The organism is Mesorhizobium sp. L48C026A00 (genome assembly GCF_000502375.1).
In the GTDB taxonomy this organism is placed as follows: Bacteria; Pseudomonadota; Alphaproteobacteria; order Rhizobiales; family Rhizobiaceae; genus Mesorhizobium; species Mesorhizobium muleiense.
In genome coordinates this window covers 113629-226857 of record NZ_AYWU01000006.1, presented here as the reverse complement: position 1 = coordinate 226857, position 113229 = coordinate 113629, and the positions used below count along the sequence as shown (strand labels likewise).

Annotated in this window: 115 protein-coding genes and 8 pseudogenes (2 of these 123 cut by a window edge); 44 read left to right on the top strand and 79 right to left on the bottom strand. The window is 63.6% G+C overall.

Annotation, left to right across the window (positions count from 1 at the left end):
* The 6 genes from X738_RS55150 to X738_RS55125 all read left to right on the top strand — a co-directional run.
* Positions 1-1773: the end of an alpha-2-macroglobulin family protein gene (locus tag X738_RS55150; RefSeq protein ID WP_023798673.1), read on the top strand. It extends 3708 nt beyond the left edge of the window; the window shows 1773 of its 5481 coding nt (coding positions 3709-5481); the start codon falls outside the window, past its left edge; its stop codon occupies positions 1771-1773.
* A 267-nt stretch (positions 1774-2040) separates the two neighbouring features.
* Entirely contained in the window at positions 2041-4146 is a 2106-nt protein-coding gene (gene pbpC / locus X738_RS55145) for a penicillin-binding protein 1C (protein WP_031254721.1), read from the top strand.
* Between the two features lie 272 nt (positions 4147-4418).
* Complete coding sequence (locus X738_RS55140) at positions 4419-5447, top strand: sulfate ABC transporter substrate-binding protein (protein WP_023798670.1); 1029 nt, start codon at positions 4419-4421, stop codon at positions 5445-5447.
* A gap of 32 nt (positions 5448-5479) precedes the next feature.
* The gene (gene cysT / locus X738_RS55135) at positions 5480-6331 is read left to right on the top strand and encodes a sulfate ABC transporter permease subunit CysT (RefSeq protein WP_023798669.1); all 852 of its coding nucleotides are present in this window, start codon (positions 5480-5482) and stop codon (positions 6329-6331) included.
* A complete protein-coding gene (cysW, locus tag X738_RS55130) occupies positions 6324-7208 on the top strand; it encodes a sulfate ABC transporter permease subunit CysW (RefSeq protein WP_023798668.1) in 885 nt (294 codons plus the stop codon). The genes cysT and cysW overlap by 8 nt, the downstream gene beginning before the upstream one ends.
* 15 nt (positions 7209-7223) lie before the next feature.
* Complete coding sequence (locus tag X738_RS55125; protein WP_023798667.1) at positions 7224-8264, top strand: sulfate/molybdate ABC transporter ATP-binding protein; 1041 nt, start codon at positions 7224-7226, stop codon at positions 8262-8264.
* A 17-nt stretch (positions 8265-8281) separates the two neighbouring features.
* Here the strand turns inward: X738_RS55125 and X738_RS86920 are convergent.
* Both X738_RS86920 and X738_RS0141295 read right to left on the bottom strand, forming a co-directional pair.
* Positions 8282-8401: pseudogene (locus tag X738_RS86920) on the bottom strand (type II toxin-antitoxin system VapC family toxin); the annotation flags it as partial.
* Between the two features lie 61 nt (positions 8402-8462).
* Positions 8463-8690, bottom strand: coding sequence for an AbrB/MazE/SpoVT family DNA-binding domain-containing protein (locus X738_RS0141295; RefSeq protein WP_051407783.1), 228 nt, complete (start codon positions 8688-8690; stop codon positions 8463-8465).
* Positions 8691-8988: 298 nt separating this feature from the next.
* Here X738_RS0141295 and X738_RS55120 point away from each other — a divergent pair.
* Together X738_RS55120 and X738_RS55115 are read left to right on the top strand one after the other, a co-directional pair.
* A pseudogene (locus X738_RS55120) lies at positions 8989-9961 on the top strand (sulfate ABC transporter substrate-binding protein).
* A 250-nt stretch (positions 9962-10211) separates the two neighbouring features.
* Entirely contained in the window at positions 10212-10661 is a 450-nt protein-coding gene (locus X738_RS55115; RefSeq protein ID WP_023798665.1) for an RrF2 family transcriptional regulator, read from the top strand.
* Between the two features lie 37 nt (positions 10662-10698).
* Here X738_RS55115 and X738_RS55110 read toward each other — a convergent pair whose 3' ends face one another.
* From X738_RS55110 to X738_RS55065, 10 genes are all read right to left on the bottom strand, one after another.
* A complete protein-coding gene (locus X738_RS55110) occupies positions 10699-11226 on the bottom strand; it encodes a gluconokinase (protein WP_051407782.1) in 528 nt (175 codons plus the stop codon).
* Positions 11227-11255: 29 nt separating this feature from the next.
* A complete protein-coding gene (locus tag X738_RS55105; RefSeq protein ID WP_023798663.1) occupies positions 11256-12242 on the bottom strand; it encodes an ABC transporter permease in 987 nt (328 codons plus the stop codon).
* Positions 12239-13219: an ABC transporter permease gene (locus X738_RS55100; protein ID WP_023798662.1), complete on the bottom strand. Its 981-nt coding sequence runs from the start codon at positions 13217-13219 to the stop codon at positions 12239-12241. Before X738_RS55100 ends, X738_RS55105 begins: the two co-directional genes overlap by 4 nt.
* On the bottom strand, positions 13216-14784 hold the full coding sequence (locus X738_RS55095; protein WP_023798661.1) for a sugar ABC transporter ATP-binding protein: 1569 nt from the start codon (positions 14782-14784) through the stop codon (positions 13216-13218). Before X738_RS55095 ends, X738_RS55100 begins: the two co-directional genes overlap by 4 nt.
* A gap of 69 nt (positions 14785-14853) precedes the next feature.
* Positions 14854-15978: a sugar ABC transporter substrate-binding protein gene (locus X738_RS55090; protein ID WP_023798660.1), complete on the bottom strand. Its 1125-nt coding sequence runs from the start codon at positions 15976-15978 to the stop codon at positions 14854-14856.
* Positions 15979-16274: 296 nt separating this feature from the next.
* Entirely contained in the window at positions 16275-17303 is a 1029-nt protein-coding gene (locus X738_RS55085) for a LacI family DNA-binding transcriptional regulator (RefSeq protein WP_023798659.1), read from the bottom strand.
* Positions 17304-17551: 248 nt separating this feature from the next.
* Complete coding sequence (locus X738_RS55080; RefSeq protein WP_023798658.1) at positions 17552-17773, bottom strand: hypothetical protein; 222 nt, start codon at positions 17771-17773, stop codon at positions 17552-17554.
* A 124-nt stretch (positions 17774-17897) separates the two neighbouring features.
* Positions 17898-18308: an SRPBCC family protein gene (locus X738_RS55075; protein ID WP_023798657.1), complete on the bottom strand. Its 411-nt coding sequence runs from the start codon at positions 18306-18308 to the stop codon at positions 17898-17900.
* Positions 18305-18628 carry an ArsR/SmtB family transcription factor gene (locus tag X738_RS55070; protein WP_023798656.1) on the bottom strand — a complete coding sequence of 108 codons (324 nt, stop codon included), beginning with the start codon at positions 18626-18628 and terminating at the stop codon, positions 18305-18307. Before X738_RS55070 ends, X738_RS55075 begins: the two co-directional genes overlap by 4 nt.
* A 139-nt stretch (positions 18629-18767) precedes the next feature.
* Positions 18768-20000, bottom strand: coding sequence for an MFS transporter (locus X738_RS55065; protein ID WP_023798655.1), 1233 nt, complete (start codon positions 19998-20000; stop codon positions 18768-18770).
* A gap of 179 nt (positions 20001-20179) precedes the next feature.
* Between X738_RS55065 and X738_RS55060 the strand changes: the two genes are divergently transcribed.
* A complete protein-coding gene (locus tag X738_RS55060; protein WP_023798654.1) occupies positions 20180-20467 on the top strand; it encodes a DUF3175 domain-containing protein in 288 nt (95 codons plus the stop codon).
* Positions 20468-20996: 529 nt separating this feature from the next.
* On the opposite strand, the gene X738_RS55055 is transcribed toward X738_RS55060, so the two are convergent.
* Together X738_RS55055 and X738_RS55050 are read right to left on the bottom strand one after the other, a co-directional pair.
* Entirely contained in the window at positions 20997-21773 is a 777-nt protein-coding gene (locus X738_RS55055; RefSeq protein ID WP_023798653.1) for a FadR/GntR family transcriptional regulator, read from the bottom strand.
* Between the two features lie 103 nt (positions 21774-21876).
* The gene (locus X738_RS55050) at positions 21877-22773 is read right to left on the bottom strand and encodes an NAD-dependent epimerase/dehydratase family protein (RefSeq protein WP_023798652.1); all 897 of its coding nucleotides are present in this window, start codon (positions 22771-22773) and stop codon (positions 21877-21879) included.
* 152 nt (positions 22774-22925) lie between these two features.
* On the opposite strand from X738_RS55050, the gene X738_RS55045 reads away from it, so the two are divergent.
* Positions 22926-23864: an NAD(P)-dependent oxidoreductase gene (locus X738_RS55045; protein ID WP_023798651.1), complete on the top strand. Its 939-nt coding sequence runs from the start codon at positions 22926-22928 to the stop codon at positions 23862-23864.
* A gap of 176 nt (positions 23865-24040) precedes the next feature.
* Here the strand turns inward: X738_RS55045 and X738_RS84680 are convergent.
* The 4 genes and pseudogenes from X738_RS84680 to X738_RS55025 all read right to left on the bottom strand — a co-directional run.
* Positions 24041-24193: pseudogene (locus tag X738_RS84680) on the bottom strand (FadR/GntR family transcriptional regulator); the annotation flags it as partial.
* 604 nt (positions 24194-24797) lie between these two features.
* Positions 24798-25106, bottom strand: coding sequence for an EthD family reductase (locus X738_RS55035; RefSeq protein WP_023798648.1), 309 nt, complete (start codon positions 25104-25106; stop codon positions 24798-24800).
* A gap of 182 nt (positions 25107-25288) precedes the next feature.
* Positions 25289-26122, bottom strand: coding sequence for a FadR/GntR family transcriptional regulator (locus X738_RS55030; RefSeq protein WP_023798647.1), 834 nt, complete (start codon positions 26120-26122; stop codon positions 25289-25291).
* Positions 26123-26256: 134 nt separating this feature from the next.
* Positions 26257-27246, bottom strand: coding sequence for a sugar-binding protein (locus X738_RS55025; RefSeq protein ID WP_023798646.1), 990 nt, complete (start codon positions 27244-27246; stop codon positions 26257-26259).
* 424 nt (positions 27247-27670) lie between these two features.
* Here X738_RS55025 and X738_RS55020 point away from each other — a divergent pair.
* From X738_RS55020 to X738_RS54975, 10 genes and pseudogenes are all read left to right on the top strand, one after another.
* Positions 27671-28487, top strand: a pseudogene (locus X738_RS55020) (ATP-binding cassette domain-containing protein).
* 39 nt (positions 28488-28526) lie between these two features.
* The gene (locus X738_RS55015; protein WP_023798645.1) at positions 28527-29525 is read left to right on the top strand and encodes an ABC transporter permease; all 999 of its coding nucleotides are present in this window, start codon (positions 28527-28529) and stop codon (positions 29523-29525) included.
* Between the two features lie 1062 nt (positions 29526-30587).
* Positions 30588-31031 (top strand): SRPBCC family protein, encoded by a 444-nt coding sequence (locus X738_RS55010; protein ID WP_023798643.1) that lies wholly within the window; start codon positions 30588-30590, stop codon positions 31029-31031.
* Between the two features lie 31 nt (positions 31032-31062).
* Complete coding sequence (locus X738_RS55005; protein ID WP_023798642.1) at positions 31063-31857, top strand: FAD binding domain-containing protein; 795 nt, start codon at positions 31063-31065, stop codon at positions 31855-31857.
* Positions 31858-31905: 48 nt separating this feature from the next.
* Positions 31906-32388 carry a (2Fe-2S)-binding protein gene (locus X738_RS55000; protein WP_023798641.1) on the top strand — a complete coding sequence of 161 codons (483 nt, stop codon included), beginning with the start codon at positions 31906-31908 and terminating at the stop codon, positions 32386-32388.
* Positions 32389-32402: 14 nt separating this feature from the next.
* Positions 32403-33770, top strand: a complete 1368-nt coding sequence (locus tag X738_RS88340) for a xanthine dehydrogenase family protein molybdopterin-binding subunit (RefSeq protein ID WP_023798640.1) — start codon at positions 32403-32405, stop codon at positions 33768-33770.
* Between the two features lies 1 nt (position 33771).
* Positions 33772-34776: a xanthine dehydrogenase family protein molybdopterin-binding subunit gene (locus X738_RS88335; protein ID WP_023798639.1), complete on the top strand. Its 1005-nt coding sequence runs from the start codon at positions 33772-33774 to the stop codon at positions 34774-34776.
* Positions 34777-34785: 9 nt separating this feature from the next.
* Positions 34786-35682: an AAA family ATPase gene (locus X738_RS54985; RefSeq protein ID WP_023798638.1), complete on the top strand. Its 897-nt coding sequence runs from the start codon at positions 34786-34788 to the stop codon at positions 35680-35682.
* 53 nt (positions 35683-35735) lie between these two features.
* Positions 35736-36812, top strand: a complete 1077-nt coding sequence (locus X738_RS54980; RefSeq protein ID WP_373420408.1) for a vWA domain-containing protein — start codon at positions 35736-35738, stop codon at positions 36810-36812.
* Positions 36812-37699: an amidohydrolase family protein gene (locus tag X738_RS54975; RefSeq protein ID WP_023798636.1), complete on the top strand. Its 888-nt coding sequence runs from the start codon at positions 36812-36814 to the stop codon at positions 37697-37699. The genes X738_RS54980 and X738_RS54975 overlap by 1 nt, the downstream gene beginning before the upstream one ends.
* Positions 37700-38002: 303 nt before the next feature.
* Here the strand turns inward: X738_RS54975 and X738_RS54970 are convergent, their stop codons facing one another.
* The 15 genes and pseudogenes from X738_RS54970 to X738_RS54900 all read right to left on the bottom strand — a co-directional run bounded on the left by X738_RS54970 (position 38003) and on the right by X738_RS54900 (position 54142).
* On the bottom strand, positions 38003-39439 hold the full coding sequence (locus X738_RS54970) for a DHA2 family efflux MFS transporter permease subunit (protein WP_023798635.1): 1437 nt from the start codon (positions 39437-39439) through the stop codon (positions 38003-38005).
* 492 nt (positions 39440-39931) lie between these two features.
* On the bottom strand, positions 39932-40732 hold the full coding sequence (locus X738_RS54965; protein ID WP_023798634.1) for a 3-methyl-2-oxobutanoate hydroxymethyltransferase: 801 nt from the start codon (positions 40730-40732) through the stop codon (positions 39932-39934).
* A 37-nt stretch (positions 40733-40769) separates the two neighbouring features.
* Positions 40770-41084, bottom strand: a complete 315-nt coding sequence (locus X738_RS54960; RefSeq protein ID WP_023798633.1) for a MocE family 2Fe-2S type ferredoxin — start codon at positions 41082-41084, stop codon at positions 40770-40772.
* Between the two features lie 42 nt (positions 41085-41126).
* Positions 41127-42265: pseudogene (locus X738_RS54955) on the bottom strand (fatty acid desaturase family protein).
* A 91-nt stretch (positions 42266-42356) separates the two neighbouring features.
* Positions 42357-43538: an aldose 1-epimerase family protein gene (locus tag X738_RS54950; protein ID WP_023798632.1), complete on the bottom strand. Its 1182-nt coding sequence runs from the start codon at positions 43536-43538 to the stop codon at positions 42357-42359.
* A 16-nt stretch (positions 43539-43554) separates the two neighbouring features.
* Positions 43555-44337, bottom strand: coding sequence for an ATP-binding cassette domain-containing protein (locus X738_RS54945; RefSeq protein ID WP_023798631.1), 783 nt, complete (start codon positions 44335-44337; stop codon positions 43555-43557).
* Positions 44334-45338: an ABC transporter permease gene (locus X738_RS54940; protein ID WP_245277636.1), complete on the bottom strand. Its 1005-nt coding sequence runs from the start codon at positions 45336-45338 to the stop codon at positions 44334-44336. Before X738_RS54940 ends, X738_RS54945 begins: the two co-directional genes overlap by 4 nt.
* A 61-nt stretch (positions 45339-45399) precedes the next feature.
* Entirely contained in the window at positions 45400-46341 is a 942-nt protein-coding gene (locus X738_RS54935) for a sugar ABC transporter substrate-binding protein (RefSeq protein WP_023798629.1), read from the bottom strand.
* A 25-nt stretch (positions 46342-46366) separates the two neighbouring features.
* Positions 46367-47281 carry a sugar phosphate isomerase/epimerase family protein gene (locus X738_RS54930; protein WP_023798628.1) on the bottom strand — a complete coding sequence of 305 codons (915 nt, stop codon included), beginning with the start codon at positions 47279-47281 and terminating at the stop codon, positions 46367-46369.
* Between the two features lie 26 nt (positions 47282-47307).
* A complete protein-coding gene (locus X738_RS54925) occupies positions 47308-48420 on the bottom strand; it encodes a Gfo/Idh/MocA family protein (protein WP_036269638.1) in 1113 nt (370 codons plus the stop codon).
* A gap of 35 nt (positions 48421-48455) precedes the next feature.
* The gene (locus X738_RS54920) at positions 48456-49547 is read right to left on the bottom strand and encodes an ABC transporter ATP-binding protein (RefSeq protein WP_023798626.1); all 1092 of its coding nucleotides are present in this window, start codon (positions 49545-49547) and stop codon (positions 48456-48458) included.
* Positions 49548-49551: 4 nt separating this feature from the next.
* On the bottom strand, positions 49552-50637 hold the full coding sequence (locus tag X738_RS54915) for an ABC transporter ATP-binding protein (RefSeq protein WP_023798625.1): 1086 nt from the start codon (positions 50635-50637) through the stop codon (positions 49552-49554).
* Positions 50634-51593, bottom strand: a complete 960-nt coding sequence (locus tag X738_RS54910; protein ID WP_023798624.1) for a carbohydrate ABC transporter permease — start codon at positions 51591-51593, stop codon at positions 50634-50636. Before X738_RS54910 ends, X738_RS54915 begins: the two co-directional genes overlap by 4 nt.
* Positions 51590-52450 carry a carbohydrate ABC transporter permease gene (locus tag X738_RS54905; protein WP_023798623.1) on the bottom strand — a complete coding sequence of 287 codons (861 nt, stop codon included), beginning with the start codon at positions 52448-52450 and terminating at the stop codon, positions 51590-51592. Before X738_RS54905 ends, X738_RS54910 begins: the two co-directional genes overlap by 4 nt.
* Before the next feature lie 78 nt (positions 52451-52528).
* A complete protein-coding gene (locus tag X738_RS54900; protein WP_023798622.1) occupies positions 52529-54142 on the bottom strand; it encodes an extracellular solute-binding protein in 1614 nt (537 codons plus the stop codon).
* Positions 54143-54510: 368 nt separating this feature from the next.
* Here X738_RS54900 and X738_RS54895 point away from each other — a divergent pair, with 368 nt between their 5' ends.
* The gene (locus tag X738_RS54895) at positions 54511-55542 is read left to right on the top strand and encodes a LacI family DNA-binding transcriptional regulator (RefSeq protein ID WP_023798621.1); all 1032 of its coding nucleotides are present in this window, start codon (positions 54511-54513) and stop codon (positions 55540-55542) included.
* 95 nt (positions 55543-55637) lie between these two features.
* Entirely contained in the window at positions 55638-55841 is a 204-nt protein-coding gene (locus X738_RS54890; protein ID WP_023798620.1) for an SIP domain-containing protein, read from the top strand.
* 216 nt (positions 55842-56057) lie between these two features.
* Here the strand turns inward: X738_RS54890 and X738_RS54885 are convergent, their stop codons facing one another.
* The 9 genes and pseudogenes from X738_RS54885 to X738_RS54845 all read right to left on the bottom strand — a co-directional run bounded on the left by X738_RS54885 (position 56058) and on the right by X738_RS54845 (position 64270).
* Positions 56058-56492, bottom strand: a complete 435-nt coding sequence (locus X738_RS54885) for an aconitase X swivel domain-containing protein (RefSeq protein ID WP_023798619.1) — start codon at positions 56490-56492, stop codon at positions 56058-56060.
* A complete protein-coding gene (locus X738_RS54880; RefSeq protein ID WP_023798618.1) occupies positions 56489-57736 on the bottom strand; it encodes an aconitase X in 1248 nt (415 codons plus the stop codon). The genes X738_RS54885 and X738_RS54880 overlap by 4 nt, the downstream gene beginning before the upstream one ends.
* A gap of 66 nt (positions 57737-57802) precedes the next feature.
* Positions 57803-58733 (bottom strand): annotated as a pseudogene (locus X738_RS54875) (ABC transporter ATP-binding protein).
* The gene (locus tag X738_RS54870; protein ID WP_023798617.1) at positions 58733-59521 is read right to left on the bottom strand and encodes an ABC transporter permease; all 789 of its coding nucleotides are present in this window, start codon (positions 59519-59521) and stop codon (positions 58733-58735) included. Before X738_RS54870 ends, X738_RS54875 begins: the two are co-directional and overlap by 1 nt.
* Complete coding sequence (locus X738_RS54865; protein WP_023798616.1) at positions 59521-60390, bottom strand: ABC transporter permease; 870 nt, start codon at positions 60388-60390, stop codon at positions 59521-59523. The genes X738_RS54870 and X738_RS54865 overlap by 1 nt, the downstream gene beginning before the upstream one ends.
* A gap of 41 nt (positions 60391-60431) precedes the next feature.
* The gene (locus X738_RS54860; RefSeq protein WP_023798615.1) at positions 60432-61487 is read right to left on the bottom strand and encodes an ABC transporter substrate-binding protein; all 1056 of its coding nucleotides are present in this window, start codon (positions 61485-61487) and stop codon (positions 60432-60434) included.
* Positions 61488-61542: 55 nt separating this feature from the next.
* Complete coding sequence (locus tag X738_RS54855; RefSeq protein WP_023798614.1) at positions 61543-62511, bottom strand: PfkB family carbohydrate kinase; 969 nt, start codon at positions 62509-62511, stop codon at positions 61543-61545.
* Positions 62508-63542 carry an ADP-ribosylglycohydrolase family protein gene (locus X738_RS54850; protein WP_023798613.1) on the bottom strand — a complete coding sequence of 345 codons (1035 nt, stop codon included), beginning with the start codon at positions 63540-63542 and terminating at the stop codon, positions 62508-62510. The genes X738_RS54855 and X738_RS54850 overlap by 4 nt, the downstream gene beginning before the upstream one ends.
* A gap of 2 nt (positions 63543-63544) precedes the next feature.
* Entirely contained in the window at positions 63545-64270 is a 726-nt protein-coding gene (locus X738_RS54845) for a GntR family transcriptional regulator (RefSeq protein WP_023798612.1), read from the bottom strand.
* A gap of 275 nt (positions 64271-64545) precedes the next feature.
* On the opposite strand from X738_RS54845, the gene X738_RS54840 reads away from it, so the two are divergent.
* Positions 64546-64875, top strand: coding sequence for a hypothetical protein (locus tag X738_RS54840; protein ID WP_023798611.1), 330 nt, complete (start codon positions 64546-64548; stop codon positions 64873-64875).
* Between the two features lie 256 nt (positions 64876-65131).
* Here the strand turns inward: X738_RS54840 and X738_RS54835 are convergent, their stop codons facing one another.
* From X738_RS54835 to X738_RS0141250, 11 genes are all read right to left on the bottom strand, one after another.
* The gene (locus X738_RS54835; protein WP_023798610.1) at positions 65132-65386 is read right to left on the bottom strand and encodes a DUF2934 domain-containing protein; all 255 of its coding nucleotides are present in this window, start codon (positions 65384-65386) and stop codon (positions 65132-65134) included.
* A 37-nt stretch (positions 65387-65423) separates the two neighbouring features.
* Complete coding sequence (locus X738_RS0141255) at positions 65424-65708, bottom strand: hypothetical protein (RefSeq protein WP_023798609.1); 285 nt, start codon at positions 65706-65708, stop codon at positions 65424-65426.
* Between the two features lie 101 nt (positions 65709-65809).
* Positions 65810-66109 (bottom strand): DUF1236 domain-containing protein, encoded by a 300-nt coding sequence (locus X738_RS54830; RefSeq protein WP_023798608.1) that lies wholly within the window; start codon positions 66107-66109, stop codon positions 65810-65812.
* Between the two features lie 315 nt (positions 66110-66424).
* The gene (locus X738_RS54825; RefSeq protein WP_023798607.1) at positions 66425-66742 is read right to left on the bottom strand and encodes a hypothetical protein; all 318 of its coding nucleotides are present in this window, start codon (positions 66740-66742) and stop codon (positions 66425-66427) included.
* 500 nt (positions 66743-67242) lie between these two features.
* Positions 67243-67536, bottom strand: coding sequence for a hypothetical protein (locus tag X738_RS54820; protein WP_023798605.1), 294 nt, complete (start codon positions 67534-67536; stop codon positions 67243-67245).
* Between the two features lie 330 nt (positions 67537-67866).
* The gene (locus tag X738_RS54815; RefSeq protein ID WP_023798604.1) at positions 67867-68157 is read right to left on the bottom strand and encodes a hypothetical protein; all 291 of its coding nucleotides are present in this window, start codon (positions 68155-68157) and stop codon (positions 67867-67869) included.
* A 318-nt stretch (positions 68158-68475) separates the two neighbouring features.
* Positions 68476-68817, bottom strand: a complete 342-nt coding sequence (locus X738_RS54810; protein WP_031254705.1) for a hypothetical protein — start codon at positions 68815-68817, stop codon at positions 68476-68478.
* The gene (locus tag X738_RS54805) at positions 68796-69032 is read right to left on the bottom strand and encodes a hypothetical protein (protein WP_051407780.1); all 237 of its coding nucleotides are present in this window, start codon (positions 69030-69032) and stop codon (positions 68796-68798) included. The genes X738_RS54810 and X738_RS54805 overlap by 22 nt, the downstream gene beginning before the upstream one ends.
* A complete protein-coding gene (locus X738_RS54800; protein WP_031254701.1) occupies positions 69017-69277 on the bottom strand; it encodes a hypothetical protein in 261 nt (86 codons plus the stop codon). The genes X738_RS54805 and X738_RS54800 overlap by 16 nt, the downstream gene beginning before the upstream one ends.
* A 1-nt stretch (position 69278) precedes the next feature.
* Positions 69279-69497, bottom strand: a complete 219-nt coding sequence (locus X738_RS54795; RefSeq protein ID WP_023798600.1) for a hypothetical protein — start codon at positions 69495-69497, stop codon at positions 69279-69281.
* Entirely contained in the window at positions 69494-70324 is an 831-nt protein-coding gene (locus X738_RS0141250) for an N-acetylmuramidase family protein (RefSeq protein ID WP_084833681.1), read from the bottom strand. The genes X738_RS54795 and X738_RS0141250 overlap by 4 nt, the downstream gene beginning before the upstream one ends.
* Positions 70325-70439: 115 nt before the next feature.
* On the opposite strand from X738_RS0141250, the gene X738_RS0141245 reads away from it, so the two are divergent.
* Together X738_RS0141245 and X738_RS54790 are read left to right on the top strand one after the other, a co-directional pair.
* A complete protein-coding gene (locus X738_RS0141245; protein WP_031254697.1) occupies positions 70440-70619 on the top strand; it encodes a hypothetical protein in 180 nt (59 codons plus the stop codon).
* Positions 70620-70739: 120 nt separating this feature from the next.
* A complete protein-coding gene (locus X738_RS54790) occupies positions 70740-70922 on the top strand; it encodes a hypothetical protein (protein ID WP_023798597.1) in 183 nt (60 codons plus the stop codon).
* A gap of 327 nt (positions 70923-71249) precedes the next feature.
* Here the strand turns inward: X738_RS54790 and X738_RS86660 are convergent, their stop codons facing one another.
* Positions 71250-71495 carry a hypothetical protein gene (locus tag X738_RS86660; protein WP_031254695.1) on the bottom strand — a complete coding sequence of 82 codons (246 nt, stop codon included), beginning with the start codon at positions 71493-71495 and terminating at the stop codon, positions 71250-71252.
* On the opposite strand from X738_RS86660, the gene X738_RS86020 reads away from it, so the two are divergent.
* Positions 71482-71652, top strand: coding sequence for a hypothetical protein (locus X738_RS86020; RefSeq protein WP_023798595.1), 171 nt, complete (start codon positions 71482-71484; stop codon positions 71650-71652). The genes X738_RS86660 and X738_RS86020 overlap by 14 nt on opposite strands.
* An 88-nt stretch (positions 71653-71740) precedes the next feature.
* Here the strand turns inward: X738_RS86020 and X738_RS54785 are convergent, their stop codons facing one another.
* From X738_RS54785 to X738_RS54760, 7 genes are all read right to left on the bottom strand, one after another.
* Positions 71741-72328 carry an acyltransferase gene (locus tag X738_RS54785; protein ID WP_023798594.1) on the bottom strand — a complete coding sequence of 196 codons (588 nt, stop codon included), beginning with the start codon at positions 72326-72328 and terminating at the stop codon, positions 71741-71743.
* Between the two features lie 33 nt (positions 72329-72361).
* Entirely contained in the window at positions 72362-72937 is a 576-nt protein-coding gene (locus X738_RS54780) for an SGNH/GDSL hydrolase family protein (RefSeq protein WP_023798593.1), read from the bottom strand.
* Positions 72938-73159: 222 nt separating this feature from the next.
* Complete coding sequence (locus tag X738_RS54775; protein WP_023798592.1) at positions 73160-73723, bottom strand: hypothetical protein; 564 nt, start codon at positions 73721-73723, stop codon at positions 73160-73162.
* A gap of 470 nt (positions 73724-74193) precedes the next feature.
* Positions 74194-74490 carry a hypothetical protein gene (locus X738_RS54770; protein ID WP_023798591.1) on the bottom strand — a complete coding sequence of 99 codons (297 nt, stop codon included), beginning with the start codon at positions 74488-74490 and terminating at the stop codon, positions 74194-74196.
* On the bottom strand, positions 74477-75097 hold the full coding sequence (locus tag X738_RS80785) for a hypothetical protein (RefSeq protein ID WP_023798590.1): 621 nt from the start codon (positions 75095-75097) through the stop codon (positions 74477-74479). The genes X738_RS54770 and X738_RS80785 overlap by 14 nt, the downstream gene beginning before the upstream one ends.
* Before the next feature lie 322 nt (positions 75098-75419).
* A complete protein-coding gene (locus X738_RS54765) occupies positions 75420-75743 on the bottom strand; it encodes a Bbp19 family protein (RefSeq protein WP_023798589.1) in 324 nt (107 codons plus the stop codon).
* Positions 75740-77464 (bottom strand): portal protein, encoded by a 1725-nt coding sequence (locus X738_RS54760; protein ID WP_023798588.1) that lies wholly within the window; start codon positions 77462-77464, stop codon positions 75740-75742. Before X738_RS54760 ends, X738_RS54765 begins: the two co-directional genes overlap by 4 nt.
* 121 nt (positions 77465-77585) lie before the next feature.
* On the opposite strand from X738_RS54760, the gene X738_RS54755 reads away from it, so the two are divergent.
* Positions 77586-78209, top strand: a complete 624-nt coding sequence (locus X738_RS54755) for a methyltransferase domain-containing protein (protein ID WP_031254688.1) — start codon at positions 77586-77588, stop codon at positions 78207-78209.
* Positions 78210-78517: 308 nt separating this feature from the next.
* Here the strand turns inward: X738_RS54755 and X738_RS54750 are convergent, their stop codons facing one another.
* The 3 genes and pseudogenes from X738_RS54750 to X738_RS54740 form a co-directional block, all read right to left on the bottom strand.
* Positions 78518-79117, bottom strand: a complete 600-nt coding sequence (locus X738_RS54750) for a hypothetical protein (RefSeq protein ID WP_023798585.1) — start codon at positions 79115-79117, stop codon at positions 78518-78520.
* Positions 79118-79130: 13 nt separating this feature from the next.
* Positions 79131-79736: a phage terminase large subunit family protein gene (locus X738_RS54745; RefSeq protein WP_051407778.1), complete on the bottom strand. Its 606-nt coding sequence runs from the start codon at positions 79734-79736 to the stop codon at positions 79131-79133.
* A 281-nt stretch (positions 79737-80017) separates the two neighbouring features.
* Positions 80018-81238: pseudogene (locus tag X738_RS54740) on the bottom strand (integrase core domain-containing protein); the annotation flags it as partial.
* Between the two features lie 373 nt (positions 81239-81611).
* On the opposite strand from X738_RS54740, the gene X738_RS54735 reads away from it, so the two are divergent.
* From X738_RS54735 to X738_RS54725, 3 genes are all read left to right on the top strand, one after another.
* Positions 81612-81863, top strand: a complete 252-nt coding sequence (locus X738_RS54735) for a type II toxin-antitoxin system Phd/YefM family antitoxin (RefSeq protein WP_023798583.1) — start codon at positions 81612-81614, stop codon at positions 81861-81863.
* Positions 81860-82294, top strand: coding sequence for a type II toxin-antitoxin system VapC family toxin (locus X738_RS54730; protein ID WP_023798582.1), 435 nt, complete (start codon positions 81860-81862; stop codon positions 82292-82294). Before X738_RS54735 ends, X738_RS54730 begins: the two co-directional genes overlap by 4 nt.
* Positions 82295-82600: 306 nt before the next feature.
* Positions 82601-82903 carry a DUF982 domain-containing protein gene (locus tag X738_RS54725; RefSeq protein ID WP_023798581.1) on the top strand — a complete coding sequence of 101 codons (303 nt, stop codon included), beginning with the start codon at positions 82601-82603 and terminating at the stop codon, positions 82901-82903.
* A gap of 94 nt (positions 82904-82997) precedes the next feature.
* On the opposite strand, the pseudogene X738_RS86905 reads toward X738_RS54725, so the two are convergent.
* Positions 82998-83159: pseudogene (locus X738_RS86905) on the bottom strand (winged helix-turn-helix domain-containing protein); the annotation flags it as partial.
* An 83-nt stretch (positions 83160-83242) separates the two neighbouring features.
* A complete protein-coding gene (locus X738_RS54720; protein WP_245277644.1) occupies positions 83243-83926 on the bottom strand; it encodes a TetR/AcrR family transcriptional regulator in 684 nt (227 codons plus the stop codon).
* A 131-nt stretch (positions 83927-84057) separates the two neighbouring features.
* Between X738_RS54720 and X738_RS54715 the strand changes: the two genes are divergently transcribed.
* From X738_RS54715 to X738_RS54705, 3 genes are read left to right on the top strand one after another with little or no spacing between them, the layout of a single operon-like run.
* Complete coding sequence (locus X738_RS54715) at positions 84058-85086, top strand: efflux RND transporter periplasmic adaptor subunit (RefSeq protein WP_031254684.1); 1029 nt, start codon at positions 84058-84060, stop codon at positions 85084-85086.
* Between the two features lie 6 nt (positions 85087-85092).
* Positions 85093-86334 carry an ABC transporter permease gene (locus tag X738_RS54710; protein WP_023798578.1) on the top strand — a complete coding sequence of 414 codons (1242 nt, stop codon included), beginning with the start codon at positions 85093-85095 and terminating at the stop codon, positions 86332-86334.
* Positions 86331-87002: an ABC transporter ATP-binding protein gene (locus X738_RS54705; protein ID WP_023798577.1), complete on the top strand. Its 672-nt coding sequence runs from the start codon at positions 86331-86333 to the stop codon at positions 87000-87002. Before X738_RS54710 ends, X738_RS54705 begins: the two co-directional genes overlap by 4 nt.
* Positions 87003-87071: 69 nt before the next feature.
* On the opposite strand, the gene otsB is transcribed toward X738_RS54705, so the two are convergent.
* The 4 genes from otsB to X738_RS54685 all read right to left on the bottom strand — a co-directional run bounded on the left by otsB (position 87072) and on the right by X738_RS54685 (position 93012).
* Positions 87072-87833: a trehalose-phosphatase gene (otsB, locus tag X738_RS54700; RefSeq protein WP_023798576.1), complete on the bottom strand. Its 762-nt coding sequence runs from the start codon at positions 87831-87833 to the stop codon at positions 87072-87074.
* Positions 87830-89590 (bottom strand): alpha,alpha-trehalose-phosphate synthase (UDP-forming), encoded by a 1761-nt coding sequence (locus X738_RS54695; protein ID WP_023798575.1) that lies wholly within the window; start codon positions 89588-89590, stop codon positions 87830-87832. Before X738_RS54695 ends, otsB begins: the two co-directional genes overlap by 4 nt.
* A gap of 153 nt (positions 89591-89743) precedes the next feature.
* A complete protein-coding gene (locus X738_RS54690) occupies positions 89744-91906 on the bottom strand; it encodes an amylo-alpha-1,6-glucosidase (protein ID WP_023798574.1) in 2163 nt (720 codons plus the stop codon).
* 44 nt (positions 91907-91950) lie between these two features.
* A complete protein-coding gene (locus X738_RS54685; protein WP_023798573.1) occupies positions 91951-93012 on the bottom strand; it encodes a glycosyltransferase family 4 protein in 1062 nt (353 codons plus the stop codon).
* 188 nt (positions 93013-93200) lie between these two features.
* Here X738_RS54685 and X738_RS54680 point away from each other — a divergent pair, with 188 nt between their 5' ends.
* Positions 93201-93503 carry a DUF982 domain-containing protein gene (locus X738_RS54680; protein WP_023798572.1) on the top strand — a complete coding sequence of 101 codons (303 nt, stop codon included), beginning with the start codon at positions 93201-93203 and terminating at the stop codon, positions 93501-93503.
* Positions 93504-93627: 124 nt separating this feature from the next.
* On the opposite strand, the gene X738_RS54675 is transcribed toward X738_RS54680, so the two are convergent.
* Positions 93628-94368, bottom strand: a complete 741-nt coding sequence (locus X738_RS54675) for a helix-turn-helix transcriptional regulator (RefSeq protein WP_023798571.1) — start codon at positions 94366-94368, stop codon at positions 93628-93630.
* A 246-nt stretch (positions 94369-94614) separates the two neighbouring features.
* Here X738_RS54675 and X738_RS54670 point away from each other — a divergent pair, with 246 nt between their 5' ends.
* On the top strand, positions 94615-96366 hold the full coding sequence (locus X738_RS54670) for a PAS domain S-box protein (protein WP_023798570.1): 1752 nt from the start codon (positions 94615-94617) through the stop codon (positions 96364-96366).
* 66 nt (positions 96367-96432) lie between these two features.
* Here X738_RS54670 and X738_RS54665 read toward each other — a convergent pair whose 3' ends face one another.
* The gene (locus X738_RS54665) at positions 96433-97107 is read right to left on the bottom strand and encodes a LuxR C-terminal-related transcriptional regulator (RefSeq protein WP_023798569.1); all 675 of its coding nucleotides are present in this window, start codon (positions 97105-97107) and stop codon (positions 96433-96435) included.
* 372 nt (positions 97108-97479) lie between these two features.
* On the opposite strand from X738_RS54665, the gene X738_RS54660 reads away from it, so the two are divergent.
* Positions 97480-98166 (top strand): N5-glutamine methyltransferase family protein, encoded by a 687-nt coding sequence (locus X738_RS54660; RefSeq protein WP_023798568.1) that lies wholly within the window; start codon positions 97480-97482, stop codon positions 98164-98166.
* Between the two features lie 84 nt (positions 98167-98250).
* Here the strand turns inward: X738_RS54660 and X738_RS84675 are convergent, their stop codons facing one another.
* Together X738_RS84675 and X738_RS54650 are read right to left on the bottom strand one after the other, a co-directional pair.
* Positions 98251-98526: a hypothetical protein gene (locus X738_RS84675; RefSeq protein ID WP_198032602.1), complete on the bottom strand. Its 276-nt coding sequence runs from the start codon at positions 98524-98526 to the stop codon at positions 98251-98253.
* A gap of 113 nt (positions 98527-98639) precedes the next feature.
* The gene (locus tag X738_RS54650; protein WP_031254680.1) at positions 98640-99497 is read right to left on the bottom strand and encodes a 3-keto-5-aminohexanoate cleavage protein; all 858 of its coding nucleotides are present in this window, start codon (positions 99495-99497) and stop codon (positions 98640-98642) included.
* A 94-nt stretch (positions 99498-99591) separates the two neighbouring features.
* On the opposite strand from X738_RS54650, the gene X738_RS54645 reads away from it, so the two are divergent.
* Positions 99592-100914 carry an aspartate aminotransferase family protein gene (locus X738_RS54645; RefSeq protein ID WP_023798565.1) on the top strand — a complete coding sequence of 441 codons (1323 nt, stop codon included), beginning with the start codon at positions 99592-99594 and terminating at the stop codon, positions 100912-100914.
* 10 nt (positions 100915-100924) lie between these two features.
* Here X738_RS54645 and X738_RS54640 read toward each other — a convergent pair whose 3' ends face one another.
* A complete protein-coding gene (locus X738_RS54640; RefSeq protein WP_198032801.1) occupies positions 100925-101797 on the bottom strand; it encodes a MurR/RpiR family transcriptional regulator in 873 nt (290 codons plus the stop codon).
* 117 nt (positions 101798-101914) lie between these two features.
* Between X738_RS54640 and X738_RS54635 the strand changes: the two genes are divergently transcribed.
* From X738_RS54635 to X738_RS86005, 7 genes are all read left to right on the top strand, one after another.
* A complete protein-coding gene (locus X738_RS54635; RefSeq protein WP_023798563.1) occupies positions 101915-102898 on the top strand; it encodes a TAXI family TRAP transporter solute-binding subunit in 984 nt (327 codons plus the stop codon).
* A 72-nt stretch (positions 102899-102970) separates the two neighbouring features.
* Positions 102971-105574 carry a TRAP transporter permease gene (locus X738_RS54630; protein ID WP_023798562.1) on the top strand — a complete coding sequence of 868 codons (2604 nt, stop codon included), beginning with the start codon at positions 102971-102973 and terminating at the stop codon, positions 105572-105574.
* Between the two features lie 334 nt (positions 105575-105908).
* Positions 105909-106613, top strand: coding sequence for a hypothetical protein (locus tag X738_RS86015; protein ID WP_198032800.1), 705 nt, complete (start codon positions 105909-105911; stop codon positions 106611-106613).
* Positions 106589-107542: a helix-turn-helix transcriptional regulator gene (locus tag X738_RS86010; protein WP_198032799.1), complete on the top strand. Its 954-nt coding sequence runs from the start codon at positions 106589-106591 to the stop codon at positions 107540-107542. Before X738_RS86015 ends, X738_RS86010 begins: the two co-directional genes overlap by 25 nt.
* Positions 107543-107849: 307 nt before the next feature.
* A complete protein-coding gene (locus tag X738_RS54620) occupies positions 107850-108575 on the top strand; it encodes an alpha/beta fold hydrolase (protein WP_210163889.1) in 726 nt (241 codons plus the stop codon).
* A 154-nt stretch (positions 108576-108729) separates the two neighbouring features.
* Entirely contained in the window at positions 108730-109419 is a 690-nt protein-coding gene (locus tag X738_RS54615) for a class I SAM-dependent methyltransferase (protein WP_023798560.1), read from the top strand.
* A gap of 16 nt (positions 109420-109435) precedes the next feature.
* Complete coding sequence (locus X738_RS86005; RefSeq protein WP_023798559.1) at positions 109436-109603, top strand: hypothetical protein; 168 nt, start codon at positions 109436-109438, stop codon at positions 109601-109603.
* 231 nt (positions 109604-109834) lie between these two features.
* Here X738_RS86005 and X738_RS54610 read toward each other — a convergent pair whose 3' ends face one another.
* The 4 genes from X738_RS54610 to X738_RS54595 form a co-directional block, all read right to left on the bottom strand.
* Positions 109835-110884: an L-idonate 5-dehydrogenase gene (locus X738_RS54610; protein WP_023798557.1), complete on the bottom strand. Its 1050-nt coding sequence runs from the start codon at positions 110882-110884 to the stop codon at positions 109835-109837.
* A complete protein-coding gene (locus X738_RS54605; RefSeq protein ID WP_023798556.1) occupies positions 110881-112287 on the bottom strand; it encodes a TRAP transporter large permease in 1407 nt (468 codons plus the stop codon). Before X738_RS54605 ends, X738_RS54610 begins: the two co-directional genes overlap by 4 nt.
* Before the next feature lie 3 nt (positions 112288-112290).
* Positions 112291-112863 carry a TRAP transporter small permease gene (locus X738_RS54600; RefSeq protein WP_023798555.1) on the bottom strand — a complete coding sequence of 191 codons (573 nt, stop codon included), beginning with the start codon at positions 112861-112863 and terminating at the stop codon, positions 112291-112293.
* A gap of 80 nt (positions 112864-112943) precedes the next feature.
* Positions 112944-113229 carry the end of a sialic acid TRAP transporter substrate-binding protein SiaP gene (locus X738_RS54595; RefSeq protein ID WP_023798554.1) on the bottom strand. 689 nt of this gene lie beyond the right edge of the window, so only the last 286 of its 975 coding nucleotides appear in the window; its start codon lies beyond the right edge, outside the window — the gene reads right to left on this strand; its stop codon occupies positions 112944-112946.

Below are 113229 nucleotides of genomic sequence, written 5' to 3'. Positions count from 1 at the left end.
GACGTCACCGACGCCGACGGTCCGGAGGGCGACTATGCGCTGTCGATCGACACCACAGGCGATCTTTCGACCGGCAGTGCCGCCCTGCCCGAAAAGCTGACACTGGCCAAGGGCAAGCGGCGGACGCTGACCGTGCCGCTGATCGCTGAGGCACCGGGCAACGCCTCGATCACCATCAAGCTCGCCCATGCCGACGGCACCGCTGTCGAGCAGACGCTCTATGTCCCGGTGCGCCCGGCGCAATTGCCGGTGACCACCCGCATGGTGGTCGACCTCAAGGGCAATGGCGGCTCGCTGCGCGTCGACAAGGAGCTCTTGGCGGCAAGCCTGCTCGACGGCGCTTCGGTCAGCGTCGGCGTTTCACAGGCGGCGGCCTTCGACGTGCCGTCGCTGCTGATGACGCTCGACCGCTACCCCTATGGCTGCGCCGAGCAGACCACCAGCCGCGCCATGCCGCTGCTCTATGTCAACGAGATGGCGTCGGGCGCCGGCATGGCCAGCGACGCCGATCTGCACGGCCGCATCCAGGACGCCATCTACAAGGTGCTGAGCTACCAGGCCTCGGCCGGCAGCTTCGGCCTGTGGGGCCCGGGCTCCGGCGATTTGTGGCTCGACGCCTATGTCACCGACTTCCTGACCCGGGCGCGCGAGCAGAAATACGACGTGCCGGCGCTGGCGATGAACCAGGCGCTGAGCAATCTGCAAAACGCGATCGGCTATGACCAGGACGTCAAGGATCGCGGCAGCGAGATCGCCTATGCGCTCTATGTGCTGGCCCGCAACAAGAAGGCCTCGATCGGCGATCTGCGCTACTATGCCGACACCCAGCTCGAAGCCTTTACCAGCCCGATGGCCGTCGCCCAACTGGCGGCGGGCCTGGCGCTCTATGGCGACACGCAGCGCTCGGAAGCCACCTTCCAGGCCGCCCTGCAAATGGCCAATTCGACCTCGGCATACGACCACTACAGGTCCGATTATGGCTCGCCGCTGCGTGACGGCGCGGCGATGCTGGCGCTTGCCGCCGAATCCAAGCCGGTGCCGACGATCGTGCCGGTGCTGATCAAGCGGGTGACGCAGGAACGCGCCGCCGTCAGATGGACCAGCACGCAGGACGAGTCCTGGATGCTGCTGGCGGCGCGTGCCCTAAAGGCCGGCAATGATGCGATCGCGCTGACCATCAATGGCGCGCCGCATGCCGGCGCCTATTCGAACCAGATCGCCGGCAGCGACATTGCCGACAGTCCGCTGACCGTCGCCAACACCGGCAGCAACCCGTTGCAGGCGGTCGTCACCACGGTGGCCTCGCCGATCCAGCCGCTGCCGGCCAGCGGCGACGGCTTCACCATCGGCCGCACCTACTACAAGCTCGACGGCACCGAAGCCAATGTCACGCAGGCGACCCAGAACGAACGCTATGTCGTCGTGCTCAATATCTATGAGCAGAACAAATGGCCGTCGCGGCTGGTGATCACCGATCTGCTGCCGGCCGGCTTCGAGATCGATAATCCGGGCCTGGTTTCCAGCGCCCAATTGTCGAATTTTTCCTGGCTGGCCCAGACCGACGCCGCCCATCTCGAATTCCGCGACGACCGTTTCGTCGCCGCTTTCAATCCGAACGACGGCGAAGGCGACCGCAACATCACGCTCGCCTATGTCGTGCGTGCGGTGACGCCGGGCACCTATGCCCACCCGGCGGCAACCGTCGAGGACATGTACCGGCCGCAATATTCGGCCCGCACCGCAACCGGCATGATTGAGGTCAAGGCGCCGTAAGGCAAAGATGGCGAACCATGGCGATGGCGCTGCCCCTCATTGCCCTGCCGGGCATTTCTCCCCGTATAGTGACGGGGAGAAAGAGGCCTGCGCCGAAGTTTTCGCCAAATTCGAACGCTGCAGAAAANTTTCTCCCCGTATAGTGACGGGGAGAAAGAGGCCTGCGCCGAAGTTTTCGCCAAATTCGAACGCTGCAGAAAAGCCGCCGTGGGCCGTGACAGCCCCCTTCTCCCCGTCGCTATACGGGGAGAAGGTGCCGGCAGGCGGATGAGGGGCAGCGCCGTGCTCTCCAAAAAATTCCTGCGCCGTTCAGCCATCGCCGCCGCCTCCCTCTCCGGCTTCGCAGCAATCGCCGCCGCCACCCTTTGGCAGCTCGACCGCGCCTTTCCGCCGCCGCTGCCGGCGGCGCTGACGGTATCGACCGAAGTCCAGGACCGCGACGGCCAACTGTTGCGGGCCTTCGCCACGCCGGACGGCTATTGGCGGCTCGCCACCCGCCTCGACCAGGTCGACAGACAGTTCGTCGACATGCTGGTGACTTACGAGGACAAGCGCTTCTGGGATCATGAAGGCGTCGACGTGCTGGCGCTGGCCCGCGCCGCCGGCCAGTTCGCGACCAATGGCCGTATCGTCTCCGGCGGCTCGACGCTGTCGATGCAGCTCGCCCGGCTGACCGAACCGCGCGACAGCCGCAGCCTCGGCTCCAAGCTCAAGCAGCTGCTGCGCGCCCTGCAGATCGAGCGGCGGCTCAGCAAGGGCGAGATCCTCGAACGCTATCTGACGCTGGCGCCCTATGGCGGCAATCTCGAAGGCGTGCGCGCCGCCTCGCTGGCCTATTTCGGCAAGGAGCCGAAGCGGCTGGACGTCTCGGAGGCGGCGCTGCTCGTCGCGCTGCCGCAACTGCCGGAAAAGCGCCGGCCCGACCGCAACCTGGCAATCGCTTACGCCGCCCGCGACCGGGTGCTGACGCGAATGGTCACATCAGGCCTGCTCGGCGAGCCCGAGGCCGCACGTGCCGCGCTCGACGATGTTCCCGCCAGCCGCCGCCCGCTGCCGGCACTCGCCGCCCATGCCGCTTATGCAGTGCTGCCCCGGGCCGTCCCCGGCCACAAGCTGCGGCTGACGATCCGCAAGAGTGTCCAGGAAGGGCTGGAACAGGTGGCCAGGGATGCCGCCGCCAGGCTCGGCCCTCGCCTGTCCGTCGCCATGGTGCTGGCCGACGCCCGCACCGGCGACATCCTCGGCGAAGTCGGCTCTGCCGACTATTTCGACGCCAGCCGCTCTGGTTGGATCGATATGACCAGGATCGCCCGCTCGCCCGGTTCAACGCTGAAACCGTTCATCTACGGGCTCGCCTTCGAGCAGGGATTGGTGGCGCAGGAAACGCTGATCGATGACAGGCCGACGGATTTCTCCGGCTATCGGCCGAAGAATTTCGACATGGGCTATCAGGGCGACGTCAGCATCAGGCAGGCGCTGCAGCTGTCGCTCAACGTGCCGGCGATCAGTGTGCTCGACGCGGTCGGGCCGGCGCGGCTGCTCGCGCGCTTCCGGCAGGCCGGCGTCACGCCGATCCTGCCCGTCAACAAGGCGCCGGGTCTCGCCATCGGCCTTGGCGGCGTCGGCGTGACGTTGCGCGACCTCGTCCAGCTCTATGCCGGGCTCGCCAATGGCGGCAAGGCACACACGCTGCATGACGGCACCGAGCCGGCGAATGGCGAGCGCTCGACCGCTACCATCCTCGACGATCAGGCGAACTGGCAGATCACCGACATATTGTCGGGCGTCAAGCCGCCTGAGGGCGCCGCCCAGCGCGGCATCGCCTACAAGACCGGCACCTCCTACGGCTACCGCGATGCCTGGTCGGTCGGCTTCGACGGGCGCTATGTGCTGGGCGTCTGGGTTGGCCGCCCCGACGCCGGCGCGGTGCCCGGCCTGTCCGGCTATGTCTCGGCCGCACCGATCCTGTTCGAGGGCTTTGTCCGCTCCGGCCTGGCTGCCGTGCCGCTGCCAGGCCAGCTGGCCGGCGTCACCAGACCCAGGCGCGACGATCTGCCGGTGACATTGGCGCGCTTCGGTTCTGGCGCCGACGGCCTGGTCCAGGCGATGCCGACCGAGCCCGCGCCGACGATCATCTTTCCGCCCGACGGCGCCCACGTCGATCTCGCCGCTACCACCGCCGACGCCACGCCACTGGTGCTGAAGCTGCAAGGCGGCCGCGCCCCGTTCCGCTGGCTGGCCAATGGCAAGCCGCTGGTCGGGATCGACCGGCGGCGCACCGCGACCTGGCAGCCGGACGGCGCCGGCTATTCGACCCTGACCGTGATCGACGCGGCCGGGCGCGCGGCCAGCGTGAAAGTGTTCGTTGAATAGAATGCGCCAAGCGATTCAGGGAATTGGCTTTCCATTAGGTCGGCGAGTAAGCAGGACACGCTCGACTCCTCAGGCCACTGCCGAGGCGCGACCTGTCTCTAGATCGATTGCTTCATGTGCCCGGATTCGGCACTGCAGCGTTGCGAGGAAAGAATTTCTTCGTGATGCCGAAAGCCGGCGAAAAATTGCTTCATAAGGCCAAAAAAAACAACATTGATTGCATCTAATTTCTACCAATTCAGTAGATTGAGGTGATCTCAACGGAGGCGGAAATGACCAATCCTCATTTCACGAAACTGCTCGGCGCACTGGTCGCCACATCTGTCCAGTTCGGCACGCTCGGTTTCGCGTTCGCCGATACCACCATCCTCAATGTGTCGTATGACCCGACGCGTGAGCTTTACAAGCGATTCGACGAAGCGTTCGCCGCCCACTGGCAGGCCGAGACCGGCGAGACGGTAACCGTCCAGCAATCGCATGGCGGGTCGGGCGCACAGGCCCGTGCCGTGATCGACGGCCTCGACGCCGACGTGGTGACGCTGGCGCTAGAAGGCGACATCAACGCCATCGTCGAGAAATCGAAGAAGATCAATCCCAACTGGCGGACCAAATTCGAGAACAATTCGGCGCCCTACACCTCGACCATCATCTTCCTCGTCCGCAAGGGCAATCCGAAAGGCATCCAGGACTGGGGCGATCTGGTCAAGGACGACGTCCAGGTGATCACGCCCAACCCCAAGACTTCGGGCGGCGCACGCTGGAACTATCTCGCCGCCTGGGCCTATGCCAACGCCAAGGATGGCGGCGACGAGGCCAAGACAAAGGAATTCGTCGGCAATCTGTACTCTCATGTTCCGGTGCTCGACACCGGTGCGCGCGGCGCAACCGTGACCTTCGCGCAAAAAGGCCTCGGCGACGTGCTGCTGGCCTGGGAAAACGAGGCCTATCTGGCGCTCGACGAATTCGGCGCCGACAATTTCGATATCGTCTACCCGCCGACCTCGATCCTGGCCGAGCCGCCGGTCGCCGTGGTCGACGCCAATGTCGATGCCAAGGGCACGCGAAAAGTCGCCGAAGCCTATCTGAGCTACCTCTACTCCAAGGAAGGCCAGACGCTGATCGCCAAGAACCACTATCGCCCGTCGAAGCCGGATTTGGTACCGCCCGAGGACCTCGCCAAACTGCCTGAGATCAAGCTGATCACCATCGACGATCCGCTTTTTGGCGGTTGGAAGAAAGCACAGCCTTACCATTTCGGCGACGGTGGTATATTCGACCAGATCTACAAGCCGGCCCAGTAGACCCAGTTAGCTAGACTCTAGATCAGGACGACATGACCACAGCACCCGCCAAGGCGGGGTGGCGGTTCAGACAGCCGAGCGTCATTCCGGGTTTCGGATTGACGCTCGGCTTCTCGCTTGCCTACCTCACGCTCATCATCCTCATTCCCCTGTCAGGGCTGATCTGGCGATCGGCCGCGCTTGGCTGGGCCGATTTCTGGGCGATCGCCACCGACCGCCGCACCATCAACGCGCTTGAAATCAGCTTTGGCACCGCCTTCATTGCCGCCATGGTCAATGTCGTCTTCGGCACGATCGTTGCCTGGGTGCTGGTGCGCTACAGCTTTCCTGGCCGCCGCATCGTCGATGCCATGGTCGACCTGCCCTTCGCCTTGCCGACGGCGGTCGCCGGCATCGCGCTGACCACGCTCTACGCGCCGAACGGCTGGCTCGGCAGCCTGCTGGCGCCGCTCGGCGTCAAGGTCGCCTATACGCCGCTCGGCATCGTCATCGCGCTGATCTTCATCGGCCTGCCTTTTGTCGTGCGCACCGTCCAGCCGATCATGGAGGAGATCGACAAGGAGGTCGAGGAAGTGGCTGCCACGCTCGGCGCCAATCGCTTCCAGACAATCGCCCGGGTTCTGCTTCCGGGCCTGGCGCCGGCCATCGTCACCGGTTTCGCGCTGGCTTTCGCGCGCGGTGTCGGCGAGTACGGCTCCGTCATCTTCATCGCCGGCAACCTGCCCTACAAATCCGAGATTGCGCCGCTTCTGATCGTCATCCGGCTGGAGGAATACAATTATGCGGCGGCGACCGCGACCGCGGCGATCATGCTCGCTTTGTCGTTCGTGATGCTGCTGGTCATCAATCTGGTGCAGACGTGGAGCCGCAAGCGCTATGGCTGATCCGGAGATCAAATCCTACGCACCGCACCACGAAAGCCAGTCGGCGGCAGTGACCGAGAGCCGCCCGGCGAAAGCCGTGCTGATGATCGTGACCTTTGCCTTCCTCGGCATTTTCCTGCTGTTGCCGCTGATCGTCGTCTTCAACGAGGCTTTCGCAAAGGGCATCGGTGCCTATACCGAGGCGCTGACCAATCCCGACACGCGTTCGGCGATCCACCTGACGCTGCTGGTGGCGGCGATCTCGGTGCCGCTCAACATCGTCTTCGGCGTCTCCGCCGCCTGGGCGATCGCCAAGTTCGAGTTCAAGGGCAAGGCCTTCCTGACCACGCTGATCGACCTGCCGTTTTCGGTATCGCCGGTCATTTCCGGCCTGGTCTATGTGCTGTTATTCGGCGCGCAAGGCCTGTTCGGCGCCTGGCTGAAGGCGCATGGCATCGTCATCCTGTTTGCCGTGCCGGGCATCGTGCTGGCCACCATCTTCGTCACCTTCCCGTTCGTCGCTCGCGAACTGATCCCCTTGATGCAGGAACAGGGCAATGGCGACGAGGAGGCGGCGCTGTCGCTCGGCGCCAATGGCTGGCAGGCGTTCTGGTACGTGACGCTGCCCAACGTCAAATGGGGGCTGCTCTACGGGGTCTTGTTGTGCAATGCCCGCGCAATGGGCGAGTTCGGCGCGGTCTCCGTCGTGTCGGGCCACATACGCGGACTGACCAACACCATGCCGCTGCATGTCGAAATCCTCTATAACGAATACAATGCCGCAGCCGCCTTCGCCGTCGCTTCACTGCTTGCCGGCCTGGCGCTGGTCACGCTGGTCTTGAAAACACTTCTCGAGATGCGCTACGGCGCCGAGCTCGCCGCGACGCGCGGACACTGAAAAAAGGGACGGTTGATGGAAGTTCGCGTTGCCAACGTGCGTAAGGAGTTTGAGCGGTTTCCGGCCCTCCACGACGTTTCGCTCGACATCAAGTCCGGCGAACTGATCGCGCTGCTCGGGCCGTCCGGCTCCGGCAAGACGACGCTGCTCAGGCTGATCGCCGGGCTGGAGCGGCCGACGAAAGGAAAGATCTTCTTTGGCGAGGAGGATGCGTCGCAAAAGTCGATCCAGCAGCGCAATGTCGGCTTCGTTTTCCAGCATTATGCGCTGTTTCGCCATATGACGGTCGCCGACAATATCGGCTTTGGCTTAAAAGTTCGGCATGGCGCGTCACGGCCGTCGGCGCAGGAAATCCGCCGCCGTGCCTCAGAGCTTCTCGACCTCGTCCAGCTTTCCGGCCTGGAAAAGCGCTATCCGGCGCAGCTTTCGGGCGGCCAGCGCCAGCGCGTGGCGCTGGCCCGCGCGATGGCGATCGAACCGGCCGTGCTTTTGCTGGACGAGCCGTTCGGCGCGCTCGACGCCCAGGTCCGTCGCGAATTGCGCCGCTGGCTGCGCGACATCCACGACGCCACCGGCCACACCACGGTCTTTGTCACCCATGACCAGGAAGAAGCGCTCGAGCTTGCCGACCGCGTCGTGGTGATGAGCCAGGGCAGCATAGAGCAGGTCGGCACCGCCGACGAAATCTACGACACGCCGAATTCGCCCTTTGTCTACGGCTTCATCGGTGAATCGAGCGCGCTTCCGGTCAAGGTCGAGGACGGCCAGGTCTGGATCGCCGATCGCCCGATCGGGCTGTCGGCGCCGCAGGCGCCGCGGGGCGAAGCAACGCTGTTCTTCCGCCCGCACGATGTCGACCTGGTGGACGAATGCAATGGCTGCATCGCCGGCACCGTCGCCGCCAGCCGCCGCGTCGCCGGCACCAGACGGGTGGAGCTCGAAATCGGCGGCGAGCGCCAGCGGGTCGAGATCGAGCTGCCGGTCGACCATCCGGCGGCGCAGAAGAGCCGGGTAGCGTTCAGGCCGCGGCGCTGGAAGCTTTTTCCGGCCGCTTGATCCCTTCCGGCGCTACTCAGCCAGTTCTCGACCTTCAGGCCCTTGATCCGGTTGAACTCTCCCATGTTGGCGGTTACCAGGGTGGTGTCCAGCGCGTAGGCGTGGGCAGCAATAAAAAGGTCGTTTTGGCCAATAGTGGCTCTGCCCGCCGGGTTTCGGATCATGTCGCTGACAAGTTGGTGTCCAGCATGAGCCGCATTAAAAAATTCTTTCGGATTTGACAGGCATATCGTCGGTTCCGGGGAAGTCGTCCTCGGGACCGAGTGGTGGCTCTTGCGCCCATTGCGCGAGCCGCGCCGAGAGGCCAGGTTTGCGGACCGGCTCGATGACCAGGCGGTCGCCTTCACGGCTGATCAAGACCTTTTCGCCGGGGAGCTCGAACTCGACAGGAATGCGCACCGCCTGGCTGCGATTGTTGCGAAACAGCTTCGCCTCTTTCGGCGGAGTCTTGGAATGGCGGTCGCTGGGGCATAGCGATGGCTCCTTTGTTTATACTATTTGTAAAATGCCAGGCAGTGTCGCGATGCAATCGTTTTGCCAACGCATGGGGACCGCTGCCCAGGTGCCTCGCAAGACTCCGGGTGAAAGAAAATCCTAGCAACGGCCTGGAATGGGAACATTTTTCTCGCGATGGCGTGGTGAAGCCGCTCTGCGTGTCTCGTCGCCCACCATGCCTTGCCGCTATGGTTCGGCAATAAGCGCACTGCATCGGAGTCCTGTTTTCATGAAGCGATTTTTGCTTGGCGTCGCCACATTGGCCGGCCTGTTCCTCGCATCCTCCCAAGCCTGGTCGGCCGACAAATTGCTGAACGCGTCCTATGATGTCGGCCGCGAACTGTTTGCGCAGATCAACAAGGCCTTCGTCGCAGAGCACCCCGGCGTGACCGTCGACCAGTCGCATGCCGGGACGTCGGCGCAGGCGCGTGCCATCGCCGAAGGCCTCGGCGCCGATGTCGTCACCTTCAACCAGGTCCTCGACATCGACTTCCTGGTCTCGAAGGGGCTTATCTCCGCCGACTGGCAGAAGGACTTCCCCGACAACGCCTCGCCTTTCTATTCGCTGCCGTCCTTTTTGGTGCGCGCCGGCAACCCGAAGAACATCAAGGATTGGAACGATCTCGTGCGCGACGACGTCCAGGTGATCTTCCCCAACCCGAAAACGTCGGGCAATGCGCGCTACACCTATCTCGCGGCCACCGCCTACGCCAAGGAGGCCTTCAAGGGCGACGACGCCAAGGTCAAGGAATTCGTCACCAAGCTGTTCAACAACGTGCCGATCTTCGACTCTGGCGGGCGCGCCGCCACCACCACCTTCGTGCAGCGTGAGATCGGCGACGTGCTGATCACCTTCGAGTCGGAAACGCGCGGCGTCCGCAGGGAGTATGGCGATGACAAGTTCGAGCAGGTGACGCCCTCGGTCAGCCTGCTGGCGGAGTTTCCGGTGGCGATCGTCGACACGGTCGCCGACGAGCATGGCACGCGNCTATCTCGACTTCCTCTACACGCCGCAGGGCCAGGACATCGCCGCCCGCAACGGCCTGCGGGCTCGCGACGCGGCGGTCGCCGCCAAATACAAGGCCGAGTTTCCCGATGTCCGGCTGCTGACGGTCGAAGATGTCTTCGGCGGCTGGGCCAAGGTCCAGGCCGAGCACTTTGCTGCCGGCGGACTGCTCGACCAGACCTATGGCAGCCGCTGAGCCAAGCGATCTTCGACATTGATTGAAAGCCGGCTTTGCCGGCTTTCTTCGTTTTTCGCGCTCCGGACAGGTGATTTCCCGCAGGTTCCCAGCGCGCCGTCCAAAACGTCACGAACAATCAACGTGTTTGTGCCTACTGTGCCCTCGGACGGCTTGTTTCGCGAAACTGCATCGCGCGACAAAACGTCATGATTTGCACACAAACAACCGCCAGATGCGGGCGGTTGGGGTTTTCATGAACTGAATCGGCATGCTTACCAAAAAAGGCAAATACGGCCTCAAGGCCCTCGTGCATCTGTCAGGCTTGCCGGTCGGCCAGCTGGCGTTGGTCAACGACATTGCCGTCGCCAACAACATCCCGAAGAAATTCCTGGATGCCATTCTGGGCGAATTGCGCAATGCCGGCTTCGTCCAGAGCCGCAAGGGCAAGGAAGGCGGCTATCGCCTCGCCCGCCCGGCCTCCGAGATCAAGATCGGCCATGTCGTGCGCGTCCTCGACGGGCCGCTGGCGCCGATCCCTTGCGCCAGCCGTACCCAATATCAGCGCTGCGATGATTGCGACGAGGCGACATGCCAGGTCCGGAACATGATGCTGGAGGTGCGCCATGCGATCGCCGAGGTGCTGGACAATCGCAGCCTCGCCGCCATGCGCGACGCCGACAATGACGATTTTCCAGTCGAACTGACGTCACAGATCTGATCTGGCGTCTTGAAGTGGAATCGGCGCCAGCGAACCCTCATGAATTCGCCTCGAACAGGCTTGTGACGTCAGCCACAATATCGGCGATCGGGCGCGTCGCATCGAGCGTCAATACCTTCTCGTCGGCTGCCGGCGGTTCGAGCGTCGCGAACTGGCTGTCGACCAGGCTTGCCGGCATGAAATGGCCCTGGCGGGAGCCGACTCGCTGCTTTGCGGTCGCCGGGTCGATTTCCAGGTAGAGGAACAAAATGTCCTGGCAAAAACCGCGCAGACGCTCGCGATAACTGCGCTTGAGCGCCGAGCAGGCGGCGACGACGCTCTGCCCATCGCCGACCGGTCCGGCAATGCGCCGGCCGATCGCGTCGAGCCAACCTTCGCGCAATGCGTCGGTCAGCGGCTCGCCGCTTGCCATGCGCGCGACGTTTTCCGGTGGATGCAGCCAGTCGCCCTCGACGAAGACAGCGCCCAGCGCCGCCGCCAGCGCTTCGCCGACCGCCGACTTGCCACAGCCGGCGACGCCCATCACCACGACGGCCGGTGCGGGCCGAATGCGATCGCTCTGCATTTGTGCTGTCTTTTCGTCCACGATGCGGGTCAGCGGCTAGCCGGCGCGCGGCCGTAAAGCAGGAGCATGGCGACGATGACGACGCCATAGATGATCTGCCGCCCCGCCTCCGGCATCTGCATGACGGAAAGAATGGATTGCAAAAGCGTGATCAGGATGACGCCCGCGACCGTGCCGAGATAGGAGCCGCGGCCGCCGAGGATCGAGGTGCCACCAAGCACCACCGCAGCGATCGACGGCAGCAGATAGGCGTCGCCCATCGACTGCGCCGCCTTGGAGGCATAACCGGCCAGAAGCACGCCGCCGAAGGCGGAGAGCCCGCCGGATACGGCGAAGGCGATCAGCACCACGCGCCGCGTGTCGATGCCGGAGAGGTAGGCGGCGCGCTCGCGGTTGCCGATGCCGTAGACCGTGCGGCCGAAGCCGGTGCGGGTCAGCACGAAAACCATCGCAGCGCCGATCAGCGCCCAGATGACGACGGCATTGGGCACACCCGGAATGGCAAAGCCGGTCGCCAGATAGCGCATCGCCCGGGTCGCCGAATCCTGTGGCGAGAAGCCGCCGGTATAGACCACCATCAGCCCTTGCGCGACGGCATTGGTGGCGAGCGTGATGATCATCGAGGGAATGCGCAGATAAGCGACGCCAATGCCGTTGACGATGCCGATCGCGACGCCGCAGAAAATGCCGAACGGGATCGCCAGCGCCACGCCGAGCGGGCCGTAGGCGGCGGCCGCACAGGCCATCATCGCGCCCGTCGCCACCGACCACGGCACCGACAGGTCGATCTGGCCAAGCAGGATGACCAGCATCATTCCGGTGGCGATGACGCCGAGAAACGACGCCACCTTGAGCTGCTGCAGCAGATATTCCGGCGACAGGAAGCTGCGCGAATAAAGGCTGCCGACAAACAGCAGCAGCACGATGCAGGCAAAGGCGGTCAGCACCGCAGGGTCGGCGCGGCGGATGAATTTCGGCATGCGGCCGGCGATGCCGGCGATGGTCGTTTCGCTCACAGGAACCACTCCAGCCGGTTGCGGACCCTGAACAGGGCGAAGGCGCCGAGGCTGACGGCGATCAGCAGGATGACGCCCTGGAACAGCGGCTGCCAGAGCGGATCGAAATCGAAGACGAAGAGCAGGTCGCCGATGGTGCGGAAGGCGAGCGCGCCGAAAATCGCGCCGATGGCGCTGCCCTTGCCGCCGAACAATGAGACGCCGCCGAGCACCACGGCGGCGATCGAGAACAGCGTATAGGCATTGCCGCTGGCATAGGCCGCCTCGCCCGTATAGGTGAAGAAGGTCAGGAACAGCCCGCCGATCGCGGCCAGCAGGCCGGCCAGCGCATAGGCGGCGAATTTTCCCCGGCGGATCGGCACGCCGGACATGTAGGCTGCCATCTCCGACGATCCGGCCGCGTAAGCGGCGCGGCCGAGCACCGACCGGCTGAACGGCACCCAGACGACGAGCACGATGGCCAGCAGCGCCACCAGGCTCGCCGGCACCACGCCGAACAGCCGCCCGGTCAGCGCGTCGGCAAGATCCTCGTTGACCGAACCGCCCGGGAACGGTCGCAGCAGCAGCGCGATGCCGAAATAGACCGCGCCGGTGGCAATGGTGGTGACGATCGGCTGCAGCCGTCCGTAGATGACGATGGCGCCGTTGATCGCCCCGCACAGCAGTCCGGTGCCGAGCACCGCGACGACGCCGAAGGCGGTCTCGATGCCGGTGCCGATGACCAGCCATGAGGCCAGGCAATTGGTCAGCAGAAAGATCATGCCGACGGAAAGGTCGATGCCGGCGGTGATCACCACCAGCGTCTGCGCCATGGCGACGAAGGCAAGCAGCACGCCTTTGTTGGAAGCCGTCTGCACGACATTGGCGGTAAAGCCGGCCGGATGGTTCGAGGTGTAGATCGTGAACATCACGATGAAGATACCGAACGCCAGCAGCGTTCCGCGTTGTTCGGCAAGCCAGTAGCGCCAATCCTTCACACGTCCGCTCCTCGGGCTGGCGTCTTCGCCATGCCTCTGACGGGCATCTCTTCGCCATGGATGTTGAGCGCGCTGGCGATCAGCGCCCGCTCGGTGATTTCGGCGCCGACCAGCTCGCGCTTGACCGCTCCGTCATAGAGCACCAGCACCCGGTCGCAGCAGCCGATCAGCTCGTCATAGTCGGTCGAGTAAAACAGGATCGCCGCGCCCTGGTCGGCAAGCTTACGCATCAGCTGATACAGTTCCTGCTTGGTGCCGACGTCGATGCCGCGCGTCGGGTCGTTGAGCAGGATGATGCGCGGCTGCCGCATCAGCCATTTGGCGATGACCACCTTCTGCTGGTTGCCGCCGGACAGCGCGCCAACCGGGATGTCGAGGCCGGCCGTCTTGATCGCCAGCAGGGCGACCATTTCGTCGATCAGCCGCTGCTCGGCGGCACGGTCGATGATGCCGGCCCTGGATAACCGGTCGAGTGCGGCAAAGGAGAGGTTTTCGCGCACCGTCATCGGCAGCATCAGGCCTTCGGTCTTGCGGTCCTCCGGGATCAGCGCCATGCCGATCCGGTCACCGCGGGCCTTGGCCGGGCTGGCGATCGCCACCGGTTTGCCGTCGATCAGTATCTGGCCGCTGAGGCCGCGCAGCACGCCGAAGAAGGCGAGCAGCAATTCGCGCTGGCCCTGGCCGTCGAGACCGCCGAGGCCGACGACCTCTCCTGCCCCGACCGTGAGCGAGATATTGTCCAGCCGGTCGGTCCACGACAGTTTTCGCGCCTCAAGCACCGGAGCGGTTATAGCCGGGGCGCGCACCGGCTTCGGTGGAAAAATATGGCTGTATTCGCGGCCGATCATCAGCTCGACGACTTCATTGTCGCTCTTCGAGCCCGCAGCATAGCTGGCGACGTTGCGGCCGTTGCGGTACACCGTGCACTGGTCGGCCAGTTCGGCGATCTCGTTCATCCGATGCGAGATGTAGAGCAGCGCCAACCCTTCCGAGCGCAGCCGCTTCAAGACGCCAAAAATCTTGGCGACGTCGGCCGCGGTCAGCGCCGAGGTCGCCTCGTCGAGGATCAAGATGCGCGGCTTCCTGGCAAGTGCTTTGGCGATCTCGACCATCTGCCGTCTTGAAAGCGGAAGGTCCTTGACCAGCGCCAGCGGGTGGATGTCGGCGGCGCCTGCACGAGCCAGGGCTTCTTCCGCGATGCGCCGCTGCGCCTTGCGGTCGATCATGCCGAACCGTTTCGGCGGATCGGAAATGACGATGTTGTCGGCGACGCTGAGTTCGGGGACGAGCGACAATTCCTGGAAGATGCAGACGATGCCGGCCTGGTTGGCCGCGGCCGGCGACGCGAAGCTCACCTCGCTTCCGTCCAGCATCATGCGGCCTTCGTCAGGCGCGACGACGCCGGCCATGACCTTGATCAGCGTCGATTTGCCGGCGCCGTTTTCGCCGAGGATGGCGTGGATGCTGCCTGGCGTGACCGAAAGCTCGGCCTTTTCCAGCGCCCGCACACCGCCATAGCGCTTGGATATGCCCTCCATGCGGAAGAGCGGAACCGCACCGTCCATCGGCCCCTCCCAAGGCGCTTGTTCTTCGGGACCGGCGCCGCGGAATACCCGCGGCGCCGAGCGACCAGCCTACTGGTTCTCCTTGCTCTGGCCCATGATTTCCTGCGCGGTGAAATTGATGCCGCAGGTCGGGAAGGAATTGCCGACGAAGAAATTGTCGGACTGGTCGGGGAAATAGTCCTCGCCCTCCTTCAAGTTCGGATCCTCGACGATCGCCAGCGGCAGCTTCACCGCCTGCGGGACGACCTGGCCTTCGAGCGCGGCGATCGCCGTCTTGATGGCGACCGCCACCTGGGCGGGTCCGGTTCCGGCCGACGAGCATTTCAGCCCTTCTGAGGCAAACTTGGCGCAGAATTTGCGAAAGCCATTCTCCGTTTCGCCGCCGAACGGCACGAACGGATGCTTGGCGTCGATCATCGCCTGGACGATGCCGGTGTCGCCGCCCTGCCCGGTGACGCCGTCGAAGGGACCGTTAGTGGCGATCGCGTCGGCCGTAGCCTTTTGCGCCACGCCATCGTCCCATTTGCCGACGACTTCGGTGACCTCCCACTTCTTGCCTGAAGCGTCGAGGGCCTCATGGATGCCGTTGTGGCGGTCGGTGTCGACCGACGTGCCGGCAACGCCGCGCACCTCGAGGAGCTTGCCGCCATTGGGGATATGCTTGATCAGCCAGTTGGCCCACAATTCGCCAAGGCCTTTCTGGTCGACGTTGACGTTGATGGCGTCCTTGGTGTCGAGGATGTTGTCGAAGGCGACCAGCACCACGCCGGCTTGCTTGGCGCGCTTGATGACCGGACCGAACGCCGTCGGATTCTGCGCGTTGACAACGATCGCGTCATAGCCGGAATCGATGAAATTATTGATCGCCGAAATCTGCGCCGGCACGTCTTCGCCGGTCGAGACGACCTTGAATTCCTTGAGCTTGGCCGCGACTTCCGGCTGCGCCGCATAGGCTTTTGCCGTCTGCACCATCTGGATGCGCCAGGTGTTGGCGATGTAGCCATTGGCGAGCGCGATGCGGTACGGGCCTTCCTTCTTGGGGAACTTGAAGAACTGCGTGTCGGCGGCCCATGGCGCGAAGCATTCCGGCTCGGCGGATGGGCCTGCGACGATTTCCGGTTCGGCGAGCGCCGACGAACTCAGCATGACGAATGCAGTGGCGGCGACGACGCCACCTACGAGTGACTTGATCATCGATATTCCTCCCAGTTGCAGTTTCTGATTGTTCTTACGCGTCTCGCGTGCCTGGCTCGGCACCTCCTGCCTTGCCGTCGCGCTTTCAGGGTGGCCGAATGCCAACCCGATCTCCTCCCTCGTGGCTCAGTAAACCGGAATAAAAACTATCATATTATACATAATAAACAAGCATCAGCTGTCGCTTATATATAATAAACAGACTTTCGCTGTTTCGCGAGCTTTCGCCTGGATATAACTGGTAGCGCTACCATGACGTAGAGTAAAGCGGCATTTGGCGATGCCTGCAAGCGCTTTCAGCGGGCAGTGCTCTCACGGCGCTTGAGTTCGAAGCCAAGGTCTACGACCGGTTGTTGCGGCCGCTTGCCTGCAATCGCCGCGAGCGCCATGGCGACCGACAGCCGGCCGATCTCGTAGCGAGGCGTCCGGACGCTGGTGACCGAGGGGAAAGCCACTTCCATCATGTCGAGATCGTTGAAGCCTGTGATGCCGATCGTCTTCGGCACGGCGATCGAGGCGCGGTGGCACTCGAACAGCGCGCCGAGCGCGATGTCGTCGTTGTTGCAGAAAATCCCGTCCAGCGTCGGCATCTTGGCCAGCGCGTCGCGAAACAATTCGCGCCCGAGCGTCACGCTGGACGGCACCGGCGTGGTGGTGACAAGCCGCGAGTTGAACAGGCCGGCCGCCTCCATCGCCGCGCGATAGCCGGCCAGACGCCGCTGCGAGCGCGGGTCCATGCGCGCGCCGATGAAGCCGATGCAGCGATAGCCCATTTCGATCATGTGCTCAGTCGCCGCCCTGCCGCCATCGAAATGCGAGAAGCCGACCATCATGTCGACCGGATCGGGGCCGGTCTCCATGACCTGCACCACCGGGCAGCCGGCCGTCTCGAGCAGTCTTCGCGAAACTGGCGTCTGGTCGATGCCCGCCACGATCAGCGCCGCCGGGCGCTGCGGGCCGAACACCTGCAGCAGCCGTTCCTCCTCGAGGCCGGAATAATGGGTGTTGCCGAACTGGATGCGGTAGGAGCTGTCGGACAGGCTGTCATAGATGCCGCGCAGCACTTCGGCAAAGACGCTGTTGGTGAGCGACGGCACCAGCACGCCAAAGACCTCGGCGCGCGCCGAAGCCAATGCTCGCGCATTCGGATCGGGCAGATAGCCGAGCTCATCGACAGCAGCCTGGATCTGGCGGCGCAGATCCTCCGAAACGCGCTCCGGCTCGCGCAAGGCACGGGAGACGGTAATGGCGCCGACGCCGGCCTTGCGCGCGACATCGGCGATCGTCGGACGGCCGCCGCCACGGCGCGAGCGCGGTTTGGTCATAGCCTGGTCCCGAACGCGGCGCCCTCGCCGAAGCGCGACCGCGAAATGCTGTTCAGCGTCTTTGCCACTGTCGCCATGCCAATCCGACTTTGCCGCACCCGACTTGCCACACCCCTCTGGCGTCGCGCAGCCTTACCCCATTGTCAAGCGAACCGGGCAGGACGCTACCCGAACTCGGGTAGCGCCACTGTTTGAATTTCGGCTGTGGGTGGTGAGCGGGCGTCTTGTCGTCCACCGTGCTCAGTCTTCTACGCCGTGCGTCGTCCGCTGCGCCAGTTCGTGGCATAGGGCAACGCGAACAGATAGAGACCGCTGAGCATGAGCAAGCCGAGCGGGATCAGCGGCATGAGATATACCCAATAGGCCGGCTCGACACCTACGCCCAGGGTGATGAAGATGGCAGCGACGACCGCCGTAAAAATGATCGACAGCCAGCGGTGGAATTGCCGGATCCACGTGTTCCAGTTCATTTGGGACCTCCTCTGAAGACGAGCCGCACGACCCGCTTGGCGGCTTTTTTGCTACCTTGTTTCGTTGACAGACGTCTTGTTGGGCATTGCGTTTCGCCCGCAGATGCCTATGGCGCCGGCACGCCTATTCTATTCGCGCCAGGACCTGCTCCAGCTTCGCAAAGAACCGCTGCCATCCGTGTTGGGCGCCCTGATAGTACTGCTGCTGATCCGGCCGGAAGCCCAACTGCTCCATGCGCAGATGGGTCCCCGTGCTCGTAGGGGTGAGCGTCCACGTGACGACACTTCTGAGATCCTTGGTATCCCACGTGTAAGACAGCGTCTTGTTGGGCTCAACTGCCTGGACCTGACAGTCGACCGTCCCCCAGTCCGCGCTCAGATTGAAACGGTGCCCCTCGTCTGGCTTGAAATCGTTCTTCATCAGCCACTCCTCGATCAAATGTGATTGGGTGAGCGCGCGCCAGATTTTTTCCGGCGGAAAAGCGACCTCCCGTTCGACAATGACGGCGCGCGTTTCGGTCTCGGTATTGGTCATTGGTCCATCCTTTTGAGCAGATCTTCGAGGTTGTCGAACCGGCTTTGCCAGAACCCAGCCATTTGGTTTGTCCAGTCGATCAGCGGCGCCAGGGCGCCGAGTTCCGCGCTGTAGTGCGTGTTGCGGCCTTCGTGGCGATCGCGCACCAACCCGGCCTGCTTCAGCACCCCAAGATGCTTTGACACGGCCGGTTGCGAGACCCCGGCCCGAGCGGTCAGGGCCGCGACGGTTTGGTCTCCGTCGCGACACAGCCGCTCGAAAATGGCCCGTCGCGTCGGATCGGCAAGCGTTTTGAAGAGGATCTCGTGGGGCTGTGACATGGCGATCGATAACTCTCTGGCTATTGGAAACCAATAACCGCCGAGATATGTGTCCGTCAAGCAGGAACCTGGACCGGGCTCCGCGTCACGGGGGCCTACCCCATGTCGCTGCCATCGCTCTGGCCAGCGGGGTCAGTGCTCAGGCCATCGCCGCGGCGCTGCGCCGTGCCTTCCACAGCACCAGCACCATGGCCGCTATGTTCAGCAGGTTCCAGGCGATGCCATTGAGGAACGCAGCGGCGTAGGAGCCGGTCAGATCGTAGATCCAGCCCGACATCCAGCCGCCGATTGCCATGCCGAAGATCGTTGCCATGATTACGACGCCGACGCGCTGGCCGGCCTCTTTGGCGGGCATGTATTCGCGCACGATGATGGCATAGCAAGGCACGATGCCGCCCTGCGACAGGCCGAAGACCAGCGAGACGACGTAAAGCGACGCGAGCCCGTCGAAGGGGATGTAGAACAACAGCGACAGGGCTTGCAGCACCGAGCCGATCAGCAGGGTTTTCACGCCGCCGATACGATCGGCAAGGAAGCCGGACGCCAGCCGGCTGACGACGCCCGCCGCCATCATGATCGACAGCATGTCGGCGCCTCGCGCCACGCCGTAGCCGAGATCCATGCAATAGGCGACGATATGGACCTGCGGCATCGACATCGCCACGCAGCAGCCAAGGCCGGCGACGACGAGCAACACCTGCAGCGCTGCCGGTGACAGCGTGATCGGCTGGACCGGCCGGCTGCCAGGTGAACCGGGAGCGGCGGCATGTGGTGCGCCGCGCCTGAGCAGCGTGATCAGCGGCAGCATGGTGGCGAGGCAGACGACGCCGATCGCGGCATAGGTGAAGCGCCAGCCCTCGCTCTGTATGACGTAGGGCATTGCCAACGGCCAGATCACCCCGGCGAGATAGCTGCCGGCGGCGGCAGCCGTCACCGCGACGCCGCGGCGGCGGTTGAACCAGTGCGAGATGTCGGCGATCAGCGGCCCGAAAATCGCCGACGTGCCGACGCCGATCAAAAGTCCCTGGACAAGGGTGAACTGCAGGATCGAAGTGGTCAGCGACGCCAGCAGGAACCCGGTACCGAGCGTCACCGAGGCAATGAGCGCCGGTATCCAGTAGCCGATGCGGTCGATGGCGCGGCCGACCAGCACATTGCCGACGGCGAAACCGGCCATGGTCGCGGTATAGGGCATCGAAGCGGCGGCGCGATCGACGCCGAATTCGGCCTGCATGGCGGGCAGCACCACGACCACCGCCCACATGCCGACACCGCCGATCGTCGCCAGCAGCATCGAGATGCCGAGCCGCAGCCAGGCATAGGCGCTGTCTATGCCGGGGCTGCTCGGCCGGCTGGAGGCGGTTGTGGTCAAGGCGTTTCCTGTCCGCGGTTGTGCGCAAGTCGACGGGTTCGGCACCACTATCGGGACATTGGCGGCGCCGTGCAGCGCCACATCGCGCAATTCCGTGGCTCCAGGGATTTGAGCTGCAGTGGAACGGTGGCCGCCGTCCCGGAGTTTTTCATCAAACTTAGCAATGGAAGGAGCTTGTCATGACCGCGAAAAGGAAATGGTCGGCCGAGGTCACCGAGCACAGCGATGCGCTGGACCTCGAGGACCATATCTTCGAATCCCACGACCCCAAGAAGATCGCAGCCTCGTTGAAGCGATCGGCCGAGCACAGCGACCGGCGCAAGGCCGAGCCGTTCCAGTCCGCCATGTCGATGCTGAATTTTTACATCAACCGCGCCGGCACGAACCTGCCGGCCAAGCAGAAGAAAGTGCTGGAGGACGCCAAGGACGAACTGCGCGCCGCGTTTGGGCGCCCGAGAGAACACTGAGCAAGGAGCGAAGCGACGCGGCGCAGACCCTGGGAGCCATTCCGTGACAGCCGCCGAAGAATGCAACGGCTCAGAATAAAAGCGCTCTGTAGCGATCCTTCGCGCCCCCCTCTGTCCTGCCCTCTTTGCCAAGACTCGACATCTCCCCCACTTGGGGGAGATCGGCAGCTTCGCGGATAGCGTCCGCAAGGTTGGTGATTGGCGAAATCAGTGATGAAGCCAATCTCCCTCCTTGTGGGGGAGATGTCCGGCAGGACAGAGGGGGGCGCTGTCCCTCCCGCGATCAAAGGTCCTGCACCGCAGCAGTGCTCCAAGGTAACGGCATGGATCCTGGGGTCTGCGCGGCGTCGCTTCGCTCCTTGCTTCGCCCCAGGATGACGAAGGCATGGGACCCTGCGGCTAATCTCAAATCTTGGAGATTGGCGGCTGTGGCCCGGCGGCGATCGCGGACGGGGAGATTGCAAACGGCGAGATTGCGAACGGCGGAGAAAGATCGAGATGAAGCGATGCAGGGGTCCGGCGCGCTATATCAGCGCGACTTGATGACGCTATCGGTATTGGCCAACAGCTTGCGCACCGCGTTGCGTGCCGCATCCGGCCGCTGCAGGCGGATGTTCTTTTCGATCGCCTCGTGCAGCTTCTGCGCGTGCTGCAGATCGTCCAGTTCCCGCGTCGTATAGGCGAACAGATGATCGAACGCCGATTCGATCAGCACGCCGAGCGGCACCAGGAGGTCGTTGCCGGAGGCGCGCAGGATCGCCAGATGAAAACGCGTGTCGGCACGGGTCCGCTCCTGCAGCGTCGCCGCCGCGCCCATCTCCCGGCAGGCCCGGCTGATCTCGGCCATCTGCTCGTCTGTGCGCCGCATCGCAGCAAAGGCGGTCGCTTCCGGCTCGATGATGTGGCGGAACTCCTGCACCGTCTTCAGGAACACCTCGCGGTCGGGCGAGGTCGCGTACCAGGCCAGCACGTCGCGGTCGAGCAGGTTCCAGCGCTCTTTCGGCTCGACCCAGCTGCCGATCTTTGGACGCGACGCCAAAAGGCTCTTGGCCATCAGCATTTTGATCGCTTCGCGCACCGCCGAGCGGCTGACGTCGAAAGTCTCGGACCATTTGGCCTCGTTGGGCAGGATGGTTCCCGGCGGATAGTCGCCGCGCACGATCCTGAGACCGATTTCGTTGGCCAGCGACGCATGCACGCTCGCCCCGGGCATACGCGCCGTATCGGCACGGCGAACGACAGCCGGGCGCTCGGCCGACGCCGCCTTGGCCGGTGTTTTTCGCTTATTCGGCTTGCCGTCCCGCATGCGTTCACAAAGTCCCGATTGCGAAAGCTGTCAAGCACCGGAACAGCCTCGGGCGGCAAAGCCCTGCTTCTGTGCACAGATCAGCCGGGAGGCAGCGGCCTCGTCATGCCGTCCTGACGTATTTCCGCCAGCTGTGTTCCGGGCGGAACCCGAGCATATCCCGCGCCTTGCGGTTCGAAAGCAGCGTCTCGTATTCGCCCAGCTCACCCTTGACCGGCACGCCGGGATAAAACCGCCTCAAGAGTTCGGCCGTCGGCAGGTCGGACGAGGTGTCGTCATTGGCGGCGTTGAACACCTGATAGCCGAGCCCATCATTCTCGATGGCGCGCAGCGTGATCTGGCCGAGGTCGCGCGCGTCGATATAGCTCCAGGCGATCCGTTTGCGGAAACCCGGATCGGCGAACCATTTCGGGAACAGCGAATATTCATGCGGCTCGATGACGTTGCCGATGCGCAAGGCGTAGATGTCGATGCCGCTGCGCAGCGCGAAGGCGCGCGCCGTCTTCTCGTTGACGATCTTCGACAGCGCATAGCTGTCCATTGGATCGACGTCATAATCCTCGTCGAGCGGGAAATGCGTCGGATCGCGCGGCTCGTTGGCGAAAACCAGCCCATAGGTCGTCTCGCTGGAGGCGATCACCACCTTGCGGATGCCGAGTTTCACCGCCGCCTCGATGACATTGTAGGTGCCGAGCGCGTTGATGCGGAACACCTCGTTGTCGGGCGTGATCATGATGCGCGGGATCGCAGCGAAGTGCACCACGGCATCGACGGGCTGCGCGCGCAGCGACGGGTCGAATTCATGCAGGCCCATATAGCTCGACAGCGCATTGAACACCTGCCCGCTGTCGGTGATGTCGGTGATCAAGGTGCGCACCTTGGGATTGTCGAGCGGCTTGGTGTCGATGTTGAGCACCTGGCAGCCCTGCTCGACCAGATACTGCACGACATGACGCCCAGCCTTGCCGCTGCCGCCGGTGAACATGATCCGCTTCGTCATTTTGCTCTCCACATTCCCTGGAATTCAGGTGTATTGTCAGACAATATCGAACTCTGCAATCGTCCGCCAACCGCTTTTGGCAAAACCCGCTTCAACAATTCGCCTGCCGAAGTGCGGCGCCGTCATCGAGACCGCAACAGGGGTTACACGACATGAACACCACCGCCGCGAGCGAAAAGATCGGCTTCATCGGCCTTGGCCTGATGGGACATGGGATCGCCAAGAACATCGTCGACAAGGGCTATTCCCTGACGTTTCTCGGCCGCAAGAACCGCGCACCGGCGCAAGACATGCTCGACCGCGGTGCGAAGGAAGCCGCAACCTCGCGCGACGTGGCAGCGGCATCCGATATCGTCTTCATCTGCGTCACCGGCTCACGCGAGGTCGAGGCCATCATCCGCGGGCCGGGCGGCCTCAAGGAGGGCCTGAACAAGGGTTCGGTGATCGTCGATTGCTCGACCTCCGACCCGACCTCGACGGTGGCGCTTGCCGCCGAACTCAAGGCGATCGGCGTCGACTATGTCGATGCCCCGCTCAGCCGCACGCCGAAGGAGGCCTGGGAAGGCACGCTGGACGCCATGGTCGGTGCATCCGACGCGGTCTTTGCCCGGCTGAAGCCAGTGCTCGACACCTGGGCCGGACGTATCGTCCATATCGGTGACACCGGCGACGGCCACCGTATGAAGCTGCTCAACAATTTCATCTCGCTGGGCTATGCGGCGATCTATTCCGAGGCGCTGGCGCTGGCCGAAAAGGTCGGCATCTCGCCGCCGCGCTTCGACAGCGTCATCCGCAACGGCCGCATGGATTGCGGCTTCTACCAGACTTTTATGCGCTGGACGCTTGAAGGCGACCGTGACGCGCACAAATTCACCATCGCCAACGCCTTCAAGGACCTCACCTATCTCGAATCGATGGCCGGTGCCGCCGGCATCGCCAACCCGCTCGGCAATGCCACCAAGAACGCCTTCGCCGGCGCATTCGCCGCTGGGCCCGCCGATCAGTATGTGCCGATGCTGGCGACGCATATCGGCAAGGTCAACGGCGTCGATTTGACGCCGACGAAGGATGGGAAGAAACAGACGATTTGAGGCGATCGGCTCGCTGTATCTGATCAAAGTTGGCGCTGCCCCTCATCCGGCTGCCGCCACCTTCTCCCCGTGAAAACGGGGAGAAGGGACAAGCTCCAGCGCTGGCGTCCCCCCTCTCCCCGTTCTTCACGGGGAGAGGGTAAGGGTGAGGGGCAGCGCCGACTCTGCGGTATAAATCACCGCCGCGACCGCTCGATAACCTCGTCATTATTGGTGAGCAGCCTGTGCACGGCACTCCTTGCAGCCGCCGGACGCCGGAGACGGATGTTCTTCTCGATTGCCTCATGCAGCGCCTGCGCCCGAGGCTGGTCGCTGGTTTCGCGCGTGACGATGGCGGCAACCTGCACCCATATCAGTCGTCGACAACGACGATGCAGACTACCTCTTTTTGGGGAATTTCCCGAACGCCGTCTCACTGTCATCGTTCGAGGAGAAGGTGCGGGAATAAACAAGAATTTTGAGGCGACCCATGACGCGAGAGCGTGAACCTACGCTTGACGATCTCCTGAGCGAGCCGATCATCCTGACGATCATGGCAATCTACGGTCATACTGCAGATGACATCCGACATCTAATACACCAAGTGGGCGCTCGGAAAACGCCATCAATGCTTCAGAAGCCCTCTTCGATGGCTCACGCGCCCCAGCGGATTTCCAGTCCCGCCTTGACGGCCACTTGATGGCGGATCGGTTGGTGACAGTGGCTTTTCCACGGGACGTCGTTGAGAACCGCGATCCGTGTCAATCGGCGTTTAGGCGTGACATCCGCCGACAGCAGATCGCCCAGGAAACGCAAACAGGTCAGGTTTCTCTATCCCAGACCCAGTCCGCCGGCAGCCAGCGAAAGCCATCGCCCTCCTTCACGACATGGCCAACGCCCGGGAACGGATAGTGGTAGCCGTTGAAACTTTGCTGGGGTCGGATTGTGCGAGGTTCAGACTTCCCTAGTCTCAAAGAGCATTAGCTCCACTCCGCCATCTGCAAAATTGCCAAGATCAGCCGCCGTGGCCCGACCCTCGGGGGACGCTAAGGCCGCTTGAATATCCGCAACGGAATCGAAGTAGAGCGTAGCAACAAGATGATAGCCTGAGGCCCCACCCGGTGAATGGACGCCGCCATCACTGATTTCGTATTTCCTCAAGCCGGGAATGGCTTTGGCCAGAGGAATGTGGGTCGAAACATAGTAACGGTCGAAGGCGGCCACATCTTTCGGAGTCTTGTAGAGTGCGACAAGTCTGGCCATGCTCCCCCTCTCAACCGACACTCACCGCCAGCTTTGCGCAAAAGGATACTCCTCAGCAAGAGTGCTGGCAAATGGGTTCGTTCCTCGCTCTGACGAGGTCAACGAAGCATATGGGGTTTCAGGCCCGACGTGAGTCTTCCAAGTCGCCGCTCCCTGGCCGTTCAGAGCGATTGCGTTTGACCTTACCGCCGCGACCGCCCGATAACCTCGTCGGTGTTGGCGAGCAGTCGGTGCACCGCGGTGCGGGCTGCCGCCGGCCGCCGGAGGCGGATGTTCTTCTCGATCGCCTCATGCAGCGCCTGCGCCCGAGGCTGGTCGCTGGTTTCGCGCGTGACGAAAACGAAGAGATGATCGAGCGCCGATTCGATCAGCACGCCGAGCGGCACCAGGAGGTCATTGCCCGAGGCGCGCAGGATAGCCAGGTGAAAACGCGTGTCGGCGCGGGTGCGCTCCGGCAATGTCGCCGCCTCGCCCATCTCCCGGCAGGCCTGGCTGATCTCGGCCATCTGCTCGTCGCTGCGCCGGATCGCCGCAAAAGCGCTGGCTTCCGGCTCGATGATGTGACGGAATTCCTGGACAGTGCGCAGGAACATTTCGCGATCTGGCGCCGTCGCATACCAGGCCAGCACGTCGCGATCGAGCAGGTTCCAGCGCTCTTTCGGCTCGACCCAGCTGCCGATCTTGGGGCGTGAGGCCAGCAGGCTCTTGGCCATCAGCATCTTGATCGCTTCGCGCACCGCCGAGCGGCTGACGTCGAAGGTTTCGGACCATTTGGCTTCGTTGGGCAGGATGGTTCCCGGCGGATAGTCGCCGCGCACGATCCTGAGGCCGATCTCGTTGGCCAGCGACGCATGCACGCTCGATCCGGGGATCAGCGCCGCGTCGGTCCGGCGGGCGCCGGTTGGACGGACGGCCGGCGGCTTGACTTGGGCCCGTGCCTTGACCGTGACCCGTGCCTTGACCGTAGCCCGTCCCTTGACCGTGGTAAGTCGCTTTTTCGATCTGGCGTCCGACATCCATGTTCCCCGGCACAGGCTGAACTCAAGGCGCGGCAAAGCAGGAGCGGTTCGCCCCAGCACTGTCGCCTCGCAGGTTTTCGTGAACCGGTGTGACGGGGCGCCCGTCGAGCGGACGCCCCGAAACTGCGAACCTACTTCTGGATGCAGGTATCGACCGTATCCTTGGTGCACTCGTCGAGACCGGTGAAGACCGGATCGGCGACGGGCTTGCCTTCGACCAGGTCGATCATCACCGAGGGCGCCTTGTAGCCCATCTCGAACGGCCGCTGGCCGACCAGCGCGGTCACCAGACCCTCCTTGGCAATGGCCACTTCGTCGCCGATCGTATCGGCAGCGCCGATGACGAACTCGTTCTTGGCGATCTTGTCGGCCATCGGCTTGAACAGGTCGCGATAGGGCTGCGGCGCGCCGAACAGCGGCCAGCCGCCCATGATGCCGAAGGCATCGAGGTCGGGATTGGCGGCGAGGATATCGGTCATCGCCTGCACGCCCTTGGCGCCGTCGTCATTGGTGAACACCGGGCAGCCGGCGACCTCGGTCCAGCCGCCCTCGCCCTTGAGCGCCGGGAGATCCTTCTGGCCTGAAAGCGCGTCGCGCATGCCCTGGGCGCGGCGCAGGATGTTGTCAGCCGCCGGATTGCCTTCAATGGTGCAGATCTTGCCGCCATCCGGCTTGCCCTTCTTGATGTACTCGCCGATCTTGTAGCCCATCAGGTAGTTGTCGGTGCCGAGATAGGTCTTGCGCAGCCCCGCATCTTCCTTGCTGAGGTCGGCGTCGAGCGTCATGATCGGGATCGACGGATTGGCGCTCTTGATCGTCTGGGCGATCAGCGGTGCGTTGGACGGCGAAATCGCCATCGCCACCGTGTCCGGCTTGCTCAGCATGTCCTGGACGATCTGGGCTTCGCCGGCTTCGTCCGAGGTCGATGCCGGACCGGTGTAGAAGCACTCATACTCCGAGTCGGCGTTTTCCTTGTTCCATTTCTGGCAACCCTGGTTGATGGCCTCGAAGAACGGATTGTCGAGCCCCTTGACCACGATGACGAGCTGTTTCTTGGCCATGGCCGGCCCGGCGCCCAACGCCAGCATGGCGACGGCAGCGAGCAATAGTGATTTCCTCATTTCAGTCCTCCCTTGAAACAGACGGACACGGCGTGCCCGCCACACAGACCAGCCCAGATGCGCGATGACAGAGGTTCGTTTCGCGAGCGCTCGTGTCGTCAAGCCGGGCCGATAAGAATTTCCAGATGCGGTTGCAGACCAGCGCGATGGACGCTGCCAGATCCTCGACCGATAAACCTCCGCCTGCTCAGCCCCGGCGAGCCGGGGCAGGAGATCGGCATAATCTCCTCCGACGCTTAGCTAATATCGGCTTGCGACGGACGTCAATTGCTATTTGTCCTACAAAACGGATTTTTCGAAAGAAGCCGCTGTTGACGGCAAGGGGGCATATGCGTAAATGGGCCAAAGCGCGGTTCCCGGGAGGAGCTGGGAAGAGCGAGGCCGCGGCAGGACCGCAGGCCGAAAGCACGGAGGAAGCAGACTGGTGCCGGTTCTCGAACTCGCCAACATCTCAAAACATTTCGGCGCCATCCAGGCCGTCAACGACGTTTCGCTGTCGATCGAGGCCGGACAGGTGGTCGGGCTGATGGGCGACAACGGCGCCGGCAAGTCGACGCTGGTCAAGATGATCGCCGGCAATTTCCGCCCGAGCCATGGCACGATGCAGATGGACGGCAAGGAGCTGATCCTGCACAAGCCGGTGGAGGCGCGCCAGCACGGCATCGAGATCGTCCACCAGGATCTGGCGCTGTGCAACAATCTGACGGCCGCCGCCAATGTCTATCTCGGCCGNCGGCATCGAGATCGTCCACCAGGATCTGGCGCTGTGCAACAATCTGACGGCCGCCGCCAATGTCTATCTCGGCCGCGAGCTGCGCCGCGGCGTCGGGCCGTTTCGCATCCTCGACTACGCCGCCATGTACAAGCGCGCCGGCCAGATCTTTGCCGTGCTGAAATCCGAAACCCGCCCGCGCGATCTGGTCAAGCAGATGTCGGGCGGCCAGCGCCAGGCGGTGGCAATCGCCCGCACCATGCTTTCGCAGGCCAAGATCGTGCTGATGGACGAGCCGACGGCGGCGATCTCGGTCCGGCAGGTCGCCGAGGTGCTGAACCTGATACGCCATCTGCGCGACCAGGGCATTGCCGTCGTGCTGATCAGCCACCGCATGCCCGACGTCTTTGACGTTGCCGACCGCGTCATCGTCATGCGGCGCGGCCGCAAGGTCGCCGACAAGACGATCGCGTCGAGTTCGCCCGAGGAAGTCACCGGGCTCATCACCGGCGCCATCGAACAGGTTTGATGCCAGCCGGTTTCACCACCAAGCAGATAAAGGTCGACGATGGCAGTAACTCTTGACCAGACGATCGCACAGAAACAGCACACTTTGCTGACCAGGGTGTTTGCCAGCCAGACCTTCTGGGTGGTGATCGCGGTCATCCTCGCCTGCCTGTTTCTGTCCGTCGCCACCGATTCCTTCGCCACGACGAAGAACCTCTACAACATCACCCGCAACATCACCTTCGTCGCCATCGTCGCGCTCGGCATGACCTTCGTCATCATCACCGGCGGCATCGACCTGTCGGTCGGCTCGGTGCTTTGCCTGTGTTCGATGGTGCTCGCCGTGACCATGCATGCCGGCTACGGCATCGAGGCCGGCATTGCCGCTGCGATCGCGACGGCGCTGATCATCGGCGCCTTCAACGGCATCCTGATCGCCTATCTCGGGTTTCCGCCGTTCGTGGTGACGCTTGGCATGCTGTCGATCGCGCGCAGCCTGGCCATGGTCGCCTCCAACAACACCGTCGTCTTCCAGTTCGGGCCCGACCACGACAAGCTTCTGGCGCTGGGCGGCGGCGCCTTTGTGTTCGGCATCGCCAATCCGGTGCTCTACATGATCGTGCTGGCGCTGATCACCGGCTTCGTCCTGCGCTGGACGAAATTCGGCCGGCACATCTTCGCCATCGGCGGCAACGAGCATGCGGCGACGCTGACCGGCGTTCCGGTGCGCCAGATCAAGGTCGCGGTCTACATGATCTCGGCGCTGGCGGCAGGCCTTGCCGGCATCATCCAGACCGGCTGGCTGGGCGCCGTCACCACCAATCTCGGCAACGGCATGGAGCTTCAGGTCATCGCCGCCACCGTCATCGGCGGCGCCAACCTGGCCGGCGGCATGGGCACGGCCTTTGGCGCCGTCGTCGGCGCGGCGCTGATCGAAGTGATCCGCAACAGCCTTGGCCTGCTCGGCATCAACGCCTTCTGGCAGGGGGTGTTCATCGGCGGCGCCATTCTGATGGCGGTCCTGTTCGACCGGCTCCGCAATTTCCGGCGCAACGAGTAGGGCCGCAGGTCACGCGCGCAATTCGTTGTCGTTGCTATCGCTCAGTCTGAAAATCGGCCGGCACGCCGCGTGGCCGGCGCCAGGCGCGCACATGCGCCTTGACGCAGGCCCGGACTGAGCCGCACTATCCCGATTGCAGGCGAAGGGAGGCCAGTCGCCTGCGGGAGGATATACCCATGACGGAAGCGATCAGGCTCTACTGGGGCCGGTTCGGACATGTTTCTGTCCTGAACGTCGCCAGCGACTTCGTCACCCATGCCCATGTCGAGGCGCATATCATCATCTGGCTGGAAGGCACGGCCGGCGAGATGACCATCGGCCGCGAGACGGTGCGGCTTGGGCCCGGCACCGCCGCCGGCATCAATTCCTTCCAGCCGCACAGCCACGCTTTGTCCCGCGACGGCCGGCCCGGCCTGTTCCTCGCCTTCTACATCGATCCGGACTGGGCGCGCCGGCGCCGCGACCTGCGGTCGACCGCGCCGCTGTTTTCGGCACCGGCGATCACGCTGGAGCCGTGGCTGCACAAGGCGGCAGCCAATCTTCTCGACCATCTCAGCGACAATGAGAGCATCGACGACATCGCCAATTACGAGATCGAGCGCTTCATCGACAGCGTGCTCGACGCCGCCGACGCCTCGGCGCCACAAGTGGCGCGCGCCCGCGTCCACTGCGTGCAGGATTTCCGTGTCCGCAAGGCGATCCAGCTGATGAAGGCCAATGTCTGCGAACGCATCTGCTTCGACGAGGTGGCGCGCAGCGTCGGCCTGTCGCGGCCGCATTTCTTCGCGCTGTTCAAGGAGCAGACCAATCTGACGCCCAATGTCTACTGGAACACGCTGCGCATGGAGGAAGCGGTGCGGCAGTTGCAGTGGTCGCAGGAACCGCTGATCTCGGTCGCCTGCANCTACACGACGCTCTTCCGATCTCATTTTCACACTGCCCGTTTTTTTCAGATTGCCGGTTTTTTCAGACTTATTGATAGGCGTTCAAGACGCATTGATAAGTGCTGCCGGGCTCGCCGCCCTACCCTCGCGACACAGATATCTGCAAGGGAAGCATCATATGGCGAAAGTCACCGTCTCCAGCGTCATCGACGCACCGGTCGAAAAGGTCTGGGCGCGCATACGCGATTTCAACGGGCTGCCGAGCTGGCACCCGCGCATGGTCGAAAGCCATATCGAGGACGGCAAGGACGCCGGCACGATCGGCTGCGTGCGCAACTTTCAGCTCGCCAGCGGCGCCCGCATCCGCGAGAAGCTGCTCGACTTCTCCGACGATAATTTCCTCGTCAGCTACTCCATCCTGGAGACGCCGCAGCCGCTGACCAACCACCAGGCGAGGCTGCAGCTGCGCCGGGTGACCGATGGCGACCGCACCTATGCCGAATGGACCGCCAGCTTCGACGCGGCTCCAGAGGAAGCCGACAAGCTGGCCGAGGGCATGGGCGCCAATGTCTTCCAGGGCGGCTTTAACGCCCTGAAGACCCATTTCGCCGGCCAGGGTTGAGCTGAATGGGGCTCACAAAAAGGAGCGTTCCATGGCGTTTGCACTGCAGACTTTCTCGACGGTCAAGGACGCCAATGCGGCGCTGAAAGCCGCCGGCACCCGCTATCTCGGCGGCGGCACGCTGGTCGTGCGCGCCGCCAATGAAGGCGACGTTTCGGTCTCCGGCCTCATCAGGTCGACTGAGCCGGCGCTGTCGGCCATCACCGTTTCCGGCAGGGAGGTCCGCATCGGCGCTTCGGTGACCATGGCGGCGATCGCCCGTCACCCGGATCTGTCTTCCCTTGCCCGCGCCGCGCGCGCCGTCGGCGGCCCGGCGATCCGCAACATGGCGACCGTCGGCGGCAATCTCTTCGCTCCGGCGCCCTATGGCGATTTCACCGTCGCGCTGCTGGCATTGGGCGCAACCGTCGGCACCGATGACGGCGAGGTGCCGATCGAAACCTTCCTGGCAAAACGCGAAGACAATCACGCCATCGTCACTTCGGTCGGCTTCAGCTTGCCACTGGAAGGCGGCTTTCGCTTCCTGAAAATATCGAGGGTCAAGCCGAAGGGCGTCTCGGTGCTAAGCATCGCCGCCGTGCTGGAACAAGCGCCGGACGGAACCGTGTCATCGGCGCACATCGCGCTTGGCTGCCTGGCCGACCGGCCGATGCGCGCCAAGGCGGCGGAGAAGGCGCTGCTCGGCAGGAAACTCACCAGCGATGGCATCGCGCCGGCGCTGGCCGTCGCGAGCGACGGCACCTCGCCGATTACCGATGCGGTCGCCAGTGCCTGGTATCGCAACGAAGTCCTGCCGGTCCATCTCGGCCGGCTTCTGCTCGCCTGAAGGCCGATGGCGCGCATGTCCGCCTGGCTGCGGCGCAAGGAGTAAAAGATGGCAAAGATCCCGGTTCAGTTCACGCTCAACGGCGCGGAGAAGGCCGAATTCATCGACAGCGGCACGACGCTGCTCAATGCGCTGCGCGACAAGGTCGGCGACACCTCGCCGAAAGGCGGCTGCCATCAGGGCACATGCGGCGCCTGCTCGGTCATCATCGACGGCGAGTTGCGGCTGTCCTGCCTGACGCTCGCCGAAACCTGCAACGGTGCGGCGATCACCACGACGTCAGGGCTTTCGCAAGGCGGCGTGCTGCATCCTTTGCAGCGCGCCTTCCTCGACGCCTTCGCCACCCAATGCGGCTTCTGCACGCCGGGCATGATCATGGCCGCCAAGGTTCTGCTCGACCACACGCCGGACCCCAGCCGCGACGAGGTGGTCGAGGCGCTGTCGGGCAATATCTGCCGCTGCACCGGCTACGAGCCGATCATCCAGGCGGTGCTGACCGCCGCGCGGTCCAATTCGCAGAACGCAGCTTGAGGGGAGTCGAAAAAATGGAACTCCGCAAGAGCTATTTCGCCGACCAGCGCACGGACGATCTGCACGAGATCGGCCAGCCACGGCCGCGCTCCGATTCGCCCGGTCATGTCACCGGCAAGACCGCCTATTTCGCCGACCGCAATTTTCCAGGCATGCTGCATCTGAAGATGGTGCGCAGCCCGCATCATCACGCCCGCATCCGCAGCATCGACACTTCAGAGGCGGAAAAGCATCCGGGCGTGGTGAAAATCCTGACCGCCAAGGACGTGCCGCACAATGTCTACACCATCCTGATCCTGATCCAGATCGGGCCGGAGGACGAGACGGTGCTGGCCGACGGCAAGGTGCGCTGGAAGGGCGAAGCCGTGGTGGCGGTGCTGGCCGAGACCGAGCGTGCCGCCCAGGAGGCGGCGGCCAAGGTCAAGGTCGACTACGAGGTGCTGCCGGCCGTCTTCGACATGGAAGAAGCGCTGAAGCCCGGCGCGCCTGTTGTCAACGAATATCACGGCCGGAATTATTACCTCTATGACAGCGGCGAATGCCGCAAGGTGCGCTTCGGCGATGTCGAGGCCGGTTTCGCCGGCGCCGATCACGTGCTCGAGCAGACCTATCAATCGTCGCCGATCGAGCACGCGCCGACCGAGACGACCGGCTGCATCGTCGCGCCGGAGGGCAACGACCGCTTTACCTGCTACACCAACACGCAGGCGATGTTCTTCACCCTCGACAACGCCTCGATCATCCTGCAGATGCCGGGCAACAGACTGCATTTCGTCGGCGGCACCGTCGGCGGCGGCTTTGGCGGCAAGGTCGACGTTATCGTCGAGCCGATCGCCATCCTCGGCGCCAAGCTGACCGGGCGGCCGGTCTCCTTCATCTACAGCCGTGAGGAGGAGATGCAGATTTCCTCGCCGCGCGCCGCCGAAAAGGTCGTCATCAAGGACGGCGTCATGAAGGATGGCCGCATCGTCGCCAGAAAAGTCACCGGCTACACCGATGCCGGGGCCTATTCGCGCCATTCGCCCTATGGCGCGCAGAAGGGCGCCGGCCACTATCCCGGCCCCTACACCATCCCGAATGTCTGGATCGACACCTACTGCGTCTACACCAACCGCACCCCCTCCTCCGCCATGCGCGGCTTCGGCGTCACCATCGGCGATTTCGCGCTTGAGGTGCAGATGGACAAGCTCGCCCGGCTGATCGGCATGGACCCGCTCGAGTTCCGCTTCATCAATGCCTACCGCGACGGCGACATGAAGGCGCACCGCCAGCCGACCGAGGGCGCGGCTCTGATCGAGTGCATGCAGGAAGCCTCGCGCGCCGCCAACTGGCCGGTGTCGGACAAATTCATGGCGATGTCGTCCTACGCGAAGGGAGCTTGAAATGGCGATCAGGCGCGGGTGCGGCGTCGCCGCAATCAACTATCCGACCGGCATGAACCTCGGCGGCGACCCAACCCAGGCGCTGGTCCATTCGACGCCGACCGGCAATTTCATGGTGACGCTGTCGAGCGTCGATCTCGGCCAGGGGATGAAGCAGATCATGGCACAGATCTGTGCCGAGACGATCGGTGTGCCGACCGACCGCGTCGTCGTCGACACCGCCGACACCGACACCGGCCCGCACTGCATGGGCACCTTCGCCTCGCGCGGCACCCACCGCGCCGGCAACGCCGTCATCCAGGCGGCCAGGGAAGCCCGCCAGGTGATGCTGGAAGTGGCGGCAGAGGAACTGGAAGTGAACGCCTCGGATCTCGAGACCGACGGCCAGGGCAACATCCTGGTCAAGGGCGCGCCGCAAAGATCGATCTCGATCTTCGATGTCGCGCTGTCGGCGCATTTCAAGCGCGGCCGCTCGATTTCCGGCCGCGGCATGTTCTTGATCCCGCGCTCCTATCCGGAAAAAGAAACCGGCGCGATGAAACCGTCGACCTGCTACGCGCATGCCTGCACGGTGGTCGAGGTCGAGGTCGACGACGAAACCGGCGAGGTCACCGTGCTGACGGTCAAGAACGTCTTCGAGATCGGCCGCGCGCTGAACCCGAAAATGGTCGAGCAGCAGCTCGTCGGCGGCTCGTGGATGGGCATCAGCCACGCGCTCTACGAGACGACGGAACCCTATTACCCCGACCGCGATCATGGCGGCATCGACTTCAACCAATATCTGATGCCGGGACCAGGCGATCTTGCGCAAACCGAGATCATCGTGCTGGAGAGGCCCTCGGCCGACGGGCCGTACGGCGCCAAGGGGCCGGGCGAAATGTGCGCCAACCCGCAAATCCCGGCGGTCGCCAACGCGGTCTTCGACGCCGTCGGCGTCCGCATCGACACGCTGCCGATCACGCCGGAACGCATCCTGCGGGCGCTGAAGGCGCAAGCCTCGAACTGAGTGCTGGAAATGCCCAAAAGAAGCGCCCGGACTGGAAGCGCCGACACTGTCGTGATCTCGCCGGAGGCGGTGGCATCGCGCCTCGCCGCCTCGCGCTATCTGGCCGATGAAAGCCTGGCCACCGCCATTTTCCTGGCGATCCGGCTGGGCAAGCCGCTGCTGCTCGAAGGCGCGCCGGGCGTCGGCAAGACCGAGGCGGCCAAGGCGATAGCCGAACTGCTCGGGCGCGACCTGGTGCGGCTGCAATGTTATGAGGGCATCGACGCAGCACACGCGCTTTACGAATGGAACTACCAGCGCCAGTTGCTCGCCATCCGCCACGCCGGCGAGCGTGAGGTCGACATCTATGACGACCGCTTTTTGATCGCACGGCCGCTGCTGCAGGTGCTGAAGGCGCCGGAAAAGCGCGTGCTGCTGGTCGACGAGATCGACCGTTCCGATCATGAGTTCGAAGCGCTGCTCCTGGAATTCCTTTCCGATTTCCAGATCAGCATTCCCGAGCGCGGCACCATTCGCGCCAAATCGCAGCCGATCGTCATCCTGACCTCGAACCGCACCCGCGAACTGGCGGAAGCGCTGCGGCGGCGCTGCGTCTACCACTGGATCACTTATCCCGACGCCGAGCGCGAGGCCGCCATCATCATGCTGCGCGCCGGTGACGTCGCCGGGGCGACCGCACACGCCGTGGCATCTGCCGTGCGCGACATCCGCGCCCGCCCGCTGGCCAAGCCGCCGGGCATCGCCGAAGCGGTCGAATGGGCCAACGCCGCGACGATCCTCGAAAAGGGCGGCAGCCCGTGGCCGGAAGCTTTTCGCCGCGCCATCGGCGTGCTGATCAAGGACGAGGAGGACCTGTCCTACATCGCCCCCGAGCTTGGCCGGATCGTCGAGGAGGCATTGGCGTGAGCCCCGCGGCCCTACCCCGGGCGGCTGCACCCTTGCTCGGCTTTGGCCGGCTGCTGCGCCGCTACGGCTTTCCGGTGGCGCCCGAGCAGGTGTCAGGCTTCATGCAGGCGGTGACGCTGCTCGGGCCCCGCTCGATGGCCGATATCCACGAGGCGGCGCTTGCCACGCTGGCGCCGCCGCCCGACCGCCGCGACGAATTCGAGGCGCATTTCCGGAGCTATTTCTACGGCAACACCGCGGCCGTCATCGAAGGCGAGGCCGACGAGGAAACCCGCATCAAGGACGACGGCGGCGCCAGCGACGAGGACAACGAGGTGGCGCGTCAGGCGGAAGGCGGCGCGCTGTCGTCCGGCGCCGAACAGTTGAGCGCCCGCGACTTCCAGCGCGTCGGCGACGGGCTTGCCGCTTTCCGCCGCAAGCTCGCTAGCGCCCTGCCCGCCCGCCGCTCCTTCCGAACCGTGCGCACGCACGCACGCGGCAAGCTCGATCTGCGCCGCTCGCTGCGCGAAATCGTCAGTGCCGACGGCGATATTCCGTCGCCGCTGCTGCGCCGCCGGCAGACCGTGTCGCGCAAGCTTTTGCTGCTGATCGACGTGTCCGGCTCGATGAAGCTCTACACATCGGACTATCTCAAGCTGGCGCATGCGGCGGTGCAAGGCGCGGACCGGGCTGAAATTTTCACCTTCGGCACGCGGCTGACCCGCATCACCACGGCGCTGCGTATTCGCGACCGCGACCCGGCGCTCGCCCGCGTGGCAGCATTGGTCGACGACTGGGATGGCGGCACCCGCATGGGACCGACGCTGCTCGCCTTCCTGTCGGTGCCGCGGTTCTCCTCACTTGCGCGCGGGGCGGCGGTGGTAATCCTGTCGGATGCCCTGGAGCGCGGCGACCATGCCGAGCTTGAAATGGCGATGCGCCGGCTGAGCGCCCGCGCCTTCCGCCTGTCGCTGGCGACGCCGCTGGCCGGCGATCCGCGTTTCCGGCCGGCGACGGCAGCACTTCGCGCCATCCTGCCGGTGCTCGACGATCTCGTCGACGGTTCTTCGATCGCCGGTCTCACCGATTTCATCCTGTCGCTCGCCCGCCCCGCTCCGGCGGCGGCAGCAATCTGGAAAAGGGTTTCATGATGAAAAAGGCGATCGACGCGCATTTCCATATCTGGCGCCAGGAGGATCAGCCCTGGCTGCGCGGGCCGATGGTGCCGCGCATCTTCGGTCCCTACGAGCCGATCCGACGCGACTACCCGATCGAGGAATTCCTCGCCGACCAGCAAGGCTCTGATGTCGAGAAGGCGGTCTATGTCCAGACCAACTGGGCCAAGGAGGATTTCGAGAAAGAAGTCGCCTTCCTGCAGACGACGGCTGACGAAACCGGTTGGCCGCACGCCATCGTCGGCTATGCCGACATGACGGTGGACGATGTACGCCATCAGATCGACCGACTGATCAAGTACCCCCTGCTGCGCGGCGTGCGCATGCAATTGCACTGGCACGAAACGCCGGCCTTCCGCTTTGCCGCGTCCGCCGATCAGGTCGTCGACCCGAAGGTGCGGGCCAATGTGGCGCGGCTGAAGGACTATGGCCTGTCCTTCGACCTGCAGCTTTTCCCGGCCCAGATGAAGGACGGGCTGACGCTTGTCGGCGAAAATCCCGAGACCAACTTCATCCTCACCCATGCCGGCATGCTGACCGACATGTCGGAGGAAACCACGCAAGCCTGGAAGGCCGGCCTGCGCTCGCTTTCAGCAGCGCCAAACCTCTACGCCAAGCTGTCCGGCCTCGGCACCTTCGACCACCGCAACGACCCGGCGCTGATCGCCTACATCGTCGACAACGCAATCGACATCCTCGGCAGCGACCGTCTGATGTTCGGCTCCAACTTCCCGATCGAAAAGCTATGGACCAGCCATGCCGAACTGATCAAGGCGCACCGGGAGGCGGCAGCCAAGCATGGTGCGGCGGCAGAGGCGGATATTTTTTGGAACACGGCGGAGAAGGTTTATCGGCCGGTGTAGCGCGGCGCCCTTTCCTTCTCCCCTTGTGGGAGAAGGTGGNAACACGGCGGAGAAGGTTTATCGGCCGGGGTAGCGCGGCGCCCTTTCCTTCTCCCCTTGTGGGAGAAGGTGGCCTCGCGAAGCGAGGTCGGATGAGGGTTGCTGGAAGGATCGCTACCTCGAAGCTAAGCACCTAAAATTCCTCAATTTTGCGCGCCGCGTTTCTTCCAGCACCCCTCATCCGTCTCGGCGCTACGCGCCGATCCACCACCCGGGGCGAGTCACGGGCCTCGCCCGCCCTTCGGGCCCCACAAGGGGAGAAGGTCACGCCCGATGACCCGAAACCTCGGCGCCGGCGGCCGGCGGCAGCGCCAGGAAGCGGAACGAGGCCACGAGCCCGATGGCGCCGATCGCCAGGAAGGCGAGGCGGAAGTCGACCAGGTCGGGCGCCGCCCCGGCCCTGGCGATCTGCGACAGGTTGAGCAGCGCCGCGGCGACCGCCACGCCGAACACCATCGCCACCTGCTGCAGCATGCTGGACAACGTCGCCGCCGAGCTGCGCTGCGCCGAAGCGATATCGGCGAAGGCCAGCGTGTTGAGCGCGGTGAACTGCATCGACCGCGTCAGCCCGGCAATCAGCATCAGCGCCACCACCAGCGCTTGCGGGGTCTGCGGCGATATCGCCGCGCAGGCCATGATCGACAGCGATGCGATCACGCCGTTGACGACCAGCACCGAACGGAAACCGAAGCGCTTCAGCGTCGGCGTCGTCACCGTCTTCATGCCGAGATTGCCGAGGAAATAAGCCAGGATCAGCATGCCGGCATCGACGGGTCTCAGGCCGAATCCGACCTGGAACATCAGCGGCAGCAGGAACGGCGTGGCGTTGATGGAGACCCGGAAAATGGTGCCGGCCGACAGTGTCGATATGGCGAAAGTCTGCACTTTGAATGCAGCAAGGTCGAGCAGCGGATTTTTGGCGCGCGCCAGGTGCCGCACGGCCAGCCAGCCGATCAGGACGCCCGCGCCAAGCAGCGCCACGGTCGGCAATGCGCCATCTTGCGGATGGGCGATGCGCTCGAGGCCGTAGAGCATCGAGGCGAGCCCGACCGAGGTCACAAGGAAGCCCGGCCAGTCGAGCGGCCTGGTTTCGGAAGCGCGGTCGCCGGGAATGAAGCGGGCGACCAGCGCCAGGCCGGCCGCGCCGAGCGGAATGTTGATGAAGAAATTCCAGTGCCAGGACAGATAGGTGGTGATGAAGCCGCCAAGCACCGGCCCGATCACCGGCGCAAATAGCGCCGGCCATGTGATCAGCGCGGTAGCGTTGAGAAGCTCGGACTTCGAGGCGTTGCGCAGCACCAGGATGCGGCCGACCGGTGTCATCAGCGCACTGCCCAGGCCCTGCACGGCACGCGCGGCGACGAACTGGGTCAGGTTCTGCGAGATGCCGCAGGCGATCGAGGCCAGCGTGAACAGGGCGATCGCCACGAGGAAGATGTTGCGCGCGCCGAAGCGGTCGGCGAGCCAGCCGGACAGCGGCACGAACACCGCCATGGTCAGCATGTAGACGGTGATGCCGATGCTCATCGTCACTGCCGGCACGCCGAAGGATTCTCCCATCTGCGGCAGCGATGTCGAGATGATCGTCGAATCCAGAAGCTGCATGAAGAAGGCGACGGCGACGATCAATGCCACGCGCCGCGCCTGCCGCGCCGCCGTCGCGGTTTCGGGCAAGGCTTTGTTTTCGGGAATGGCGGTCATGCGCAGAACTGTACGAAAGTTTTTCCCGCGCCACTGGGAACCAGGCGATTGTCCGGCAAATCGATGACGCACCGGTTTGAACAGCATTTGGGCGACGACGTCCAGACATGGCCCAACAAACTTTCGTGTCGTTTCGCGACCTGTTATGCGATGACTGAACCTCGCCATCGAACCAGCTTTTGCCGCCTCGCGATTTCGTTTCGCCTGTTCGGATCAGGATATCTGTTGGAACACGGCGGAGAAGGTATATCGGCCGGTGTAGCGCGGCGCCCTCTCCTTCTCCCCTTGTGGGAGAAGGTGGCCTCGCGAAGCGAGGTCGGATGAGGGGTGCTGGAAGGATCGCTATATCGAGGAAGTAAGCACCTAAAATTCCACGACATTTTCCTCGCCGCGTTTCTTCCAGCACCCCTCATCCGTCTCGGCGCTACGCGCCGATCCACCTTCTCCCACAACAAGGGGAGAAGGTCACCAGCAGGTCCTGGCCGGCGCGGCTCATCCGGCGTCGATCTTCTCCATGAACTGACCGAGCTGGTCCGGGTCCATATGCACCACATGCTTGTCTTCGGGATAGGCTAGGCTGTTGACGTCGGCGACATATTCGGAAAAAGCAGCGATGCGTTCCGCCTGCAGGCGGTCATATTCGGCGGCGAAATTGCGATAGACCTTGGAATGGCGCGGCATGTGGCCACAGTTCTGGCCAAGGATGTCGTCGGCGAACAGATATTGCGCGTCGCAGCCGGTGCCGGCCCCCATCGACAGCATGATCAGCGAGGTGCGTTCCGAAATCGCCTTGGCTACCTCGACCGGCACGACTTCGATCTCGGCGCCGATCGCGCCGGCCGCTTCGTATTGCTTGACTGCCTCGAAAATCTGCATGGCGCTGTCGGCGGTTTTGCCGACAGCCTTGAAGCCGCCGGTCCAGGTGGCGCGCGACGGGATCAGGCCGACATGGCCGATCACCGGGATATTGTCATCGGCCAGCCGTTTGACAGTGGCAAAGCCGGCGCTGCAATAAACCGCGTCGGCGCTCGCCTTGTAGAGCCGGAACGCCCAGCGGACGAAATCGTCGGCTGTGCCGATCTCGTAGAAATTGTCGCCCGGCATGGTGAACAGGCTGGGTGCGGCATCGCGATATTGCGGATCGAGCACCAGTTCCGGCGGCACCGAGACAATGTCGACCCCGGCTCGTTCGGCGGCCTCGGCCTCGTCCATCGTCAGCACCCGCAGCATGGTCAATTGCCGCTTGCCCTTCATGGCACGCAGGTCTGCCACCGTCGGTCTTTTCCGGCTCATCGATTTGGTCCCTTTTGTTACGTGAATGGAAGGCCGGTCAGGCGATCTGGATCATCACCTTGCCAGCTTCGACCTTCACCGGATAGGTCTGCAGATTGACGCAGACCGGCGCGCCCTTGGCCTGGCCGGTCTTGTAGTTGAAGCGGCCATTGTGCTTGGGACATTCGATGATGTCGTCCATGACAAGCCCATCGGCCAGATGCGCCTTTTCATGTGTGCAAAAGCCGTCGGTGGCGAAGAATTCGTCATCCGGCGAACGGTAGATTGCGAAGCTGCGGCCGCCATGGTCGAAGCGGATGACATCCTCTTCGTCGACATCGTCCACGGCGCACGCCTCGACCCAATCGGCCATCTCTATTTCTCCCGAAATTTCGCCTTGCTGTGCTGCGCAGTGCTATTCAGCTGCTGCCGACATGTTCACTTCGTGGAACTCGCCACGATAGGGCCGGGCCCTCGGCGGCAGTTCGCGCTTGAGGAAATAGTCCTCGTATTTGAGCTGCCTGAGCAGGACCGGCCAAACCTCGCGATAGGCATGCCACATCGATGGGTTCGGCTCCGGCAGATCGTGTCTGNTAGGGCACCATCGGAAACATGTGATGCTCGACGTGGTAGTTCATGTTCCAGTAGATGAACCGGCTGATCGGGTTCATGTAGACGGTCCTGGAGTTGAGCCGGTGATCGACGACATTGTCGGCGAGGCCGATGTGCTGCAGCAGGCCGGTCAGCACCATATGCCAGGTGCCGTAGAGGCGCGGCCCGCCGATCAGCATCAGCGGTATCCACGACTGCATGAAAACCGCGAGCACGATTGTGGCGATGTAGATGGCGACATGCCAGCGTGCGGCGATGACGGCCTTGTGCTGTTCCATCTCGGGCACGTAGCTTTTCTCGTCCGGCGACAGCTTGCCGAACGCCTGGCGTGCCAGTGCCGGAAGCGAATTGCGAAAGTCGAGGATACCGGTGAAGGCGAGTGCGGTGCGCAGCAGGTCCGGCGGGCGCATCACGGCGATCTCGGCATCGCGCCCGACAATGATCGTGTCGGTGTGGTGGCGGGCATGGCTCCAGCGCCAGGTCATCGGGTTGCGCATCAGCATGAAGCTGGCGATCTGGTAGACGACATCATTCATCCAGCGCGTGCGGAAAGCCGTGCCGTGGCCGCATTCGTGCCAGCGCGAATCGCTGGCGGACGCATAGAGCACGCCATAGACGAAGAAGAACGGCACNCGTGCCGTGGCCGCATTCGTGCCAGCGCGAATCGCTGGCGGACGCATAGAGCACGCCATAGACGAAGAAGAACGGCACGCACCACCAGGTGCCCCAGAAGTAAACGCCGCCGGCGGCGGAGACCAGGATGGCGCCCAGCCAGATGGCCGTGTCGCGGATTGCCGGACTGTCGGAACGTTGCATCAGTTCCTTCATCGTCTTGCGCGGCACATCGGTATGGTACCACTCTGCCGAGGCTAGCCCGGTCTCGATCGCAATCCGCGTGCTTTCGCCGACCAGGCTGTAATCGCGCTTCACCTTGCCAGCCATTGTGACCTCCAATTTCCGAACCGCCGCGAGCCCTCTCCACCCCGGCCAAGGCCAGCCAACCAACTGGTGTTTCGCATCGCCTTCGCCATTGTCACGACCTGCCTCCGAGAACAGGAAAATGACCCGATGGCCGCGGATAATCCTCCCGCGGCTGCCTGGCAATCGCTGCGATCCGGCTCTCGGCACCGGCGATCTCGCCGGCGCCGTCGAGAACCCGAAACACCGCATCGTACGAACGGCTTTCGCCGTGCTGCAGCCAGATCATCTCGCCGCGTTCGCGCGCTGCCAGATTGCCCAGCACATGATGCGTCGACGGCTCGATGCCGAGCGCATAATGCCCAGCCTGGAAATTCTGCCACTCATAGGCGCAAGGCAACTGGTGCTTGCGCGTGACGACTTCGAGACCGAGGCCGAGACGGTCGTTGACCACCGCCACCGGCACGTCGCCGTTGGCGTCGGCGCCGAGTTCGTGCTGCCAGACCTGTTCCGTGAAGCCCGATTGCGGTGCCGGCGCTGTGCGGTAGCCGACCTTCTGCGCCTCATAGCGCTCGCCGGCATGGCCCGCCCAGACGACGTCGCGGATCGGCGCCAGGTAGCGCGAGCCCTCGTCGAGCACCGGATGGCTGACATTGATGTGATAAAAGTACATATGCGGCGTGAGGCTAAAACCGTGATTGACGACGCGGTCCGAAAGCCGGATCTCGTTGCTGCCGACATCGGCCTCGATCCGCCGCAGCAGATGCAGATCCTCGCCGAACACCGTCGACTGCTGGACGATGCCTTCGGCCCACAGCACGCAGCGGTCGCCGTCCCATGTCTCGCCATAGCCGGTCAATCGCGCCGGGATGGTGCTGACGCGGCCATGCAGCGAATGGCGCACCGTCTTCTTCGGTGGATAGTTGTAGCTGTCGGCGGGGACCTCGTTCATGAACAATATATGGTCAAGGCCGCAGGTCAGCAGCAGGCCGGAAAACGACCGCGCCCAGGCCAGCCCCTCCTCGCCTTCATATTCGTGCAGGCCGGGATGGCGAAAGCCGCTCGGCGAATGCCAGCCGATCGCCTGGCCCTTGAAATCGCAATCGGCGATGTCGAGCGCCCGGTCGACCAGCGCGGTGAAGCGCAGGCCGGAGCCGGTGCGGAATTCGAGCATGCGGATGCCGCGCTCCACCCCGTCGCCGAGCGTCATCAGCCGCACGCCGGCGAATTGCGACAGCATGCCGGACCGCTCCGAGACCTGCCGGCGCGAAAGCGTCTTGCCGTAAAGCTCTACCATGTGACGGCCAGTTCCTTCACTTCGCTCTCGTCTCCTTGAGCAGGGCCGACATGTCGGCGCCGGTGATGATGCTCTCCACCGTCAGCAGGTCGGTATCGGCGACCGTCTGCTCGGCGACGATCTCGCCGCGGCGCATGACGATGACACGGTCGGCGACCTGGAAGACGTGGTGGATGTTGTGGGTGATCAAAAGCACCGAATGGCCGGCGGCGCGCATCTCCTTGACGAAACGCAGCACACCGTGCGTTTCCTCGACGCCGAGATTGTTGGTCGGCTCGTCGAGGATGATGACCTTGGCGGCAAACTGCATGGCCCGCGAAATGGCGATCGACTGGCGCTCACCGCCCGATAGCGTGCTGACCAGCGCATCGGCGTCGAGTTTTTTCGAGATGCCGACGCGCTTCAAAAGCGCCGCGGCGGCATCGCGCAATTTGGCGAGGTCGAGCGGCGCGAACACGCCCAGCCATTTCAGATTGACCGGCTCGCGGCCGAGAAAGAGATTGCGCGCGATGCTCAGATCCGGCGCCAGCGAGGTATCCTGGTGGATGGTCTCGATGCCGAGATCCATCGCGTCGCGCGTCGAGCGGATCGAGACTTTTAGGCCGCGCACATAGATGTCACCGCGGTCGACGGGGAAGACGCCGGAGATCGCCTTGATCAACGTCGATTTGCCGGCGCCGTTGTCGCCGAGCAAGGCCACCACCTCGCCCTCGTTGAGCGTGAAGGAGGCGCTCTTCAGGGCGCGGACGCTGCCGAAGGATTTTTGCAGATTGTGCAGCCGAAGCACTTCCATGGTCAGCTCCTGGCGGCGTTCTTCTGCAGCAAAGCGTGCAGGATGAGCATGGCAAGGATGATGACGCCGACGAAGATATTGTAGGCGAGGCCGGGCACGCCGATCAGCACGATGCCGTTGCGGATGCTGCGCAGCATCAGCGCGCCGACGATGGTGCCCAGGATGGTGCCGCGCCCGCCGGTCAGCGCCGTGCCGCCGACCACCACCATGGCGATCACTTCGAGCTCGTATCCGGTACCGGCTACCGGCGAGGCGGCCGAGATGCGGAACGCACTGATCATGCCGGCCAGACCCGCCAGCACTGAGGTCAGGATGAACAGCCAGACCTTGACCGCATCGGCCGGCACGCCGCGCGCCACCGCAGCGTTGCGGTTCGAACCGATGGCGCTGATCCAGTTGCCGAGCTTGGCGTAGCGCAGCACGTAGATCGCCAGCAGCGACAGGCCGATGAACCACCACAGCGAGGTATAGAAACGGAACGTTCCGATATTGAAGCTGCCGGCCAGCAGTGTCACGAAAAAGCCAGGCTGGTCCCAGGATTTCAGCGGAAAGCCTTGCGTGATGTAGAGCGCAGCACCTCGCACGACGAGCAGCATCGAAAGCGTCACCAGGAACGAGGAGATGCCGATCTTGGTGACGATCAGCCCGTTGACCGCACCGATCGCTATGCAGAGCAGCAGGCCGGCAAGCAGCGCGATGCCGATATCGAACCCGCCGTTCTGCACCAGCAGCATGACGACGACCGGCGCCAGACCGAACACGGCGCCGACCGAAAGGTCGAACTCGCCCGCCGTCAGAAGCAGCGTCATGCCGAGCGCTATGATGCCGAGTTCGGGCAGGAACGCCATCATGTTGGAGATGTTGAGCGGCGACAGGAAGTTCGCATCGGCGATCGCGAACACCGCCAGCAGGACAATCAGGATGACGAGCGAAGAGAATTGCGGCGAGCGGATCAGGCTCGACCTGCGTTTGGAGCGCGGCATTTCCTGTTCTGCGGCAATAGTCATGACTGCTTGGACCATATCTCGGGGTGACGCCCGCCGCCTGCGCAACGGGCGTCAGTTTCAATCACTTGTCGTAGAGTTTCAGGATCGGTTCGACGCTCGATGCGTCGTAGAGGCTGAAAGTGTGGATATCGTAGCCGATCGGTTCGCCCGCGGCGGCAAGCCCGAGCAGCGCCACCGGCATGAAGCCCTGCGCCGACGGGAACTGCCAGGCAGCCGCGTTGACGAACCCGGTCTTGACGGCTTCGGCGGTTTCCCTGGAATTGCCCCAGCCGACGACCGGGATCTTGCCAGCCGGCACGCCGGCGCCGTCGAACACCCGCTTGACGCTGGCCGCCACGGAATCGCCTAGCGCGATGATTGCCGGCGGATTGTTGGCGACCATGTAGTCGGTCATCTTGGCGATGATGCCGGCCGGATCGGTACCGCAATCGACCACGTCGTACTTGATGCCGAGCGGATCGAAGACGCTGGCGATGCCTTCGGTCTCGAGCTGCTGATAGCTGGCGCCCGGCACCTCGACCGGCAGGAACACCTTGTCGCCCTGCTTCACCATCTTGTGGTCGACCAGATATTTCGCCCAGATGACGCCGGCTTGCCTGAGGTCGGCGCCGACATAGGCCTGCCGGCCGGTCGCCGGATCGTCGGTATTGAAGAACACGATCGGGATGCCGGCCGCCTTGGCTGCCTTGACCTCATCGGTCCACAGGCCGGGCTGCGCCGAGGTGGTGGCGATGCCGTCCGGCTTGGCGGCAAGTGCGGAGTTGAAGGCCTCCTTCTGCGCGGCCATGTCGCCGCCGCTGAACGAGATCTTGCAGGTCACCTTGAGCTGGTCGCAGGCCTTGGTCGCGCCTGCATTCCAGTCGATCCAGAAGGCGTCCGACGGGCCGCCATGCGACAGCAGGTAGAACGTCTTCTGAGCATCCTGCGCCAGCGCCGGTGCAGCCAGTGCAACACCGGCGAACACGGTCGCCGCAGCCGCGATTTTCGATACGAATCTCAACATTCTCTTCCTCCCTTTTTTGTGGCCGTCACAGTCCGTTGGCGCGGAATTTCTCGTCGAGGAATTTCTTGGCGCGCGGCACGTCGTCCTCCGAAAGGTGCTCGATGATGACCGGGATGTTCGGGTGCTTTTCGGCCAAACGCTTGAGATAGAGGTCGTAGTTCAGCGAACCGAGGCCGGGCGCCGGCAGCTCGATCTCGCCGACACCGCGAAAAGTGTGGCTTTCCAGCGCGTCCTCGTCGCCGATATCGGCGTGCTTCTCCGACTTGTCGCCGCCCGAGCGCTTGACGTCCTTGGCGTGGGCTATTTTGATCTTGTCGGTCAGGGTGTCGAATACCTGGTTCAGGATCTGGTCCATCCTGTCGATGTTATGGGTCTCGAAATAGTTGGTCGGATCCATCAACAGGCCGAGGCCGGGATGGTCGACCTGCGCGAACATCTTCACCGTCTCCTCGACCGAGCCGACGACATTGTTGACATAGGTTTCGAGCAGGAACACCGCGCCGTGGTCGTAGGCGGTCTGGGCAAGGTCGGCGATGACCTTGCGGCATTCCTCAAAACCTTCCTCGGTCTTGTTCTTGGGATGGTGCACCCAGTCGGATTCGGTGTTGTAGGTGCCGGTTTCCGAGATCACGTAAGGCGTGCCGAATTCGCGCGCATTGCGGATGATCTCCTTGAGATAGCCGACGCGCCTCTCGCGCTCGCCCATGTCCGGATGAATGATGTTGGTGTAGCCCGACACGCAGCACACCGGCAGGTTATGGTCGCGAAACGTGTCGCGAACTGTCCTGGCCTTTTCCTTGGTGATCTGCCCGACCGACAGGTCGATATCCCTGAAATGCAGGTCGAGCTGCACCGTGTTGAAATCGAGCGCGCGGATCTTCTGCGCGGTTTCCTTGAGGCCGTACGGGAAATAGCCCGTGAAGATACCTGCCTGCATCATGATATGAAATCCTCCCTGTAAGCGATTCAGTTGATTGGGTTTATCGAGATTTCGGACAGCTTGACCGTGCGGCGCTCGTCGATCGAGCGATAGCCGGCTTCGATCAGCGCCATGGTCTTGGCGTTGTCGGCGACGGAAAGTGCCGGCGGCTCACCCGTCTTGACCGCATGCTGGAGTTGCTCCATCACGCCGATGAAGGCATGCGGGAACCACATCGTCTCCCAGCTGGGTGTCACCCATTCGCCGCCGGTGGTCTCGGTCGAGGCATAGGTCAGCGTTGAGGCCGAACCCGTCGGCCAGCCGATCGTGCCCTTGGCGACGCCCTTGGTGCCGTCAACGCGCCAGTTGATGTGCTGGTCGTCCCTGTAGCCGTCCTGGCGCGGGCCGGACCAGACATCCTCCAGCGATACGGCGAGCACGCCGGACGGAAATCGCATCGTCGAGACGGTGATGCCGTCGGAATGGTCGAAACGCGTGCGCGGGTCCTTGCGGGTCAGCGTGGTGATCTCGTCGGGATCGCCGAACAGGAAACGCAGCACGTCGAGATGATGGACGCTCATGTTGGCGAGCGTCAGCCGGTCATAGTCCTCGAGAAATGTCTGCCAGTGCGGGATCGCATGCATGTCGATCTGCGCGAAGACGATGTCGCCGAGCGCGCCGCTGTCGATGATCTGCTTCAGCACCCGCATCGACTGGTCGTAGCGCATGTTCTGGTTGACCGAGAGGATCTTGCCGGCCCTGGCCGCCTCGTCACGCAGTTTGACCGCTTCATCGAGCGACAGCGCCAGCGGCTTTTGCGCCAGGATCGCCTTGATATGCTGCTGCTTCAGCGCATGGCGGATCAGTGCCGGCTGCTGGTCCGGCGGAAACGCAAGGTCGATGATCTCGACATTTTTGTCCTCGATCAATTGTTCCGGCGTGTCGTGGACGGTCGGTATCTCCCAGCGCCTGGCGACCTTCTCGGCGCTGGCCTTGGTCCTGGAGGCGATCGACACCACGGGAAAACCAGCTTCCTGGTAGGCCGCAAGGTGACATTCGGCCATGATCATGCCGGCGCCGACGCAGCCGATCCTGTATTCCCTGGTGCGGACTTTAACGTCCGGCTCGAAGTCCTTGCCCGCTATTCCTTCGCCAGCCATCTGATCCTCCCGAAGCTCGTTTCTTAGAACCGCTGTCATCGTGCCAGCGCTGCCCCGCTTTGCCCAAAATAATGCACCCTGCCCGGCTCGCAGGATATCGCCACCATCGCGTCCGGCCTGATGTCGGGCTGGCCGCGCAGCAGTGCCCGCAGACGCGCCTGCCCGGCGGCGAGTGTCACCACGGTGTAGCCGCCGAGCGGCTCGACCTCGAACACTCGCGCCGGGCGGCCCGCGCGCCCAACCGACATTCCATCATCCGATATTTCCCCATCCTGCCAGGGCCTGACCTTGATGTCTTCCGGCCTGAGCCCAATCTCGACGGCATCGGCCGGCGCCGCCTTGTCCGCGATGCGGATCGTGCCTTCGGCCGCCTCCATGCCTTCCGCGCCGCGCACCGACTTCAAGATGTTCATCATCGGCGAACCGAGCAGCCGCGCGACATAGGTGCTGGCCGGCCGATCATAGATCTCGGCCGGCGCGCCGGTCTGCCTGATCCTGCCGTTTTCCAGAATGGCGATACGGTCGGCGACAGACATCGCCTCTTCCTGGTCATGCGTGACATAAATCAGCGTCTTGCCGAGCTCACGCTGGATGCGCTTCAGCTCGACGCGAGTCTCCTCGCGAAGCCTGGCGTCGAGCGCCGAGATCGGATCGTCCATCAGATAGGCATTGGGGTCGCGCACCAGCGCCCGAGCGATCGCCACGCGCTGCCGCTCGCCGCCCGAAAGCTGCGCCGGCGGCTTATGCAGGATGTGGCCGATATGCAGCTTGGCCGCGACGTCTGCGACACGCTTTTCGATTTCGGCCTCGGCGACCCGGCGTTCGACGAGGGGAAAGCGGACATTGTCGCGCGCGCTCATATGCGGAAACAGCGCCAGGTTCTGGAACACCATGGCGACATTGCGTTCGGCCGGCGACACCGTGTTGACCGGCCTGCCGCCGATCAGGATTTCGCCGGCGTCCGGCGTCTCCAGCCCGAGCACCAGACGCAGCACCGTCGACTTGCCCGATAGCGGCGGGCCGAAGAAGCAGAAGAACTCATTGTCGTTGACAGTGAACGAGGCGTCGTCGACGGCGAGCGTTTCGCCATAGCGTTTCGTCACATTGCGGAAGATGATATCGGCCATGGTCTCAGCCCGCCTTCATGGCAAGGCCGGTGGCGGCGTCGAACACACGCACGGACGCCTGGGCCGGCGCGACAACCGCTGTCTGCCCGATCGCCAGCCCGACGTCATTGTCGAACACCGCCTTCACCGTGCTCTCGCCCTGGCCGAAATGGACGATGGTGCGCGCGCCGATGCGCTCGACGAACGTTACCGGCATAGACAGGCCGCGGTCTGAGAGAATCACCTGCTCAGGCCGAAAGCCGTAGAGCACATCTTCGCGCGCGGCCCTCACCGCCGGGGCGAGATTGTCCGGCAGCGGCGGCGTGACACCGATCGGCCCGAGATCGATGACCAGGTCACGGTCGCTTTCCGCCGGCCTGCCCTTGAGCAGGTTCATGCCCGGCGCACCGATGAAGCGGGCAACAAAGACATTGGCCGGATCGTTGTATACCTCGAGCGGCGTGCCGACCTGCTGCAGCACGCCATGGTCCATCACCGCGATGCGATCAGCCATGGTCATCGCTTCGAGCTGGTCGTGGGTGACATAGACCATGGTCTGCCGGAACTGACGCTGCAGCTGTTTCAATTCGGTCCGCATGACAGCCCGGAAGGCGGCGTCGACATTGGACAGCGGCTCGTCCAGCAGGAAAATCGCCGGCTCCATGATCGCCGAACGGCCGATCGCCACGCGCTGCAATATGTTGACCGACAGCCTGTCGGCCTTGCGGTCGAGCAGCGGAGTCAGTTGCAGCATCTCGGCGATCGCGCCCACGCGGTGGTCGATCTCTGCCCTCGGAGCGCCGCGCATTTTTGGGCCGTAGGCGAGGTTCTGCCGCACGCTCATATGGGTGAAGATCGCATAGTTCTGGAAGACGAAGCCGACGCCGCGCCGCCCCATCGGCACGCCGGCCATGTCGCGCTCGCCGAACACGATCTTGCCGCTGGTCGGCTCTTCCATGCCGGCGATCATGTTCATCGTCGTCGACTTGCCGCAGCCCGACGGCCCAAGCAGCGCCATGAACTCGCCGTCGGCGATGGCAAGATCCATCGTCTTCAAGGCGGTAAAGTCGCCGAACTTCTTGACCAGGTTCTGCAGATGGATCGCGCTCATGCCGGCACCTCCCGCGCCCGGGCCATGCGCTTCATGGCAAACACCGCGGCGATGGACAGCACGATCAGGATGGCCAGCGCGATCGCCGCGACATAGCCCCAGATCAGGTCCTGGGTGGTGAGCTTGTAGATGTAGACGGAAATGGTCTCGGTGGCGACGCCGGGACCGCCGCCCGTCATGATGTAGAGCGTGTCGAAGATCTTGAAGTTCTCGATGACCCTGATTGCCAGTGCGATGATGATGATCGTCTTCATCTTCGGCAGCACGATGGTGACGAAGCGCTGCCAGGGATTGGCGCCAAGCAGCGTCGCCGCTTTGATCTGGTCCTCGGGCACGCCGACCAGGCCGGCAAGCAGGATGAGGAACATCAGCGGCGTCCATTGCCAAATGTCGGCGAGCATGACGGCGATGAGCGCCAGCGTCGGGTCCGACAGCCAGGCGATGGTGACGGGAAAGCCTGATAGCGCCGACAGGATGTCGTTGACCGGTCCGCCTGACTGGAACAGCATGAAGAACATGTAGCCGGCCACCGCCGGCACCACCATCATCGGCATCAGCAGGATCGAATAGAAGATCCGCTTGCCCGGGAACTCGTCGGCAAACAGCGTGGCGAGTGCCAAGCCGAGCAGGAATTCCGCCGGCACGCAGACGATCATGACGATGGCCGTTCTCTTGAGCGCGCTCCAGAAGCGCGCGTCGGCGGCAACGTCGGTGTAGTTGGCGAAGTTGTTCCACAGCGACCAGGCGCTCCACCAGCCGAGGCCGGACAGCGGCGACCAGTCGGTCAGGCTGATATAGAGCTGCATCAACAGCGGAAACACCGCGATGAACAGCACCAGGATCTGCGCCGGCAGTGTCAGCCGGAAACCGAGCTTTACCCCTTCGTCCCGAAGGGGCGGCTTTGCCTGGACGGTTTTCATCACGTCCTCCGGAATCGTGGCAGTGACCGCGCTCATTGCTTGAGCGCCCCGAAGGTCAGCCCGCGCACCAGATGGCGCTGGATCGCGATGCCCAGGATGACAGGCGGCACCGCCGCGATCAGGCCGAGTGCCGCCTTGGCACCGTAGAGCTGGCCGGTCATCGAAGACGACAGCGAGGCCATGTAGACCGGCACCGTCACCCATTCGCGTGTCGTCAAAAGCAGCGCGATCAGATAGTCCGACCAGTTGAGGATGAAGACGAACAGCGCGGCACTGGCCAGCGGCGCGCGCATCATCGGCAGCGTGATGCGGGTGAAGACGCGCAATCGCGAGCAGCCCTCGACCAGCGCCGCTTCCTCGATCTCGCGCGGCATGTCGTCGAAGAACGTCTTCATCAGCCAGAACGCAAAGGGCAGCGTGACGATGCCGTAGATCAGCGACAGCCCCCACCAGCTGTCGGTAAAGTTGAGAAAGGCCCACATGATCATCACCGGGGTCATCACCGCCATCGGCGGAAACAGGCGGAGCTGGATCAGCGCCAGCGGCAGGTTCTGGCCCGAGCCGAAGCGCGACAGCCCGTAGGCCGCCGCGGTGCCCGCCAACATGGCGATCGCCGTTCCGAACACCGCCGACAGCAGCGATGACAGGATCGGTTTTAGGGCGGTACGGTCGAGCGCGACGATCAGGTTGTTGGTCGATTCACCGAAGACGAAGCGGAAATTGCTGAGCGTCGGGTTCTTCGGCCACCAGGTTAGGTCGGCGCCGGTCGCCGACCATTCGGCAATCGGCTTGAAGGCCATCGAGACCATCCACAGGATCGGCACCAGCGTCACCGCCATAGCAGCAAGGATCGCTGCATAGCGGAATATTTCGAAAGGAACGGAACGCTTCATTTTGCAGCTTTGCTGGTACCATCGTTTGCGGAGGGGAAGAGCAAACTCCTCCCCTCCATTCGTATGCTGGGAGGAGGATCAGCTGATCGGATCGAGAACGGTGGGCCAGGCCTCCTTGTTGGTCTTGATGGCTTCGAGAAGCTTCTCCTCGCCGGTGCGGCGGGCGATCTTCTTCCATTCGGCCTCAGTGTCGACCATCGCCTGCTCGGGGGTCTTGGCCTTGGTCAGCGCGGCGACGAGGTTCTCGTCCAGCGCGTTGTGGAAGGCGGTGGCGCCGGGATAGTTAATGGTCGGGACGGTGCGGGCAACCGTCTCGCGCACCACATCCATGTGGTAGGCGTGATAGGTCTGGCGGACCAGCGGGTCGGAGAAATCCGACAGCCGGAACGGATCGAAATAGCCGCCCGGATTGGCGGTCATCCAGGCATAGATGCGGCTCGAACCGAGCCACTGCAGGAACAGGTAACAGGCCTCCGGATTCTTGGCCTGCGACGAGACCGAGGCCGACAGATTGAGCCACAGCACCGAGCGGCTGATCAGCTTGCCGTCGATCTCGCGGCCGGGCGGCAGCATCGAGCCGATCTTGCCGGTGACGGCTGAATCCTTGTTGCCGGCATTGTCCAAAAATTTCGGCAGGTTGGAGAAGGCGCAGGTCATCGCGGCGCCGCCCTTGGCAAAATTTCCGTACTGCTCCGGCCAGCCCCAAGAGATCGCATCCGGCGAATGGTGGGCCAGCGACGCGATGTACTCGTTAACAGCGGCAATGCCTTGCTGCGAATTGATCAGCGGCTTGCCGGTATCGTCGAACAGGAACTGATTTGGCGAAGCCATTGAAACATAACGCTGATACCAGTTAGTGTAGCCCCAGCCCTGGTTGCGCAGATCGGTCGAACCGAACAGGCCCTTGTCCGGGCGATGGAAGAAGGCGGCGATCTCGTCATGCTGCTTCCAGGTCTTCGGCGGTGCCAGTCCATAGCCATGCTTGTCGGAGAAGGCTTTCTTCTCGGCCGCGTCACCGAACAGATCGGTGCGATAGACCCAAGTCTGGAAATCGCCGTCCAGCGACACGCCATAGGTCGAGCCGCGATACTGGTTGAGGAGCGAGACGCCCTTGGCGCCGTCGACATAGCCGCGCTCGGGGTCGTCCCATTCCGGCTTGTACTGGGCGACGAAGTCGTCGAGCTTCAGGATGCCGCCGGTTTCGGCGAGGTCGCCGAGACGGTTCCATTCCACCGCGTAGATGTCATAGGCCCCACCCTTGGTGGAGATGTCCTGCATCGTCTTGGTGAATTCCTGGCCGTTCGGCACGCCGACGATCTCGATCGGAATGCCGGTTTCCTTCTCCCACAGATCCTTGATCGAGGGCGCGCCGGCGGGAAATTGCTGCGTCAGTTGGCCGATCGAGCCGTCGGACAGGCCAAGCACAATCTTGGCCGGGGCCTTGCCGGCCCCCTTCATCGCCTTGGCCGCCTCGATGGCGCGGCCTTCCGGCGTGTCGGGCCCATATTGATAGCGCTCCGAGCCGTCGAAGCCGGTCGGGCCGCCGATCATGCCCGGCGCCAGCGCATCGGCCGCGTAGGCGCGGCTGGGGCGGATGAATTTCGGTGCGATACCTGCGGCGGCAACAAGCACGGCCGCCTTTCCACCGGACGCCAGCAGACGGCGCCGCGACATGCGGATCATATCAGACATTGGAAGTCCTCCCTCGAGGGCTTGTTCCTCCACGGCCCTCATGATGGATATTGACGGCAGTATGGGAAGGCTGTCAACATCATAAATAATCAAAACACATCATAACATCGCAATTGAGGGGAGAGGATGCAGTCCAGCGAGGTCAGCCAACGGCACCTAGTGCTTGAATTTGAGGGACCGAGCGCCGCGCCGATCCTTTTCGGCCCGGCTCGACGATTTGGTGTAGCGCGCCGGCTTGCGCATCGGCTCAGGCCGGATACATCATTTCCCATCAGAATCGCGGATGGCATGAAGCCGTCGTCCGGCATTCGAACCATTGAGCGCGCGATTTTGATGCGCGTAGCGCGCAAGCAGTGAGGTGATCGACTGTGCGGTCCACCCTGACAGACATAGCCCGGGAAGCCGGCGTTTCAGCCGCGACGGTCGATCGTGTGCTCAACAACCGCGCCGGGGTCAGGGCGCGCACCCGCGAGGTCGTGCTGGAAACGGCGCAGCGGCTGGGCTACATCGCTGAGAATTCGAACAGCCCCACCACGCGCCACGCGCTGTCCGGTGATGTGATACGGCTCGACTTCGCCCTGCCCGCCGGCACCAATTCCTTCATCAAGATGCTGCACCGGCACATCGAGGCGCAGGCGCAATCGCGGCCAGACCTCGATGTTCGCGTCGCCACGATCGAAGGCTTCAATCCCGACCGGCTTGCCCGCCTGCTGCAGGAATTGCGCGGCCAGACGCAGGGCGTCGGCGTCATCGCGCTCGATCACCCGACGGTCCGCGAGGCGATCCGTTCGCTGTCGGCCAGCGGCGTCAAGGTCGTCACGATAGCGTCCGACATCCTGCACGTGCCGAGGGTCGCCTATATCGGCATCGACAACCGCGCCGCCGGCCGGCTCGCCGGCTATCTGCTCAACCGCTTCATGGGCGCCGGTCGTCCGGGCAAGGTCGCGCTGTTCGCCGGCTCGCTCTCCTATCGCGGCCATGAGGAACGCGAGATGGGGTTCCGCCACATATTGACGGAAGAATCGCCCAATCTGCAGATCGTCGAGATGCGCGAGATGCTCGACGACCGGGAAAAGGCCTATGCGGAGGCCTCCGCCCTGCTGGACCGGCATCCGGACCTGGCCGCGATCTACAATGTCGGCGCCGGCAACACCGGCATCGCCCGCGCGCTCAAGGAGCGAGTGCGGGCGCTGTCGACCGTGTTTCTCGGCCATGAAGTGACCGAAGGCACCAAGGAGCTTTTGCTCGACGGCACGCTCGATGCAGTGATCGACCAGAACCCGCGCGTCGAGGCCCGCGAAGCGCTCAACACCTTGACCCACGCGATCAGGGGCTTGCCCTACGAGTTGCACCAGCCGAGGCTGCAGGTGATCTTCAGGGAAAGCATCCCGGAGATCTGAACGGAAGGGTCCCGGGATTACCCGGGAAAGAGAGGCAGCGCCAGCAGGTGCAGGCTGTGGCGCTGCGGCGATCAAGGTAATCTTGAGCTCAATGCGTGCGGACTGTTGTCTTCGGGACGACGACGACCGGGATCGCCTCCGCATGGCCGACCGGCTCGGCGTTCGGCTGGTTCGCGGCGGAAGCAGCTGCCGCCAGGATCGTTCGCGAACACTGGCGCGGCACGCTCGGACTTGGCCGCGACGAGACGCTGGCGGCGGCCTACTGGCGACGTGGCACGGCAGGACTGATGGCCGGCTGAAAAAGACTGTTTTGATGGCGAATGCAACGCAGGCGATCCCCCTCTCCCCGTTCTTCACGGGGAGAGGGTAAGGGTGAGGGGCAGCGCGAACGTTGAGTAGAAATTCCGACGCTGGTGCTGCCCCTCATCTGCCTGCCGGCATCTTCTCCCCGTGGAAAACGGGGAGAAGGGGCTAGCCGCGACCCGACGCGACAATTCCCAATCACTCACTTTAGATCATTGCCCAATATTGACGATCGCCCGGTCATCCTCGCCGAGGCCGATCGCGATCCGGTCGCCGGAGACAATGCCCGATATGTCGCAGACGACCAGCGGCATGCTGATTTCGTAGAGGAACTCGGCGACGATGGCGCCGACGGCCAGGATCGGATCGGGCCGCTGCAGGATGATGCCGGCCGGCGCCGTGCCCCGGCGGATCGCCTCGGCCAGGACCGAAGACGAGGACGACGATCCCCGCCCGGATGCCATCACCAGGATCTTACCGGCGACGTTGCCGCCCGGGTGCGAACGGTCGATGATGTCGCCCGTTTCGGCATCGACGCCGCCCCAGAAGCTGAGCGCATGCGACAGCACCAGCGCCGATCCCTGCGCCTCGCCGGCAAGCTGGAACGTGCCAACTCTGTTCTGCGCTCGACTGTCCTGTTGGCTCATCGCGCGCCTCGCACGACGCGGCCGGCAGCGGCCGAGCGAACGCAGTCTTCCAGGTCGCCGAAGGCCACCGACACGCCGATATTGCCCGGCGCATAGTGCGCCCATTTGCCGGAATTGGTCATCACCACGCCGTCGAGACGCTCGAGCACCGAGGTGACATAGGTGCAGGTATCTGTAACCGGAATGAGGCCGAACGCATCCATGCCGGCAAGTTCGCCCTCGTCCTGCAATCTCTTGAAAGTGGCGCGCCCGGTGTTGACGTAGATCGGAATGCCGCTGCCCGGCGCCACCTCGCGCAGCATCGCCAGCAGGCGCTTCCACTCCTCGTGCGAAAAATGCGGCGTGCCGAGCGATACGGCCGCAAGCGGCGCGCCGTCGGGGACGCTCGACAGTTTTGCCAGCGCCTGGTCGATGTCGGCGCGACAGATCCGGATCGTCGCCTCCGGCGCCACGCCGCGAAATGCCTCGTCGAGCGTCCTTGCTTCCGGCGTGATGCCGACCGCATGAAACAGCGCCACCGCACCCGTCGTTGCCGCCGCCGCGCCAAGCGCCTTCAGCTGATCCTCGTCGCGCGGCTGCGGCAGGCCCGATATCACAGGAATGCGGTCGCCACTCGCTTGCCCGATGACCAGCCCGACGCCGACGAACAGGGCATCGGCAGGTTCGAAAGAACCGGTCAGCTCGAACAGGATCTGGCCGCGCCGATTATCGGTCAAGTGCAGTCCCCAGGCCGGCGCGCGACCGGTCATCGCGCAGCACAGATCGATGAAATCGCCATAGCGGTTGGTCCGCGCACCGATCACCGAATTGGCAAAGACGATGGCGTTGGACTCGCCCCAGGCGATCTGCTCGCCAAAGCCCGGCCGGAACCGCGTCTGATAGGGCGCGCAGGTGAAGGTCGCCTCGCAGCCGAGTTTTAGATGCGCCTTCATCAGCCGCCGCGCCGGCACCTCTTGCGCGGCCGGCATCTTCACCAGCCCGGGATGGATGAGGTCGAAGGAACCGACATTGAGTGTTGTTGGCACGCGGACGCGGCCGCCGCCCTCGACCAGCCTTTCGACGAAATCGAGGCTGGCCTGGCCGTGATAGAGGCAGCCGTCGATATGCGCGCCGGCAATGTCCAACAATTTGCGCGCGCCGACGGCGTTGGAAAAGGCGACCAGTATCTTCATCGCTGCGGCCACGGCCCGACCGTGTTCGCCGCCGAGCATCGACTGGTCGCCCGCACTGAGTTCAAGCGTCATCGGGTGTTCCGCTTTCCCGCACTATGCCCGACCATGCTCTCACTGATTGCGGCCCGCCTGGCAAGATCAGTTTGCCGCGATCAGCACCGTGCTCTCCGGCGACCAGCGCAGCACCACTTTTTGCCCCTCCGCCAACCTTTCAACGCCGGTGTTCTGCACGATGACCTTGAGCGTTTGCCCGTCGCGATCGACGAAATAGGTGCTGTTGTTGCCGGCGAAGATGCGCTTGGATACCTGGCCGCGGAGCATATTGGCGTTCGGATCGGACGTCCCCGAATCGGTGGCGATGCGGATGCGTTCGGGCCGCACCGCGCAGCTGGCCCTGACGCCGGCGGCAAGCGTCGCGCCTGCCGCGGCGGCGATCGCCGTGCCGTCCGGCAGCCGGATGCCGGCGCCGGGGGTCTCGCCGNTCTTCCTGGTCGTGGGTGACGAAGATGGTGGTGATGCCGATCTCGCGCTGGATGCGTTTCAGCTCGATCTGCATGTCGACGCGCAGCGCCTTGTCGAGCGCGCCCAGCGGCTCGTCGAGCAGAAGCACGCGCGGCTTGGTGACGATGGCGCGGGCCAGCGCGACGCGCTGGCGCTGGCCGCCCGACAGCTGGTGCGGGCGGCGGCCGCCGAGCTTGCCGAGCTGCACCAGGTCGAGCGCGCGCTGCACCTCGCTGGCTATCGTTGCCTTGGCTTGCCCGCGCACCGACAGGCCGAAGCCGACATTGTCGGCGACGCTCATATTGGGAAACAGCGCATAGTTCTGGAACACCATGCCGATGCGCCGCTTCTCGACCGGCACCCGCTCGACGCTCTCGCCGCCGATGGCGATGCGGCCGGAGTCGGGGAAATCGAAGCCGGCGATCTGGCGCAGGAGCGTGGTCTTGCCGCTGCCCGACGGCCCGAGCAGCGCGTAGAAACCGCCGTCGGCGAAATCGATCGAGACATCGTCCAGCGCCTTGTGCGCGCCAAAACTGCGCGACAAATTCGCTACCTGCACGCCGGCCATTATTTCTCTCCGCCGAATTTGAAGAATTTTGCCGTGAGCAGCATCAGCGCCATCGAGACGACGATGATGATCGTCGAGACGGCATTGATCTCCGGCGTGAAACCCTTGCGGATCGCGGCGTAGATCTCGACCGGCAAGGTCGTCTGGCCCGGCGTCGACAGGAAGTACGAGACCACGAACTGGTCGAACGACACGGCGAAGGCGAACAGCCCGCCGGCGATGACGCCCGGCATGATCCAGGGCAGCGTGACCCGCGAAGTCACCTGCCACTGGTTGGCGCCGAGCGATCGCGCCGCCTCTTCCAGCTCCGGCGCAAAGGTCTGCAGCCGGGCTGAGACGACGACGATGACATAGGGCAGCGCCAGCGCCACATGGCCGAGCAGGATCGCGAACAGCCCACGGCCGATGCCGACGCCGAAGAAGAAGATCAGCATCGCCGTGCCGGTGATCAGCCACGGAATGGCGATCGGTGGAAACAGCAGCGCTTGCAGGACTTTCTTGCCGCGAAATTCATGGCGATAGAGCGCCAGCGATGCCGCCGAGCCGAGCACCGTGGAGATGATGGTGGTGATGATGGCGATCTCCACGCTGTTCCAGGTGGCCGAGATCAGCTGGTCGTTCTGCCACAACGACGCGTACCACTCGGTCGTCCATTCGAACGGCAACTGGTAGAAGGGCGAGACGTTGAACGACATCAGCGCCATGATGATGATCGGGAGGTAGAGAAAGGCGAGCAGCAGCCAGATGTAGAGGCGCCCACACCATTCCAGGATACGCGTCGTCGCCATCACGCGGCCCTCTTCAACACCGGCGACGCCAATGCCAGGATGACCAGCACGACGGCCAGCAGGATAAAGGACAGCGCCGCACCCAGCGGCCAGTTGAACACGGCGACGAACTGGTCCTCGATGACCGTGCCGTAGAAAGTGCCGGTGCGGCCACCGAGAATACGCGGTTCCATGAAGGAGCCGACGACGGGAACGAAGATCAGCGCCGCACCGGCGACCAGCCCCGGCATCGACAGCGGAATGATCACCCGTTTCAGCATTTGCAGCCGCGAGGCGCCGAGCGAGCGCCCTGCCTCGATCAGCGAATCGTCGATGGCCTGCAGCGTCAGGTAACAGGTCAGCACTATGTAGGGCACGTAGGAGTGGACCAGGCCGATGATGACGGCCGGGTAGGAATACATCAGGTCGATGTTGATCTTGAACGGCAGCACGGCGTTGAGTGCGGTGTCGAGAATGCCGCCCTCGCGCAGCACCATCGCCCAGGAGAAGATGCGCACCAGGCCGTTCGACCAGAACGGCAGGATGACGAGCAGGAAGATCGCCTCGCGGCTGCGTCCCCTAAACACCTTGGCCAGCACATAGGCCGCGGGATAGCCGATGACGACGCACCACAGCGTCACCTCGAGCCCGAGCCTGAGCGAGGCCAGCAGCAGCGTCCGGTAGAGGCCTTGCGCAAAGAAGGTGGCATAATTGTCCAGCGTGAACGACCACGCCTTTCCCGACAGCGGCAGCTCGGTCATGAAGGAGAAAAACACCATGGCCGACAGCGGCAAGAAGATCGCCACCGTCAGCCAGAGATAGGCCGGCACAAGCAGCGGCAAAGCCGATCGCAATCCGCTCCTCGAACCGGTTGCGACCTGTCCAGCCATATGTTCCTCCCGAAAGCTTGCCGTTACTTTCACCCCGCCCGTTACTTCACATTGACCTTCAGCTCCTGCCACAGCGCCAGATAAGCCTCGCGCTGCGCGTCGCTGACCGGCGCCTGGAACTGGATGCGCTTGGCGACGTCGGGGTCGCCCATCACCTTGCGGTTGAAGGCGTCTTCGGGAAGGGCGGCGACCGCCTTGGCGTTGGCCGACACCGGCGCGCCGACCTTGGTGACCCATTCGACGTAGAATTTCGGGTCGATCATGTAGTTGATGAAGGCCTCGGCGCCGGCGAAGTTTTTGGAACCGACCGGGATGGAGAAGGCGTCGAGCCAGGCGACGGCGCCTTCCCTGGGGATGACCAGCGAGACCGGCAGCTTGAAATGCGTCTTGGCGCGGTCGGCCGAGCCGCTCCAATAGGTGCCGATGTCGATCTGATTGGAGGCGACCATCTGGTTCCAGTCGTTTTCCGAGCTCCAGAACGTCTTGATCTGCGGCATCAGCGAGGCCAGCTTCGCCTTGATCGCCTCCATATCCTTGATGTCGTTGATGTTCTGGCCGGTGGCGATGGCGCCGAACTGGACCGCCTCGACCGCGTCGTCGCGGATGGTGACGCGGCCCTTATGCGCCTCGTTCCACATCTCGGCGATGCTGGTCGGCGGCGTCTCGAAGGCTTTCTCGTTGATGGCGAGCGCGGTCAAGCCCCACACCCATGGCACGCCATAGACCTTGCCATCGCGGGCGAGCATCGGCGAGCCTGCCTTGTCCGCGCTGATGTCGGCATAGTTGGGGATTTTCGAGACGTCGATCGGCTGGATCAGCTTTTCCGCCATCGCCTGGTCGTTGAAGGCGGCGTTGATCATGACGACGTCGTAGAGGCCGGGATTGGTCCTCAGCTTGGTCAGCATTTCCTGTTCGGAATTGAAAAAATCGTTGACGACCTTGTTGCCGGTCGCCTTCTCGAAAGCGGCGATGGCCCAGGGCTCGTCGGCGCCGTAGCCCTTCCAGTTGAGCACATGCACCTCGTCGGCGCTGGCGACCAGTGCGGAAGCGAAGACGGCGGTTGCCGTCACAAAAGCAGTCAGTTTGGGCATGCGCATGTTCGTTCCTCTCATTGTTTGCCCGGTTGGCGGGCTTGTTGCGTCATTTAGGCTGTCATAAATGGGCCTTTTGCTTCCGGCCGTGCACGGATCGATCGTCATGGCTGAGGAATGTCTGGATCTCCTCGTCGGTCGGCGCCGACGATCCGCCATGGCGGGTGACCGAGAGCGCCGCCGCCGCATTGGCGTAACTTGCCGCTTCGAAGGGCGGCACGCCGCGCGACAGCGCGCTGACGAAGGCGCCGATATGGGTGTCGCCGGCGCCGTTGGTATCGACGGCGGCGACCTTGAAACCGGGCACGGCCTGCGCGGTGCCGTCAGCCAGTCGCACGAAGCAGCCTTCCGCCCCGGCGCGGATGATGACCGCCTCGGCGGTCGGGCAGTGATTGGACAGAAGCCGGGCGGCAATGGCCTCGACAGCGCCGGGGCCGGCGATCTCGCCCGCTTCCGTTGTGTTGCAGCTCAGCCAGTTCGTGCGCGCCAGCACCCGGTCGAGAATGGCGCGCGGAATCTCCGATATGACAGGTGTCGGATCGAAGACGAAGGGAATTTCCGCCGGCAGCGCCTCGATCCAGTCGGCCAGCGCGTCGCGGCTCCCGACATAGCTCAGCGTATAGCCGGAGGCGAACACCCAATCATCAGGCGCAACCCGGACGGCCGCCATCATGCCGTGGCTGAGCACGCTCTCGGCGCCAGGCCATGACACGAAGGTGCGCTCGGCGTCGCCGCTGATCATGGCGACGCAATTGCCGCTGTCCATCAAAGGCGATGGGTGCGTCAGCGTTGCGATGCCCTTGGCGGCAAAAGCGGCACGCAGGAAATCGCCATTCGGTCCGCTGCCGAGCTGGCCGCCGAAGACGACCTTCATGCCGGTACGACTGGCCGCAACCATCATGTTGAAGCCGCCGCCGGCGACCTGGGCAAAGCTCGATGCGGTCTTTTCGGTGCCGGGCGCCGGCAAGGCGTCGATCCGGTAGACATAGTCGACCACCGCGCTGCCGATATGGACGAGACGCCGGCTCATGCCGTCGCATCCTTGCCCGAACCGCGTTTCGCCATCCGCACCGCGACCAGATCGGCGGCGAGCGCGCGCACCTGCGCCATGTCGAGCCCTTTGAGCCGGGCGATGTATTCCCTTGGCAATCGGCAAAAGCCGGCGCAGGCGCCTGCCATGCCGGCGGCGATGGCGCCGATCGTGTCGGTGTCGCCGCCGAGATTGGCGCTGATGACGGCCGCCCGCCAGGGATCGCCGCCGGCGATTTCCAGCACGGCGAAAGCCGCCGGAACCGATTCCTGGCTGGCGACGCCTGTGCCGACCAGGTCGACGATCAGCCGGATGCCGTCGGTGACAGCCTTGCCGCGAACCAGGCCCCTCGCCCAGTCGATGCGCGCGGCGATATCGCCGCCGGTGGTCCAGTGACCGCGTTCTGCGCCCTGCCTTGCCGCCACGACCGCGCGATCCGAGGCGGCGCGCCAATCGCCGCCGGCAACGCCACAGCTGACAGCGGCGGCAACGGCAGCCGCCGCGGCAATGGCGATCGAGGTGTTGTGCGTCGCCCGGCAGGTTTCCGCAACCTTGGCGACCAGCGCGTCGAGCGGCTCCGGCGGCATCATGATGCCGACCGGCGCGATGCGCATCGCCGCGCCATTGGTGTCGCCGCTGCGCCCAGCCTCCTCGGCCGGCACGCCATCATTGATGGCGTCGATGGCGCGCTTGGTCGAAGGTCCGAGCAGATCGTAGCTGCCGCGCGCCTTGACCTCGCGCTCCCAGTCGAGCAGCGCCTTGACCCAGCGCGTGTGGTCGAAGCCGTCGCCTGAAGCGACCAGGATGCGGCCGAGCAGCAGCGCCTGTTCGGTGTCGTCGGTGACAGTGCCGGCGGACAGGCCCTTCGACACCGGATGGTCGGCGGCGGGCGCGACGAAACCCTCGACAGGACCGTAGAGCTCGACGATGCGGGCCGGCGACAAAAGCTGCGTCGGCATGCCGAGCGCATCGCCCAGCGCCCCGCCGACAAGCGCACCCATCGCCCGGTCGATCGCCGCGGCCATCTCCATGCTCAGAACTCCAGGTGAAGCGCGAAATGCGCCGGATTGAGCAGGCTGGTGACATATTCGATGGCGCGGCCGTCGGCGGCCCGCGTCAGGCGCCGTGTGCGCAGGAACGGCGCGCCCGGCGCGCAGTCAAGAATGGCCGCGTCCTTAGCGCTCAGCATCTCGATATCGACCCACTCCTCGCCGTGATCGGGGACGAGCCCCGCCGCGCGCAGCGTCTGGTGCAGCGAGCCCTCGCGCAGTCCGCGCAGCGGCACGTCCTCCAGTTCGGGCGACAGCGGCAGGCGGCTGCGCTCGATCGAGATGGCATGGCCGTCATCGGCGTTTGAGCGCACCCGGTCGACGGCGATGAAGAACGGGCTTACGACGCCGAGTGTGGCGGCGAGCTCGGCATCCTGCATGACTTCGAGCCTGAGCGTGCGCGTCTCGGCATTGGCGCCGGCATTGGCCAGTGCCCGCGACCAGCCGACGGCGTCGTCGACCGGCATGCCGTCGAAGGTGACGAACGAGCCGATGCCGACCTTGGTGGTGATCAGCCCGCGGCTCGACAGTTCCTCGAGACCCTTGCGGATGGTGTTGCGGCTGACGGAGAAGCGCTGGACAAGCTCGTTCTCGCTCTGCAGGCGGTCGCCGAAGCCGAGCACGCCGGAGCGGATCTCGTGCTCGAGGACGGTGGCGATCCGTTCCGGCTTGCCGGTTCCGGGAGACGACAGGATCGTGCGACGCGCCATGGAATACCTGTTCAGTAAACCTGTATAATCCTGTTCAATAACGCGATAGGGCAAGTCATGTCAACGGCTCGCGGCCGGCACGTTTTGGGATCCCGGCATCCCGGGCAAGATTGCCCTGCTGATCACGACGGCCCCTCCCGATCACGACGGCCCCTGCTGATCACGACGGTTCGTCGCAGGCTGCAATTTCACGGGAACCTTCACCACCCCCGAGCGGTTTTTTCTGTAGTCGCGATGCGGCGACGACCAAAAAATTAGACAAATGGAGGCAAACCATGCTTACGAAGTTACTCGCGGCGTCCGTGCTCGCCGCTGGTCTGGCCACTTCTGCGATGGCCCAGAGCACAGCCGACACAGAGGCTGGCATGGCTCCCGGCAGCGGCAGAAGCGTCGTCATCGACCCGGCCCCGACCGATCCGAACCTGGCCGAGCCGGATGCTGTCGATACCGGGATTACCGGTAGCATCATTGCGGGCCCCGACGGCACGAATTCCAATGCCGATCGGAACTGCCCGCCAAGCCCGCAGGGCGCGATGCCTGATGCCACGCACAAGGCTCCCGGCACGGTTTCACCGACCGTCAACGACAGGCACTGCGGCATGTAGCCGTGATCGATTTCGGGACCAGCGCTTCGGCCGCGGGACAGAAGCGTTATGTGCGAAACCTTTGATGGCAGAGCGAGGCGCCCCCCTCTGTCCTGCCGGACATCTCCCCCACTTGGGGGAGATTGGCTGTCACTGATTTCGCCAATCACAAAAGTCGCAAGAAGAGTGCCGTCGTCGAAGCTGCCAATCTCCCCCCTCGTGGGGGAGATGTCCGGCGACAGAGGGGGGCGCCGTAGAGCACTACATCAGATGGCGGCTAGCCCTTGCGCGGCCGGGCAGTCTTTGAACTGGTCACCTTGCCGGCCGCCGGCTCCTTCGGCCGAGCCGGCGCCTTCGGCCGAGCCGGCGCCTTTGGCCGAGCAATCCTGGCTTTGGGTCCGCTTTCCCCACCACCGTCGATCTCGGCCGCGGCCTGATCCCAGTGCTGCTGATGCGCGCCGTCGGGCCGGCCGGCCCGCTCCCAGATCGCGTGAGCCCGCCGGCGAATGCGTTCCTGCCTGTCGTCCGTCACTGTTGCCTCCTCGGCTCAAATCGGTGAGCGACAACTTCTAGCTGAATTTTCGACCGGCGTCTTGGGGGCTTCGGCCCAGATTGGGTCGGCCAGGGTCGGGTCGGCCCGGGTCTGGCCCGCCTAAATCGGACAGGACCACGACCCCGAGGAGTGCCGCCTTTTTGGTGATCAGCCCTGCCAGATCCGCGTCCGAGCGCTCCGTTCCGGTTTGCTCACGCACGGCTGCAATCAACGCCTTCATCGACAACAGGGCAGAGCCCCGTTCGGCAAGCAGCTTGTCGACGGATGCGGCCACATCGCGTGATTCGACATGCGGCAACATGGAAATGGCTCCTTCCGTCCCGCCACGAAGACGATCGACAGCCGGCTGCCTGCCGGCGAGCCGCTCTTCCCGCGTCTTCCCGGGAGAGCGGCGGGTGAAGGTCAGTCGATGACCTGCACGATCCTGCGGGTGCCGGGATCGACCAGCACGGTGCGATCGTCGACGACTACGTATCTGTATTCGACGTCGGGAACCTCGTGAAGTTCAACCGTGTCGGGCAACGTGGAACCGACGTTGAGTTCCACGCCCAAGAGGCTGATCGACGCCAGCGGGTGCCTCTCCACATATTGGCGGACGACCGTCTGCTGCTCGGGCGTGATAATCACCTGGTCTGCGGTGGCGGCGCCGACACCGGTCAGCAAAGCCAGCCCGGCGGCGGCAGGAACAAGGTGGATTTTCATCGTCTTCTCCTGTCTGGTTTGCGGGCTCTGCTGTCCACACTCGGGACGACTCAGCCCAAAAGCCAACGTTTGACGAAACCGTCTTGTTCCGTGAGCGGCGACTAATTGATCGCCGCGTTGGCTGGCAGTGGCCCGCGATCTTGGTCGCCCAAGCGCGCGGGCCGATCGGTTTTGCCCGATCAGCAGCGATACCGGAGGGGGGTGATATCGACTGCTTCGAAAAGAACATTTAGCGATAACTAATGTTCCGCCCTACGGCAAAAATCCCTGCCGGCGCCAGCACCGTCAGGCGCGAGACCGGCAAATGCTCCCAATCTATGGTTTCGGCGGCTGCGCCGGGACCTCGCCGGGCTTGAGCACCGGTGTCCTGCCCTGGTCTGGCGGCGGTGCGGCCATGCCCTGATCGCCGGTCGGCGGCGGCAGCAGCACGCCGTTGCAGGGGTCAAGCGTGTCGGTCAGGCTGTTGCTGTCACCGTTGTTGACGGGCGGCTGCTGCTGGCCGTTCTGCGGCTGCGCCTGGCAGTGGTCGGCAGGCGCCTGGTCTTGTGTCTCGTCATCCGTCTGGGCGGCAACCGGCGCCGCCAACGCCAGTGCGCCGAGCAGCGTGATTGGCAGGAATGCGAAAGGTTTCATGTCGAACTCCTCCGCGCGAACGATCGCCTCCTTGCCAAAGCCGGTTGGCGGCGATTGGTTCCCGCCTGCAGCAAGCCGCCCGGCTCCATCGCGCCGGCGCGGCATGTTGGGGAATCGTTAATCAGCGATTGCTACTATAGCGGAATGACCAAGAACCTCGGAAACGCCGAAAGAAGCGCTCCAAAGGAGCCGGCAAGCAACTCCGCCCTGAGCCGGCTGGCGCCAGCCTTGTTTCCCCTGGCGGTCGTCGCGCTTGGCTACCTGGTCGGCTGGCAGTTCTTCGGCTTCTAGAAGCGATCTCCCCCCTTGAGGGGGAGATGCCCGGCAGGGCAGAGGGGTCGGTTCGACTAGGCGCGGCCTTCTCTCTTGCGACAGTGGAGGTTGGCGCTCGACGCGCGGCGACCCACTCTGGCCTGCCGGCCATCTCCCCCTCAAGGGGGGAGATCAGCAGCTTCGGCCTCGGCACTCATCCCGCAACGCTGACGAAGTCGTAAGCCCCACTAGTCCGGGAAATCGAACACCGGTTCCTCGCATCGATGGACCCGGCATTGACCGTCAAGCGTCCTGACATAGGCGGCGACAGGCACTTCGGGCCAGTCGCACTCATTGCCGTATTGGCGGACATATCGATCATAGGTGTTGCGGCCGGTGGTCAGGACGATCGCGCGCCGGCTCTGGATCAGCTGCTGCGCCTCGTCGCATGTCATGGTGCGCGCATCCGGCCGGCCGTAAGCCATGCTTGTGGCGGCGAGCAGGATCCCTGCGGCTGTCGAGACGATTGGGCGAGCTGGCATGGTAGATCCTCTCAAGGGTCGTGCCCAACGCGCACCTTCGCCCNGCGGCTGTCGAGACGATTGGGCGAGCTGGCATGGTAGATCCTCTCAAGGGTCGTGCCCAACGCGCACCTTCGCCCGTGGTTCCGCAACCTTCGGCTTTTAGCGCATCGGCCCACCTTGGTGGTCGCGGGAAGAGACCTTGGATCAGGCGTCGGCTGCTTCTAGCACCAATCTCCAACGCTGGCGATTAGCCATACGCTACTACACCTTCGTCATCCTGGGGCGAAGCAAGGAGCGAAGCGACGCGGCGCAGACCCTAGGTGTTTGATCCCGGACTTTAATGGCGCATCATCGCAATCCGAGAACCGGTTCCTCGCATCGATGGACCCGACATTGACCCTCAAGCGTCCTGATGTAGGAGGTGACGGGCGCTTCGGGCCAGTCGCACTCATTGCCGTATTGGCGGACATATCGATCATAGGTGTTGCGGCCGGTGGACAGGACGACGGCGCGCCGGCTCTGGATCAGCTGCTGCGTCTGTTCGCATGTCATGGTGCGCGCATCCGGCCGGCCGTAAGCCATGCTTGTGGCGGCGAGCAGGATCGCTGCGGCTGTCGAGACGATTGGGCGAGCTGGCATGGTAGATCCTCTCAAGGGTCGTGCCCAACGCGCACCTTNTCGCTGCGGCTGTCGAGACGATTGGGCGAGCTGGCATGGTAGATCCTCTCAAGGGTCGTGCCCAACGCGCACCTTCGCCAGTGGTTCCGCAACCTTCACCCGGGTCTCCCGCAAGAGGCTGTTGCTGCGGCGCAATAATGCATGTCGCGCAAAAGCATGCCCTCGGGCCTGAACCGAGGGTGTGCAGCGGTTTTGCGATAACGACATGCATAAAACAACAACCTAAAGCGCGTCGCATGCGGCCGGTCAAACGCGACGCGCTTTAAGACAGGCGCGATCTCACTCCTCCTTCTCGGGCTTGAACCGCCTGACCACCACTTCGAAGACGATGTCCGAGATCCACATCGCCGAGACGCCGATGAGGAACGCCGCGGCCAGCGTCGTGGTGTCGTCGTTGGCTGGAATCGCCAGGCCGGTGGCGCGGAAATAATGCACCACCGGCAAGGTCAGGTAGGCCGCCGCCAGCGCGCCGCAGATCGGCGACGCCACCATCTCGCGAACCTTGTAGCGGTGGCGCGACAGGGCTCGCAAAATCCCGCCGGAAAGGCCGGCGACCACCACCGGCGCCTTGATGCCGAGCGCGTCGAGAAGTTCCTGTATCATGGCTTCCAGCCGCACCATCTGGCGCCCTTGCCGTTGTAGGCATTGATTTCGTCGAGCTCCGGCCGCGTCATTGCGGCGACGACGGCGGCGGACGCACGACGCGGCTGGTTGTGGTCGCACCAGACCTGGCGCGCCGGCGAAACCGGCGTTGCGCACCCGGCGAGCAGCAGGCCGCCAAACAGCAGGCACTTGGGCAACAGGCACCCGAGCAGCAGCATCAGCGCTTTGACCATCGCATCGCCTCCCGCCGTGCGGCTTCGTCCGGCAGGTCGCGCGCCAGGCGTTCGGCATCGGTCGCCTCGCGGTCCATTTCGAGGCGCTCCTCGACGGCAACGAGTTTTTCTGCCGCTCGCCTGGCCGCATCCTTGTTGGCCCGACCGCCGGCGACAAACAGGCCGATGCCGCCGGCGAGCGCGGCAAAAATCGCCAAGATCGTCGTGTTGCCGGCGAGCGCGCCCAGCATGGAAAGCACCCACATCTCAATTGCCCTCCACGGCAGGCTGGTTTCTGACGAGGCCGGCGACGCCGTCGCGCACGACATTGATCAGGATCTTGAGCAGGGCCAGCACCCCGGTGATTTTTAGCGCCAGGGCGGCGTCGATGCCGAACAGCGTCCAGTCGAAGCCGACCAGGCCGGTGAGCAGCAGGATCAGCACATTGATCAGATTGTGCGCGGCGTTGGTATTGAACCAGTTCATGGCTTTGCCTTTCGAAACCAGGAGGGGGCCTTTCGAAACAGGGAGAGGATTGCGGCGACCAACGGAGCCAGCACTGCGGCCCATAATCCGGACAACGATCCGGAAAACGGTCCGGACAACGGTCCGCGCCGCACTCCGGCTTTGCCCGGCTCTGCCTTGGCGGGCGTGAAACCGTTCGGTTGCGGCGGCTGCGGGATCGGAACCGGCGCCGGAGGCTGCGTAGCGGGCGGCGTGTCCCTGATCCCGGACCATTTGCGGAACGCCTCGGCAAGCCGGATATCGTAGGCGTTCTTCGCATAGGATGCGCCATTGTAGCCCTTGGCGAAGCCGGCCCAGTCATGCTTGCGCAATTTGCCGTCGAGCCGGTTGGCGGCGATGAAATTGACCGCCGCCGCCAGCTGCAGCGCCTCGTCCGCCATCATGGCTTCGATCATGGCCTGCACGGTGGGGAAGCCGGCCGCCCTGAAATTCTCGCCGAGCACCTGGCCGAGCCCCCATGACGCCGATCTGAGCGCCGCCGTCTCGTCGATGGCGCAGGCGGCTTTCAGGCGCGGATAGCTGTCGCGGGGATAAGGCTTTTCGCCCCATTTGGCATAGGCAAGGCCGGCCGCTACCGCCCTTGCCCGAGCGGCGCCCGCCAGATTGCGGTAAAACACATGTGGCTCGAACAGGATGACCGGCCGGCCCTGGGCGTCGAAGCCATGCCCGCTGGTTTCGACATCGAGAAAGGCGTGGATCTCGTCTTCGCCGACGCCGATGCTGGCGCCAAGTCTTGGCAGATCGAGATCGTCGAGGCGCCTGGCGGCGCCCTTGAACGTCATGTCCATCGTCTTGTCCTTTCCCAGGTTGATGTTTGCAGGCGCCAGCTTGATGTTTGCAGGCGCCCGGTTGATGTTTGCAGGCGATTGTGTGAAATGGCCCCAGGCTGAGGGGATTGGCCGAATGTCGCAACACGAAGGAACGGCGCGCTGGACAGTGAAGGCCGAGCTCTGCGCGGTCGGCCGCGACAAGCCGCTGCTTGTGGCGCTGGCGGTGATCCTGTGCCTCTATTGCGGGCTGATAGCCGGGCCGATCGTCTATGCGTTCCTCGCCTTCCAGGGCATGGCGAATTTCTTCAACTGACGGCATTGACCAATTGAGAACAGCTCGATCCGTCTTGCCATCGGGATGGAAACCGCTTAGCCGGAATAAACTGCTCCCATGAACCGTTCATACCCCATGGGGACAGGTGCGGGAGGGCGCGTGACAATCAGGATCAGGCTTCCGGGCGGGACACTGAAGATCAAGAAAAAGGACGAGCTGCGCCGCCGCGAGCAGAAGCGCCAAGTCCCGGTCTGGCGGCTTGGAGACTATTTCATCGTCTGGTGGCCGAGCAGCATTTCGGATCGTCCGTCCGGACGCCCGCCAAAGGGAGTGGGTGAATAGTGAATAGTGAATAGTGAAGAAGGTGCTCTCACTCTACTCACCACTCACCACTCACTACTCACTACTCACTACTACCATTCACCATTCACCCGCCCGGACCGTTCTTGGAACCGGTCCCGGAAAACAGCCGCAGAAAGAATCAACGATCAGCCCTTGACTCTTCCGCCACGGAAGCTCTCTAAGTCGCTGCATTGCACAACGGGGGTTGGGAGCAATGGCAGTGCGTATCAGGTTGCCGGGCGGCACCTTGAAGATGAAGGTATCGGGAGTTGCGCGAGCGTGAGCGCGCCCGCCGCATCCCGGTTCTGAAGCTGGGCTCGCTGTATTTCAGCTGGTGGTCGAACCGGCCGCGTCCGTTGAACGACCAGCCCGACGACGATCCAAACCGATCTCAGGCAGCGCCTTGACGGCCCGAAAAAAGCCGTCCTCGGGCGGCTGCGCTTGAACCCTTCCGGTCAAGCCAGCAAACGCGCGCATCGGCGGTTGACTCTTCGGCTGGGGAAGTTCTCTGATTGCTGCATCGCACATCATCATTGAATTGCACAGCGGAGTTGAACCGATGGCCGTGCGCATCAAACTGCCGGGCGGCACCTTGAAGGTAAAAGTCTATCGCGAATTGCGGGGGCGCGAACGCGAGCGCCGCGTACCAGTCATGAAGGTGGGTTCGCTGTATTTTGTCTGGTGGTCGAACAGCCAGCCTCACAACAAGCCGCAAGACAGCCGTCATTAGCCCGTTGCCATTCGCCCGCGCCTTGGCGCAAGCGAATGGTTGGCGCTCTATGATGGGACGACGCTCATTGATGAGCGAAGGCATCATTTCATTTCACCAGGTCGCGGTCCGGCCGCACCAAAGCGTCGGCCGGAACGTCCGACCGTACGATTGAGCCGGCTGAAATTATCGCCCGGTCGCCGATCGTGACACCCTTCATTATCATGGCACTGTTGCCGATCCAGACATCATCTCCGATTGTGATCGGTGCTGAGCGGATGCCTGGGTCGACGCGCGGGTGGCCTTCGCGAAAGATGGCCTGCATCTGCGCAAAACGCTTCTGCGGGTCCATGGGATGCGAGTTGGTATCGTGGATCGCCATCCCCCACGAGACGTGGACATGTTTGCCGATCTTGATCCCCACCGGATCCGATGACCAAATCGTCGAGCCTGGACCAAGGTAGAACCAGTCATCGATATTGATCCGACCCTCATGGGCAAAGACCTGCAGATGTCCGTCCAGATGGCTGTCCGCGCCGATTGAGACCCGGGACCTGTCGCCATGAATATTGAAGATCTCCGCCCCGGCACCGAACTTCGTGCGCGGCCCGATGACGGCATTCTCCCTTGCGGCGCCTGTGGCGATCCAAGACGAAAAGCGGCGGCGACCAGCGAGAATAGTGGAGAAGATACGCATCAGCGAACATCTGCCACACGCCACCATTTCAGTCTAGGCATCGAAGAGACCCCGACGCACCATTTGACGCAGGCATTCGGCGTCATAGGTGGCATGGCGCCGGCTGCCGGTTGCATTCGGATGCAGCTCGTCCGACATGTACAGTGCCGACGTGAGGTAGCCCATGTCGCTCTGGGAAATGTCGATGAACGGGATTCCGAGCGCGCGTGCCACATAGCGCTCCGCCTCGAAGAACTGATCCATCGTGTTGCCCTGACCGTTGACACGTCCGATTCGATGGGTCGCGTGGCTGGGACCGCCGCTGTACGTTCCGATCATGACGATTTTAGCGCTCGGTGCCTGCAAGCGGATAGCGACGCAGCCCGCCCACAGCGACCCATAGTGAGTGCCATAGGTCGTGTCGCCGAAGGCACCCAGAGGCGTCTCTTGCGCGCCGAAGGCGTTCGGGCCGGGCTCCAGAGTGACGATCTCCGTATCGGCCGGAATGTCGACGATTTGTTGGACATTCCGTAGCTCGGGTAGCCAGTCGTGCTCAGCCCCAGCGCAGAGCCGCTGACGCCAAGATTGGTAAGTATCATCCCCGTCTGTCCGGCGAGGAAAGGCGCGCATAGTAGGCGCCGATCGTGATGCTTGAGCCAAGCGCTGCCCATTTTTTGTCGACAAGAGCAGCCGAGCCGTCATCATACAGGTCCCCGCCGAGGCTGGTCGGGTCGGACAGGACACCCAAGTATAGCCCGTCATTAGGGATAGCTGTTGCGCCTGCACTGTGCGCCCACGGCAAAACCGAAAGGTCTTCCGAAAATAAATTGAGGTTCGGGCCGCCGTTGATCCTTATAGTCGAGGACTGCACGTGCAGGCCGGACACCCCGTCACCAACGTAGGGGCGGGCCCTGTGGCAGAGAATATCCGGTGCTGCGGGTTCATGCCGCCGGCAACATCTGCCTCTTGATTTATCTTGATCTTGTACCAGCCGCCACCTAGCGGAGCGATCAAGGCTGTAGCCGGCAACGGAAACGTCGAGTTGGTTGCGACGGACCCCACTTCGAGATTGGCCGTAACGTCGTACCGAGCGCCTGAATTGGAGAACAGGTTGAGCCGGAGGCGTTCATCACGCTTCGCGATAACCTCGATCTCGACGTCATCGCCGATAACAAGTCCGGTACGGGGTTGCCAGAAGGCCGGGCTTCCCGAACCCACTGGTTCCACTAGCTTGGTGGCCGTGAGCCTGCCGTTGATTAGTACGTCCAGCCGGTTCACGGTATCTTCAAGTGCCGGGACAACAAGCGCCTCCGGCGCGGCCGTGTTGATCACGTCAGCAAGGTTCTGCCTAGTGAACGTCAGGCTCGTCGGGTCGCTGCTCGGGAACAGGTTGACGGTCGTTCCCTGCTTCTGCATGACATGCTTCCGGACGTATATCCCGGACACGCCATCGCCTGTATAGGCGGCAGGAGATATGCGGCACTGTGCATTGCCCGGCCCAGTTGCGGTTATCTGGGCAGTCACCTTGAACTTATACCACCCGACGCCCAAGGCCGTCGCGACGGCGCTGGATTAGATTAGCCCCACCAGAAGCAATGACGGTCCCTTCCAATAGATTGAGCGTAGCATTGTACGCCGCCCCCGCTGAGGTGTTGATAAGCTGGACAGTCCCGCCTTCATCCGCCTTAGCTTCAACAATGTGCTCAAGAGTATCGCCGCTGACATATGGGAAGGCGGCTCTATAGAGGGACGGGTTGATGCCCGCCCCGGCTGCCTCAATGAGCTTTGCAGTTGGACACTGGCACGCTCGAGGATACGGTCCACGTCAGACAACAGCGAGGAAGTTGCCGCCCGAACGCCCGTGTCGGTCGCCGCCGGCCCCAACGTCACATTGTAGAGGCCCAGAACGCCGGCTGAAACCTCGGTCCAAAAGTACTCACCACCTCGACATTCCGGCCCAAAACCGCCGCCGCACTTGCGCCGGCCAATCCCGCAGAGGCCGCGAAGCTGGAAGCTGGCGCCGCCGTGTAGGAGCCGGGGGCGGTGATCAGGATCATCGTCACTGCACCGTCAGCGACAACGAAGCGGCCAGCGCCGCCAGAACCGGCGCCGCCGGTAAACGCCACATCGAAAGTGCCGTCCGTGCCGCCGGCGCCGCCGACCAGGGCACTAAAGCCAGCCACACCAAAAGCCGACCGCGGCGGCCGTCGTCGGGAAGATGCCCTTGCCATACAGCGACGCGTCGCGTGCCGCCTGGGCGCCGGCCAGGTTGGCCGCCGTGGAAGCGACATCGGCGGCGGTCTGTCCGGCATTGGCAGCGGACGTGGACGCGCTGGCGGCGGCTTGGCCGGCACTGGCCTCGGTGGCATGCTTCGGCACCTGCGTTTCAACGCGCAGCGTCACCACCGCACCGACCACCTCCGCAATGTCGGGCGGCACGAACGGCGCAAAGGCGATGGCATCGCGGCCCACCACCGGCGCGTCGGCGCTGAATTCAAACACCCGGCCGGCATTGATTGTCCCAACCTGGGTGTGGACCGTCGTTCCCTTCTGCAAGGTGCGGGCGGTGCGGGCGTCGGCGGCGCGGAACCATTCGCCTTCGCTCACCGTGTAGATGCCGTTCTGCGTCGGGTCGGCCTGGTCCTTGACCAGCACGCGGTCGCCGACCTCAGCCGGCACGCCGTCGATGGTCTGCAGGCGATGGAGCAGGATGCTGGCCGTGGTCGCCAGGCGCACGGGTTCGCGTTCGCCGGTCAGAAATCGAACGGCGGCAGTTGCGGGTCGGGCCATCAGGCTTGCTCCATGAAAAAAGCCCCGCGAAGCGAGGCTTGAAAGTGATTTCAGCGGGCGCGGGACGCGCGGTCCATGGCACGTCGGCGATTGGCCGAACCCCCGCGCCTTCGTCATCCCAGTGCGGAGCAAGGAGCGAAGCGACGCAGCGCAGACCCTGGGATCCGTTCCGTTACCTTGGAGCGCTGCTGCGGTGCAGAACCTTTGATCGCCGAGGGACAGCGCCCGGACAGCGCCCCCCTCTGCCCTACCGGACATCTCCCCCTTGTGGGGACCACACGGGGGGAGATTGGCAGCTTCGCCGACACCTCACCCCTTACCCCTACCTCCCCTCCAGCCGCGCCGCCTTCTCCAGCGCCGCCAGTTGCGCTTCGTCGAGTGTCAAAAACCCCATGATGTGCTGCACCACTTCGGCGCGCGCATTGCTCAGCGCGCTGTGCAGCTCGAAGCCGTTCGGCGTCCTGGTCTTGGCCAGCCACTCGCCATAGGATGGACGGCGGTAATAGCCGGTCGCCGCCGTCAGGTCGGCCAGCACCATCTCGCCGTCCTGGCCCGAGAACACCCTGAGATAGGCCCTGGTCAGCGCATCCTGCGCCTTGGCCGGGCCGCCGGCCTGGCGCGAATGGGCGAAGCGTTTGCCGCTCATGCGCCGCCCTCGCCGCCCTGCGGCATCAGCCCGCTGAGACTGTCGAGCAGGCCGCTGTCGCGCGCCTGGACCGCCGCCGGCACGGCATCCCTGGCAACCTTGCCGGCGGCGGCGATCGCCGCCATGCCGGCCTGCGCTTGTTGCGCCCTGGCTCGGGCATCGCGAATATCAGCCACCTCGTCCTGGCGGCGAAAGATGCGCTGCGGGCTGCGGCCGGCGCTCTGCACGATCTTCAGCGCCTCGTCGCCGTCGATATTGTCCATCACGCCGGGGTCGAACTGCGCCATCTGCATGGCCGTGGTCACGACCTGGATGGTGTCGCGCGCCTCGGCCGAGCGGCGCAGCACGTCGAGCGGGCCGGTGAAGGTCGGCCGCACCGCCTTGCCGGCGAGGCTCGCCGGCGGCAGGAACCGGCTGTCTTCCTCATACAATCCCTTGTCCTCGAGGATACCGAGCTCGCGGTCGAGATTGGCGGCAAAGCCGGCCTGGATGATCGAGCCGGAGGGCCCGAGCAGCGCGCCCTTCTCCTCCTGCCGGATCAAGGCCTCGGTGGCCGTCATCTGCGGGTTCTGCACCAGCGTCTGGAACAGGTTGACGAACATCATGTCGCGGATCTCCTCGGCCCGGCTTTCCGCGTAGTCGAATGCATAGGTCGGGTTCTGGCCCACAGCGATCGGCGCAATCAGCGGCCGGCCATTGTCGTCGATGAGGCCGGGATAATTCTCGCCGGGATTGAGCACCGGCACATAGTCGAGCCGTGCCTTCGAGGCGGTCGCCGGGTCGGTGATCTGCTGCAGCGCCCTGAGACCCGAGCGGCGCACGGCGTTTTCCTCGCGCACCGTGGTCAGCGCCTCGATGGTCGGCGAGATGCCATAGGGGTCGCCCTCATGGCGGCGCCAGTTGAAGCAGGACACCGGGAAGGAGCGGAAACCACTCTCCCTGACGATGACCTCCTCGTCCTCGACGACGTGATAGGAGGCGAACGCCGTGTCGAGATACTGGTAGGTGCCGGAAAGCCGGTACATCTTGCGCTCGTCGCGCGGCTGGATGCACTGGATCAGTGAAATCTTGGTCTCGCATTTGGCCGGGTCGTCGACCAGCATCTTGATCCGCGCCGGCAGCTTGTCATAGCCGAGCAGCTGCGCCGCCTGCCGTGCCGTGCGCTCATAGCGGCGGTGGAAAATGTCGACCTGGCCCCAGCGGTTGCGGCAGAGATAGCCCTCGACCACCGGGATCGAGGCATAGCGGATCAGCGTGCCGCCAAAGCCCTCCTCGGCGTAGAGATAGGCCGGGCCATAGCGCACGACGTTGCGCAGGCAGGCCTGCGTCGCCGGCACGAAATTCGAATTGGCCGAATAGCGCAGCGCAAACAGGAAATCGCGAAGCGCCTCCGCCCATTCCTTCTCCTCCTCGCTCTCCTCGTCATTCACGGCGGCGGTCGACAGCCCGTGCCATTTCTCCGACTGCGGAATGATCAGGCTTTCCAGCCCCGCAGCCAGCCGGTTGGCGGCCGAGTTGATGGTGTTGGCGTAGACTCGGGCGCCGCGCCGCTCGTGCCGCTCGGCCTGCGGTTCCGCGCCCCGGCGCCCACTCCAGACATCGGGCGCGTCGGGGTCGCAGAATTCCGACACCGCCTCCCAGACAGCCTCATACTGGCTGCGCTCGCTCTCCAGTTCCGCCTGTCGCGACAGGATATCGTGGGCACGGGAATCGCTCGCCATGGCATTTCCTTGTTCTGATGTATCAGCTTGTTCGAAGCCCAGATATTGCCAAGGCCAGGTCGAATTTTGTTCTCTTTTGCGATGTTCAAGGGGCGCGGGGCGGCGACTCAAGGAGATCGATTTGATAGTGACGGAAAGCCTACCCGGCGCCCTGAAGCGGCGAAGCAAGCAGGTTGCAAAGCGGCTGATCGGCTACGATTCCCGCAACTGGCTGCGCATCAGGCAGATCGAGGCGTTCACCGCGTTTCTCGAGGCCGACGGCCGCAAATCCTCAGACGTGATCGAGATCTCGCCCGGCTGGAACCGCCACTGGAAGACGATATGCTCGAACTACACCTCCGTCGATTTCTCCGACTTCGACATCTGCAAGGACCGCACCGACCGGCAATATTCCGTCGTCATCGCCGACCAGGTGCTGGAGCATGTGCAGCGCCCGTTTGCCGCGGCACAGAATATCCACGCCATGACCCGGCCGGGCGGCTGGGCGATGGTGGCGACGCCGTTCCTGTTCAGGGTGCATGCCAGGCCGCACGACTACAACCGCTGGACCGCCGCCGGCCTCAAGCAGGTCCTGGTCGAGGGCGGCTTCCCCCAGGCAAACATTGAAGTGTTTAGCTGGGGCAACAAAGCCTGCGCAAAAGCCCATATCGGCGGGCCGGTGCGCGCCTACGGCCTATGGCGCGACCTCAGCAACGACGAGGAGTACCCGCTGATGGTCTGGGCCTTCGCGCGCAAGCCGGGGTGAGAGCGCGCAGAGTTCGACGTCGGTGCTTGAATACCCCCCTCTGTCCTGCCGGACATCTCCCCCTCAAGGGGGGAGATTGGATGTCACCTCGGCTTTCGCCAACCACCAACGCTGGAAGGCCGGCGGGACGCAGAAGCTGCCAATCTCCCCCTTGAGGGGGAGATGTCCGGCAGGACAGAGGGGGGTGCTGCCAGGCGCTACCCTTGTCGCCACGTCACACCCCCAACAGCACGCGGCGCTGGCCGCTGAGTTTGCTCGGCGACAGATCGGTCTTGACCGTGCCGGCGGTGCCCTGGCGCTGCTCGAGCTCAGCCCGGAGCGCTGTTTCGCGCGCCTGCACGTCCTTGTCGGCAATGGTCGGTGTCGGTGGCAGCGGCTTCAGCGCCGGCGGCTTTTGAAAAAGGCACATGGTTCCAGCTTTCTCCAAAGTCAGACGACCCAAAGTCAGACGACCTTGTCCAGTCGTAGAGCAAAAAATCTTCGCCGTTGCGACCGTAACCCGGCAGGCGGCAGCGTTGCGTGGCGCCAAGCCGGGCCAGCCAGCGCAGCGCCAATTCATTGGTGGCCAGCGCCCGCGCCTCGACCCGCCAGGCGCCGTGCGCGGCAACCTGCGGACCGAGCACGGCGTGAAAGAACTCGGTCATGCCAGGCACGCAGCGCTTCATGCGGCGCGTGCCCCAGCTCCAGGCGATCCATAGGCCGCCGCGCTGCTCGGCGGCGCCAAAGCCGGCCTCCGGATTGCCGTTCAGCTCGGCGACATAGGCAAACCCCTGCAGCGCCGTCAGCGCCAGCAGCGCCGGCGACCATTCGTCGAACTGGCAGTCGATCTCCGTCCGGTCCTCGGTCCGCAGATTGGCGGCGATGTAGGAGAGGTCGCGCAGCGTAGCGCTGACAATGCGAACGGTCATCGGCGGGGTCCCCTCACCGGAACGCCCCCAGCGGATCGCTCTGCCCTGCCTTTCGCCGTGCCATCTTGAACTCGGCCGGGTCGACCACCGCTTCCCTCAGCATCATCACGCCATAGCGTGTCGCCGCCATCAGATCGTCGCGCAGCTTCACCACCTGGCCGTCTTTGCGGTGGTAGAGCCGAAACTCCTCGAACCAGGGCAGAAGCGTCGAGAACACCTTGAAGCGGCCGCTCTGCATGCGGTCGAGCATCTCCATCAGCCCGGCCTCGACCGACACCGAACCGTCGGCGAACTGCGCATGGCTGGAAAGCATGTTCAGCCCATGCGCGCCATATTGCCGGGCAAGTGCCACGCCCGCACCTTCCAGCGTCTCGCGGCGGCCGTCGCGCGGCCACGCCCAGGGCAACCATTCGCCCCACGGTTTCAGGGTCAGCGCCTGCATGGCCGGCGTTTGCTGCGAGGCTCGGCAGGCTTTGGCGACATAGACGACGTCGGCCTCGGTATCCCAGGCGAGTTCGACAGCAGCGGAAGGGTGATCCCAGCCGAAATCCAGCGCCCCGAGCCGCGGCCAGTAGCGCGGCAGCCGGAACGGCTCGCAGGCGATCAGCTCCTCCGCCACCGGAAAGATGCGGCCGGAACCCAGGACCGGAATGCCCCTGGCCCGCGCCTCGCGCTCATGCGCCGGATAGGCCGATACGATCGCGGCGCGCTGCTACGGCGTGTAATGCTCGGCATCGTCGATGGTCATGAAGGTGACATGGCGGGTCAATTCTTCGCCCTCGCACTTGAATCATGTTGGCAGGTGCCGGCCGTATGGTATTGTTTGGGCGTGACTTTCCGAGCTAGTGTCGCGCCGCCCCTCATTGCCCTGCCGGGCATTTCTCCCCGTAAACGGGGNGCGCTGCGGCGGACAAGCTTCATGCGCCTGGTGTCGAGGATGCCGAGCGGGTGGGCATGGAAGCTGAGCGCCCATTGACCATCCTCGGTTTCGATGGCGGCGACCGCTTCGCCGGCCAGCGCCTTGGAAACGTAGACGAAACCACCGTTCCACCTGATCTCGCCATTGTGGCGCACGCTGCGCACCGCCGCCTCGGCCGGATAGTCGGGCTCGGGCGGTGTCGCAGGCATGGCGCGCGACGAGGAGCGGTAATGCTGCGCCGGGGTGTCCATGGCCAGCGCCTCATGCGGACGCTCCTCATTGTAGCTGCGCCGGAAGGCTTCGAAAGCCTGGCCCTGGGCGGTTCTGTCGGCCTCCGGCGCCTTGGCCAGCGGCAGCATGGTCAGGTGGAAGCGCTCGTGGCATCCGTTCTGCTGCGGCTTGCCGGGTGCGATCCGCTCCAGCGTGATGCCGAGCTTGATAAAGCGCACCGACAGCGGCGTCAGCCCGGTGACGCCGGCCGACGCGAAAGGCGAGCCATTGTCGCTTCTGAACCGATCCGGCAAGCCATGTTCCTCAAACAGCCGCTCGAACACCGGCCAGGCCTCGTCGTCCGCCGTCGAGCCCGTCGCTTCGAGCGCCAAAAGGAAGCGGCACGACGCATCCATCACCGTCAACGGTTCGCAGCGCCACCCGTCACGGGTGCGGAACCAGCCCTTGTGGTCGCCCGTCCACACCGCGTTCGGCTCCTCGGCTGGCGGCCATGGTCCGTTGCCCGCCGCCTTCCAGCGGGCGCGCCGCCGACCGACAAGCCCATGCCGCTCAAGGATCGCGCCAGCCGTCGAGGCCGACGGCCAGGCCAACTCGGGAGCGGTGCGCTTGAGCCGCGCCATGATCTTCTTCGGCCCCCACAGNGTCGAGGCCGACGGCCAGGCCAACTCGGGAGCGGTGCGCTTGAGCCGCGCCATGATCTTCTTCGGCCCCCACAGTGGATGTGCCTCCTTCGAAGCAACGATCCGCTCCACCAGATCCACCGCCGTCGCCCGGCCATGATTGAGCGGCGCCCGCGGCCGGTCATGCAGACCTTCCGGGCCGAACTCCCGGTACCGTCCCAGCCATTTGTAGCCGATCTTGCGCGATATGCCGAAGTCAGCACAAAGCTGCGTCATCGTCTCATCACCCGCCAGGCACTCCACAACAAACCGAAGCCGCTCATCCATGATGCCAGTCTCTCGCCAAACCATCGCCGGTCCTCCCGGCGAAGGAGAAAACTGTCACCCATGCAATCAGTCCATTCTGTTACCTATCTATCCGGTTCGGACACCNTTCTCCCCGTCACTATACGGGGAGAAGGTGCCGGCAGGCGGATGAGGGGCGGCGCTGACATCGACACCCCAGGACAACTCCACCTCCGGGAAATCGCCTCAGGTGGCGCTGCCCCTCATTGCCCTGCCGGGCATTTCTCCCCGTATAGAGACGGGGAGAAAGACGCCTTCGCAAAAGATTTCGCCAATGATCGCGTTTCGGAATGGCCTGTTCTCCGGGAAGTGTCCACTTGTAATAGACGATGGATTTTGCTAAATGTAGTTGCGTGCAACCACAAGGGAGGCAACAGCAGTGAAACACATCAACATTCGCGAAGCCAAGGCCACTTTGACGGCTCTCGTCGATGCCGCCGAGGCCGGCGAACCGATCACGATCACGAGGCACGGCAAGCCAGTGGCCGCTATCGTTCCGATCGAAGAAGCGAGGAAGATTTACCCCGAGAAGCCCAGCCTTGCGGAATACCTGCTGTCGTTCCCCGGTTGGCCCGAGGGCTTCGAACCGGAGCGCGACCGCACCCAGCAAAGCCGCGAGGTTAACCTTTGACCGCATACCTTTTCGACACCTCGGTGCTGTCGGCGACCGCGCCGGGAAAGCCTCCGCTGCCCCCGAATGCGGCAGCTTGGCTATTGCAGCAGACGGGCAACTTGTTTGTGCCTGCCTTTGCCCTCCACGAACTTCGGAGAGGCATCGCCAAGCTCGACCGCTCGGGAGCAACAGCGAAGGCTCTGACGCTAATGGCGTGGCTGCAGGGCATCACGACGGACTACAGCGCGGAAATCTTGCCGATCGATGCGGCGGTGGCGTTGGAGGCAGGCCTCATGGAAGACGCCGCCACAGCCGCAGGGAGTCATCCAGGGCTGGCTGACATTCTCATCGCCGCGACCGCTAAAGCGAACTCCTTGACGCTCCTGACTGGGAACCTGAGACACTTCCAGCCCTTAGGAGTTCCTTGCCTCAATCCACTGACGCTTTGACTGAGAAGAGATCCCAAAGGGGTCTGCTGCGGCTAGCCAAATCCGGCTGCGTAATCCGCATACCTCAAATGCGGGATGAGCGCGTCCAGGCTCCGTCTCGGGATAATTGAAGTCCCAGTGCGGCGGCGGGCAACGGTTCGTCACATGTTTGTCACGTTTGGTGATTCGATTTCGGTCGAGTGATGTGAAAGACTTCGTTTTTGGCCCGAGTTTTTTCATCATCGGGTTCTGTTTGCCGGAAACACATGGTCAGCAGCAAGTTCAAAAGGTTCGATCAGGCACATAACGATCGACCGGGAGGAAACAATGGATCGCCTGCAATTCTTTACGCCTGTGCGTATTTCGCGCGGGCAGGAAAGTCCTGCCGAAGAGATTGATAGCGTAGCCGAAGCGATGGAGTTCTTGCGTAGATGGCCAGTCGGCCGGCGTGGGCCAGTCTACCAATGCGCGGTGAATTGCTGCTCCGCGGCTCTGGCGGGCGGGATGTCGGCAGAGGAAGCAAGGAAGGCTTTTACCGGCTTCGCCCGCATCACGCGCTTGCTCGACGACGACATGGCTCTGCCGATAGGCGGCGGCAATGTTGATAGCGTGCATGCGCTGAGGCGATGAACGTTCCTGTTTGACCCCTGCCAGTAACTTGACCCTGCCAAGAACTCGGCAAAGTCACGGCACCTCGAAAGGTCACTGCACCTCGACCCCGGGTAGCGAAGACGTAGCCGGCGCCCCGCTCGGTGACAATGAGTTTCGGCTCGCTCGGGTTGACCTCGAGCTTGCGGCGCAGTCGCAATATCTGCACATCGATACTGCGGTCAAACACCTCTTCGTCGTGACTCCTGCTGGCGGCGAGAAGCTGCTCGCGGCTCATCTTTCACTGACCCCCTGATTTGGACTGCACCGGTATACGAGGCGCGGTGAATTTGCTGCTCCGCGGCTTGCGGACTCTGCGGCTCACGGGCCTGATTCGAGGAAAGCCCGGGCAAACCCGGGTTGCGCTGCTTCTATCGTTCCATCGGGCAGCTTCAAAAGCCGGTCGATCGCGATGCCGTAGAGCCGCAGCCGATCGTCGAGCAGCCGCGCCGCTTCGTCGATATTGCCCTGCTCGGCTTTCAGCAGGGCGCGGTGCATTACATCCCGAAAGATCAGCCGCAGCTGCAAGAACATCTCGGCGAAGGCTTCCGGGTCGGGCACGTCGAAGATGCCTTCGTCGCTGCCTTTCCTGAGCAGATCGGTGATTATCGGCATGGCCAATTCCCTGGCCGCCTGGTCGACCCGATGGAAGAGGGCAAGGTTCTCGGGCCGGAACAGGACGAAAAATGTCTTGCGCATTTGCGGGGCAAGCTCGACGTTCAGCCGCCGCGAGCCGGCAAACAGGGCATTGAGCCGGCCAAGCCCATCGAGTGAGGGATCGTTGAGCAAGGGCTGCAACTCGGTGAAGCTGTCGCGGGCGAGACGTGTGGCGAGCGCCTCCAGCAGGGCCTCTTTCGATGCGAAATAGTGGTAGAACGCGCCCTTCGACAGGCCGGCCTCGCGGATGATGTCGTTCACCGTCGTGTTGTCGTAGCCGCGCTCGAAGAAAAGCCGCTGGGCGCAGTCGAGGAGCTCGGCGGATCGTATCTCCGGCGGCTTTATCACTCGGGGCAAATCGAACCTCACAAAGTGCAGGTGGAGCAAGAGGAGCACGAACCGGAGCTTTATGCAACTTTTATAGACCGACGGTCGGTCTAGTGTTATTATCTGTCACCGCAGGACATTCGGATTCGATCATGAAGGAGAGTCTCTTGCGACGGATACGCTGGACGGCCAGCATCGTTGTTGTCGCGGCCGCGGCTGCTTTCGGCGCCTGGTATCTGTGGCAACCGGCCAAGGTTTCGCTGGTGACGCCACAACGCGGCGACGCGGCGGAAGTCGTTTACGCGAGTGGCTCCGTCGAGCCGCGAACCTGGGCCAAGGTAACTCCGGTGGTTCGCGAAAGGATCGTCGAGCAATGCAATTGCGAGGGATCGAGGGTTGCACAAGGCGACGTGCTCGCCAGGCTCGACGACGACAGCGAGGCCCGGGCCGTGCTTGGCGAACTCGAGGCGCGTCAAGCGCTTGCCCAGGAAGAGCTCCGGCGGCTGACGGTGCTTGCCGAAAGGCGTGCGGCGAGCCAGCAGGCTCTCGATCGTGCGCAGAGCGAGCTCGGCCAGATCGAAGCGCTGGTCGCCGGACAGAAGGCGCGACTTGACACCTACGTGTTACGCGCGCCGAGCGCCGGCGTCGTGCTCAGGCAGGACGGCGAGGTGGGTGAGGTCGCCGAACTCGGCACGGTGTTATTCTGGGTCGGCGAGCCGAAGCCGCTCCTGGTGGTCGCCGAGGTCAACGAGGAGGACATACCCCGGGTCGAGGTCGGCCAGCGCGCGTTGCTTAAATCCGACGCGTTCCGCCAGCAGAACCTGGAAGCGGTGGTCGACAGCATCACACCCAAGGGCGATCCGGTGACGAAGACCTATCGCGTCCGTTTCCGCCTGCCGGACGATACGCCGCTTCGTATCGGCATGTCGACCGACGTGAACATCGTCATCCGCGTTTCGAAAAACGCGCTGTTGATCCCATCCGTTGCTGTGGACGGGAGTAAGGTGTTCGTCGTCGAAGGCGACAAGGCCTGGCAACGTGAAATCCGAACCGGCATTCGCGCCACCAATGGCATCGAGGTTCTCTCGAGTGTCGAGGAGAGGGCTCGCGTCATCTCGCCCTATCCCGCCGACCTCGCCAACGGCGCGCGCGTGAGCATCACCGGCGCCCAGGAGCGATGAAGCAGGATGCCGCTCATCTTCGACATCGCCCTCACGCACATTGCCGGCCGCGGTCGCCAGACGCTGGTTGCCGTGATCGGCGTTGCGGTGGGTGTCGGATTCTCCATTGCCATGGCGGCGCTGATGCAGGGTGGGCAGGACGATTTCGTCAGGCAACTCGTCGACACGATGCCGCATGTCGACATCACCGACGAGCAGCGCACAGCCCGCCGTCAACCGGCCGAGGATGCTTTTGCGACTGTCGCGATTTCCGGGCTCAGGCCGCGCGACGATCGCCGCGGCATCATCAACCCGACCGCCGCGACCTCCTGGCTGGAGAGCTGGATTCCCGGTCGGTTCGCGGCAAGCCTCAAAACGCAGGGTGTGATCCGCTTTTCCAGCCGCGAAGTCGGCGCGGCGATCATTGGCATCGAACCGGAGCGCGAGTCCGGCGTGTCGCCGACTGTCGGAAATTTCGTCGAAGGCAGCTTTTCGGCGCTTGCCGCGGGCGGCAACAACGTGCTCATCGGCGACACGATGGCGAGCCGGCTCGGCGCCGGGTTCGGCGACACGATAACGGCGGTTTCTTCCGAGGGACTGTCGCGCAACTTCAAGATCGCCGGCCTGTTCCACACCGGCACCACCGCGCGCGACGAAGGCGAGGCCTATGTGCTTCTGAAAAACGCGCAGATCCTCTCGGCGCGTCCGAACGCCATCAACGAGATCCGCATCAAGCTCGACGATCCTGACCGCGCTCCGGCGGTGGCGCAGCGTGCCGAGGCCGAACTGGGCTACAAGGCGGTGGCGTGGCAGGAGGCCAATGAATCGATCCTCGAAGCGCTCGTCGTACGCAACGTCATCATGTACACCGTTGTCGGCGCGATCATGCTGGTCGCTGGCTTCGGCATCTACAACATCATCTCCACCATCACGCACGAAAAGGCGCGCGACATCGCCATCATGAAGTCGCTTGGCTTCCCGGAGTCCGACATGCGCCGGCTCTTTCTGCTGGAAGGCGTCGCGATCGGCGCTGCCGGCTCCGTGCTCGGCGGGCTGCTCGGCGTCTCCATGACCTATGCGCTGTCGCTGGTGCGTTTCGAGATCGCCGCGACCGGCCAGGAGATGACCCGGCTGCCGATCGCCTGGAGCTTGATGCACTACGTCATCGCGTCGGCCTTCGCGCTGGGCTCGGCGGCAGTGGCCGGCTACCTGCCGGCGCGTCGTGCGGCGCGCCTGAACCCCGTCGAGATCATCAGAGGCGCGTCATGAGCGCACTCATCGAGACCGAGAAACTGACCCGCGTGTTGCCCGAGACGGTTCCCGTCACGCTGGTCAAGGACATCACGCTGGCGATCAACAAAAGGGAATTCGTCGCCGTCACCGGTCCCTCCGGCTCCGGAAAATCGTCATTGCTCTACCTGCTCGGTCTGCTCGACCGGCCGACCGCCGGGACGTTGACAATAGGCGGCCGCGATGCCGAGCCGATGAATGAAAGGGAGCGCGCGCGGACCAGGCTTTCGATGCTGGGCTTCGTGTTCCAGTTTCATTTTCTGCTGCCGGAGTTCACGGCGCGCGAAAATGTCGAAATCCCAATGCGCAAGCTTGGCCGGCTGGCGCGGCCTCAGATGCGGGAACGGGCCGGGGAACTGCTTTCATCCCTGGGGCTCGGCGAACATCTCGACAAGCGGCCCGACCAGCTCTCTGGCGGCCAGCGTCAGCGCGTCGCGGTGGCGCGCTCGCTCGCCAACGACCCGCCGCTTATCCTCGCCGATGAGCCGACGGGGAGCCTCGACAGCAAGAGCTCGGAGCAAGTCTTCGCAATTCTTGAGAATCTGGTGCGCGAGCGCGGCAAGACCGTCGTGGCAGTTACGCATGATCTCGACATGGCGGCGCGCATGGATCGCCGCATTCACATCGTGGACGGGAAGATCGGCTGAACCGGAACCAATCGGCGTTGATGGGATTAGCCATGGCGCGAGCCTGTCTGATGATCACCGGGATCGCGATCAGGACACCCACGCCGCGCCGAAATTGGCCTCGAGCCAGGCTATTGCCTGGGTCACGTCGTCCAGAACATAGCTTGCAGCCGTCGGTCCGCGCGCCTTCACGCGGATAGAGATGCCGTTGCCCTCGTTTATTGCCTCGAAACCGTTTTCGTCCGAAGTGTCATCTCCGAGGAATACGGGTCGCCGGCCGGCAAAGGGCTGGATTTCCATGAAACGCCGGATGGCAGCTCCTTTGACGGCTTCCAGCGGCATGAGTTCCACGCCAGCGTTTCCGGCAATCACGCGGTACCCCCGCGGAAGCTGCGTCAATGCTTGTTCGACAAGCTGCGTTGCCCGGGCAAGCAGTTGCGGCGCAGCGCGGGTATGGATGGCCAAGACTGGCCCCTTGCGCTCGACATAGACCTTGCGTCCACCCAGTTCGGCCTCAATCTCGTCGGCAAGAGCCGCGATATCCGCCGGAGCGTCGGCAAGGTCGACTTGACCGTCCGCCGTTAACCGATGCTCGAGGCCGTATAGCCCGGCAACGCGCAGTTTCAGGGGATGAAACAATCTGTCCGCGGCAGAGACCGAACGCCCGGTGATGAAGGCGAGGGCGCCGCCCAGCCTTCGCTCTATATTTCCGAGAAGCTGACGCAGTTCATCACCGACGAACACAGCGTCGGGATGAGCGGCATGTTCCAGCAAGGTGCCGTCGATATCGAGAAAAAGCGCCCATTGCCCTTCCGGCAGGTCGGGGGCCAGCGGCAGTCGTAGGTCCGTCACGACGCCGCCTTTCGTGCCCGCTCGAAGATGGAAACGACGTTGTTGCTGTTGGATGGCCGCTCGCCGTTGCCGGTCACCCCGCGTTTGCGAAGGCGCGCAGCGTCCAAGAGCATGCTGCCGGCCCAGCGATACACATTATTGTCGCGGATCATCTCGCGCATGGGCCGCATGCGCTCGCGCTGCTCGTCCGGCGTCATGGTCAGCGCCTGCAGCAGCGCCTCGCCCATCATGGTCGCATCATAGGGGTTGACGATCAGTGCCTCCAGCAGTTCGCGCGAAGCGCCGGCAAAGGTGCTGAGCAGCAGCACGCCCTGTTCGTCGTCGCGCGCCGCGACGAATTCCTTGGCCACCAGGTTCATGCCGTCATGCAGGCTGGTGACCATGCATATGTCGGCGGCGCGATAGATCTCGTAGACCTGCTCCTGCGAATGATGTTCGGCGAGCATCAGGACGGGACTGTAGTTGTCGCTGCCGTAGCGCTGGTTGAGCTCTTCGGCAGAGCGATGGCATTCGTCATGAAGTTGCTGGTAGGCCGGCAATGTGCCCCGGCTCGGCGCCGCGACCTGCAGGAAAACCACTTTGCCTACCCATTCGGGATATCGCGTGAACAATTCGTCCAAGGCGTGAAAGCGATCGGGAATGCCTTTGGTGTAGTCGAGGCGCTCGACGCCGACGCACAGTTTGACGTTCGCAGGCAGCCCGAATCTTTGGCGCACACGGGCACGGCATTCCTCGACGGCCGGCAATCTTGCCAGCAGTTCGGCCGGCCATTCTATGGAGATGGGGTAAGCGTGGACCAGAGTCGTTTGCCCGCCATAGGAGATCGCCGCGTCCGCCCGTTCTATCCGGCTTTCCAGGATGCGATCGACGCTCTCGGTGAAATTATTGGCATGAAACTGCGTATGGAAGCCGATGATGGAGCTGCCGAGCAAACCTTCCAGGATCCGTTCACGCCATGGACAGATGCTGTACACTTCCGAGTTCGGCCATGGGATATGCCAGAAAGTAATGATGATCGCCTCGGGCAGGCGCTCACGGATCATGCGCGGCAAGAGCGCGAAATGGTAGTCCTGGACCAGCACGATCGGCCGCTCGTTGCGCGCTTCGGCAACCACCGTGTCGGCGAACTTCCGGTTGACGGCTTCATAGGCCTGCCAGTCCGACGCCCGAAAAATCGGGCGGGTGAAGGCGATATGACAAAGCGGCCACAGGCCTTCATTGGCGAAGCCTAGATAATAGGCCTGGTATTCTTCCTCGCTCAGCCAGACCCTGCGCAGCGTGTAGGACGGATTGCCGGGCGGCACTTCAACCCGGTCGTTCTCATCGACGGTAAGACGGTCCGCTGTTCCGCCGCCATACGCAATCCAGGTGCCGGCACAGGCGCGGGTGATCGGCTCAAGTGCCGAAACCAGCCCGCTGGCCGGCACCAGGAGCTCGATGCCATCATTCCTGGTGTTGTGGATGTAGGGCTCGCGGTTGGATACGACGATCACCTGCGTCTCCGGCAGATCGTCGGCCAGGATCTTGCGCAAGGTGTCGGGCGACCATGTGATCAGCGCTGCATCGGCCGAGTGGCCATTCTTTTCAAACTCCCGCAGCACCGTGCGAGCCGCTTCCGAAGCCAGGTCATCGCCTGGGGAGGATGCGGCCGCAGGTATGTGGCGCCGGCGGGATATCGAGAACACCAGGGCAACAGCGGAAAGGCCAAGGCTTGCAATGATTAGAACCCAGAGTACCTCTGTGCCAAAGTCTGACATGGGAACAACGATCTTCTCCGGCCGGTCGGTGGCCCTTTTGATTGTTTTTCGAAACTCGCAGCCGCCAATCAGCTGCCGTGCGTCGGAACGCTCGGACGGGCCATCGGTTCCGCTAATTGCAGCCCGGCAGCTGGTTCCATGCGAAAAGCCAAACTAGGTCCGCACGATGAGCGGCACCAATCCCTCGTGCCGGTCGGCGAGAAAGGCGACCACCCTGTCGCCGACACGCTGGAATGTCAGATCCACCTTCCTGGTGCCAACGCCAAGATGCCTCAGCGTCAGCGTGTCGATGCCGATCGGCAGCCTGGGACGGGTGACGTGGATTTCGCCGTCCCAGCCATCGATCTCGAGACCGAGGCAGGCCTGCATCAGCATGAAGGCAGACCCAGCCGACCATGCCTGCGGCAGGCAGGCGACGGGATAGGCGATCGGCGCCTCGCCCGGCGCGCGGGTAAAGCCGCAGAACAGTTCGGGCAACCGCATGTTGAAGTGGACCGCCGATTCGAAGGTGCTGCTCATCAGCCGGATCACGTGTTCACGCTCGCCAAAGCGTGCCAGACCGGCGCCGCAAATGGCGGTGTCATGCGGCCAGATCGAGCCGTTGTGGTATGACATCGGGTTGAAGAACACAGCATCGTCGGCGAGCGTCCTCAGCCCCCAGCCCGAATGGAAGGACGCCGAAAGCAGCTGGTCGGCGACCATCTGCGCCCGTGCCGGCGCGGGGAGGCCGACATAGAGAAGGTGCCCGACATTAGACGTCCGCACCTTGCAGGGCTCGCCGGCGCCGTCGATCGCCAAGGCATAGAAGCCGAGATCGTCCAGCCAGAAATGGCGCTCCACAGCGGCGCGCATGGCTTCGGCGCTGCTCTCCCAATGATAGGCCCTGTCGATCTCGCCGCGGCGGCGGGCGAGCGCCGCCAACCCCCGGAACGCGGCAAAGGCATAGCCTTGCACCTCCACCAGGGCGATCGGTCCCCTGGGGGTTCGGCCGTCGGCATGGAAGACGGAATCGTGGCTGTCCTTCCATCCCTGGTTGGCGAGGCCGGACTCGGCGGCACGCTGATAGGTGACGAAGCCGGTCGGCCGGCTTGCCTCCTCGGTCCATTCAGCCGCAGCGCAGAGCGACGGCCACAGGCTGTCGACGAACGCCATGTCACCTGTACGGTCCGCATAGGCGCAGGCGAGGTGGATGTAGAGTGGCGTCGTGTCGACACCGCCATAGTAACGGCCGAAGGGGAGCTCCCGCAGCGCCGCCATTTCGCCTTTGCGGGTCTCGTGCATGATCTTGCCCGGCTGCGAATCGCTGAACGGCGATGTCTCAGTCGCCTGGTGCTGGGCAAGGAAGGCCAGCACGCCTCGCGCCAGGCCCGGGTTGAGCCACAGCATCTGCAAGGCGGAGATCACGCCGTCGCGGCCGAACGCCGTCGAAAACCAGGGGATGCCCGCATAGGGGTAGGGTCCGGTCGAAAGCTCGGTGGTCAGCAGCGCCACATCGGCGCGGGCACGCTCGACCCAATCGTTGAAGACGCGCCCGGAACTGTGCACCGTAGCACCGTGGCGGCGCTTGGCCCGCATGCCGAAGCGAGCCCGGGCCGCGGCGGCGCGGAAACGATCGCGGTTCGGCGTTTCCGCCATTTCGGGACCGACTTCGACATACAGCATCTTGCGGCTGCGCCTCGTCACGGCAATCAGGAAATCCGCACGGTCGCCCGTCAGCTGGTCTGGCGCCTGCGAGAACGATATCGCCGACATCCGCGCCAGCCCATCCAACCCGTCGTAGCGAAGCAGCACGCAGGTCGCATCCGTCTTGGCAGCATGGGCCATGCCGCGCTTCGGCCTTGTCGAGCCGCGCACTTCGAACATGTCGCGGAAATCGGCGGCAAAATGCAGCGAAACGCGGATGGTCGACTGTTCCTGGCTGTAGTTGGAAAGGGTGATGCGTTCAAACAGCCGGTCCTGCCAAAGCAGCCTGACGCGCTCGATATGGATCGCGCCCTGCGGAATGTCCCGGCCGCGGACGCTCTGCATCGGCAGATTGGTCAGGTTGGAGGTGAAGAGCACATTGTCCTGGCTGAGCGACGCACCGAGCAGCGATGTCTGCCGGTCGCCGACGGTCAGCCGGAATTCGGAAAGCACTCGCGTGTCGTCACGGAAGAAACCGTCGCCGGCGCCGCGGATATCGCCGTAGGCGTCGGACACGGCAAAACAATCGCCTTGCTTGAGGGCGAACAGCCGATGCGGCTCTCGAGGTGCGGTAGCGTCCAGGGACGCAAGCGCTACCGAGGGATCAAGCCTGCGCTCGTCGAGTTGGGCCATTCTCTACATATCCCTCTCGTTTCGCCCCCCCGAGGTAAAGCCGCTCACGACGCTCTTGCTTCGGTCGAGGCGCCGATCAGGCGCGCATAAACGGAAACATAGTCGCGGGTCATTCTTTTGGCAGAAAACCGCCTTTCGAAGACAGCTCGCACCCTCCGCCTGTCGAGCCGCAGCAAGTCGGGCACCGAGGCGACCGCCCCTTGCATGGAATCCACGATAAAACCGGTCACGCGTTGATCGACGATTTCCGGCAAGGCGCCGGATTTCCAGGCGATCACCGGCGTGCCGCAGGCCATCGCTTCTATAACGGCAAGACCAAACGGCTCCGGCCAGTCGATCGGGAATACGAGGCCGGCCGCGTTGCCGAGGAATTCCGCCTTCTTGTCTTCCTCGATCTCGCCGACATAGTCGACACGATCGCCGTCGACCAGCGGCTCGACCATGTTGCGGAAATATGCCCGGTCGTCGTCGCCGATCTTTGCTGCAAGCTTCAGTTTCAGCCCCGAGCGCAGCGCGATCTCAATGGCACGATCCGGACGCTTGTCGCGCGACATCCGGCCAAGGAAGGCGAGGTAGGGCTCGCCTGGGCTCGGCTCGAAAACCGCCTTGTAGAGTTCGGTCGGCAGCCCGTGGTGGATCGTCGCCAGCCAGTTGGCGTCGGCCAGCCCCGTCCTTTGGCTGCCGGACACGGAGATCATCGGAAAGCGCGGAAAACGCTCATAGGCCGGTGCCAGATCGACATAGTCGAGCCTGCCATGCGGCGTCGTCACCGTCCGCTGATGGATGTGCTCGAAGAAGGAAAAATGCAGGAAATGGCTGAGGTGGAAGTGAATGATATCAAATTCGTGAGCTCGTTTCCTCACCTCGGAAAGCATCGAAAGGTGCGCGGCTGTCTCGGACTTCAGCGGGCTTGGGTCAAGACGCAGCGCACGCTCGCGGCACGGCACCAATTTTGCCGAGGTCTTTGTATCGCCACTGGCGAACAAAGTTACGTCATGGCCCAGCTCGACCAACCCTTCGGTCAGATAGGAGACAATGCGCTCCGTGCCTCCATAGAGCCGAGGCGGCACGGATTCGTGGAGCGGCGCCACATGGGCTATTTTCATAGACTGGCATTTCCCAGAAAGATCATCGCTGATGTCGAAATGCACCACTCCCCCGAACGTTCCGCAACGGCAAGAAGTCGGGCGATGACTGGCGATTCACCCAGCCGGCGTTTTTGCCGGGAACCAATTGGCTGGCCGTGAATTTAACTAGGTTCGATCGAACGCATCGCGATCGACGGGAGGAAAAGATGAATCGCCTGGAATTCTTTACGCCGGTGCGAATTGCGCGCGGGCACAGAGAGCCTGTGGAAGAAATCGACAATGTCAGCGAAGCGATGACGTTTTTGCGCCACTGGCCGAAGGGTAGGCGCGGCCCGGTGTATCAATGCGCGCTGAACTGCTGCGCTGCGGCACTGGCAGGTCGGATGTCTGCCGAGGAAGCAAGAAAGGCTTTTAAGGGCTTTGCCCGGATCACCCGGCTCCTGGATGATGACATAGCGCTGCCGATACGCGGCGAAAAGATGGACAGCGCATACACGCCTCGGCGATAGACGCCAGCGCTCCCAGGTGCCAGTTTGCCGACCGGCCCAGTTGGCGAGCAGCGTCACCGCGACAGCGGCGATCTGCGTCGGTGCGCAGGATGCCTGGGCGCCTGGATCCAGGCCGACCCCAAAATCATGGCAAGACCGAAATCCGCCCCAGAAGAGCCACCAGTTCCGCCTGACGTCTCGTTTCGGTCTTGGCGAACAGCGAGGCAAGCTGTGAGCGGATCGTGGTGCGGCTGAGCCGCCAGCTGCGGGCGATCTCCAACGGCGCATCGCCCTGAGCCAAACGCAGAGCCAGATGCGTTTCCGCGCTCGTCAGGCCAAACATCCTTTGCAGTGTCTGAGGGTTTGGCCCCGACCTGTTCACACGGCCAAGCAATGCCACGATGCTCGTTCCATCGGGGGCGATAAGACCGTTCTCTTTCAGTACCACCGGCCTGTCACCTGTGCTGCGGATCACCACCCAGGAAAGGGAGCCGGGCAGGAAAGGCGCCGGGACGTTTGCGACCAGCCGCCTTAGGGCTGCCGAAAGCACACTGGCTGTATCAGCCGCTTCGCCTTTGTGCTCCAGAGTGGGGCGCTCCGGCGTGGGGCGCTCCAGCGTGGTTAGAGCGGCCGCGTTCCATTCGATTACTTTTCTATCGCGGTCTAGTACGAGATAGCCACAGCCGAGGCGATCAAGCATGCCGGTGACGGATTCCAGGCTGCGTCTCCTTGGTTCGTCGCCCTCTGTCTCCGGCCGATCGGATGCACGAGCTGAAGGATAAGCATAGGAGGGCCGCGTCACCTGCGCGTCAGGGTTATACTTGGTTCCTGTCGTGATGTACCGGTCGCCCACAACGGCATCACTGTATCTATCGATCATAGCCATTTTCCAACCTCCCCAAAGGTCCATCAGCCCGTAGTAACTTGCCCGGGATTTACGAACAGTCTTCTTGCGCAGGGCTCGCAAAAAATGCGCTCCCTACTGTCTTGAAACTCGTTATATTCTGATGAGTTCTGTTCGCCCCTGTTTGATAAAATGCGCGCTGTGATAGTGGTATGGCAATCCCGCAGTCGGACTAGGTTGTACGTTTTTTGCTCTAGTCTCGATGGCCTAGTCAAAAGGTAGTAGTCTATGTCGATGAACTGGCAGTCGCGCAGGTCGGATTTGAACCCAACAGGCAGACTGCTAACTCACATTGCCTCCGCATCGGTGCTGGCTGCTACGCTGATATTTGAAACAAAAGCGTCAGCATACATCGGAGAAGGGTCGAGTTTCCTGGAATTTATTCCAGCTATTATTATCATTTCCTACCTTGAAGACCGTGGTCCTGCGCTTGCGGCGACGGTCCTGATGGTGGCTGCCGGCTTGTGGACACGAAGCACCCTGCATGGTCAGATCTCCGGAGAAGATTGGGCGCGCGCCATCCTGCTTCTGATTTCCGGTGGCGTGATTGCCATGACATTCCATCGGCTGCGGCAGGACGTGCGTGAGCTTCTGGAGGTAGCCGAAGCCAGGCTCGCTGCCGTCGAAGCAACCGAAAGCCGCTATCGTTGGGCTTTCGAGCGCGCCGCCATGGGGTTCGCAAACATCAACGAGAAAGGTGAGCTGCTGCAATCCAACAGACGCCTCAGCGAGATGACAGGCTACGAGGAGGACGAGCTTGCCCAATTGCAGCTGGAGACACTCGTTCACCCGGACGACCGTGATGCCTTGGCGCAATTGCTGGCTGGCCTGGGCAAAGACTCCGCTTCGTTCGCTTCGGAGGTGCGTCTGTCAAGAAAGAACGGTTCGGCATTCTGGGCGCGGCTAACGCTGTCTTTGTCCGTGCCCGACGGGGTTCTCTCAGAGACCATTTTCGTGGTGGTCGACGATATCTCGGGACGACGAGCCGTGCACGAAGCGCTTCGGGCTCAGAAGGAGTGGCTGGATCTCGCTTTGTCTGCTGGACGCCTGGCCACGTGGCGGATCGACCTTAAAGACGGCATCGTCACCGGTTCGGGCGCGTTCTGGGACATTCTCGGACTGCCTCCGGCCGGCAGCCGCCGGTTGGAGGAACTGTCGGCCGTCGTTCATCCGGCGGACTGGCCAAAGCTGGCCGTATCGAGAAAGCTCGCATCGGTCACCAACTACGACGTCGAGATTCGCGTCCGACGCCCGGACGGACATATCCGCTGGGTTGCTCTGCGCGGAAGGGAAGAGAAATACGATGATCGTCTACAGCGGCTCGGCGTGGCCGCCGACCTGACCGAGCGACGGCAAACCACGCTGCTGCGTGCCGCGGCAAAGAAGCGGGAGCGCATCATGCTCGAGCAACGCCACAGGTTCATCAACCTGTTCCCGGTGATCACGGCACTGGTGAACATGGTCAATGATCCCGAGAACAATCTCGCCAGGTACAAGGAGACGCTCATCGACAGGATTCGTTCGCTCGAGGCAACGCATCTGCTCCTTTCGGGCAACAGCAGCGGGTCGGGGATGCTTCACGATCTCGTTGTCCAGGAGCTGCAACCGTATATGGGGACACGCGAAATATCTGTCGGCGGTCCTTCGGTTACGATGTCGGGAGGCGCCGCCGAGAGCTTTGCGATGATTGTTCACGAGCTTGCGACCAATTCCTTGAAACATGGAGCGCTTGGCGATTCAAAGGGCCGGGTCGAGGTAAATTGGACGTTCGCATCGGAAGATGCGGGCGGTGACATCGTGTTCGATTGGGTGGAATCAGGGCGGCGGCGGCCACCTTCAAAAGTTGTCCGCCATGGTTTCGGTTCAATGATAATCGGAGTGGATGGGGCGCCGCTTGTCGGTCACTCCCCCAAGCTGGAAATGACGGATCACGGGCTGCGCTATTCGCTGCGGCTGTCGCGCAAGGAAATCGGCCCTTGACGCCAGCGGGCCAAGATCGGAAGCGTTAACAACGCCCTCGCGTATCAAAAGAACGTAGCGCTCTAATTAATTGATATCCCTAGTTAACCATGTCTTCAGCATAACGGCAGCCTCCGTCCGATTCCGCACCCCAAGCTCACGCAAAACCGCAGCGGCATGGATTTTCGTGGTCGCTTCGGCGATCTCCAGATCGCGCGCGATTTCCTTGTTCGAATACCCTTCCGCCATCAGCTTGAGGACCTCCTTTTGCCTCGAGGTCAGCCTGCCAAGATTGCTGGTGGTGGTACGTCGCTGCGGGACAGGCTCGACGGGAGCAGCTACGTGAGTTGTTTGCGCAGCACCGGGGCGCGACAGAAGTGCAGGGACGTAGATGCGGCCCGAGAGGATTTCGTTGACGGCCATGACGACCTCCTCGTCTTTTTGCGACTTTACGATATAGCCGTGGAGACCGATCGACAGAGCCGTGAGTATCTCCGAGCGTGAATCGTTTCCGGAAACGATGGCAAATCGCGTATCCGGATAAGCCGATAGAATACCGCTGAGCACTTCCTGATTGAACAATCCCGGCATGTTCAGGTCCAGGATCGCAAGATCAACGGACTCCTGCTCGGCCAGCAGACTGAGCGCGGCGTCGAAACACGACGCCTCAAATATCTCCACACCTGGAATGCCTGCGCTCAGAGCCAAGCGCAGGCCACGACGATACAGGCCGTGATCGTCGGCGATGACGATTCGATACATTGAACTACCCCAACGAAACCTGAATGGATTGAACGGTCACCGGCCTTTGGAGTCGTGGCCAATCACTCGTCAATTCATCCAGTCAACGCCAGCGGTGCCCCAACACCGCAAGCCCAGCTTGCTAATATAATCCTAAAAGGCGGGTAAGGCTCCTCTTTTTTTGAACCCTGTCAACGGGAGCCGCTGGACACGTTGAATCATCCGCTCCTATCCTCCAGGACGATGTGCCAACGCCTTGAGACGATGCCGATAGCTCGCGATCGCCAATGCCCATGGCGAGGCGTGTTTTTCGATTGTCGATCGGGAACTTAGTGATTTAACTTCCACTCAATTGTCGGGCACTGCGACCGGCAAGACAGGGAGGGAGCTGTCGTGAGCGAAGAGATCAGTGTCGCCGAAGCCTACCGCAAAGGCCGCACCATCTTCATGGGGCTGGAGTTGCTCATCGCGCCCGGTGCGCTCGTTCCCCGGCCGGAGACGGAGTTGCTCGGCACGACAGCACTTGATGTTCTGCGGCGAATGAACCTGTCGACGCCGCGGGTTGTCGACATGTGCTGCGGAGCCGGCAATCTGGCCTGCGCCATCGCGCATTACGCTCCTGCCGCGCAAGTCTGGGCAAGCGATCTCACCGATGGATGCGTCGAGGTCGCGCGCCGCAACGTCGCCCATCACGACATGGCAGATCGCGTGTCGGTGCTGAGGGGTGACTTGTTCAGTGCTTTCTCGGGTTTGCAGCTTGATGACACGATCGACGTGATCGTCTGCAACCCGCCTTACATTTCGGAAAAGCGGCTCGAGGGCGACCGCGCGCATCTGACCGAGCTCGAGCCGCGTGAAGCGTTTGCAGCCGGCCCCTACGGCCTGAGCATCCATATGCGGGTGATCAAGGACGCGCCGCGCTACTTGCGGCGCGGAGGCATCCTGCTCTTCGAGGTCGGTCTCGGCCAGGACCGGCAGGTCATGCGTTTGCTGGAGCGCTCCAAGTCCTTCCACGGGATCCGGGCGGTCACGAACGAAGCCGGCGAGGGAAGGGTGGTTGTGGGACATACCACGCCGTGAGCGTCAGCCATGCCGCAACGGCTGGCTCAATTCGCAGTGTTCACGCTTCTGGCGCGCTCCAGCAAAAAGCAAAAAAGGTGGCGCTTACTCGCGTCCCTGATCGGCTTTTTGGGCTTTTCTTGATTTATTCGGTGCTATTACAAGCCCGCTGTTGTCCGGGTTTGCGTCGGAGACAAAGCTGTATGCAAAGATGTGTCCCCGGTTCTCGTCGGTTACTCGGATCCAATCCTTTTCCCACCTTCGCAGCGTAACATGTCGATCTGTCGACATGGCGGCGGCTTTGAAGGGGCTCGGCGCGTTGATGACACGCACCGTGATCACGTCATCGCCCTCCATTTGTTCGACGAGGTACGTCTGCATAAAGGCCTCCCCAGCGCCCGTTGCAACCTTAACGTCAGCCAAAAAGTTCGGTTGCAGCGTAGCAAAGAGATTTTCGACAAATGTGACGAACCGACGAAGCGCGCGGGCGAGGGTTAGCCCTGGATCGACCAAGCGGCGCGCAGGTCGCTGGCTTGGGCGATCCTGACGCCGCAAGCAGTCAGAGCGCCTTTGGTCGCTGTCACGAGCGCGGCATTGTCCTTGGCAGTCGTGCCGTCGGCCAGGGTAAAATTGTTCTCGAAGCCGACGCGGGCATGACCGCCCAGGAGCGCACCGGCCGTAACGCAAGCGGTTTCCTGCCGACCGAAGGCACAGACCATCCAGTGCGCGAAGCGCGGGCGGTCATGCGCAAGGAAGGGCAGCAGATCGGCCGGTCGCGAAACCTGTCCCGGGGTGTAGCGGCCGAGCACATAGAGCACCGGGATGTCGTCGAAAGGCACCAGCCCGCGCTGCTGCATGGCGGCCAACGCCGACGCCTCTTCGGGCGCGTAAAGGATGATCTGAGGGGCGATCCGCTCGCTCTTCAACCACGACAGGAACTGCGCGAAATTGGTCTCATGGGCGGCGTCCGGCACCAGTTCACGCAGCGCCAGCGAAACCGCCTCAGGGCGGGCAGCGCGTACCACCGCCATCTGCTCGGCCGGCCGGTAGCGGCCGATCGCTTCGCTGGTGATCTGGATGATCAGCCGCTCGCCCACCGCATCACGTATCGCTTTCGTCGTCTCGCGATAGGCGTGCGCGTCGAGCAAATGGCCGCCGTCGCGGTCGCGGACATGGGTATGGATCATGGCGGCGCCCGCCTCGAGGCAGGCGGCGGCGGTCCGGGCCAATTCCCAGGGGCCGATCGGCAGGGCAGGGTGGTCTTGCTTGCCACGCCGTCCACCATTCGGCGCAACGGCGATTGCCGTCGGTGCGATAAGTCCGGGGCCGGTCGCGTCCCTGTCGGCGGTCATAGGCTCAGTCCAATTGTTTCAGTATTGCGCAGTGTGTAACATATGTTGCATGATAGGTTCGCTGCAAATCGCGCCATCGTCAATCGGGGAAGGCATGACACACATCCTGCACCGCCAGATCCACGCGAGCCTGCCCGTCGCGGCTGGCGGCAAGGGCATCGAACTGTTCGACCGCGATGGCCGCGCCTATATCGACGCGTCAGGTGGCGCGGCGGTTTCCTGCCTCGGCCACGGCCATCCCGAGGTGACAGCCGCGCTCCATGCGCAGGCCGACAAGCTCGCCTATGCCCACACCAGCTTCTTCACCAACGAGCCGGCCGAGACATTGGCCGACAAGCTCGCCGCCGGCGCGCCACAAGGTATCAGCCACGCCTACTTCGTGTCCGGCGGCTCCGAAGCGGTGGAGGCGGCGCTCAAGATGGCCCGCCAGTTTTTCGTCGAGACCGGCAGGCCAGAGCGGCGAAACGTCATCGCCCGCCGCCAGAGCTATCACGGCAACACGCTCGGCGCTCTCGCTGCCGGGGGCAATGAGTGGCGCCGCGCCCAATTCCGCCCTTTGCTGATCGACACGCATCACATCGACCCATGCTATGCCTACCGCTACCAGAAAGCCGGTGAGAGCGAGGCGGCCTACGGACTGCGCGCCGCCCAGGCGCTCGAGGATAGAATTCTCGAACTCGGTCCGGACACTGTCATGGCCTTCGTCGCGGAACCTGTGGTCGGCGCGACAGCAGGAGCTGTGCCCGCGGTTCCCGGCTATTTCAGGCGCGTTCGCGAAATCTGCGACCGCTACGGTGTGCTCCTCATCCTCGATGAGGTGATGTGCGGCATGGGCCGCACCGGCACGCTGCACGCCTGCGAGCAGGACGGCGTCGCGCCCGACCTGATAACAATCGCCAAAGGCCTCGGTGGCGGCTACCAACCCATCGGTGCGGTGCTGCTTTCGCGCCGCATCTTCGACGCTTTCGCCGAAGGCTCCGGCTTCTTCCAGCACGGCCACACCTATATGTGCCACCCGATGGCCTGCGCGGCGGCGCTCGCCGTCCAGGAGGTGATTGCTCGCGACGATCTGCTCGCCAATGTCCGGGCGATGGGAGAGCATCTTTCGCGGCGACTGGTCGAACGGCTCGGCAACCATGCCCATATCGGCGACATTCGCGGCCGTGGCCTTTTCATGGGTGTAGAGCTGGTCGAGGATCGCTCGACCAAGGCGCCCTTCGAACCGAAGCGGAAGCTCAATGCGAAGATCAAGCGCGAGGCGATGGCGCGCGGCCTGCTGGTCTATCCCGCAGGGGGCACGATCGACGGCGTGCGCGGCGATCATGTGTTGCTGGCGCCGCCCTTCATCATAGACGCCGCGGCAATCGACGCGGTTGTTGAACGGCTCGGCGACGCGATAGACGCGGCGGTGGCATAGCCAGCGCTCCTCATTCCGGCAGATAGGCCCCGAACGCCTGTAACTCCAATTCCGTCTCCCTGACACGAGCCGCGGCGGCCGGCCCGCTGCGCGCCAGCATCGTTGCGGCCAGCGCTTCCACGATAGCCATGGCTGCGGCTACCGACGGGAAGAAGGACGGGCTGTCGGTAGAGAATCGCAAGACAACCTGCGCATGCCGCGCGATCGGAGCAGCCATGCTGTCGACGATCGCGACAATCGGAACGCTGTGTCGTTGCGCAGCTTCCACCACGGGCCCGAGTTCACGCGAATAGGGCGAAAAGCCGATCGCGACGACCGCTTCCTTCTTTCCAAGCGCTGCGAGTTCCGCCTCGATCGCACCGCCGTCGCCGCCGAGCAGCGTGATCTCGCGCCGAAACATCCGGCAGAGATAGACAAGCGCGTGGGCGGGCGCGCGGCAGCTTCGGAACCCGGCGACACGTATGCGCTGAGCCTTCTCCAGTATCGCGCAGGCCCTTGCGATTTCTTCGCTGCCGTTGACGGCTTCGGCCGTCGCCAGATTGGCCACCGTCGTCCTCAGCGATTCGGCGAAGATCGTCTCCGACCTGCGCCTGACAAGCGCATCGGCCCTTGCCGCGAAAGGCGCCTTGCCGGAGCGCAGCCGGTCTTCGAACGGCTTGCGCAGCGCCGCCCAGTCGCCAAAACCCAGTCGCCGTGCCAGTCGCACGAAGGTCGTCGGTGTCACCTCTGATCTCGAGGCCAGCACCCGCATGGACACCAGCGCCACCTCGTCGGGGTGATCGACCAGGAAACGCGCCGCCTTGCGCAGTTCCGAGCTCAATTTTGGGAGTTCGGTCAGTATGCGCGCCAAAAGCGCGTCGAAACCCATCTCCCGACTGTCCATTGTAACAAGCATTTCCCTTGATTGATAAAGCGCAACAATCGTAGCATGCATCGACGTGCCTTGACACCAAAACACCGGACGGCCGCGACGGCACGCAAAGTACCAAGGGAGAACCAGATGAAACATGCCCGGACTGCACGCCTCGGAGCGCAGATCGCCGCCTTGTCGGCGGCGCTGCTGTTTTCTGCCAGCGCAATGGCGCAGCAGAATTTCGTTACCATCGGGACCGGTGGCGTCACCGGCGTCTACTATGCCGCCGGCGGCGCTATCTGCCGGTTGCTCAACAAGGATCGCAAGACACACGGCATCCGCTGCTCGGTCGAATCGACCGGCGGATCGGCATTCAACGTGAACACGATCAAGGAAGGCGAACTCGACTTCGGCATGGCCCAGTCGGACGTCCAGTACAACGCCTACAAGGGGCTGGAATCATTCAAGGACGGTGGCCCCCATACCGATCTGCGCGCGGTCTTCTCGATCCATCCGGAGCCGTTCACGGTGCTGGCGCATCCCAATGCCGGCGTGACGAAATTCGAGGATTTTAAGGGCAAGCGTTTCAACGTCGGCAATCCCGGTTCCGGGACGCGCGCTTCCATGGAGCGTCTGCTCGGTGCGATGGGCTGGACGTTGGCCGACTTTTCGCTCGCATCGGAGCTGAAGGCTGACGAGCACGGGCCGGCGCTCTGCGACGGCAAGATCGACGGGTTCTTCTACGGCGTCGGCCATCCTTCAGCGAACATCCAGGATCCGACGACCACCTGCGCCGCCAAGCTGGTGCCGTTGACTGGAGAAGTCGTGGACAAGCTTGTCGCCGAGAATCCGTACTACGCCAAGGCGATCATTCCGGGCGGACTCTACGCAAACAATCCCGACGATACCGGGACTTTCGGCGTGCTCGCCACGCTGGTCACTTCGGCCAAGGTTCCCGATGAGAGCGTCTATCAATTGACCAGGGCGGTGTTCGAGAACTTCGACGAGTTCAAGTCGCTGCATCCGGCCTTCGCCAATCTCGATCCCGCCAAGATGGTGGCGGAAGGAAATTCCGCGCCGCTGCATCCGGGCGCTGAAAAATACTTCAAGGAGAAGGGCTGGTTGAAGTAGGCTTCGTGACCTGACGACGGTCAGGCGGGTCCAGCTGATCCGCCGGGGCCATCCGCAACAGGAGACGACGTCATGAGCGAAGTGAAGGCACAACCGGCCGGCGTCGATCTCGAAGAGCTCGAACAACTTGTCGCGGAGGCCGACACGGGTGGCCGGCATCCGGTTGGCACGGTCGGGCGAATCCTGCTCTGGGTTGCAGTCGCGTGGTCGCTTTTCCAGCTCTGGTACGCTTCGCCTTTGCCGTTCGTGTTCGGCTTCGGCATTCTCAACGACACGGAAGCGCGCGCTATCCATCTCGGCTTCGCGCTGTTCTTGACCTTTCTCGCCTATCCGGCGCTGAGATCCTCGCCCCGCGATCACGTGCCGCTGCTCGACTGGGTGCTGGCCGTGGTCGGCGGATTTGCCGGCGCCTACCTTTTTCTCTTTTACGTCGTGCTTTCCGGACGGCCGGGCCAGCCGACCACGCTCGATCTGGTGACCGGCACCGTTGGCATCCTGTTGCTGCTCGAGGCGACGCGCCGTGCGCTCGGCCTTCCGATGGTGGTCGTGGCGTGTGTCTTCATCTTCTACACCTTTGCCGGCCAGTACATGCCGGACGTGATTCAGCATCGCGGCGCATCGCTCACCAAGTTTCTCAACCATCAATGGCTGACAACCGAAGGCGTCTTCGGGATTGCACTTGGCGTGTCGACGAGCTTCGTCTTTCTGTTCGTCCTGTTCGGCACGCTTCTGGAAAAGGCAGGCGCCGGCAACTGGATGATGCAGATTTCCATCGCGCTGCTCGGCCACCTGCGCGGCGGCCCGGCGAAAGTCGCCGTGGTCTCGTCGGCCCTCAACGGCGTCGTGTCCGGCTCATCCGTCTCCAACGTGGTTTCAGGCGGCATCTTCACCATCCCGCTGATGAAGCGCACCGGCCTTTCCGGCGTCAAGGCGGGCGCCATTGAGGCTTCAGCCTCGATCAACGGCCAGATCATGCCGCCGGTCATGGGCGCGGCCGCCTTCCTGATGGTCGAATATGTCGGCATTCCCTATTCGGAGATCGTCAAGCATGCGCTGCTGCCGGCGGTCTTCTCCTATATCGCGCTGCTCTACATGGTTCATCTCGAAGCGATCAAGATGGGCCTGAAGACGATCCCGCAGCGTCCGACGCCGGCAAGAGAACGGATGCTGCGGATGGGACTGGGACTGTCCGGCAGCGTTCTCGCCGTCTGTATCGTCTATTACGGCATCGTTGCTATCCAGGCTGTCTTCGGTGGGGCCGCGCCGCCGCTGCTCGCGCTCGCCGGCGTCGCTCTCTACGTCGCCTCGGTCTGGTATTCCTCGCGCTATCCTGACCTCGCACTCGACGATCCGAACGCGCCGATCCTCGAACTGCCGCGCGCCTGGGACGTCACGCGGACCGGGCTCGATTTCCTCATCCCGATCGCGGTGCTTCTGTGGTGCCTGATGGTCGAGCAGATGTCGCCCGGCCTTTCGGCGTTCTGGGCGACCGTTTCAATCCTCGCTATTGTCGCCACCCGCAAGCCGCTGATGGCGCTGTTCCGCAAAGAAAATCTCGCCGCCTCAGTGCGGGCTGCCTGGGACGACCTGATCGACGGGCTGGCGCTCGGCGCCCGCAACATGATCGGCATCGGTATCGCCACGGCCACCGCCGGCATCGTCGTCGGCACGATCACACTGACCGGTCTCGGCCTGATGATGACGGAACTCGTCGAGTTCATTTCCGGCGGCAATGTCATCCTGATGCTGATCCTCATCGCCGCGATCAGCCTGGTGCTCGGCATGGGCATCCCGACCACCGCAAACTACATCCTGGTCGCCACGCTGATGGCGCCGGTCGTGGTCGATCTCGGCGCCCAGGCCGGACTGCCGATCCCGCTGATCGCGGTCCACCTGTTCGTCTTCTACTTCGGCATCATGGCCGACATCACCCCGCCCGTTGGGCTGGCCGCGTTCGCGGCGGCGGCGATTTCCAAGGAGGATCCGATCGCCACCGGCTTCCAGGGCGCGCTCTATTCGCTGCGCACGGCGATCCTGCCGTTCGTTTTCATCTTCAACCCGGCGATGCTGCTGATCGGAGTCGACACCTGGCCGCAGACGATCTGGGTGGCGACTGTCTCGTTGATCGCCATCCTGCTGTTTTCAGCCGCGACAATGAACTGGTTCGTGACCAAAAGCCGACTTTGGGAAAGTGCGGCGCTGCTGCTCATCTGCTTCACGCTGTTTCGGCCGGACTGGTGGCTCAACCAGGTGTCACCGCCTTACGAGGAGTTGCCGGCAAGCGAGTTCCTGTCGGCGGTGGCGCAGACGCCGGCGGATGGCCGCATCAATTTCGTCGTCGAGGGCGTCGACCTCATGGGCGAAGATGTCCGCAAGACGGTCAACGTGCCGCTTGGCGAACCGGGCGAGCCACTGGAGCGGCTGCGCGGCATCGGCCTTACCATCACGCAAGCGGGCGACGCGCTGATGATCAGCAATGTCGATTTCGGATCCTACGCCAAGCGCATCGGGCTGGATGTCGGGTATGACGTGGTGGCGGTACTCAGAAAGGCCGACCAGCCCTCGAGCCTCATTCCGATCGGCTTGGCGCTGGCTGCGACCGCCGGCGTTTCCGGGCTGCAATTTGCGCGGGCGCGCAAGCAGGCCGACACGAAGGAAACCGGGCCGGCAGGCTGAGACTGGAGCGGTTGACAACAGCTGGCGGGGGTCGATTCCGGTAGGGCGCGAATGACACCCCAAGCGCCATGGCAACGTTCACACGACGGGATTGGCCGGTTTCCGCCATACGACGGTGATTGGACAGGCACCTAGTAGACGGCATCGACTTATTGCTGTCGTCCGGGACGTTCCCATTCAGAGCGCTTTTAAGTGCATTCCGGGTCATTCGCGTTCGTGCATGCTATACTTCCACCGTGGCTCCAAAGCAGCCATTGATGGCCAGGATTTCTGTTCGTCTCCGGAACCAACGCCGATGGGCAGGTCAGATCGACAGCAATTCAACAGCGGGTCCTTGGACGAGACGGATCAGCTCGCCCTCGGTCGTGAAGCTTACGAAGAAAGGGCGTGGGACGACGCCTATCGGTTCCTCGCGCGCGCCGGCGAAGCGGCTCCGCTCGCAGTAGACGATCTCGAACGGCTGGCGATGTCGGCCTATTTGACCGGGCGCGACGAGGAGTACCTGCGGGCCCTGGAGCGAACCCATCGTGCATATCTCGACGCTGGCAAGTGTCATCGCGCCGCCCGTTGCGCCTTCTGGCTTGGCCTGCGCCTTGTCTTTCGCGGGGAGATGGCTCAGGCGGCCGGCTGGTTTGGGCGGGCGCATCGGCTGCTCGAACGCGAGCCAGATGATTGTGCCGAACACGGTTACCTGATGCTGCCCCACGTCGAACAGCATCTTGCTTCGGGCAACCTTGAAGCGGCATACGCTGCGGCGAGTGGCGCGGTCGAGATTGGCAAGCGCTTTGCGGACGCGGATCTGGTGGCCTGTGCACGGCATTTGCAGGGCCGTGTTCTGTTGCGACAGCGGCGAACCGCGGAAGGTTTCGCGCTCCTCGACGAGGCGATGGTTTCGGTCATGGCCGGTGAATTGTCGCCGCTGCTTACCGGCTTGATCTACTGGAGCGTGATCGAAGCGTGTCAGCAAGTCCATGATCTGGGCCGCGCGCGCGAATGGACCTCCGCCCTGGGGCGATGGTCGCCGAACAGCCCCAGCTGATCAGTTTCAGCGGCACCTGCCTGATGCATCGCGCCGATATCAAGCGGCTCAGTGGCGCATGGCAGGACGCGATCGACAAAGCGCAGCAGGCCGTGGAGCGTTTGACGCAGTCGAACAATCGGAAAGATACGGCTGGGGCGTGGTACCAGCTGGCGGAAGTACACCGCCTTCGCGGAGACTTTGATGCGGCCGAGCAGGCATATCGGAGTGCAAGCCAGTATGGCTTCGAACCGCAGCCGGGCCTTGCCCTGTTGCGGTTGGCTGAAAGGCACGTCGGTACGGCTGCGGCCGCAATCCGGCGCGTCATGGCCGCGACGACCGACCAAGTGAAGCGCATTCGGCTGCTGTCTGCTCACGTCGAGATCATGCTGGCGGCTGGCGACATCGAGGAAGCACGGCGTGCCTGCCACGAACTGGCGGACATTGCAGAAATGTACGGAACCGAACCGTTGCGCGCCCTTGCCTCTCACGCGCGGGGAGCGGTGGAACTGGCAGACGGCGAAGCGCAAGCCGCGGCGATTTGGCTGCGCCGGGCAATCGAGGCGTGGCAGCAAGTCGACGCGCCATACGAAGCAGCGCGCGTAGGTGTCATCATGGGCTTGGCTTGCCGCGCCCTCGGTGACAACGACGGTGCGGTACTGGAGCTGCAGGTAGCCCGGACAGTATTTCAGCAGCTTGGTGCCACGCCCGACGTTTCTCGCATCGATACACTGCTTGACACGCGGCCGGACGAAGCCCGCGGCCTCTCTGCCCGCGAACTGCAGGTTCTCCGCCGGATCGCTTCCGGTAAAACCAACAAGGAAATCGCCAACGAACTGCATTTGAGCGGGAAGACAGTGGACAGGCACGTCAGCAATATTTTCAACAAGCTTGACGTCCCCACTCGCACCGCCGCCACCGCCTGGGCCTACGAGCACCGCCTAGTCTGAGCGCGCCCGGCATGGGTGGAAACACCCATGCCGTCATCGGCGCCATTGGGTGGTTCGCCCGAAGCGCCGCCCTCCCTTCCGCCCTAAGCTTGCACCTGTCGGCTATGGATGCGCGGCGCCTCGGCGCAACTCGCCTGCAGACTGCAGGACGGACTCGGTGATCGCGCGGCAAACATCCGGCCACGATGAAAGGAGGAAGCGATGTCACATACCGATTCTGTGTGGCGCTTTGGACGTTGTGGTTCGGATTGGGGCTCGCGCGAGCCGAGAACAGCGTGTCAACCGCTCGCAGCGCGCGCTCCAGCGCGTGAGCAGCCCAAGCGGCCAGGCGGCACGTGCAAGACGAAATCTTACTATCAACAGGAGGGAGGCCATGATGTCTCACGTTGAAGGTTACACCACCACCCCGGCGGCAATTGAATCGAACCGCATATTCGGAGAAGCTGCCCGCAAGCGCCTGCTCACCGGGCTGCCGATCGCCGAACGGCGGCTCGAAATGGCCGGCATCTCAACCGAGCTACTGGAGGGCGGCGCGGGACCACCGATCGTGCTGTTGCACGGCCCAGGAGAACATGCAGCAAAGTGGCTGCGAATTCTCCCGGAGCTTGTGAGAACACATCACGTGATCGCGCCGGATCTGCCGGGCCATGGCGCGTCTGGGACAATCGAGGGTCCGGTCCATTCCGATCGTGTGCTCGCGTGGCTTGGCGAACTCATCGAACGCACCTGCCCGACACCGCCCATTCTTGTCGGCCAAATTCTCGGCGCCGCAATTGCCGCCCGCTTTGCCGCCAAGCATGGTAACAAGCTCCGCTGCATGGTGCTGTCGGATGCGCTCGGCTCGCGCCGTTTCAGCCGGCGCCTGAATTCGGTGCGGCGCTCGCCGCGTTCATCACGGAGCCAAGTCCGGAAAACCATGACCGCCTCTGGCAGCAGTGCGCCTTTGACCTCGACGCGCTGCGCAATCATATGGGCGAGAGCTGGGAGCGGCTGCAAGCCTACAATCTTGATCGCGCGCAGGCACCAGAGTTGAAGCCGACCCAGCAAAGCCTGATGGAGCAATTCGGATTTCCCGCAATCCCATCAGAAGAACTGGCACGCATCAGAATCCCGACCTTCCTGATCTGGGGGCGGCACGATCTTGCCACCCCATTGCCTGTAGCGGAAGCCGCGAGCGTCCGTTTTGGGTGGCCGCTCCACATTATCGACGGCGCGAGGCCGAATCCGCGGTTCCTCAGGCGCTGCCGGACACACGCGAGGCTTGGGACCGAATTGCCTCGGGTTACGATCGGACGAATACCGAAACACAGATCTGGCTTGGCAATGAGAGTCTGGTCAGGGCAGGGCTCCGCCCCGGCAGGCGCTTTCTCGACATTGCATCCGGCAGCGGCGCGCTCAGTATTCCGGCAGCTCGGATCGGTGCCGAGGTGGTCGCTGTCGACCAGTCTCCCGTCATGCTCCGCCTGCTGCGAGAGCGCGCCAGCCGGGAAAGCCTGGAAATCGACACCCGCGTAATGGACGGGCATGCGCTTGCCTTTGACGAGGACAGCTTCGACGCCGCGGGATCTCAGTTTGGGGTCATGCTCTTTCCCGACATGCCGAGGAGCATTCGGGAGATGACGCGGGTTGTCAAACCTGGAGGGCGGGTGCTGGTCATTGCCTATGGCGACCCGCATCAAATCGACTTCCTCGCATTCTTGGTCGGGGCCGTTCAATCAGTACGCCCGGGGTTTAATGGTCCGCCGATGGACCCGCCGCCACTACCGTTTCAGCTCAGCGATCCGGAGCGGCTTGCCCGCGAGCTGGCGAAGGCCGGACTGAAGGACGTCACCGTCGAGACGATCACCCGAAAGCACGGCCTTCAACTCAGGTGCTGAGCTATGGGACTGGATCGTGTGGAGCAATCCAATTGTCGAGGAAGTGCTTGGCAGCCTCGCGTTGAGCGAAAGCGAGCGCGGAGTCATTCGCCAGACGCTCGACCGCATGGTGCGCGACCGGGCCGGCGATGACGGCTCGGCCATCCTGAGAAACCCCGTCAATATTGGCATCGGGACCAAGTGACCGCGCGGCCATTGATGGCGCGACGCTCGCGCCTCGGCCACGCCGTCGCGGGACGACGGAACGAGGTATACGATGTAGCGCCCGACCTTCTGGCGCACATCTCGCCGCTGGCCTGGGCGCACATTTTTTACTGACCGGCTAGTATCTGTGGCCGAAGGAGCAGAACGCTTAGAGGGCCATTTCGCCCCTACCGGAACCGACCCCTGGTGGGGAGGCGCCGGGAAAAACGCCTCAGTCGGCGGTCAGCACCACCTTGACGCTCTGCGAGCGGTCGGCGGCCAGGGCAAACGCATCGTAGGCCGAGGAGAGGGGGCGTTCGGCGGTCACCAGCTTCAGGACATCTATATCCCCGCTGACGATGAGGTCGACCGCTTCGTTGAATTCCGCGCCGAAACGAAACGTGCCGTTCAGATTGATTTCCTTGGCCATCACCGCATTGGCGGCCACCGGGATCTGACCACCCGGCAGATTGCCGACCTGAACGACCGTGCCGCCGCGCCGGACGCTGGCGATCGCAGCTGCGAGACCCGCGGCGGTGCCTGAAATCTCGAACGCGACATCGATCAACTTGTCGGCCGCGAGCGCCTTGAGTTCGTCATCGCCGCCGAACACGTTGACCGTCCTGTTTGCTCCAAGTTTGCTGGCGAAGGCGAGCGGCGCCTCGGCTATGTCGGCGACGGTGAGCTCGCCACAACCCTTGAGCCTGGCGGCGAGCATGGTCAGGAGCCCGATGGGGCCGGCGCCGATCAGGATGACGTTGCGGCCGGCGATGTCGCCGGCCCGCGCCACGGCATGCAGGCTGACGGCGAGCGGTTCGGCAAGTGCCGCCGCCTGGTAGGCAACAGCATGCGGGACTTTGATGCATTGCGCCGGCGTGGCATCGAACACGCTGGCAAAACCGCCTTGCATGTGCGGCGTTTTCGACGCCGAGCCCATGAAATAGATGTTTTCACAGAGATTGGCGCGGCCCTCTGCGCATCGGGCGCATTGTCCGCACCAGCGCGACGGGTTGACCGCCACGCGATCACCGACGGCAAGTCCTGGCGCGTCCGCGTTGATTTCGACGATCTCTCCGGCGACCTCGTGGCCGAGCACGAGCGGCGACGTGACGACAAAGTCGCCGGTCCGCGCGTGGCGGAAATAGTGCAGGTCGGAACCGCAGATGCCGCCGGCGCCGAAGCGCACGCGCACCATTCGGGGCGCGAGGGGGCCGAGCGGGTGCTCGACGACGCGCAGATCCTCAGGGCCGAACAGCGTCGCGGCGACTGGACTGTCGATCAACGGATCAGCCCCATTTGCGTCGGCAGCCACAGCGAGATGGCGGGGACAAAGGTGATCAGGATCAGCGCGACGATCAATGGCACGAGCCAGGGCAGAATTGCCATGGTCGTACGTTCGACCGACAGCTTGGCGACCCGCGAGAGGACGAACAGCACCATGCCGAGCGGCGGATGGAGCAGACCGATCATCAGGTTGAGCGTCATGATCAGACCGAAATGCACCGGATCGATGCCGTAGAGAACCACGATCGGCAGGAGGATCGGCACAAGGATCGTGATGGCGGCGATCGTGTCCAGAAAACAACCGACGACCAGCATCAGGATGTTGACCAGGATCAGGAACACCCATTTGTTTTCGGTCAGCGATGTGATGAAGACCGAGAACAGCTGCGCCGCCTGGCTGACCGTGAGCAACCAGGCGAAGATCGATGCTGCGGTGACGATGAAGAGGACCGACGCGGTCGTCTCGATCGTGTCGAAACTGGCCTTGGCGAGGGCTGAAAGTGTCATCGTCCGATAACGCACAAGCCCGAGAAACAACGACCAGATGACGGCGGCCATGGCCGCTTCGGTCGGCGTGAACCAGCCCATGGTCATGCCGCCGATCAGGATGATCGGTGTCATCAGCGCCATGACGGCGGAAAAGTCGAAATACCAGTCGCAGGCGATCAGGACGACGAGCACGATGCCAACAGCAATGTTGAGCGACAGTCCCGTCTGGACAAGGACATAAACGGCCAGCGGAAAGCAGCACACGACGGCGACCTCGATCGAGGCGGCGGCGAGCCGGTTCAGTTTGAACGGCGTGTCCGAACCCCAGCCCCGGCGGTGGGCGAAGATCGCGACCGTCACCATCATCAGCGCCGTCATGACGACGCCGGGCAGGATGCCGGCCATGAACAGCGCGCCGATCGAGACGTTGGCCATCATGCCGTAGATGACGAAGGGCAGCGACGGCGGGAAGATCGGGCCGAGCGTCGAGGAGGCGGCGGTGACGCCGACCGCCGCCTCGACGGGATAGCCGTGGTCCTTCATCGCCTTGATCTCGATGGTGCCGATGCCGGCGGCGTCGGCAAGGGCTGCGCCCGACATGCCGGCGAAGACCACCGATCCGATGATGTTCACCTGCGCGAGGCCGCCCTTCATCCAGCCGACAAGCGCCAGCGCGAAGGAATAGATCCGCCCGGTGACACCGGCGATGTTCATGAGGTTGCCGGCAAAGATGAAGAACGGCACGGCAAGCAGCGGAAAGCTCTCGACACCGGCGATCATGCGCTGCGCGGCGATGATGTCAGGCGCCACGCCATAGAAGACGAGATAGAGCAGCGACGACACCGCCATCGACACAGCGACAGGCACGCCGACCAGCATCAGGACGAGAAAGGCTCCGATCAGAAGCAGCATGGCCTATTCCCCCAATCCGTCGAACGCGGCGGGGCGCTCCAGCGCCGAGTAGCCACGGCGAATGTTGCCGATGAAGACCTGGATGGCGCGCAGCATCATCAGCACGAAACCGGCGAAGACGGCGTAGAAGACGACGTTGCGCGGCAGGTTGATGGTGACCATCCGCTCGCGGTGGACGATCCCGACATAGCGCCAGAGGAGCCAGGACATGTAGGCGAAGAAGCAAATGGTAATCACATTGACCGCGAGCGCCAGGTAGCGCCCGGCCCCAGCGGGGAGATAGTGATAGAGCACGTCGACGTGGATGTGGCGCGTGGTGCGCGTGCACATGACCGAGCCCAGGAAGACCACGACGACGAGGCAGTTGATGGCGATCTCCTCGGTCCAGGCAAAACTGTTGTTCATGACGTAGCGCGTAAAGAACTGCAGGAACACGCAGAACGACATGCCCCAGAACACGGCGAGCGTGACCCAGTCCTCCACCGCGTATCGCGACAGATCGATGGGCGGCGCTTCTTCCTCGAAGGCATGCGCCAGTTCTTCTGCTGTAACCTGGGTGTGGACCTCTTGGGTCATCGGCAAGCTCCGGGCACTGTTGGACAGCGGGCTCGACAGACCCGACGCGCTTGTCGCGCCGGGCCCGGATCGATGCGGGCTTACTTGACGGCGCGGATCGCCTCCCAATCCTCCTTGCGGTAGCCGAACTCCTCGAACGTCACCTTCTCCATCACGTTCTTTTCGAAATCGGCGCGATCGACTTCGGTGACGGTGAGACCGCGCTCCTTGAAGGTTTCGACCAAAGCCTTCTCGCGATCGACGATGATCTTGGTCGCTCGCGCGGCGGCTTCCTGCATCACCTCGGTGAAGATCGCCTTGTCCTCGTCCGACAATTGCGACCAGCGCGATTGCGACACGAGCGTGTTGAGATGATCGACGATGTGC

Bases quoted from the DNA above. Each gene is read 5' to 3' on its own strand.
- pbpC (WP_031254721.1), top strand. From the start codon at position 2,041: ATGAGGGGCAGCGCCGTGCTCTCCAAAAAATTCCTGCGCCGTTCAGCC.
- X738_RS55140 (WP_023798670.1), top strand. From the start codon at position 4,419: ATGACCAATCCTCATTTCACGAAACTGCTCGGCGCACTGGTCGCCACA.
- cysT (WP_023798669.1), top strand. From the start codon at position 5,480: ATGACCACAGCACCCGCCAAGGCGGGGTGGCGGTTCAGACAGCCGAGC.
- cysW (WP_023798668.1), top strand. From the start codon at position 6,324: ATGGCTGATCCGGAGATCAAATCCTACGCACCGCACCACGAAAGCCAG.
- X738_RS55125 (WP_023798667.1), top strand. From the start codon at position 7,224: ATGGAAGTTCGCGTTGCCAACGTGCGTAAGGAGTTTGAGCGGTTTCCG.
- X738_RS55115 (WP_023798665.1), top strand. From the start codon at position 10,212: ATGCTTACCAAAAAAGGCAAATACGGCCTCAAGGCCCTCGTGCATCTG.
- X738_RS55110 (WP_051407782.1), bottom strand. From the start codon at position 11,226: ATGCAGAGCGATCGCATTCGGCCCGCACCGGCCGTCGTGGTGATGGGC.
- X738_RS55095 (WP_023798661.1), bottom strand. From the start codon at position 14,784: ATGGACGGTGCGGTTCCGCTCTTCCGCATGGAGGGCATATCCAAGCGC.
- X738_RS55090 (WP_023798660.1), bottom strand. From the start codon at position 15,978: ATGATCAAGTCACTCGTAGGTGGCGTCGTCGCCGCCACTGCATTCGTC.
- X738_RS55085 (WP_023798659.1), bottom strand. From the start codon at position 17,303: ATGACCAAACCGCGCTCGCGCCGTGGCGGCGGCCGTCCGACGATCGCC.
- X738_RS55080 (WP_023798658.1), bottom strand. From the start codon at position 17,773: ATGAACTGGAACACGTGGATCCGGCAATTCCACCGCTGGCTGTCGATC.
- X738_RS55075 (WP_023798657.1), bottom strand. From the start codon at position 18,308: ATGACCAATACCGAGACCGAAACGCGCGCCGTCATTGTCGAACGGGAG.
- X738_RS55070 (WP_023798656.1), bottom strand. From the start codon at position 18,628: ATGTCACAGCCCCACGAGATCCTCTTCAAAACGCTTGCCGATCCGACG.
- X738_RS55060 (WP_023798654.1), top strand. From the start codon at position 20,180: ATGACCGCGAAAAGGAAATGGTCGGCCGAGGTCACCGAGCACAGCGAT.
- X738_RS55055 (WP_023798653.1), bottom strand. From the start codon at position 21,773: ATGCGGGACGGCAAGCCGAATAAGCGAAAAACACCGGCCAAGGCGGCG.
- X738_RS55050 (WP_023798652.1), bottom strand. From the start codon at position 22,773: ATGACGAAGCGGATCATGTTCACCGGCGGCAGCGGCAAGGCTGGGCGT.
- X738_RS55045 (WP_023798651.1), top strand. From the start codon at position 22,926: ATGAACACCACCGCCGCGAGCGAAAAGATCGGCTTCATCGGCCTTGGC.
- X738_RS55035 (WP_023798648.1), bottom strand. From the start codon at position 25,106: ATGGCCAGACTTGTCGCACTCTACAAGACTCCGAAAGATGTGGCCGCC.
- X738_RS55030 (WP_023798647.1), bottom strand. From the start codon at position 26,122: ATGTCGGACGCCAGATCGAAAAAGCGACTTACCACGGTCAAGGGACGG.
- X738_RS55025 (WP_023798646.1), bottom strand. From the start codon at position 27,246: ATGAGGAAATCACTATTGCTCGCTGCCGTCGCCATGCTGGCGTTGGGC.
- X738_RS55015 (WP_023798645.1), top strand. From the start codon at position 28,527: ATGGCAGTAACTCTTGACCAGACGATCGCACAGAAACAGCACACTTTG.
- X738_RS55010 (WP_023798643.1), top strand. From the start codon at position 30,588: ATGGCGAAAGTCACCGTCTCCAGCGTCATCGACGCACCGGTCGAAAAG.
- X738_RS55005 (WP_023798642.1), top strand. From the start codon at position 31,063: ATGGCGTTTGCACTGCAGACTTTCTCGACGGTCAAGGACGCCAATGCG.
- X738_RS55000 (WP_023798641.1), top strand. From the start codon at position 31,906: ATGGCAAAGATCCCGGTTCAGTTCACGCTCAACGGCGCGGAGAAGGCC.
- X738_RS88340 (WP_023798640.1), top strand. From the start codon at position 32,403: ATGGAACTCCGCAAGAGCTATTTCGCCGACCAGCGCACGGACGATCTG.
- X738_RS88335 (WP_023798639.1), top strand. From the start codon at position 33,772: ATGGCGATCAGGCGCGGGTGCGGCGTCGCCGCAATCAACTATCCGACC.
- X738_RS54985 (WP_023798638.1), top strand. From the start codon at position 34,786: ATGCCCAAAAGAAGCGCCCGGACTGGAAGCGCCGACACTGTCGTGATC.
- X738_RS54975 (WP_023798636.1), top strand. From the start codon at position 36,812: ATGAAAAAGGCGATCGACGCGCATTTCCATATCTGGCGCCAGGAGGAT.
- X738_RS54970 (WP_023798635.1), bottom strand. From the start codon at position 39,439: ATGACCGCCATTCCCGAAAACAAAGCCTTGCCCGAAACCGCGACGGCG.
- X738_RS54965 (WP_023798634.1), bottom strand. From the start codon at position 40,732: ATGAGCCGGAAAAGACCGACGGTGGCAGACCTGCGTGCCATGAAGGGC.
- X738_RS54960 (WP_023798633.1), bottom strand. From the start codon at position 41,084: ATGGCCGATTGGGTCGAGGCGTGCGCCGTGGACGATGTCGACGAAGAG.
- X738_RS54950 (WP_023798632.1), bottom strand. From the start codon at position 43,538: ATGGTAGAGCTTTACGGCAAGACGCTTTCGCGCCGGCAGGTCTCGGAG.
- X738_RS54940 (WP_245277636.1), bottom strand. From the start codon at position 45,338: ATGACTATTGCCGCAGAACAGGAAATGCCGCGCTCCAAACGCAGGTCG.
- X738_RS54935 (WP_023798629.1), bottom strand. From the start codon at position 46,341: ATGTTGAGATTCGTATCGAAAATCGCGGCTGCGGCGACCGTGTTCGCC.
- X738_RS54930 (WP_023798628.1), bottom strand. From the start codon at position 47,281: ATGATGCAGGCAGGTATCTTCACGGGCTATTTCCCGTACGGCCTCAAG.
- X738_RS54925 (WP_036269638.1), bottom strand. From the start codon at position 48,420: ATGGCTGGCGAAGGAATAGCGGGCAAGGACTTCGAGCCGGACGTTAAA.
- X738_RS54920 (WP_023798626.1), bottom strand. From the start codon at position 49,547: ATGGCCGATATCATCTTCCGCAATGTGACGAAACGCTATGGCGAAACG.
- X738_RS54915 (WP_023798625.1), bottom strand. From the start codon at position 50,637: ATGAGCGCGATCCATCTGCAGAACCTGGTCAAGAAGTTCGGCGACTTT.
- X738_RS54910 (WP_023798624.1), bottom strand. From the start codon at position 51,593: ATGAGCGCGGTCACTGCCACGATTCCGGAGGACGTGATGAAAACCGTC.
- X738_RS54905 (WP_023798623.1), bottom strand. From the start codon at position 52,450: ATGAAGCGTTCCGTTCCTTTCGAAATATTCCGCTATGCAGCGATCCTT.
- X738_RS54900 (WP_023798622.1), bottom strand. From the start codon at position 54,142: ATGTCTGATATGATCCGCATGTCGCGGCGCCGTCTGCTGGCGTCCGGT.
- X738_RS54885 (WP_023798619.1), bottom strand. From the start codon at position 56,492: ATGAGCCAACAGGACAGTCGAGCGCAGAACAGAGTTGGCACGTTCCAG.
- X738_RS54880 (WP_023798618.1), bottom strand. From the start codon at position 57,736: ATGACGCTTGAACTCAGTGCGGGCGACCAGTCGATGCTCGGCGGCGAA.
- X738_RS54870 (WP_023798617.1), bottom strand. From the start codon at position 59,521: ATGGCGACGACGCGTATCCTGGAATGGTGTGGGCGCCTCTACATCTGG.
- X738_RS54865 (WP_023798616.1), bottom strand. From the start codon at position 60,390: ATGGCTGGACAGGTCGCAACCGGTTCGAGGAGCGGATTGCGATCGGCT.
- X738_RS54860 (WP_023798615.1), bottom strand. From the start codon at position 61,487: ATGCGCATGCCCAAACTGACTGCTTTTGTGACGGCAACCGCCGTCTTC.
- X738_RS54855 (WP_023798614.1), bottom strand. From the start codon at position 62,511: ATGAGCCGGCGTCTCGTCCATATCGGCAGCGCGGTGGTCGACTATGTC.
- X738_RS54850 (WP_023798613.1), bottom strand. From the start codon at position 63,542: ATGGAGATGGCCGCGGCGATCGACCGGGCGATGGGTGCGCTTGTCGGC.
- X738_RS54845 (WP_023798612.1), bottom strand. From the start codon at position 64,270: ATGGCGCGTCGCACGATCCTGTCGTCTCCCGGAACCGGCAAGCCGGAA.
- X738_RS54840 (WP_023798611.1), top strand. From the start codon at position 64,546: ATGCTTACGAAGTTACTCGCGGCGTCCGTGCTCGCCGCTGGTCTGGCC.
- X738_RS0141255 (WP_023798609.1), bottom strand. From the start codon at position 65,708: ATGTTGCCGCATGTCGAATCACGCGATGTGGCCGCATCCGTCGACAAG.
- X738_RS54830 (WP_023798608.1), bottom strand. From the start codon at position 66,109: ATGAAAATCCACCTTGTTCCTGCCGCCGCCGGGCTGGCTTTGCTGACC.
- X738_RS54825 (WP_023798607.1), bottom strand. From the start codon at position 66,742: ATGAAACCTTTCGCATTCCTGCCAATCACGCTGCTCGGCGCACTGGCG.
- X738_RS54820 (WP_023798605.1), bottom strand. From the start codon at position 67,536: ATGCCAGCTCGCCCAATCGTCTCGACAGCCGCAGGGATCCTGCTCGCC.
- X738_RS54815 (WP_023798604.1), bottom strand. From the start codon at position 68,157: ATGCCAGCTCGCCCAATCGTCTCGACAGCCGCAGCGATCCTGCTCGCC.
- X738_RS54810 (WP_031254705.1), bottom strand. From the start codon at position 68,817: ATGGTGCGGCTGGAAGCCATGATACAGGAACTTCTCGACGCGCTCGGC.
- X738_RS54805 (WP_051407780.1), bottom strand. From the start codon at position 69,032: ATGGTCAAAGCGCTGATGCTGCTGCTCGGGTGCCTGTTGCCCAAGTGC.
- X738_RS54800 (WP_031254701.1), bottom strand. From the start codon at position 69,277: ATGTGGGTGCTTTCCATGCTGGGCGCGCTCGCCGGCAACACGACGATC.
- X738_RS54795 (WP_023798600.1), bottom strand. From the start codon at position 69,497: ATGAACTGGTTCAATACCAACGCCGCGCACAATCTGATCAATGTGCTG.
- X738_RS0141250 (WP_084833681.1), bottom strand. From the start codon at position 70,324: ATGGACATGACGTTCAAGGGCGCCGCCAGGCGCCTCGACGATCTCGAT.
- X738_RS0141245 (WP_031254697.1), top strand. From the start codon at position 70,440: ATGTCGCAACACGAAGGAACGGCGCGCTGGACAGTGAAGGCCGAGCTC.
- X738_RS86020 (WP_023798595.1), top strand. From the start codon at position 71,482: ATGGCCGTGCGCATCAAACTGCCGGGCGGCACCTTGAAGGTAAAAGTC.
- X738_RS86660 (WP_031254695.1), bottom strand. From the start codon at position 71,495: ATGCGCACGGCCATCGGTTCAACTCCGCTGTGCAATTCAATGATGATG.
- X738_RS54785 (WP_023798594.1), bottom strand. From the start codon at position 72,328: ATGCGTATCTTCTCCACTATTCTCGCTGGTCGCCGCCGCTTTTCGTCT.
- X738_RS54780 (WP_023798593.1), bottom strand. From the start codon at position 72,937: ATGCGCGCCTTTCCTCGCCGGACAGACGGGGATGATACTTACCAATCT.
- X738_RS54775 (WP_023798592.1), bottom strand. From the start codon at position 73,723: ATGCAGAAGCAGGGAACGACCGTCAACCTGTTCCCGAGCAGCGACCCG.
- X738_RS80785 (WP_023798590.1), bottom strand. From the start codon at position 75,097: ATGGCCCGACCCGCAACTGCCGCCGTTCGATTTCTGACCGGCGAACGC.
- X738_RS54765 (WP_023798589.1), bottom strand. From the start codon at position 75,743: ATGAGCGGCAAACGCTTCGCCCATTCGCGCCAGGCCGGCGGCCCGGCC.
- X738_RS54760 (WP_023798588.1), bottom strand. From the start codon at position 77,464: ATGGCGAGCGATTCCCGTGCCCACGATATCCTGTCGCGACAGGCGGAA.
- X738_RS54750 (WP_023798585.1), bottom strand. From the start codon at position 79,117: ATGACCGTTCGCATTGTCAGCGCTACGCTGCGCGACCTCTCCTACATC.
- X738_RS54725 (WP_023798581.1), top strand. From the start codon at position 82,601: ATGGATCGCCTGCAATTCTTTACGCCTGTGCGTATTTCGCGCGGGCAG.
- X738_RS54715 (WP_031254684.1), top strand. From the start codon at position 84,058: ATGAAGGAGAGTCTCTTGCGACGGATACGCTGGACGGCCAGCATCGTT.
- X738_RS54710 (WP_023798578.1), top strand. From the start codon at position 85,093: ATGCCGCTCATCTTCGACATCGCCCTCACGCACATTGCCGGCCGCGGT.
- X738_RS54705 (WP_023798577.1), top strand. From the start codon at position 86,331: ATGAGCGCACTCATCGAGACCGAGAAACTGACCCGCGTGTTGCCCGAG.
- X738_RS54695 (WP_023798575.1), bottom strand. From the start codon at position 89,590: ATGTCAGACTTTGGCACAGAGGTACTCTGGGTTCTAATCATTGCAAGC.
- X738_RS54690 (WP_023798574.1), bottom strand. From the start codon at position 91,906: ATGGCCCAACTCGACGAGCGCAGGCTTGATCCCTCGGTAGCGCTTGCG.
- X738_RS54685 (WP_023798573.1), bottom strand. From the start codon at position 93,012: ATGAAAATAGCCCATGTGGCGCCGCTCCACGAATCCGTGCCGCCTCGG.
- X738_RS54680 (WP_023798572.1), top strand. From the start codon at position 93,201: ATGAATCGCCTGGAATTCTTTACGCCGGTGCGAATTGCGCGCGGGCAC.
- X738_RS54675 (WP_023798571.1), bottom strand. From the start codon at position 94,368: ATGGCTATGATCGATAGATACAGTGATGCCGTTGTGGGCGACCGGTAC.
- X738_RS54670 (WP_023798570.1), top strand. From the start codon at position 94,615: ATGTCGATGAACTGGCAGTCGCGCAGGTCGGATTTGAACCCAACAGGC.
- X738_RS54665 (WP_023798569.1), bottom strand. From the start codon at position 97,107: ATGTATCGAATCGTCATCGCCGACGATCACGGCCTGTATCGTCGTGGC.
- X738_RS84675 (WP_198032602.1), bottom strand. From the start codon at position 98,526: ATGCAGACGTACCTCGTCGAACAAATGGAGGGCGATGACGTGATCACG.
- X738_RS54650 (WP_031254680.1), bottom strand. From the start codon at position 99,497: ATGACCGCCGACAGGGACGCGACCGGCCCCGGACTTATCGCACCGACG.
- X738_RS54645 (WP_023798565.1), top strand. From the start codon at position 99,592: ATGACACACATCCTGCACCGCCAGATCCACGCGAGCCTGCCCGTCGCG.
- X738_RS54640 (WP_198032801.1), bottom strand. From the start codon at position 101,797: ATGGACAGTCGGGAGATGGGTTTCGACGCGCTTTTGGCGCGCATACTG.
- X738_RS54635 (WP_023798563.1), top strand. From the start codon at position 101,915: ATGAAACATGCCCGGACTGCACGCCTCGGAGCGCAGATCGCCGCCTTG.
- X738_RS54630 (WP_023798562.1), top strand. From the start codon at position 102,971: ATGAGCGAAGTGAAGGCACAACCGGCCGGCGTCGATCTCGAAGAGCTC.
- X738_RS86010 (WP_198032799.1), top strand. From the start codon at position 106,589: ATGGTCGCCGAACAGCCCCAGCTGATCAGTTTCAGCGGCACCTGCCTG.
- X738_RS54605 (WP_023798556.1), bottom strand. From the start codon at position 112,287: ATGCTGCTTCTGATCGGAGCCTTTCTCGTCCTGATGCTGGTCGGCGTG.
- X738_RS54600 (WP_023798555.1), bottom strand. From the start codon at position 112,863: ATGACCCAAGAGGTCCACACCCAGGTTACAGCAGAAGAACTGGCGCAT.